Source organism: Sellimonas intestinalis (assembly GCF_001280875.1).
Taxonomy (GTDB): domain Bacteria; phylum Bacillota; class Clostridia; order Lachnospirales; family Lachnospiraceae; genus Sellimonas; species Sellimonas intestinalis.
Window position 1 is genome coordinate 1 of record NZ_LGAJ01000009.1, and the last position, 115,343, is coordinate 115,343.

At 41.7% G+C, this 115,343-nt stretch carries 99 protein-coding genes, 1 other RNA gene, 4 pseudogenes and 1 riboswitch; of the genes and pseudogenes, 96 read left to right on the forward strand and 8 right to left on the reverse strand.

The genetic code is table 11. From position 1 onward, the window contains the following. The 14 genes from AOA56_RS09545 to AOA56_RS09610 all read left to right on the forward strand — a co-directional run. Window positions 1-326 (forward strand): DegT/DnrJ/EryC1/StrS family aminotransferase (locus tag AOA56_RS09545; RefSeq protein WP_205694933.1); only part of this gene is annotated, 326 nt, incomplete at its 5' end. A 3-nt stretch (window positions 327-329) separates the two neighbouring features. Continuing rightward, window positions 330-1,517 carry an ATP-grasp domain-containing protein gene (locus tag AOA56_RS09550; RefSeq protein ID WP_053769538.1) on the forward strand — a complete coding sequence of 396 codons (1,188 nt, stop codon included), beginning with the start codon at window positions 330-332 and terminating at the stop codon, window positions 1,515-1,517. A gap of 36 nt (window positions 1,518-1,553) precedes the next feature. Beyond that, on the forward strand, window positions 1,554-2,147 hold the full coding sequence (locus AOA56_RS09555; RefSeq protein WP_053769539.1) for a sugar transferase: 594 nt from the start codon (window positions 1,554-1,556) through the stop codon (window positions 2,145-2,147). A gap of 11 nt (window positions 2,148-2,158) precedes the next feature. After that, window positions 2,159-3,454 (forward strand): ATP-grasp domain-containing protein, encoded by a 1,296-nt coding sequence (locus AOA56_RS09560; RefSeq protein WP_053769540.1) that lies wholly within the window; start codon window positions 2,159-2,161, stop codon window positions 3,452-3,454. A gap of 13 nt (window positions 3,455-3,467) precedes the next feature. After that, on the forward strand, window positions 3,468-4,466 hold the full coding sequence (locus AOA56_RS09565; protein ID WP_082349950.1) for an ornithine cyclodeaminase family protein: 999 nt from the start codon (window positions 3,468-3,470) through the stop codon (window positions 4,464-4,466). A 17-nt stretch (window positions 4,467-4,483) separates the two neighbouring features. Beyond that, a complete protein-coding gene (locus AOA56_RS09570; protein ID WP_053769541.1) occupies window positions 4,484-5,506 on the forward strand; it encodes a sugar-transfer associated ATP-grasp domain-containing protein in 1,023 nt (340 codons plus the stop codon). Further along, the gene (locus AOA56_RS09575) at window positions 5,503-6,672 is read left to right on the forward strand and encodes a CapA family protein (RefSeq protein ID WP_053769542.1); all 1,170 of its coding nucleotides are present in this window, start codon (window positions 5,503-5,505) and stop codon (window positions 6,670-6,672) included. Before AOA56_RS09570 ends, AOA56_RS09575 begins: the two co-directional genes overlap by 4 nt. Beyond that, complete coding sequence (locus AOA56_RS09580) at window positions 6,669-7,814, forward strand: glycosyltransferase family 4 protein (protein ID WP_053769543.1); 1,146 nt, start codon at window positions 6,669-6,671, stop codon at window positions 7,812-7,814. Before AOA56_RS09575 ends, AOA56_RS09580 begins: the two co-directional genes overlap by 4 nt. A gap of 12 nt (window positions 7,815-7,826) precedes the next feature. Next, entirely contained in the window at window positions 7,827-9,134 is a 1,308-nt protein-coding gene (locus AOA56_RS09585) for an O-antigen polymerase (protein ID WP_162224697.1), read from the forward strand. A 2-nt stretch (window positions 9,135-9,136) separates the two neighbouring features. Beyond that, on the forward strand, window positions 9,137-10,030 hold the full coding sequence (locus AOA56_RS09590; protein ID WP_053769545.1) for an ATP-grasp fold amidoligase family protein: 894 nt from the start codon (window positions 9,137-9,139) through the stop codon (window positions 10,028-10,030). Between the two features lie 176 nt (window positions 10,031-10,206). Next, the gene (locus AOA56_RS09595) at window positions 10,207-11,655 is read left to right on the forward strand and encodes a flippase (protein ID WP_053769546.1); all 1,449 of its coding nucleotides are present in this window, start codon (window positions 10,207-10,209) and stop codon (window positions 11,653-11,655) included. 96 nt (window positions 11,656-11,751) lie between these two features. Continuing rightward, entirely contained in the window at window positions 11,752-12,954 is a 1,203-nt protein-coding gene (locus AOA56_RS09600; protein WP_053769547.1) for a nucleotide sugar dehydrogenase, read from the forward strand. A gap of 266 nt (window positions 12,955-13,220) precedes the next feature. Continuing rightward, window positions 13,221-13,901, forward strand: a complete 681-nt coding sequence (locus AOA56_RS09605) for a tyrosine-type recombinase/integrase (protein WP_082349953.1) — start codon at window positions 13,221-13,223, stop codon at window positions 13,899-13,901. 188 nt (window positions 13,902-14,089) lie between these two features. Next, window positions 14,090-14,362 carry a hypothetical protein gene (locus AOA56_RS09610; protein ID WP_048621417.1) on the forward strand — a complete coding sequence of 91 codons (273 nt, stop codon included), beginning with the start codon at window positions 14,090-14,092 and terminating at the stop codon, window positions 14,360-14,362. 12 nt (window positions 14,363-14,374) lie between these two features. Here AOA56_RS09610 and AOA56_RS09615 read toward each other — a convergent pair whose 3' ends face one another. After that, window positions 14,375-15,700 (reverse strand): 6-phospho-beta-glucosidase, encoded by a 1,326-nt coding sequence (locus AOA56_RS09615; RefSeq protein ID WP_053769548.1) that lies wholly within the window; start codon window positions 15,698-15,700, stop codon window positions 14,375-14,377. Window positions 15,701-16,031: 331 nt separating this feature from the next. Here AOA56_RS09615 and AOA56_RS09620 point away from each other — a divergent pair, with 331 nt between their 5' ends. From AOA56_RS09620 to AOA56_RS09670, 11 genes are all read left to right on the forward strand, one after another. Next, a complete protein-coding gene (locus AOA56_RS09620; RefSeq protein ID WP_024731995.1) occupies window positions 16,032-16,334 on the forward strand; it encodes a PTS sugar transporter subunit IIB in 303 nt (100 codons plus the stop codon). 33 nt (window positions 16,335-16,367) lie between these two features. Continuing rightward, window positions 16,368-17,762 (forward strand): PTS sugar transporter subunit IIC, encoded by a 1,395-nt coding sequence (locus AOA56_RS09625; RefSeq protein WP_024731996.1) that lies wholly within the window; start codon window positions 16,368-16,370, stop codon window positions 17,760-17,762. 80 nt (window positions 17,763-17,842) lie between these two features. Beyond that, window positions 17,843-18,157, forward strand: coding sequence for a PTS sugar transporter subunit IIA (locus AOA56_RS09630; protein ID WP_048621418.1), 315 nt, complete (start codon window positions 17,843-17,845; stop codon window positions 18,155-18,157). A gap of 16 nt (window positions 18,158-18,173) precedes the next feature. After that, window positions 18,174-18,365: a hypothetical protein gene (locus AOA56_RS09635; protein ID WP_024731998.1), complete on the forward strand. Its 192-nt coding sequence runs from the start codon at window positions 18,174-18,176 to the stop codon at window positions 18,363-18,365. 17 nt (window positions 18,366-18,382) lie between these two features. Beyond that, window positions 18,383-18,832 (forward strand): DUF3284 domain-containing protein, encoded by a 450-nt coding sequence (locus AOA56_RS09640; RefSeq protein ID WP_048621419.1) that lies wholly within the window; start codon window positions 18,383-18,385, stop codon window positions 18,830-18,832. A 25-nt stretch (window positions 18,833-18,857) separates the two neighbouring features. Continuing rightward, the gene (locus tag AOA56_RS09645; RefSeq protein ID WP_053769549.1) at window positions 18,858-19,946 is read left to right on the forward strand and encodes a DUF871 domain-containing protein; all 1,089 of its coding nucleotides are present in this window, start codon (window positions 18,858-18,860) and stop codon (window positions 19,944-19,946) included. 12 nt (window positions 19,947-19,958) lie between these two features. Next, a complete protein-coding gene (locus tag AOA56_RS09650) occupies window positions 19,959-20,633 on the forward strand; it encodes a GntR family transcriptional regulator (RefSeq protein ID WP_270521948.1) in 675 nt (224 codons plus the stop codon). Window positions 20,634-20,769: 136 nt separating this feature from the next. After that, entirely contained in the window at window positions 20,770-21,309 is a 540-nt protein-coding gene (locus tag AOA56_RS09655; RefSeq protein ID WP_053769550.1) for an RNA polymerase sigma factor, read from the forward strand. Beyond that, complete coding sequence (locus AOA56_RS09660) at window positions 21,297-22,070, forward strand: hypothetical protein (protein ID WP_024732003.1); 774 nt, start codon at window positions 21,297-21,299, stop codon at window positions 22,068-22,070. The genes AOA56_RS09655 and AOA56_RS09660 overlap by 13 nt, the downstream gene beginning before the upstream one ends. A 12-nt stretch (window positions 22,071-22,082) precedes the next feature. Next, the gene (locus tag AOA56_RS09665; protein ID WP_024732004.1) at window positions 22,083-22,958 is read left to right on the forward strand and encodes an ABC transporter ATP-binding protein; all 876 of its coding nucleotides are present in this window, start codon (window positions 22,083-22,085) and stop codon (window positions 22,956-22,958) included. Next, window positions 22,955-24,073, forward strand: a complete 1,119-nt coding sequence (locus AOA56_RS09670) for an ABC transporter permease subunit (RefSeq protein WP_053769551.1) — start codon at window positions 22,955-22,957, stop codon at window positions 24,071-24,073. The genes AOA56_RS09665 and AOA56_RS09670 overlap by 4 nt, the downstream gene beginning before the upstream one ends. 133 nt (window positions 24,074-24,206) lie before the next feature. Here the strand turns inward: AOA56_RS09670 and AOA56_RS09675 are convergent, their stop codons facing one another. Beyond that, the gene (locus tag AOA56_RS09675; protein ID WP_053769552.1) at window positions 24,207-25,388 is read right to left on the reverse strand and encodes a metallophosphoesterase; all 1,182 of its coding nucleotides are present in this window, start codon (window positions 25,386-25,388) and stop codon (window positions 24,207-24,209) included. A 34-nt stretch (window positions 25,389-25,422) separates the two neighbouring features. After that, the gene (locus AOA56_RS09680; RefSeq protein ID WP_024732007.1) at window positions 25,423-25,971 is read right to left on the reverse strand and encodes a prolyl-tRNA synthetase associated domain-containing protein; all 549 of its coding nucleotides are present in this window, start codon (window positions 25,969-25,971) and stop codon (window positions 25,423-25,425) included. 155 nt (window positions 25,972-26,126) lie between these two features. Between AOA56_RS09680 and AOA56_RS09685 the strand changes: the two genes are divergently transcribed. The 14 genes from AOA56_RS09685 (at window position 26,127) to truA (ending at window position 40,633) form a co-directional block, all read left to right on the forward strand. Next, window positions 26,127-27,905 (forward strand): ABC transporter ATP-binding protein, encoded by a 1,779-nt coding sequence (locus AOA56_RS09685; protein ID WP_048621426.1) that lies wholly within the window; start codon window positions 26,127-26,129, stop codon window positions 27,903-27,905. Next, window positions 27,898-29,634, forward strand: a complete 1,737-nt coding sequence (locus AOA56_RS09690) for an ABC transporter ATP-binding protein (RefSeq protein ID WP_053769553.1) — start codon at window positions 27,898-27,900, stop codon at window positions 29,632-29,634. Before AOA56_RS09685 ends, AOA56_RS09690 begins: the two co-directional genes overlap by 8 nt. 141 nt (window positions 29,635-29,775) lie before the next feature. Next, a riboswitch (TPP riboswitch) is annotated at window positions 29,776-29,885 on the forward strand. 112 nt (window positions 29,886-29,997) lie between these two features. Continuing rightward, complete coding sequence (thiM, locus tag AOA56_RS09695) at window positions 29,998-30,816, forward strand: hydroxyethylthiazole kinase (protein ID WP_024732009.1); 819 nt, start codon at window positions 29,998-30,000, stop codon at window positions 30,814-30,816. Further along, the gene (thiE, locus tag AOA56_RS09700; RefSeq protein WP_053769554.1) at window positions 30,803-31,444 is read left to right on the forward strand and encodes a thiamine phosphate synthase; all 642 of its coding nucleotides are present in this window, start codon (window positions 30,803-30,805) and stop codon (window positions 31,442-31,444) included. Before thiM ends, thiE begins: the two co-directional genes overlap by 14 nt. A gap of 36 nt (window positions 31,445-31,480) precedes the next feature. Next, entirely contained in the window at window positions 31,481-32,146 is a 666-nt protein-coding gene (locus tag AOA56_RS09705) for an HAD family hydrolase (RefSeq protein ID WP_053769555.1), read from the forward strand. 98 nt (window positions 32,147-32,244) lie between these two features. Further along, window positions 32,245-33,072, forward strand: a complete 828-nt coding sequence (thiD, locus tag AOA56_RS09710; protein WP_053769556.1) for a bifunctional hydroxymethylpyrimidine kinase/phosphomethylpyrimidine kinase — start codon at window positions 32,245-32,247, stop codon at window positions 33,070-33,072. 276 nt (window positions 33,073-33,348) lie between these two features. Beyond that, the gene (locus AOA56_RS09715) at window positions 33,349-34,137 is read left to right on the forward strand and encodes an ABC transporter ATP-binding protein (RefSeq protein ID WP_034594377.1); all 789 of its coding nucleotides are present in this window, start codon (window positions 33,349-33,351) and stop codon (window positions 34,135-34,137) included. A 1-nt stretch (window position 34,138) separates the two neighbouring features. Then, window positions 34,139-35,332 (forward strand): ABC transporter permease, encoded by a 1,194-nt coding sequence (locus AOA56_RS09720; RefSeq protein ID WP_048621429.1) that lies wholly within the window; start codon window positions 34,139-34,141, stop codon window positions 35,330-35,332. A gap of 172 nt (window positions 35,333-35,504) precedes the next feature. Continuing rightward, window positions 35,505-35,762 carry a PRC-barrel domain-containing protein gene (locus AOA56_RS09725; RefSeq protein ID WP_024732013.1) on the forward strand — a complete coding sequence of 86 codons (258 nt, stop codon included), beginning with the start codon at window positions 35,505-35,507 and terminating at the stop codon, window positions 35,760-35,762. Between the two features lie 80 nt (window positions 35,763-35,842). Continuing rightward, entirely contained in the window at window positions 35,843-36,298 is a 456-nt protein-coding gene (nrdR, locus tag AOA56_RS09730) for a transcriptional regulator NrdR (protein WP_024732014.1), read from the forward strand. Between the two features lie 129 nt (window positions 36,299-36,427). Then, window positions 36,428-36,976: a TetR/AcrR family transcriptional regulator gene (locus tag AOA56_RS09735; RefSeq protein WP_024732015.1), complete on the forward strand. Its 549-nt coding sequence runs from the start codon at window positions 36,428-36,430 to the stop codon at window positions 36,974-36,976. Next, window positions 36,973-38,598, forward strand: coding sequence for an ABC transporter ATP-binding protein (locus tag AOA56_RS09740; RefSeq protein ID WP_048621431.1), 1,626 nt, complete (start codon window positions 36,973-36,975; stop codon window positions 38,596-38,598). The genes AOA56_RS09735 and AOA56_RS09740 overlap by 4 nt, the downstream gene beginning before the upstream one ends. A gap of 109 nt (window positions 38,599-38,707) precedes the next feature. Further along, window positions 38,708-39,766, forward strand: coding sequence for a helix-turn-helix domain-containing protein (locus AOA56_RS09745; protein ID WP_053769557.1), 1,059 nt, complete (start codon window positions 38,708-38,710; stop codon window positions 39,764-39,766). Between the two features lie 120 nt (window positions 39,767-39,886). Then, the gene (gene truA / locus AOA56_RS09750; protein ID WP_024732018.1) at window positions 39,887-40,633 is read left to right on the forward strand and encodes a tRNA pseudouridine(38-40) synthase TruA; all 747 of its coding nucleotides are present in this window, start codon (window positions 39,887-39,889) and stop codon (window positions 40,631-40,633) included. 55 nt (window positions 40,634-40,688) lie between these two features. Here the strand turns inward: truA and AOA56_RS09755 are convergent, their stop codons facing one another. Next, window positions 40,689-41,132 (reverse strand): GNAT family N-acetyltransferase, encoded by a 444-nt coding sequence (locus tag AOA56_RS09755; RefSeq protein ID WP_024732019.1) that lies wholly within the window; start codon window positions 41,130-41,132, stop codon window positions 40,689-40,691. A gap of 242 nt (window positions 41,133-41,374) precedes the next feature. On the opposite strand from AOA56_RS09755, the gene AOA56_RS09760 reads away from it, so the two are divergent. From AOA56_RS09760 to AOA56_RS09775, 4 genes are read left to right on the forward strand one after another with little or no spacing between them, the layout of a single operon-like run. Beyond that, window positions 41,375-42,130: an exodeoxyribonuclease III gene (locus tag AOA56_RS09760; RefSeq protein WP_053769558.1), complete on the forward strand. Its 756-nt coding sequence runs from the start codon at window positions 41,375-41,377 to the stop codon at window positions 42,128-42,130. Window positions 42,131-42,139: 9 nt separating this feature from the next. Then, on the forward strand, window positions 42,140-43,885 hold the full coding sequence (locus tag AOA56_RS09765) for a tetratricopeptide repeat protein (RefSeq protein WP_053769559.1): 1,746 nt from the start codon (window positions 42,140-42,142) through the stop codon (window positions 43,883-43,885). Continuing rightward, window positions 43,878-44,507: a DUF4125 family protein gene (locus AOA56_RS09770; RefSeq protein ID WP_024732021.1), complete on the forward strand. Its 630-nt coding sequence runs from the start codon at window positions 43,878-43,880 to the stop codon at window positions 44,505-44,507. Before AOA56_RS09765 ends, AOA56_RS09770 begins: the two co-directional genes overlap by 8 nt. Window positions 44,508-44,543: 36 nt before the next feature. Then, the gene (locus AOA56_RS09775) at window positions 44,544-45,074 is read left to right on the forward strand and encodes an isochorismatase family protein (RefSeq protein ID WP_048621436.1); all 531 of its coding nucleotides are present in this window, start codon (window positions 44,544-44,546) and stop codon (window positions 45,072-45,074) included. A gap of 74 nt (window positions 45,075-45,148) precedes the next feature. Here AOA56_RS09775 and AOA56_RS09780 read toward each other — a convergent pair whose 3' ends face one another. Beyond that, entirely contained in the window at window positions 45,149-46,150 is a 1,002-nt protein-coding gene (locus AOA56_RS09780) for a LacI family DNA-binding transcriptional regulator (protein WP_053769560.1), read from the reverse strand. Window positions 46,151-46,444: 294 nt separating this feature from the next. Here AOA56_RS09780 and AOA56_RS09785 point away from each other — a divergent pair. From AOA56_RS09785 to AOA56_RS09845, 13 genes and pseudogenes are all read left to right on the forward strand, one after another. Beyond that, window positions 46,445-47,680 (forward strand): annotated as a pseudogene (locus tag AOA56_RS09785) (extracellular solute-binding protein). A 16-nt stretch (window positions 47,681-47,696) separates the two neighbouring features. Then, window positions 47,697-49,076, forward strand: a complete 1,380-nt coding sequence (locus AOA56_RS09790; RefSeq protein WP_053769561.1) for a carbohydrate ABC transporter permease — start codon at window positions 47,697-47,699, stop codon at window positions 49,074-49,076. A gap of 2 nt (window positions 49,077-49,078) precedes the next feature. Next, entirely contained in the window at window positions 49,079-49,951 is an 873-nt protein-coding gene (locus AOA56_RS09795; protein ID WP_053769562.1) for a sugar ABC transporter permease, read from the forward strand. A gap of 40 nt (window positions 49,952-49,991) precedes the next feature. After that, window positions 49,992-51,935 (forward strand): type I pullulanase, encoded by a 1,944-nt coding sequence (gene pulA / locus AOA56_RS09800; RefSeq protein WP_053769563.1) that lies wholly within the window; start codon window positions 49,992-49,994, stop codon window positions 51,933-51,935. A gap of 4 nt (window positions 51,936-51,939) precedes the next feature. Next, window positions 51,940-53,868, forward strand: coding sequence for an amylo-alpha-1,6-glucosidase (locus AOA56_RS09805; RefSeq protein ID WP_024732026.1), 1,929 nt, complete (start codon window positions 51,940-51,942; stop codon window positions 53,866-53,868). Window positions 53,869-53,894: 26 nt separating this feature from the next. Further along, window positions 53,895-56,153: a glycogen/starch/alpha-glucan phosphorylase gene (locus AOA56_RS09810; RefSeq protein ID WP_053769564.1), complete on the forward strand. Its 2,259-nt coding sequence runs from the start codon at window positions 53,895-53,897 to the stop codon at window positions 56,151-56,153. Between the two features lie 5 nt (window positions 56,154-56,158). Further along, on the forward strand, window positions 56,159-57,637 hold the full coding sequence (gene malQ, locus AOA56_RS09815; RefSeq protein WP_152334148.1) for a 4-alpha-glucanotransferase: 1,479 nt from the start codon (window positions 56,159-56,161) through the stop codon (window positions 57,635-57,637). Between the two features lie 6 nt (window positions 57,638-57,643). Then, the gene (locus AOA56_RS09820; protein ID WP_053769566.1) at window positions 57,644-59,398 is read left to right on the forward strand and encodes a glycoside hydrolase family 13 protein; all 1,755 of its coding nucleotides are present in this window, start codon (window positions 57,644-57,646) and stop codon (window positions 59,396-59,398) included. Between the two features lie 127 nt (window positions 59,399-59,525). Then, window positions 59,526-60,200, forward strand: coding sequence for a response regulator transcription factor (locus AOA56_RS09825; RefSeq protein WP_024732028.1), 675 nt, complete (start codon window positions 59,526-59,528; stop codon window positions 60,198-60,200). Then, complete coding sequence (locus tag AOA56_RS09830) at window positions 60,188-61,402, forward strand: sensor histidine kinase (protein ID WP_053769567.1); 1,215 nt, start codon at window positions 60,188-60,190, stop codon at window positions 61,400-61,402. The genes AOA56_RS09825 and AOA56_RS09830 overlap by 13 nt, the downstream gene beginning before the upstream one ends. A 78-nt stretch (window positions 61,403-61,480) precedes the next feature. After that, window positions 61,481-62,530 (forward strand): ABC transporter permease subunit, encoded by a 1,050-nt coding sequence (locus AOA56_RS09835; protein ID WP_053769568.1) that lies wholly within the window; start codon window positions 61,481-61,483, stop codon window positions 62,528-62,530. Further along, window positions 62,527-63,183 (forward strand): hypothetical protein, encoded by a 657-nt coding sequence (locus AOA56_RS09840; protein WP_024732031.1) that lies wholly within the window; start codon window positions 62,527-62,529, stop codon window positions 63,181-63,183. The genes AOA56_RS09835 and AOA56_RS09840 overlap by 4 nt, the downstream gene beginning before the upstream one ends. Then, window positions 63,180-64,061: an ATP-binding cassette domain-containing protein gene (locus tag AOA56_RS09845; protein ID WP_024732032.1), complete on the forward strand. Its 882-nt coding sequence runs from the start codon at window positions 63,180-63,182 to the stop codon at window positions 64,059-64,061. Before AOA56_RS09840 ends, AOA56_RS09845 begins: the two co-directional genes overlap by 4 nt. Before the next feature lie 79 nt (window positions 64,062-64,140). Here AOA56_RS09845 and AOA56_RS09850 read toward each other — a convergent pair whose 3' ends face one another. Continuing rightward, a complete protein-coding gene (locus AOA56_RS09850; RefSeq protein WP_048622217.1) occupies window positions 64,141-65,022 on the reverse strand; it encodes a YitT family protein in 882 nt (293 codons plus the stop codon). 294 nt (window positions 65,023-65,316) lie between these two features. Between AOA56_RS09850 and eno the strand changes: the two genes are divergently transcribed. The 17 genes and pseudogenes from eno to AOA56_RS09925 all read left to right on the forward strand — a co-directional run bounded on the left by eno (window position 65,317) and on the right by AOA56_RS09925 (window position 79,749). Beyond that, on the forward strand, window positions 65,317-66,621 hold the full coding sequence (eno, locus tag AOA56_RS09855) for a phosphopyruvate hydratase (RefSeq protein WP_053769632.1): 1,305 nt from the start codon (window positions 65,317-65,319) through the stop codon (window positions 66,619-66,621). Between the two features lie 104 nt (window positions 66,622-66,725). Beyond that, on the forward strand, window positions 66,726-66,968 hold the full coding sequence (gene secG, locus AOA56_RS09860; RefSeq protein WP_024732035.1) for a preprotein translocase subunit SecG: 243 nt from the start codon (window positions 66,726-66,728) through the stop codon (window positions 66,966-66,968). A gap of 187 nt (window positions 66,969-67,155) precedes the next feature. After that, window positions 67,156-69,294 carry a ribonuclease R gene (gene rnr, locus AOA56_RS09865; protein WP_053769633.1) on the forward strand — a complete coding sequence of 713 codons (2,139 nt, stop codon included), beginning with the start codon at window positions 67,156-67,158 and terminating at the stop codon, window positions 69,292-69,294. A 3-nt stretch (window positions 69,295-69,297) separates the two neighbouring features. Continuing rightward, a complete protein-coding gene (gene smpB, locus AOA56_RS09870; RefSeq protein WP_048621450.1) occupies window positions 69,298-69,768 on the forward strand; it encodes an SsrA-binding protein SmpB in 471 nt (156 codons plus the stop codon). Window positions 69,769-69,798: 30 nt separating this feature from the next. Next, complete coding sequence (locus AOA56_RS09875) at window positions 69,799-70,041, forward strand: hypothetical protein (RefSeq protein WP_024732037.1); 243 nt, start codon at window positions 69,799-69,801, stop codon at window positions 70,039-70,041. A 27-nt stretch (window positions 70,042-70,068) separates the two neighbouring features. After that, window positions 70,069-70,905 (forward strand): alpha/beta hydrolase, encoded by an 837-nt coding sequence (locus AOA56_RS09880; RefSeq protein ID WP_024732038.1) that lies wholly within the window; start codon window positions 70,069-70,071, stop codon window positions 70,903-70,905. A 132-nt stretch (window positions 70,906-71,037) separates the two neighbouring features. After that, window positions 71,038-71,391: a transfer-messenger RNA gene (ssrA, locus tag AOA56_RS15565) on the forward strand. A gap of 239 nt (window positions 71,392-71,630) precedes the next feature. Further along, window positions 71,631-72,191, forward strand: a complete 561-nt coding sequence (locus AOA56_RS09885) for a 3'-5' exonuclease (protein WP_024732039.1) — start codon at window positions 71,631-71,633, stop codon at window positions 72,189-72,191. Between the two features lie 134 nt (window positions 72,192-72,325). Then, complete coding sequence (locus tag AOA56_RS09890; RefSeq protein WP_053769569.1) at window positions 72,326-73,033, forward strand: LytR/AlgR family response regulator transcription factor; 708 nt, start codon at window positions 72,326-72,328, stop codon at window positions 73,031-73,033. Between the two features lie 377 nt (window positions 73,034-73,410). Beyond that, window positions 73,411-74,343 carry a sensor histidine kinase gene (locus tag AOA56_RS09895; protein ID WP_238117718.1) on the forward strand — a complete coding sequence of 311 codons (933 nt, stop codon included), beginning with the start codon at window positions 73,411-73,413 and terminating at the stop codon, window positions 74,341-74,343. A gap of 265 nt (window positions 74,344-74,608) precedes the next feature. Beyond that, complete coding sequence (locus AOA56_RS09900; protein WP_048622220.1) at window positions 74,609-75,274, forward strand: ABC transporter ATP-binding protein; 666 nt, start codon at window positions 74,609-74,611, stop codon at window positions 75,272-75,274. A gap of 14 nt (window positions 75,275-75,288) precedes the next feature. Continuing rightward, a complete protein-coding gene (locus tag AOA56_RS09905; RefSeq protein WP_053769571.1) occupies window positions 75,289-77,886 on the forward strand; it encodes an ABC transporter permease in 2,598 nt (865 codons plus the stop codon). A gap of 16 nt (window positions 77,887-77,902) precedes the next feature. Beyond that, the gene (locus tag AOA56_RS09910; protein ID WP_053769572.1) at window positions 77,903-78,325 is read left to right on the forward strand and encodes a hypothetical protein; all 423 of its coding nucleotides are present in this window, start codon (window positions 77,903-77,905) and stop codon (window positions 78,323-78,325) included. Window positions 78,326-78,403: 78 nt separating this feature from the next. After that, window positions 78,404-78,508, forward strand: a pseudogene (locus AOA56_RS16730) (response regulator transcription factor); the annotation flags it as partial. A 425-nt stretch (window positions 78,509-78,933) separates the two neighbouring features. After that, window positions 78,934-79,116: a hypothetical protein gene (locus AOA56_RS16390; RefSeq protein WP_053769573.1), complete on the forward strand. Its 183-nt coding sequence runs from the start codon at window positions 78,934-78,936 to the stop codon at window positions 79,114-79,116. A 53-nt stretch (window positions 79,117-79,169) separates the two neighbouring features. Further along, window positions 79,170-79,460, forward strand: coding sequence for a hypothetical protein (locus AOA56_RS16395; protein WP_405561903.1), 291 nt, complete (start codon window positions 79,170-79,172; stop codon window positions 79,458-79,460). A 40-nt stretch (window positions 79,461-79,500) separates the two neighbouring features. Continuing rightward, the gene (locus tag AOA56_RS09925; RefSeq protein WP_053769575.1) at window positions 79,501-79,749 is read left to right on the forward strand and encodes a hypothetical protein; all 249 of its coding nucleotides are present in this window, start codon (window positions 79,501-79,503) and stop codon (window positions 79,747-79,749) included. A gap of 172 nt (window positions 79,750-79,921) precedes the next feature. On the opposite strand, the gene AOA56_RS09930 is transcribed toward AOA56_RS09925, so the two are convergent. Beyond that, window positions 79,922-81,280: a helix-turn-helix domain-containing protein gene (locus tag AOA56_RS09930; RefSeq protein ID WP_053769576.1), complete on the reverse strand. Its 1,359-nt coding sequence runs from the start codon at window positions 81,278-81,280 to the stop codon at window positions 79,922-79,924. Window positions 81,281-81,554: 274 nt separating this feature from the next. Between AOA56_RS09930 and AOA56_RS09935 the strand changes: the two genes are divergently transcribed. The 12 genes from AOA56_RS09935 to AOA56_RS09985 all read left to right on the forward strand — a co-directional run bounded on the left by AOA56_RS09935 (window position 81,555) and on the right by AOA56_RS09985 (window position 103,549). Beyond that, window positions 81,555-81,887, forward strand: coding sequence for a hypothetical protein (locus AOA56_RS09935; protein WP_048621460.1), 333 nt, complete (start codon window positions 81,555-81,557; stop codon window positions 81,885-81,887). 14 nt (window positions 81,888-81,901) lie between these two features. After that, a complete protein-coding gene (locus tag AOA56_RS09940) occupies window positions 81,902-82,156 on the forward strand; it encodes a hypothetical protein (RefSeq protein WP_024732052.1) in 255 nt (84 codons plus the stop codon). Next, window positions 82,104-82,388 carry a hypothetical protein gene (locus AOA56_RS15885; RefSeq protein ID WP_147323259.1) on the forward strand — a complete coding sequence of 95 codons (285 nt, stop codon included), beginning with the start codon at window positions 82,104-82,106 and terminating at the stop codon, window positions 82,386-82,388. The genes AOA56_RS09940 and AOA56_RS15885 overlap by 53 nt, the downstream gene beginning before the upstream one ends. After that, window positions 82,381-82,923, forward strand: a complete 543-nt coding sequence (locus AOA56_RS09945; protein ID WP_053769577.1) for a YARHG domain-containing protein — start codon at window positions 82,381-82,383, stop codon at window positions 82,921-82,923. The genes AOA56_RS15885 and AOA56_RS09945 overlap by 8 nt, the downstream gene beginning before the upstream one ends. A 627-nt stretch (window positions 82,924-83,550) precedes the next feature. Continuing rightward, on the forward strand, window positions 83,551-85,119 hold the full coding sequence (locus tag AOA56_RS09950; protein WP_053769578.1) for a (2,3-dihydroxybenzoyl)adenylate synthase: 1,569 nt from the start codon (window positions 83,551-83,553) through the stop codon (window positions 85,117-85,119). A gap of 19 nt (window positions 85,120-85,138) precedes the next feature. Then, window positions 85,139-86,179, forward strand: coding sequence for a methyltransferase (locus tag AOA56_RS09955; RefSeq protein ID WP_053769579.1), 1,041 nt, complete (start codon window positions 85,139-85,141; stop codon window positions 86,177-86,179). Between the two features lie 5 nt (window positions 86,180-86,184). Beyond that, a complete protein-coding gene (locus AOA56_RS09960) occupies window positions 86,185-86,922 on the forward strand; it encodes a thioesterase II family protein (protein ID WP_053769580.1) in 738 nt (245 codons plus the stop codon). After that, entirely contained in the window at window positions 86,915-87,613 is a 699-nt protein-coding gene (locus AOA56_RS09965) for a 4'-phosphopantetheinyl transferase family protein (RefSeq protein WP_053769581.1), read from the forward strand. Before AOA56_RS09960 ends, AOA56_RS09965 begins: the two co-directional genes overlap by 8 nt. 4 nt (window positions 87,614-87,617) lie before the next feature. Next, window positions 87,618-95,291, forward strand: coding sequence for a non-ribosomal peptide synthetase (locus AOA56_RS09970; RefSeq protein WP_053769582.1), 7,674 nt, complete (start codon window positions 87,618-87,620; stop codon window positions 95,289-95,291). A gap of 217 nt (window positions 95,292-95,508) precedes the next feature. After that, on the forward strand, window positions 95,509-100,920 hold the full coding sequence (locus AOA56_RS09975) for a non-ribosomal peptide synthetase (protein ID WP_053769583.1): 5,412 nt from the start codon (window positions 95,509-95,511) through the stop codon (window positions 100,918-100,920). 75 nt (window positions 100,921-100,995) lie between these two features. Then, window positions 100,996-102,072, forward strand: a complete 1,077-nt coding sequence (locus AOA56_RS09980; RefSeq protein ID WP_053769584.1) for a Gfo/Idh/MocA family oxidoreductase — start codon at window positions 100,996-100,998, stop codon at window positions 102,070-102,072. 49 nt (window positions 102,073-102,121) lie between these two features. Further along, window positions 102,122-103,549, forward strand: a complete 1,428-nt coding sequence (locus AOA56_RS09985; protein WP_053769585.1) for a thioester reductase domain-containing protein — start codon at window positions 102,122-102,124, stop codon at window positions 103,547-103,549. Between the two features lie 71 nt (window positions 103,550-103,620). Here the strand turns inward: AOA56_RS09985 and AOA56_RS09990 are convergent, their stop codons facing one another. Next, window positions 103,621-104,646, reverse strand: a complete 1,026-nt coding sequence (locus AOA56_RS09990; protein ID WP_024732064.1) for an AraC family transcriptional regulator — start codon at window positions 104,644-104,646, stop codon at window positions 103,621-103,623. Between the two features lie 201 nt (window positions 104,647-104,847). On the opposite strand from AOA56_RS09990, the gene AOA56_RS09995 reads away from it, so the two are divergent. The 11 genes and pseudogenes from AOA56_RS09995 to AOA56_RS10045 all read left to right on the forward strand — a co-directional run bounded on the left by AOA56_RS09995 (window position 104,848) and on the right by AOA56_RS10045 (window position 115,304). Continuing rightward, complete coding sequence (locus tag AOA56_RS09995) at window positions 104,848-105,432, forward strand: MptD family putative ECF transporter S component (protein WP_053769586.1); 585 nt, start codon at window positions 104,848-104,850, stop codon at window positions 105,430-105,432. Then, complete coding sequence (locus AOA56_RS10000) at window positions 105,432-106,172, forward strand: energy-coupling factor transporter transmembrane component T (RefSeq protein WP_024732066.1); 741 nt, start codon at window positions 105,432-105,434, stop codon at window positions 106,170-106,172. Before AOA56_RS09995 ends, AOA56_RS10000 begins: the two co-directional genes overlap by 1 nt. Before the next feature lie 16 nt (window positions 106,173-106,188). Then, window positions 106,189-107,658, forward strand: coding sequence for an ABC transporter ATP-binding protein (locus AOA56_RS10005; protein ID WP_024732067.1), 1,470 nt, complete (start codon window positions 106,189-106,191; stop codon window positions 107,656-107,658). Next, window positions 107,655-109,400 carry an ABC transporter ATP-binding protein gene (locus tag AOA56_RS10010; protein ID WP_053769587.1) on the forward strand — a complete coding sequence of 582 codons (1,746 nt, stop codon included), beginning with the start codon at window positions 107,655-107,657 and terminating at the stop codon, window positions 109,398-109,400. Before AOA56_RS10005 ends, AOA56_RS10010 begins: the two co-directional genes overlap by 4 nt. A 12-nt stretch (window positions 109,401-109,412) precedes the next feature. After that, entirely contained in the window at window positions 109,413-111,149 is a 1,737-nt protein-coding gene (locus AOA56_RS10015; protein ID WP_053769588.1) for an ABC transporter ATP-binding protein, read from the forward strand. Window positions 111,150-111,160: 11 nt separating this feature from the next. Next, window positions 111,161-111,529, forward strand: coding sequence for a metal-dependent transcriptional regulator (locus tag AOA56_RS10020; RefSeq protein WP_024732070.1), 369 nt, complete (start codon window positions 111,161-111,163; stop codon window positions 111,527-111,529). 82 nt (window positions 111,530-111,611) lie between these two features. Further along, window positions 111,612-111,890 (forward strand): annotated as a pseudogene (locus AOA56_RS15580) (UPF0236 family transposase-like protein); the annotation flags it as partial. 22 nt (window positions 111,891-111,912) lie between these two features. Continuing rightward, a pseudogene (locus AOA56_RS16825) lies at window positions 111,913-112,275 on the forward strand (tyrosine-type recombinase/integrase); the annotation flags it as partial. 470 nt (window positions 112,276-112,745) lie between these two features. Further along, window positions 112,746-113,639 (forward strand): Fic family protein, encoded by an 894-nt coding sequence (locus AOA56_RS10035; protein WP_053769591.1) that lies wholly within the window; start codon window positions 112,746-112,748, stop codon window positions 113,637-113,639. A 25-nt stretch (window positions 113,640-113,664) separates the two neighbouring features. Then, the gene (locus tag AOA56_RS10040; protein WP_053769592.1) at window positions 113,665-113,874 is read left to right on the forward strand and encodes a hypothetical protein; all 210 of its coding nucleotides are present in this window, start codon (window positions 113,665-113,667) and stop codon (window positions 113,872-113,874) included. Between the two features lie 176 nt (window positions 113,875-114,050). Next, the gene (locus tag AOA56_RS10045; protein WP_053769593.1) at window positions 114,051-115,304 is read left to right on the forward strand and encodes an ATP-binding protein; all 1,254 of its coding nucleotides are present in this window, start codon (window positions 114,051-114,053) and stop codon (window positions 115,302-115,304) included. Window positions 115,305-115,343 lie beyond the last annotated feature (39 nt).

The following is a 115,343-nucleotide window of genomic DNA, read 5'->3' on the forward strand; positions in this document are numbered from 1 at the left end:
TTCAAACGCTGAATCATTATGAGAAAGAACATGTATCGACCGGGCATCTCTATCTGACCAGGATTCCGGGGATTGGAAGAGAAGAAGCAAACCATATCATAGAGAAGATGGCAGAAGAAGGAATTGCGACAAATGTGCATTATAAACCGTTGCCGCTTTTAACTGCTTATAAAAATCTTGGATTCCGAATCGAAGATTATCCAAATGCATACAGACAGTTTGAAAATGAAATCACTTTGCCATTACATACGTTGCTGACTAATGAAGATGTGGAGTATGTGACGGCAAAATATGTGGAATGTGTGAAAGAAGAAACAGGGAGATAATGAATGAAAACAGTATTATGTCTTGGCGCTTCTATTATGCAGATAGAAGCTATTAAAAAGGCAAAAGAGATGGGATATTATACGATCGCTGTGGACTATGACAGAAATGCTGCTGGAAGAGATCTGGCTGATGAATTTTATGAAGTCAGTACGATTGATGTAGCAGCAGTCCTGAATGTGGCAAAAAAATGTCATATTGATGGCGTAGTAACAGTAGCGACAGATATGCCTGTTCGTACAGCAGCAGTTTTAAGCGAAGAACTTGGAATTCCGGGAATTTCCAAAGAAGTTGCGATCAGAGCGACAGATAAGATCGAGATGATCAAGGCTTTTCAGAAGCATCAAGTTCCGAGTCCGAAGTTTTGGATCGTGGAAAATGACGCATCGTTCCAGAGACAGAAAAAGGAACTGGAATATCCGGTTATTTTCAAACCACAGGAAAGTTCTGGGAGCAGAGGAGTCATTTTAGTAAAACGGGAGGAAGACACAAGACAGGCATATGAGTATACAAAAAGCTTCAGTAAGACGGGGGAAATCCTGATTGAAGAATATTTGGATGGCCCGGAAGTCAGTGTGGAAGTTATTTGTGAGAATAAAGAAGTGCATGTTCTTGCGATTACCGACAAATTAACAACGGGGGCACCTTTTTTTGTAGAAATGGGGCACTGCCAGCCATCGGCATTTTCCGAAGAAATTAAAACTGCGATAGAAACAGTGGCTGTTCAGGCAATTCGTGCGGTAGGGATTGGAAACGGTCCGGTCCATGTAGAGATGAAAGTTACTCAAGATGGTCCCAAGATGATTGAACTTGGAGCCAGGATGGGAGGTGACTTTATTACTACACACCTTGTTCCTTTGTCCACTGGAATTGACATGATGAAACTTGTGATCGAAAACGCATGTGGAGAAAAAATAAATATACCTAAAAACAACAGATATGGAAGTGCGATTCGGTTCTTTTCGAGTGAAAGCGGAAGATTGGAGGATGTGACAGGAATTGGGGAGGCACTCTCAGTAAATGGAGTAAAATACGTTTTATTATTTAAAAAAACAGGAAGTTCTATCACAGATATTCATAATAGTTTGGATCGTGTTGGATGTGTTATCGCTCAAGGACGAAGTAATCAAGAGTCTATAGAGATTTGTGAAAAAGCGTTGAAAAAAATTGAGATTAAAATCGAGAAGTATTAAAAAATACAACAAATAGTAAAGATAGGAAATGGGACAATGTACAAGAAATTTATAAAAAGATTTTTGGATATTATATTCTCAGCAATGTTAATGCCAATAGTTGGGATTAGTATTTTAGTTATAGGACCAATGATCTACTTCGAAGATAAAGGGACAATTTTTTACAAAGCGCAACGACGAGGATATAAGGGGGAAGTATTTGAAATGTTAAAATTTCGTTCTATGAAAATGAATGCGCCTGATATTCGAAACAAAGACAATTCCACCTATAATTCACCTAATGATCCGAGGGTTACAAAGATAGGGAAAATTTTGAGAAAATCTTCACTTGATGAAATACCGCAATTAATTAATATTTTTAAGGGGGATATGTCGTTTATTGGCCCGCGACCTGATACCGCAGATAAGAATATTAGAGATCTTAGTGCAATACAGAGGAAAAGACTTGACGTTAGGCCGGGATTAACCGGTTACTCACAGGCATTTTTTAGAAATGCAATCGATTTGCAATCTAAGCTTCAGTATGATGCTGAATATGCTCAGAAAGTAAACTTCAGAATGGATTGTATAATCTTTTTTAAAACTATTGATACAGTTATAAGAAGAAAAAATATTTATAAAAATCAATAAAATCGGAGGAAATGACAAAAGTGCAGAATGAAATAAAGAAAAAGATTGCGGGGAAAAGATTACTTCTTTTGGGAGGAAGTCTCTGGAAAGAAGCAATAAAAAAAATTGCAAGTGAGTATGAAATAACATTAGTAGCGACTGGAAATTCTAAAAAAGCTGGCATTTTTGAAATTGCAGATGAGGGGTATGAAGTAAATTCTACAGATGCATCAGCTATGAAGAGGTTGATCATAGATAAAAAAATAGATGGCGTTTACATGGGAGGAAACGAAAATGTAATTAAGTCAGCATGTGCTTATTTAGAAGAATTAAATATGCCTTGTTATTGTAAAAAGGAGCAGTGGGAAGTTCTTCAAGACAAGAGAAAGTTTAAAGCATTGTGTATGAAACATCATCTTCCGGTCGCCTTGCAATATGGCATTCAGGAAATAAAAAATAGAGGGATTGATTATCCTGTTATTACCAAACCGGCCGATGGTTGTGGAAGTAGTGGCTTTACAGTATGTCAAAATGATTATGAATTAGAGATTGGAATAGAAAAGGCTAAAGAAAATTCACCAACAAATAATATTATTATAGAAAAATATGTGAAAAATGATGGAGTGGTAGTATTTTATACGGTTTCAGGAGGAAAATTATATTTTTGTGGCTTAGAAGATAAATATCCAGTACGTTATGAAAAACAAGGAAGTTACGTTGGAGGATTATTTGTTTTTGAAAGTGATTTAGTACAGGAATTTCGCCAAAAATTTGAAAACAACTTAGCTGATTTAGTTAAAGATATAGGAATTAGAGAGGGAAGTTTCTGGATTGAAGTATTTCACGATGGAGAAAAATATTATTTTAATGAGGCTGGTTATCGGTACGGTGGATCGGCGTCTATATACCCGATCGATTATATGTATGGGATCAATCAGGTAGCGGCAGATATATATTATGCTTTGACGGGAGAAAGTTTAATATATGGATTTGTATCGATTGTACCGGAAAATGTGATAAGAAAAAAATATTATGCTGTTTATCCAATATATGCTAAGAAAGGTGAAATTGTACAAGTTAGGGGAGTATCAGAAGTAGAACAGTGTCCGGAATGTATTACATTTATTACCAAAATGGATAAAGGGGATATAATCATGGATTCGGGCACTTTTTCTCAGGTGGCAGCACTTGCACATTTTGTTTTTGATAATGAATATGAATTGAAAAGTTTTATCGAGAAAGTGCATGATGTGTATCAATTGTTAGATAGTAATGATCAAAATTTGGTCTGTAACATGTTGGATATTAAAAACTTGAGTTTAAAATAGGCAGGTAGGATTTATGAGCGTAAATAAATTTTTATATTTAGCCGAAGAAGAAATACATTCGATTTTAGGAAAAGATTATCAAATAGTGATTGATTCTGTAGAAGATGCATTAAAAATGATGTATGAAGGAACAACAATTCAACCGGATAAAAGTTCTCAAATATTTGATGAAAAGTATCAAAATAGAATTAATTGTATGCCTGCCACACTAAAAAGAGAAAATACTTGTGGTATGAAATGGGTATCAGTTTTTCCGGAAAATAAAAAAAATGGCCTCCCAAATGTAGAAGGGATTATTGTTTTGTCAGAAACAAATACAGGTGGAGTAAAATGTGTTTTGAATGCAACAGAATTAACTAGCCTTAGGACGGCGGGAGTGGGTGCACTTGCGGTAAAATATCTTGCTCGAAAAGAGGCAAATACCATTGGCTTTATAGGTGCGGGAGAAGAAGCAAAAGCCCATTTTAAGTTAATTAAATTTATGCAAAAAGATATTAAAAAATGTTTTGTTTCTTCAAGAACAAAAAAAAGTGTTGACACTTTTATAGAAGAATTAGCTCCAATGTATTCCGATGTTGAATTTATAAATTGTGAGAATGATTATGAATCAGCGATTTGTGATGCTGATATTATAGTTACGGCGATCAGTTCCCAGGAACCTGTTTTAAAAGCCAGATGGATTAAACCAGGGACATTGTATATACATGTGGCAGGAATTGAAGACGAATTTGCAGTTGCCAGGATGGCATCAAAAATAGTCTGCGATTGTTGGGAAGCTGTAAAACATCGAAAACAAACGATTGTACAAATGTATAACGCAGGAGAGCTAAAGGAAGAAGATATATATGCTGACATTTATGAAATTATTTGTGGTGATAAAGAAGGAAGAGAATCAGAAGGAGAATTTATTTATTTCAATTCTGTTGGCTTAGCTGTTGAAGATATACTTTTAGCAAATAGAATTTACGAGAAAGCACTGGAATTAGGTAAAGGGATTTGGATCAATAAATAGTTTCAGGGAGGAGAGTAATGAGTGATAAGCAGAAATTAATTGGGTATACAAAAAGCAAGGGACTACAGTACGTTTTATTACATATAAAAAAATATATTTTATTAATGAAAACTTATATATCTCCAAACTTAAATTGTATTCAGAAGTTTGGCATAACCATAGACTTTTTATGGTCAGTGGCAAGATACGGTGTTGGAATCAATGATTATTTTCAATACAACTTTTATAGGAGAAGAGCGATTGATCGGAAAAATTTCATTGTAGCGAGAAACAGAATGCAGATTATTTACACCTGCAATGGAACAAAGAATCAGCCGGACTTTGATGATAAATGTAAATTCAATCGAGTGTTTGAAGAATATTTGGGGCGAGAATGGCTTGATATGGATCAATGTTCATTAGAAGATTTTAAAAATTTTGTAAAAATGAATACTAGATTTATGGAAAAGATAAAAAAGGGAAGTGGTGGAAATGGAATAAATCTTATTTCAACGGAAAATAGAGAAATAGGCAAATTATATAAAGAATTAAAGAAAAGACATGTGATTGTAGAAGGGCTTATTAAGCAAAGTCCTGAAATGAGTAAATTTAATCCAGAATCGGTGAATACATTACGTATCATTACGCTAGTTACCCCAGAAGGAGTCAAAGTAATGGATGCAGTTTTTCGTTGTGGCAATGGAGAAAAATGCACTGATAATTTTCACCATTTTGGGCTAGCGGCTATTATCGATATACAAACAGGAATAGTTGTTACTCCTGCCATAGATAAATTGAATCAAAAGTATTACATACATCCAAGAACAAAGGAGCAGATTGTAGGGTTTAAAATTCCATCTTGGACTAAAATAATAAATACTGTAAAAAAGGCAGCTCTCGTAAAGCCTAATGTCAGATTCATAGGATGGGATGTCGCTGTGCAAGAAAATGGGAGAATTTGTATAATTGAAGGCAATTGTACAGCAGATCCGGATATCACGCAAATGCCTGATCAAATTGGAAAGTGGCCAAAATATAGAGAGGTAATATTTGAAAGATGAGGATAAGTTTTCTTGGTGATATTATGTGCGAAAAACCTTTGCAAAAGGAGTTGAAAAAAGGAAATAAAAATATCACTTTTAATTTAAAAAAATACTATAATTCAGATTATGTTATAGGAAATTTGGAAACTATTTTTGCTGGGAGAAATAGGAAGTATACGAGAGATCTTTATAGTTTTAATACACCAGATTCTTTTTGTGAAGAGTTAAAGTATGCATCCATTGATTGTGTTACCACAGCTAATAACCATTGTTTAGATAGAGGAATTGACGGCCTAATAAGAACGAGTAGAGTACTGAAAAATAATGGGATTAAGCATGTTGGAACGAGGGAAAAGCAGAATGAGCAGTCCTATCTGATCGTGAATATAGGAGGAAAGAAAGTAGGATTTTTAGCATATACGTATGGAACGAATTATAGTTTAAATCGAGTAAAAATAGATCAAGGCGATCATTATGTCAATTTATTGAAACCGAACGATTTAAATGCGGTAATACCTAAAGGAATGTTTGATAAACTTAAAGAGAAGGTTTTATCAAAAGAAATAAGAGTTAAAATAAAAAGAATGTTAGGACGGACATATAATCATGTAAGGATGGATAATATTCAGCCAGGAGACTTCGATGAATTCTATATTAATAGAATTAGTAAAGATATACAAAAATTAAAAAATAATGTTGATTATCTTTTTGCTTATTTACATACAGGAGGACAATTTAATCTTATTCCAGGGAGTTATTCGGAAAAGATATGTCATTTCTTTTACAATCAAGGTGTGAAGTGTGTTATAGCAAGCCATCCACACATAGTACAAAGAGTAGAACCTTTAGAGAATGGGGTGATTGCATACAGTTTGGGAAATTTTTTAATTTCTCCTAATTCGATATATCTCCTTTACGAAAATAGACCGGATTTGTCAATAGTTTTACATTTTGACATAGATGAGAACAAAATAAGATGTAGTTTTTCAATTATAAAAGTATGCTTCATCCGTGGAAGAACATTTGTAAAAGATTGTTTTGAATTATATGAAGAGTGTGACTCAAAAGAAAGAGAAAACATAGTAAAGGAATGTAAGCAAATTTATAATGTTGTTTTTAATAATTTTGAAAAAAAACAGTTTAAAATGAATAAAGAATATTTTATAACGGAGTTTCAACTATGAATATTTGTTTTTTTGCACATCATAGCATTTCTGGAAAAGATGGCGCATCGTTATCTATGATAAACATTGCGGAAAGTTTAGCAGAAGAAGGAAATAAAATATATATTGTTTATCCAAATCATCCACAGAATGTGAGCAAACACATAGGAATAAAGAATATTTATTTGAGAAATTATACTATGAGACGATCGCTTGATGATTCTTCTATTAGTACAACAATTATGTATAAATTAAAAGAAATATATAATAATATGGCTTCTTGGTTTATTTCAAAAAAATTAAAGTGTTTTGGAGTTGAGCTTATTCATATTAATGGTATAGATAATTGTATTGGTGCTCAATGTGCATTAAGAATGAATATACCTTATGTTTGGCATATTAGACAATTTTTAGAAGAAGATTTAAATTGCACTCCATTTAACAAGAAAAAGATGTATGGGTATATGCGAAGAGCTGACCAAATTATAGGAATATCAAAGGCTGTATGCGATAAATATAAAAGAATATTAATGAAAGAGGTAAAGCTTATATATAATGGGGTTGAACCGGAAAAGTATAAGCTTAAGGAACATGCTTTTTCTTCAAAACCATATACTATGTTACTTGCTGGTAGAATATCAAAAGAAAAAGGTCAAATGGAAGCTGTAAAAGCTCTTAATGTTTTAGCATGTAAAGGTATTAAACTAAAATTATTGTTAGTAGGATATGGGATTGATGATTATTATAATGATATTAAAAATTATGTAAAACAGCATAGGCTGGAAGAATATGTCCGTTTTATTCAATATACTGATGATTTAAGATCGCTAAGAGAATCTGCAGACATAGGCTTGATTTGTTCCGTAAAAGAAGCATTTGGAAGAGTAACAGTAGAAAACTTTTTTTCGCAAATTTTATGTATAGGAGCCAATACTGGTGGAACGGCTGAATTAATCACAAATGAATATAATGGAATTCTTTATAAAAGTGGAGATTATCAAGATTTGGCTGAAAAGATAGAAAATGTGATATGTAGGATGGATAAGCATGTACTTGCCGAAATGATTAACAGAGCCTACATTGAAGCCAACGATAAATTTACAACACAGAGGCTTATTAGTGAAGTAAAAAGTGTATATTTATCAGTAACAAATAAGCAATAAATGAGGTATAGAATGTCAATTTTAACTATTTCAATATGTTTCCTGTTTTTTCTGTTTTTCTTATCCAGAAAAGAAAAATGGTTTCACCCAGGAGTTATTATGACGGCCTATTGGATAGGGCTGATTTTTTTTGCTTCTTTACAATTATTTGGCCTGTACAGTATTTCAAATTGGGCTTATTTAGTTTTTGTAGTTGGACTATCAAGCTTTTGTTTTGGGACTTTATATGGTAGCTTTTTTTCGGCCAAAATATCTATGTCGAGAAAAAAAGAATATGTTTTAGATTATAGATTAATATATATATTGTATTTTATTGTAATTCTCTTTTTACTTTACAATTTTAAAAATGTAATGGAGCTCTTAAATAGTGGATATACATGGGCCAAAATTAGAAGATTATATAGTAACCAGGGGCAGGTAAGTGGATATAATGAGGTAACAATGTCAGCATTTAATGTTATGATGAATCAGTTTGTTAGTACGCCTACAATATATGCTTCATTACCTATCGCTGTGTCGGATATGTTGATCGGAAAAAAGGATAAGAAGTTATTTGGCATGACGTTAATTATGATGTTTTTATGGATGATGACTTCTGGTGGAAGATCCATTGTTTTATGGCTGGTTTTATATTTGTTTTTTGGAATTTTTATAGTGAAAAAAAGAAATTTTCAAATACCCAAAAAAGTAAAAAAAATCATGCGTTATTCAATCATTCCATTGGTTTTTGTTTTTGTATTTATAACAGTTCAAAGAAAAGGAGAAAGTATGAATTTGCTGAGAGAGGCATATATATACTTTCCGGTTGGGCTAAAGAATTTTGATTATCATATCCAACAATTTGAGAATTCATTACAACCATATTTGGGAGGGGCAAGTTCTTTTTACGGTTTTATATATCCTATAATTTTTATTTTAAAACAAATTGGAATTATGGATTATCCTCAATGGATTCTTGACTCAAGATATTATAGTTTTACCATATTGGAACCTAATAGTTTTATTGGACTTGATATGAATGCTTATGCTACTATTATGTATCAGCCATACTTAGATGGTGGGATTTTAGGAGTAGTGATAATATTATTGCTTTTTGGAATCTTGTGTGGTTATTATTACAAGAAAATAGATACAAAATATATCCAAGCTAGAAATTTGGCTATTTATTTGTTTTTTTTGCAAAAAATATTGTTTTCTCAAGTAAGATTTTATTTTACACAAACACAGCAATCAATTGCATTTATAATAATTATTATAGCCTTCGTAAGCCAAAGTTCATTTAGAAATAGAATTTCTTTTATTAGAGAAAGGAGAAATTGATTATGAAAAGATTAATTTTAGACATTATAAAAAAGTATTTTCCAGTGGTATTTGTCAAGTACCGGTATTTTAAGGTTTTTGGAAAAAAATTAAATTTAAAAAATCCAACTGGATTTAACGAAAAAATACTTTGGCTTACTCTATTTTGGCAAGATCAGAGAATTGTGCAATGTGCAGACAAATATGGCTTAAGGCAGTACGTTATTGGTTGCCTTGGATCAGATAATATTATGCCTCGGTTATATGGTGTGTATGAAAAAGTAGATGATGTGCGATGGGAACAATTTCCAAAAAAGTTTGTAATAAAATGTACACATGGTTGTAAATATAATATTTTGTGTGAAAATAAAGAAAAATTAGATATAAATAAAGCGAAAAACGCATTAGCTACATGGATGAATACAGAATATGGACCTAGTACATATGAACCCCAGTACTATGCCATGAAGCATAGAATAATCTCTGAGGAGTATATTGAAACAGATTCAGGATTATATCCAGAAGATTATAAACTATATTGTTTTAATGGAAAAGTAAAGGCAATTCTTGTATGCCTTAATCGTGAAAATGTACTTAATAAAAACGAAGAATTAATTTTAGAATGGTATGACTTAAAATGGAAAGTTTTAGATATTGGTGCGAAACCAAATAAGCAGTTGGCTATGAAACCAACATGTTTAGAAAAAATGGTGGAATATGCAGAAAAATTGTCCAAGCCATTTCCGTTCGTACGGGTAGATTTTTATGATCGTCATGAACCTATTTTAGGTGAAATGACATTTACTCCGATGTATGGAATGGCTAAATATTATTCAGAAAGCGGAAATAAATTATTAGGATCTTGGCTTGTATTACCGGATCATAAGATGAAGAGAAAATATAAAAAAGAAGATTAAATTTTAGTTGTAGTCAAGAAAGTTATATTATGAGATTAAAATAATTAGAAAATTCTAAAAAAATATGATTTTACATTTTATTTTGTGGTTTTGTGATGGAACTTGTAAAAACTTATCCATATATACTAAATTCTTGATATTTTTTTAAACTTAAAAATTAAAACAGAGGTATAAAAATGATATCTTTAAAAAAGAACTTTGTATATAGTATTTTATACCAGATGTTATCAATGATTCTACCACTGATTACATCGCCCTACATTTCCAGAGTTTTAGGTCCAGAGAATGTTGGGATTTATTCCTATACATATTCTATAGCAAATTATTTTGTCCTTATTGCTATGCTTGGTTTTAAGAATTATGGGATACGTTGTGTGGCTAAAGTAAGGGATAATAAGGAGAAATTAAGCAGAGAATTTTGGAGCATATGGGGACTTCAGGTAATTACTTCAAGTATAATGTTTGTGATCTATCTGATTTATTTAATTGTATTTCATCCAAAGTATTGGAATATAGCGGTATTGCAGGGGATTTATGTTTTCTCAGCAATGAGTGATATTAGTTGGTTCTTTTTTGGACTAGAGAAGTTTAAGATCACCACGATTAGGAATACTATAATTAGACTTATTGGAGTCATTGCAATTTTTATTTTTGTACGAAATAGTGGCGATCTTCCTATTTATGTGTTTATATTATCTATCAATATTTTATTAACACAATTAGTACTATGGCCTTTTTTAAGAGGAGAAATAGTTTTATACAAACCATCGATCAAAGAGGTGTGTAAACACTTTAAGCCATGTGCTATTTTATTTTTGCCGGTAATAGCAGTGAGCTTATATCTTATTATGGATAAGATTATGTTAGGTAGCATGAGTACTATGCGAGAATCGGGGTTTTATGAAAATACGGAAAAAATTGTTAATATTCCATTCGGAGTTATTACTGCCTTGGGAAGTGTAATGCTTCCTAGAATGACCAATGTTATTGCAAATAAACAATATGGAAGAAGCGGGAAGTATATAGAAGTATCAATGAATTTCGTTATGTTTCTTAGCAGTGCTATGGCCTTTGGAATAGCCGGAATTGCAACTGTATTTTCACCTGTCTTTTTTGGAAAGGAATTTACAGATTGTGGGATTTTGATTAGAGCGATTACTCCTATTATTGTATTTAAAGCTTGGGCGAATGTGATACGAACACAGTATTTACTACCAAATGAAAAAGACAAAGATTTTATTATGTCATTATTTGCAGGGGCTATCGTAAATTTAATAATTAATTCATTATTAATTCCTAAATTAGGAGCGATGGGGGCAGTTCTTGGAACAGTTGCAGCGGAGGGAACAGTTTGTATTTATCAAACGGTTGTAGTAAGAAAGGAATTAAATTTTAGAAAATACTTTAGAGATTCTGTAACCTATTTGTTGATTGGTGGAATTATGTATGTTTTAGTAGATCAAATTGGAGCAAAAATGAAGGAATCTCTTTTGACACTAGTGACTCAAATAGGCGTAGGAGCTTGTGTATTTATATGTTTATGCGTGATTTATATAATCATAGACAAGCAAAATTGTATCCATAAATTATATATAAACAGATTTCAAAGGAGAGAAAAAAGATGATGTTAAAAAGGGAAGTTGTAACATTATAAAAAATTATTTCCTATTTCGTATATGAAATATAGATACAAAACATTGGATAGAAAGGAAAAATATAAAATGAAAATCGCAGTAGCAGGCACTGGATATGTAGGGTTATCCAATGCTATTTTATTGTCACAAAACAATCAGGTTTATGCAGTAGATATTATACAGGAAAAAGTAGAAATGATTAATCGGAAAGAGTCTCCGATTGTTGACAAGGAAATTGAGGAGTATTTAAAACATAGAAATTTAAATCTTATAGCAACAACAGATGCAGCATTGGCGTATGCCAATGCTGATTTTATTATCATTTCCACACCAACCAATTATGATCCGAAGAAAAACTATTTCGATACTTCTTCTGTTGAGAGTGTAATTGAGCAGGTATTAGAAGTGAACCCTAATGCGATTATGATTATTAAGTCTACTGTCCCGGTAGGATACACAGAATCGGTCAAAGAAAAATACCATACCAATAATATTCTGTTTTCACCGGAATTTCTACGTGAAGGACGCGCTTTATACGATAATTTGTATCCGTCCAGAATTATTGTAGGAACAGATTTAAAGGATGAAAAATTAAAAAGATCAGCAGAAGTATTTGCAAATATGCTACAAGAGGGAGCAATTAAGACAGAAATTCCTGTTTTGTATATTAATCCTACAGAGGCAGAGGCAGTTAAATTATTTGCTAATACATATTTAGCAATGAGAGTTTCTTTCTTCAATGAATTAGACACATATGCGGAGATGCGGGGACTGAATACAAAACAGATCATAGAAGGCGTGGGACTGGACCCGAGAATAGGTACACATTATAATAATCCGTCTTTTGGATACGGAGGATACTGTCTCCCGAAGGACACAAAACAATTACTGGCAAATTATGATCAAGTACCCAATAATTTGATCCAGGCTATCGTGGATGCAAACCGCACAAGAAAAGATTTCATTGCGGACCGAATTTTAGAAAAAGCAAATTTCGAAGAAGGGAAAAAAGTCCGGGTAGGAATTTACCGGCTGACAATGAAAGCAAATTCAGACAATTTCCGGCAGAGCTCAATACAAGGTGTAATGAAACGAATTAAGGCAAAAGGAGTGGAAGTAATCGTATATGAGCCGACACTAAAGGAGGAAATATTTTTTGGCAGCAAAGTATATCATAGTCTTGAGGAGTTTAAATCATACTCTGATGTAATCGTCGCAAACCGTTTTAGTCAGGAATTAGAAGATGTCTTGGAAAAGGTATATACAAGGGATCTTTTTTTATGTGATTAAAGCCATAAAAATCAAGTGAAAATAAACAAAAATGGAGTGAGAAGGATCATAGTTCGTATTCACATGATTCTTCTCGCTCAACAATTCAAAGTGTTCTCACATCTTTATTTTGCATTGCGTTTGTGCAAAACTGCTACTATCTGAAAGGTATTCTGTTATACAGGTTCTGTGTCATTCGACGAAAAATTCATAATATACATGGAGTGCTCATGTCTGACTGATGAAAAAGTATGTTACACTATCCAAAAAGATACGGAGGTAAAGACATGAGTTATCACAAGACGGTAGAGCAATATTTGGAATATTGCAAGTTTAGAAAAGAATTGGATTGGAATACGTTAAAAGCATATCGAATTGATCTGAAGCAGTTCTTCGAGTATGTTCGAGAAGATATTCCGGATAAAGCCGCAGTCGAGGCATATATTACGGAATTGCATAAAAAATATAAGCCTAAAACGATCAAGCGTAAAATCGCATCAGTCAGGACTTACTATAGCTATCTGGAAGAAAATGAAATCATTCAAAGTAATCCTTTTAGAAAAATTAAAGTAAAATTTAAAGAAATAAGTTTGCTACCGAGAATTATTCCACGTGAAGAAATTGAAAAATTATTGAATTATATGTATATAAACGAAAATCGAAAAAGTGAAAAAGCTTATAAATTTTGGCTGAGAGATGTGGCCATGATCGAAATATTTTTTGCTACAGGGGCAAGGGTATATGAGATATCGAATATCAAGGCTGAGTGTGTAAATTTGAATTCGGGTCTTATAAAAATTATGGGGAAAGGAGGAAAAGAAAGATATATTCAGGTTGTAACGCCGGAAATTTTAGAGATTTTGAAAAAATACTATATGTATAACTGCAAAGAAATTAAGAAAAGTGGATTTTTTTTCATAAATAGTAGAGGAACCAGGTATTATCCAATAAGAATTTATGTAACCTGAATGGGGGACGGCTACTCGGTCGTCTTACTCTGAAAATGAGAAAGCCCTGTATGTTGTGAATTTAGAAAACAAATTATTTCAGGTACTTTGCGAAGTTTTAGCCCATTAAGCAAATCTTTTTAGAAATAGATATGTAAATAAATGATAAACGGGATCCCCCCAAATGCTGCCAGTTGGAATTCAAGATTTTGGTTGATCTGTGTAGAGAACTTATTTTCAAGCAGGAAAATGTTTGGTTACTATATCTCATTCTGAATGATGCGAATGATAACAAGATCGAAATGATTGTGGAAGTAAAGTATGCAAATGAGCGACAGATGGATAAGAGCGTAAAGCTTTCGTTGAAAAAGAACAACAGACGTTTTTTCTCCAAAGAACAAAGAGCGGCCTATGGTGAGAAATCAGATATGAAAAAATCTCCATATCAACAGGATGTACCAGGTCGATATGGAGATTTTTAATTCGGATTTTACCTATTTAAAAAACTGTGGCAAATATTCTTTATGTGCCTCCAGAAGCTCGTCCACTACGATATTTGCAAGCTCATCGCTCGGGCAGAGTGGATTTAAGTTCATGGCGGCAACAGCAAGATTTCTGTCTCCGCTTACGGCCGCTTCGATTGTCATACGCTCGAATGCTTTGATCATGTGTACATAGCCGCTGATCGGAAGTTTTAATTCTCCGGTAGCGAGCGGCTTCGGGCCGTCGGCTGTGATCCGGCATGCCACCTCGACAGCAGAATCCGCCGGGAGGTCGAGAATCGTACCATTGTTTCTGACATTGACATACTGGATATCTCCGGTGTCATTGTAGATGGACTGGATCAGGTTGCATGCGGCGTCGGAATATTTTGCGCCACCGCGCATTTCAAGCTGCTTTGGCTTTTCTGCCAGTTCTTCATGGCTGTAGAGCTCGAAAAGCTCTTTTTCTGTTTCGCTTACGACTTCACCGCGAACGGTCCCGGTCTTAAACTGCTCCAGCTCTTCTTCTAACTGTTCTTTTGTGAAGAAGTAGTAGTTGTGGTAAGGGCAAGGGATTGCGCTCAGTCCTTCGATAAATGCCGGCGAGTATGGAAGGGAGACAAAGTTCTTCATCTGGATCGTATCCTCGGCGCTCAAGTGTGCGTATTTATCGAGAAGCTCCTGGAAACGAGACTCGCCGTTTACAAATACATCGGTAGCAAAGATGAAGTGGTTGACGCCCTGAATCTCCATGGTGACGTCCTTTTCTTCCACACCCAGCATTTTCGCAAATCCGGCAACCATATTCACCGGGACATTGCAAAGACCGATGGTTTTCTTGAAATTAGTGTGACGAAGAATAGCTTCTGTCACCATGCCTGCCGGGTTGGTGAAGTTGATCAGCCATGCGTTTGGGCAGAGTTCCTGGATATCCTTTACAATGTCAAGGATGACCGGAATCGTACGGAATGCTTTGAACATACCGCCTGCGCCGTTTGTCTCCTGTCCAATCATGCCGTGGCTTAATGGAATCCGTTCATCGAGAATCCGGGCCGGCAGACGGCCGATCCGCATCTGGGTGGTGACAAAGTCGGCGTCTTTTAATGCTTCGCGTCTGTCATAACTTAATACAATTTTCATTGGAACGCCGGCCTTTTCAACCATACGTTTTGCAAGAGCGCCGACGGTTTCCAGTTTATCCCGTCCGGCTTCGATATCCACAAGCCAGAGCTCGCGTACCGGCAATGTATCGTAACGTTTGATGAATCCTTCAATTAACTCCGGAGTGTAGCTTGATCCTCCTCCGATCGTGACGATTTTAACGGAATCTTTCTTCATGGGAAATAAACACCTCCAAAAATATAAAATCATAGAAAGTGGTTAGACCATACTGGCGACCATTCCAATACGGTATATACCATGATAACACTTTGCCCGGAAATTTTCCATGGAAAACGAAAAAATCTTTTTCAGTTGTGAAAAACGCACAAAAATGGCTAAAAACAAGGGCTTTTTAAACGGAAAAACAAGGAGTATTCTGTGCAGAATGACTATTTTCATGAAAAAAGGAAAAAGGAATTGTAATAAATTTGTATGATGTGGTATGATTAACGACAGAGTGGTATAGACCATAGCAGACCATAAAATGCAAAGAAGGAGGAAGAGAATTATGGTAAAAATTTTACTCGTATGTTCAGCAGGAATGTCAACAAGTTTCATGGTGAACAAAATGAAGGATTCCGCAAAAGCACGTGGAATTGAAGCCGAGATCTGGGCTGTTGCAGATGCGGAGGCTGCCGCTAATATTGAGAAGGCCGATATTATGATGCTTGGGCCTCAGGTTCGTTTCCTGGAGAATAAAATGAAAGGGATCGCCGGGGATAAGCCGGTTACTGTCATTGATATGGTAGCGTATGGCTCCATGAATGGCGAAAAGGTTCTGGATCAGGCTCTTGAAATCCTGGGGAAATAGGACAAGATTTGAAAGGATAAGGGTAAGGTAAGTATGAATGCTTTCATGCAATGGATGGAAACACATTTTATGCCGATGGCTGCCAAGATCGGAAGCCAGCGGCATCTGATTGCGATACGTGACGGCTTTATTGCTATCATGCCGGTTACCATGGTCGGAAGTATTGCAGTCTTGTTAAACGTATTTTTACGTGACCTGCCAAATGAGTGGCTGGGAGAGGGAAATGGTTTTGTTGCGGCGATGGATCCGATTATTGCTATCAATGGAAACGTATACTTCGGTTCCATCACAGTCCTTGGTATCGCTTTTACGATATCGTTGGGATACCATTTGTCGAAGTCGTACGACGTCAATCCGATTGCGGGTGCTGTTATTGCGTTCTCCGCTGTCGTAACCTGTATGAATCAAAATGCCGTATTTAATTACATATTAAACGGTGTGGACTTATCCTCACTGGATTCTCTGAAAGCGGCAGGACTGGACGTCATTGAAAGTGAAGGTGCGGTTGCACTTCAGAATGTCAGCGGATGGGGCTATATGGGCGAAGCCTATACGGGTTCCAGCGGTCTGTTTACCTGCTTGATTGTAGGGTTGCTGTCGACGATGATCTATGTGAAACTGATGCAGAAGAAAGTGACGATCAAGCTTCCGGATTCTGTACCGCCTGCGGTCAGCAATGCGTTTGCGGCGATTATCCCGGGTATCGTTGCGATTTATGTGTTTGGTATTCTGACACAGATCAGCGTACAGTTTACAGGATTGTATCCGAACGACTTGATCGTAGAATGGATTCAGAAGCCGCTGCTTGGTCTTTCACAGGGGCTCGGAAGCGTCGTTCTGATGATGTTCCTGATTCAGTTGTTCTGGTTCTTCGGACTGCACGGGGATAATATTCTGGCTCCGGTAACGGAAGGAATCTATACCCCGGCTCTTCTTGAGAACTTAAGAATCTGGAACGAAACACAGTCTACAGCGGATATGCCATATATCTGGACACGTGGGTCAATCAATGCGTATGCGATGGCTGGTGGTTCCGGTATGACCCTGGCACTTTTGATTGCGATCTTTATTGTTTCCAAGAAAAAAGATTCCAGAGAGATTGCGAAACTTGCGCTTCCGATGGGAGTCTTCAATATCAATGAGCCGGTGATCTTTGGTATTCCGATCGTGCTCAATCCGGTATACCTGATTCCATGGCTGATTACAGCTCCGGTATGTTCTGTGATCGGATATGTATTTACAGCAGCGCACATCATCCCGCCGGTATACATTCAGGTGCCGTGGGTAATGCCGGTCGGTCTGTATGCTTTCTTCGGAACGGGTGGCAGTGTAATGGCAGGCGTGGTTTCCCTGATCTGTCTTGCGGTTGCCGTACTGATCTGGGTTCCGTTTGTCATGCTGGCAAACAGGATGGAAAATAAACAATAAGTAAGAGACAGAATTTCGGCAGGGGAGGCTGTCCCCTGCCGTTCTGGTAAAAAGAAAACGATTTCAGGAGGTAAATTCAGATGGATGGTATCGAAATGATCTGCTTTGAGATCATCTCAAATGTAGGAATGGCAAGAGGCAGTTATGTAGAGGCGATAGATCTGGCGACAGAAGGAAAATTTGATGAAGCTAGAGCAAAGATCGAAGAAGGGAATCAGTTTTTCGTAAAAGGACATGAAGCCCATGCGGATCTGATTCAGAAGGAAGCAGCAGGAGAGAAGACGGAGATCATCCTTGTTCTTGTCCATGCGGAAGACCAGTTGATGAGTGCGGAAAATTTCAAGATTCTTGCTGAGAAGTTTATTGTACTGAGCGAAAAGATTTACACAAAATAAGCCGGAGCGTGCGGATATGGGTACAGGCAGAAAGAAGAACGAGAAGAAAGGTTCCTGGGCGGTCTTTTTCATGGTGATCGGCATGATCTTTATCATGTTGTCCCCTCAGGTGGAGCAGCCGATGTCGTTGATTGTCACGGGGCTGGCGATCATCCTGATCAGTCTGATCTACTGGAAAAAAGAGCGGAGCAGGGACGATCAGAAATAGACAGAGGTTGAGACAGAATGGAAATCAGAGAGAAGCTAAGAGTAACGGCGGAAGAATTCTTTTCCCAGATGATGGTGTCCGTGCTTTATGATATCAAAAGTGCGACGGGAAGAGATGTGAAACGGGAACAGATTCATAAAGGGTATCATTATACAAAGAAGATGAAAAACAAAGTGGGGCGTGAAGGAGACGTGCGGATCACAGTGACGGAATATGATCCGCCGTACCGATATTCAGCGTCTTTTGATTCTGCCAGTGGGATCAATCGGATTGAGTACCGGCTGGAGGAGGCACCGGAGAGTGGAATTGAGGTCTTTTATTTGGAAGACTATGAGGGAGATACCAAATCTCAGGATCTGAATTACCGTATTATCGGAGCTCTCTACAGGAGAAGTGCAAAGAAAAGGACGAAAAAGATGTTCCATGCCATGGAGGACTATATTATCAAAAACAGAGATCAGGCATAGGCAGATGGAACGGGAAGGAAGACACATGGCACGAATTGGTATTTCAATTTATCCGGAGCATACGACGCCGGAGCGGGACCGGGCGTATATGGAGATGGCGGCAAAGTACGGGTGCAGCAGGATATTTTCCTGTTTGTTGAGCGTTACAAAAAGCCGGGAGGAAATAGGTAAGGAGTTTCGGGGGCAGATTGATTTTGCTCACCGGCTTGGGATGGAGGTCATCCTGGATGTGGCGCCTGTTGTGCTGAAGAGACTTGGAGTGACTTATGATGATCTGTCGTTTTTCAGTGAGATCCATGCGGACGGAATCCGTCTGGATGAGGGATTTGACTCTCTGGCAGAATCCATTATGACATATAATCCCCAGAATCTGAAGATTGAAATGAATGCAAGCCTTGGAAACCGATATTTGGAAAATATTATGAGCCATTGTCCGAAGACTGCAAACCTGACGACCTGCCACAACTTCTATCCGCAACGGTACACTGGACTTGGGTACCGGCATTTTGAAAAATGCAGCAGGGAGATTCAAAAGCTGGGGCTCCCGGTAGCGGCGTTTGTAAGTTCTCAGGAACCGAATGCTTTCGGACCGTGGCCGGTGAATGATGGATTGTGTACTCTGGAGATGCACCGGGATCTTCCGGTGGACACGGCCGCCAGACATCTGTTTGCTACAGGACTCGTGGACGATGTGTTGATCGCCAACTGCTATGCTTCAGAGGAAGAGCTTAGAAATTTATCACTTCTGGATCCCTCATTGTTGACATTTCGCATGGAAAGAGAGTATACTCTCTCCTGTACAGAAGAAAAGATTTTATATGAAACACTTCATTTTGTCAGGGGAGACATGAGCGACTTTATGGCCCGAAGTACACAGCCTCGTGTCCTGTATGCGGATCAGGAGGTTCCGGCAAGGAATACCAGGGACATGAAACGTGGCGATGTGGTCATTGTCAACGATGAGTACAACCGGTACAAGGGAGAACTTCAGATCGTACTTATGGATATGGAAAATGACGGCCGGAAAAATGTGATCGGGCACCTTCCGGCAAATGAGCGGATGCTTCTTGACTACCTGGAACCATGGAGGAAGTTTGGCTTCATAAAATCTTAAGCGACAGGAAGGGTGAGAAGATTGGCCGCACCAATATACTTGAAAATAAAAGAACGCCTGATGGAGGATATCAGGGACAAGTCAGTCAGTACGCCGATTGATTCGGAACGCGAGCTGGCAGTAAAATTCGATGTGAGCAGGATGACAGTCCGCAGGGCGGTTAATGAGCTGGTAGCGGAGGGCTATCTCTACCGGAATAAAAACCGGGGAACCTTTGTCTCAGATCAGGCTCTGCACAGGAAGAATACGACGGTGGACAGTTTTGTAAAGCAGGAGAATGCAAATTACCGTCTGATTTACTTCAATGTGCGGCCGGAGCCGGAATATGCGGCGTTGTTTTCGATTACGCAGGAAGACTTGATGATCTGTGCGGTTCGACTGATGATGGAAGATGATCGGCCGGTTACGATCGAGGAGATTTATTATCCGTATTCTCATGTTCACTCCATGGGGATGAAAGATCTGGATGAGATGCTGGATATGACCGGATATATTGTGGACGGGACGGTGACACAGCGTTTTTATCCAATTCTGGTGCCGCCGGAATACAGTAATCTTCTGAATTTGGAGATGAATACGCCGATTATTATGGTGGAATGTAAGATTCATAATCAGGTGGGCGAGCTTGTTGCGATTGTGAAAATGTACCATAATCCGAACGAAAAAGTCATCGAGATGACATTATAATAAGAGGAAAAATTTCTGATGCCGTAAGAGGCGGAGGAATTTTTCCTCTTTTTTTGTTTTGTTTGGCTCTTTTTCTTCTCTTGATTCGTTATATAATATGTAAGACGTTTTACGATAAAAATACGAGGCCACGATTATGACAGACAGAGAACGAATACAACGCATCTTCTCCGGTGAGCCCGAGCAGATGAATGAACTGATTGAAGAATATTATCAGGACATCTTTCAATATTGTTATTCCCAAACAAGGCGGGAGAGTGCGGCATATGATTGTACCCAGGAGACCTTTCTTCGAGTCATCCGTTATCTGAACCGATATGTGGAACAGAAGAAATTCCGGGCCTATCTTTTTGGAATCGCAAGAAGTGTATGCATTGACTTTTTCCGGAAGAAATCAGAGAGTGAGGTTGGATACGAGGAAGAGTACGAAGAGACACTGAGAGAAGAGGATTTTGCGGACAGGGTGTCGGAGCAGGTGACGATCAAAAAGGCGATGGAAAAGTTGAAGGAAGAACAACGGGAAGTGCTGGATCTTTCGTATTACCATGGACTGACCGCAAAAGAAATTGCATATGTGACGGGAGAAAGGGTCACGGCTGTGAAAAGCAGGATTCGTCAAAGCCTGAAAAAGCTGAGACAGATTTTGGAAGAGGAGGGATTCAGATGGAACGGATAAAAGAAATGGAACAGCTACTAAAAGAACAAAAGAAGCCGGTGCCGGATCCAAAGAGGGTAGCGGCATGCAAGGAACGTATGATGGAAGAAATCAGTCATCAGGTGATCCTTCCGTCACGTCCGCTTTTAGTGCGGATGTGGGAGAGTGCGGGGTATATTTCCAGGTGGACCTGGGGAGGGCTTCTCTTTTTTTGTGCGGTGGGCGTTCTGATGGCGCTTCATAATTCCTATCAGAATACTTTGGCACTATGTTCAATACTTGCCCCGCTTCCTGGTATCTTTCTTGTACCGGAACTAGCCAGGAGTTTTTCAGAGGGCATGTGGGAGATGGAGCAGTCCTGCTACTATAATCTGAGGGAGCTTCTGCTGCTGAAGATGATTGTGCTTGGTCTTGCCTTTGGCGTCCTTCTTGGATTGGGTGCGGTGATGACAAGAGTGGAGAGCGGAAGTTTTGTAGATTTTGAACTGTGGATTTGTCTGCCGTTTTTGGCAGTGAGTTCACTGTCCTTCTTCTTATTGAGAAAAATCCGCAGCCGTCAGGCGGAATATGGGATCATCGGGATTGATCTGATGGGAGTCTGTGTTGTCATTGGTATGTGGAATGTCAAAGATGACCTTCAAAGAATGTTGGAGAGTGATCAGACAGCGGTGCTGCTTTTTGTACTTCTGGCGGTGCTTTTGGGGAGCCTCGTGATGAATGGAAAGAAGTTTTTCCAGTGTGTACAGAATGGCGAACTGGTATGGGAAGAACTGATGGAATAGAAAGGAGAACACATGGAACTGAAACTGACGCATGTGACAAAACAATATGGAACAAAGACTGCGGTAGATCATATTAATATGACGTTGCGTGAGGGGATTTACGGACTTTTGGGAGCAAATGGAGCAGGGAAAACTTCGCTGATGAGACTTGTCTGTCTCATTCAAAAAAGAAGCGGCGGAGAAATTACTCTGGATGGCCGGGAAATCCAGGAAATGGGGGAAGAATACCGAAGCCTTCTTGGATATCTGCCGCAGAATTTCGGTTACTATCCGGAATTTACTGCACAGAAGTTTTTACTGTATATGTCTGCCTTAAAAGGGCTGAACAAGCATGCGGCGAAGCGGCGGATTGAGGAACTTCTGGATGTGACGGGGCTTACTGATGACAGAAACAGAAAGATCAAAACTTTTTCCGGAGGGATGAAACGGAGACTGGGAATTGCCCAGGCGATGCTGAATAATCCGAAGATTCTTATTTTGGATGAGCCGACGGCCGGACTGGATCCAAAGGAACGGGTGCATTTTCGCAACCTGATCAGCTCCTTTTCTAAGGATAAAATCGTGCTCTTGTCCACCCATATTGTGTCGGATATCGAGTACATTGCTGATGAGATTCTGGTGATGAAGCAGGGAAAGCTGATCCGGTGCGGGAAGCCGCAGACACTTTTGAAAGATTTGGAAGGGAAAGTATGGGAATGTCTGGTGCCGTTTGAGGCGGTTGCGGAGATGGAACGCCACTTTACAGTTGGCAATTTGAAAAATGAAGAGCAAGGATGTCTTCTGCGGATTGTTTCGGATATTTGTCCTGTAAAAGGGGCAAAGGAGGCACAGCCGTCTCTGGAAGATATTTACCTGTATGATTTTCAAAGAGAGGAGGACAAACGATGATTTCGCTTGTTAGACTGGAGATACAGAAATTGTTTCGGCGTAAATTTGTATTAGTTTTGCTTTTGATTTACGGTGTGGTATTGCTTTTTATGATTTACGCAGGAAATCCGAACCGGTTTTCTTCGATTCTGACTTCCGAGGGAGATGTGCTAAAAGGCAGGGAAGCAGTTCAGTATGAAAAGGAGCTGGCAGAAAGCTACGGTACGCTTTCCGATCAGGATGTCCAGGAAATTCTGGAGGAGAACGCAAGAATCCTTGGGGAGTTTACGGATGAGAACCAGATGAAAGATGACGTGCATTATCGGTACGCCAATGGCTTTTATGCTGCCGTGGCAAAGGTGTTTACTGATGCGGATGGAAATTACAACCATCTTCCCGCGGATCAGGTTTATCCTGGGCAAGAGGGATTGATGCAGGGAGGCTTTACAAGCGGTATGGACATGATGCTTAGCTATGTCACCACGTTTTTACTGTTTGCGGCGGTTCTTCTGATCGTGATGATCGCCCCGGTTTTTTCAGATGAATACACGTCCGGTATGGACTCCCTGATTTTGTCATCCCGTTATGGGAAGACGCGGTGTGCGCGGGCCAAGATTCTGGCCTCCTTTCTGACTGCGGTTACCATTCTGATCGGAACGGTTGCGTTTATCGTACTGGTTACGATCGGATATTTCGGGACAGATGGATTTGCAGTGGATGCCCATTTGTGTGCCACAGGGATGATCGGTATGGCGCCGTTTGCATTACCATACTGGAAAGCACTTTTAATTCTGATCAGCCTGGGACTGGGGGCCATTATGATGCTGATCGGTTTTGCTCTGGCTGCTTCGGCACTTGGAACGTCCTCCTTTATCAGTGTTCTGGTTACATTGGCATTTTTTGTTCTGCCGATCTTTTTGTGGGGAGTGTGGGATATTCCGTGGCTCAATCATCTCTTGGAACTATGTCCGGGGAATCTCGTTTCACCTGCCAAAGTATTTGCGCTTCCGGCATATCAGATCGGAGGTCACACTGTTCAGGTCTATCAGATGGAAATCGTGGCTGCAGTTTGTTTCACCCCGGTCTGTGCTGTCTGTTCTTATTTTGGATTCAAAAACCATCAGGTGCGCTCATAAAAGGGTGCGCCTGATGGTTTTTATTTCATAGGAAACTGCGTTCCTATGAAATAAAAAACGCACTGCGGCGGAGTGGAAGCTACCAGTGAAGCGACCCGCCGCAGGCGGAGAATCCTGCCAAAAAGGATTCTTTTTATGATAAAAACTGTATGTCAATCATACAGATCTCACTTTTGGTACCTACTCTCATATTTGGTCCGAAGACGCCCACTCCGGAGGTGACAATATTATGCATGGAACCTTTCTTTAAGTAGCCGCAGGCGTTTTCCCACACCATGTCGGTAATCAGGGTGAGGGGAAAGACCTGTCCATCATGGGTATGTCCGCAAAGATCCAGATCCACTCCTGCCTCGGAGAGTTCATTTAGCTCCCGTGGCTCATGGTCGATGACGATGAGAGGCTTCGTCAGATCCAGCTCTTCGGTGAGCTCTTTCGGTGTTTTGCGGGTGTCAATGCCCCGGCCTGGTCGTTCATAATCCGGTCTGCCGCACAGGTAAAAGGCATGATCGATCTCGATCGTCTCATCCCGTAACAGGGTGATCCCGGCCTGCTTAAGAAAGGTATCCATCCGGGGATCGCTCATCTTTTTTCCATCCTGGTGGAAGGTGAATCCAGCAAGGATCGGCTCTTGGATATCGTGGTTTCCATAGCAGGCGTAGGTGCCGTATGTGCTCTCCAAATCAGCGAGTGTGGAAGCCAGTTCTTGTGGATCGTCCAGCGCTTCGTATTCATTGTCAAAAATATCTCCTGCAATGACGACAAGATCCGGATTCTGTGCGTTGATTTTATCCACCATCTGCCGCATCTGTGCGGTTCCCACGCTGTAACCAAGGTGAAGATCCGCTACCAGTGCGATTTTTAAGGAGTCCAGATCCCCGGCCTGTTTTTCCACCTTTACCTGATAAGGCGTTATGCGGATCCACCGGGCATTCACCATCCCGTAGATGCTGACCGCTGTGATGAGGATCAGGCAGAGCGCCCCGGCAAGAGCCGGACGCAGCCGGGTGAAAGTTTTTTTCCGAATTTTTGTATGAACAAGCCGGATGAGATCGGCGGCAACGACAACGAGCACCATGTAGAGCATTATTCCCATCCAGTAGTAGCCAAGACCTTTTAAAAACCGCTGTGCCTCTCCCGGAGGCGTGAGAAAGCCGATGCCGGGAGAAAAGGCCACAAACAGGTAGACAATTCCGAGGACAATCCGCACCGCCTTTTTACGAAATACAGGGTGGATGGCGGAAAGCCAGGTAAAAATCCGGTGCAGCAGATATCCATTGACAAGCAGGTATACCGGAAGTAAATAAACTGCAATCATAACAAATTCTCCAATCTTTTGTAACAGTGACACATTACAGACGCACGAACGTCGGATGATGTCCGGTATGTTTTAAAAAGACGTCCAGAATGTCTTTGGTGCGGATTTTGAGCGTAGAACTGTTGATACAAGGGTGGCATCCGATATATTCATCTGTAAGGAGATCCTCATCAATCAAAAGAGTCACATCCAGACCGGGGTCATTCATCAGCCCCAAAACACTTGCGGACCCCGGTGTAAGATTCAAATACTGTTCCATAAATTCCGGTTCCGCGAAGGAAAGGCGGGAGATTCCCAGTTGCCCGGAGAGATCCTTTGTCACGAATTTTTTGTCTCCCGGCATTAAAAGGAGATAAAAGGTGGTCTTCTGACGGTTACGAAGAAACAGATTCTTGCAGATCTTGACGCCGAGTTCTTGTTCTACAGCTTCACAGTCTTCGATGGTATTTGCGGTATCGTGATCCACTCCTTCATAGGAAATTCCCAGGCGGTCCAGAAGCTCGTAGACATGAGCCTCTTTCTCCAGACGGTCTCCACAGTCTGGACGTGCGTTAAAATGGGTTGTATGTACAGTGATACTCATCGTAAAACCTCCTGATAAAAATGATTTTCTTTTACAGTATAAAAAGAAACAGAAAAAAAGACAAGACTGTACCAAAAGAATTAAGATTATAGGCTTGCGGAGGCATGGGACACCCCTTATAATAAAGAAAGTATGAATTTAGGAGAAAAAAGGAAATGAGAAAATTACTGAAGTATCTGAAGGATTATAAGAAGGAAAGTATGATCGGTCCTCTGTTTAAACTTCTGGAAGCCTGCTTTGAGCTGGTGGTTCCTTTGATTATGGCGAACATGATTGATATCGGAATCCGGAACGGGGATACGGGATATATTTTAAGAATGGGCAGTATCCTCATTTTATTTGCGGTGCTGGGGCTGTCCTGTTCCCTGACTGCCCAGTATTTTGCGGCGAAAGCATCGGTGGGGTTTGGAACGGCGCTGCGGCATGACATGTTTCGGCACATTCAGAGTCTTTCCTATGCGGAGATTGACCGCGCGGGAAGTTCTACCTTGGTGACGAGAATCACCAGTGATATTAATCAGGTGCAGTCGGGCGTTAATCTGGTGCTCCGGCTTTTTCTGCGATCTCCGTTTATCGTGGTGGGAGCAATGCTGATGGCTTTTACGATCAGTGTAAAGCTGGCGCTGATTTTTGTTGTGGCAGTGCCGCTTTTATCCCTTGTGATTTACGGGATCATGGTAGTGTCCATTCCGCTGTACCGCCAGGTGCAGAAACGGCTGGACCGGATCCTGCTTTCCACCAGAGAAAATCTGGAGGGGATCCGGGTTATCCGGGCCTTTGGAATGCAGGCAAGGGAGCGGGAGGAATTTAAGGCCAAGAACACAAAATTTCTGGCGGCGCAGATGCTGGTAGGAAAGATTTCTGCCCTCTTAAATCCTGCCACTTATATCATTGTCAATGTGGCGACCATTGCGATCGTCTGGTTTGGAGGCCGGGAGACCTATGCCGGGGGCGTCACCCAGGGAGAGGTCATTGCCCTGGTCAATTATATGACCCAGATTCTTACCGCATTAGTGGCATTGTCCAACCTGATTGTCAGCTTTACGAAAGCACTGGCCTGCGCCAACCGTGTCAATGAAGTCTTTGATCTTGAGCCATCCATCCAGGATCCGTCTGTGGAAGAGTTAGCTGGCCGGGAGACGTCCGTACAGGAAATGATGAAAGAAAAAGAGGTTACAAAGGTCAAGGAGGCCGTGGCTTTTCATCAGGTGTCTTTTGCGTATCCAAAGAGCAAGGTCTATGCAGTTACAGGACTGAATTTCTCTGTGAAACAAGGGGAAATGATTGGAATTATCGGAGGAACCGGTTCCGGAAAATCCACCCTTGTCCAGATGATACCGAGGTTTTATGATGTGACGGAAGGTAGTGTGACTGTAGATGGACGGGATGTCCGAGACTATAAAATAGAAGAATTAAGACAGAAAATTGGAATGGTACCGCAGCGGGCAGTGCTGTTCCGTGGAACTATTCGGGATAATATGAGAGTTGGTAACGAACTTGCGGACGATGTGGAGATCATGGAGGCCGTGAAAAGAGCTCAGGCACTGGAAGTGGTAGAAGGGAAACCGGATGGTTTAGATACCATGATTAACGAGGGAGGCAAGAATCTTTCGGGCGGACAAAGGCAGCGGCTTACAATCGCCCGTGCCCTTGTAAGGAAGCCACAAATTTTGATTCTGGATGACAGTGCGTCTGCTCTTGATTTTGCCACAGATGCAAGGCTGCGTAAAGCAGTCAGGGATTTGAAAGATATGACCGTCTTTGTAGTATCCCAGAGGGCGGCGTCCGTTATGCAGGCGGATAGAATCATGGTCATGGATGATGGAAAGCTGGTCGGAATCGGTACACATGAAGAGCTGATGGAAACGTGCGAGGTCTATCGAGAAATCTGCCTCTCTCAGCTCTCAGAAAAGGAGGTGGGACGTCATGCATAAAACAAACAGTACGTGGAAGAAAGTACTCTGCTATATCAGACCCTATTCGTTCTATGTGATCCTTTCCCTCCTGTTTGCGGTTCTGACAGGGGTGCTGACGTTGTATGCTCCGATCCTGGTAGGAGACGCAATTGATTATATTATCGGAAGAGATCAGGTGCTTTTCGGGAAAATTGCCGGTATTTTAAGGAATCTTGCCATTATTATTGTAATTACGGGAGTGGGACAGTGGCTGATGAATCTTTGCAACAACCAGATCACTTACCGGGTAGTGCTGGATGTGCGGCTGAAAGCCTTTAAGAAGCTGGAAAAGCTGCCCCTTTCTTATATAGACAGTCACGCAAATGGTGATACGATCAGCCGGATCATTACGGATGTGGAGCAGTTCTCAGATGGACTTTTGATGGGATTTTCCCAGTTTTTCTCCGGCGTGGTGACGATTGTGACGACTTTGATTTTCATGCTCACCATCGATATTAAAATTACGCTGATTGTCGTACTGCTCACACCGTTATCTTTCTTTGTGGCTGGATTTATAGCCAAGCGGACGTATCAGATGTTCCGGAAACAGTCTGAGACGAGAGCGGATATGACGTCTCTTGTCAATGAGATGGTGGGAAATCAGAAGATTGTCCAGGCGTTTGGCTATGGAAGTACGGCTTGCGGACGGTTTGATGAGATAAACGGGAAGCTTAAGACGTACAGTCTGAAAGCCATTTTCTTTTCTTCGATTACGAACCCAAGTACCAGGTTTGTGAATAACCTGGTCTACATGGGCGTGGGGATCGGAGGCGCGTTAAGTGCTATTACAGGAGCCATCAGTGTAGGACAGCTCTCCTGCTTTCTGACCTATGCGAACCAGTATACGAAGCCGTTCAACGAGATTTCCGGCGTCGTGACCGAACTTCAGAACGCGCTTGCCTGTGCAAAGCGGGTATTTGATTTTATCGAGGAGGAGCCGGAGACAAAAGACGATCAGGACGCCGTGGTTCTGACGGATGCCAAAGGAAATCTGAAACTGGAACATGTCGGATTTTCTTATAAAAAGGAAGTGCCGCTTTTGAAAGGGCTGAATCTGGAGGTGAAGCCGGGACAGAAGATTGCCGTTGTCGGGCCGACAGGGTGCGGAAAGACGACATTGATTAATCTGCTGATGCGTTTTTATGATGTGGATGAGGGTGTGATCCGTATGGAAGGAGAGGATATCCGCCACATCACCCGGGATAGCCTGAGAGAAAATTACGGGATGGTGCTCCAGGAAACCTGGCTGAAATCCGCCACGATTGCGGAGAATATTGCATATGGAAATCCGCAGGCCACAAGAGAGGAGATCATTCATGCGGCAAAAGAGGCTCACGCCCACAGCTTTATCACCAGGATGCCGGACGGGTATGACACTGTAATCTCCGAAGAAGGCGGCAATCTTTCCCAGGGACAAAAGCAGCTTCTTTGTATCGCACGAGTCATGCTGCGTCTGCCGCCTGTCCTGATCTTGGACGAGGCGACGTCCTCTATTGATACCAGGACGGAGATTCAGGTTCAGAAAGCGTTTGAAAAGCTGATGGAAGGAAGGACCAGCTTTATTGTGGCGCATCGCCTTTCGACCATCCGCACGGCGGATCGGATCCTTGTAATGAAAGATGGAAATATAATCGAGCAAGGTACGCACGAAGAGCTGCTCGCACAGAATGGATTTTACAGACAATTATATGAAAGTCAGTTTGCATAGATAATACGGGATGGGAATCGTCACGTCGGAGACAGAATCTCATGTGCGGACCATTGCAATTTTGCGTTGAAAGTGCTAACATAATATTTGTAGGAACTGACAAACGCTTTCCGGAGGAGACTCCGGCACGACACAAAAGAACAGATGATGACGGGGAGCTTGCGTAGGAAGCAGGCTGAGAGTAAGCTGGAGGCTTTGACCCGAGACCTGATTTGGGTAATGCCAACGTAGGGAAGGAAGAGAAATTGTTTATGCGGGTATACCCTGATTGGGATACCCGCTTTTTGTATGAGCGATAAGCCACAGTCCGGGTTTCCTCTGACTTGTGCCGTGATCCATACCAGAGCAAAGGAGTGTGCGACGATGAAAGAATGTATGGACAATGTGAGAAAGAATGTACCTTTAGTACACAATATCACGAATTATGTTACAGTCAATGACGTGGCCAATATTCTATTGGCCTGTGGCGGAAGCCCGATCATGTCAGACGAGCCGGAAGATGTGGAAGACATCACGTCAGTCTGCGGCGGGCTGAATATCAATATCGGAACTTTGCATCAGTCAAGTATAGAGGGGATGTTACTTGCCGGGAAGAAAGCAAATGAACTGGGACATCCGGTGCTGCTGGATCCGGTCGGAGCGGGGGCGAGCAGACTTCGTACCGACACGGCGCTTCGGATTATGAAGGAAATTAAATTGACAGTTATTCGTGGAAATATCTCTGAGATCAAAACACTTGCTTATGGTAGTGGGACGACAAAGGGTGTGGACGCAGATGTGGCGGACGCGGTGACAGAGGAAACGCTGAATGACGCGATTGCTTTTGTGAAAAATTTTGCCAGAAAAACAAGTTGTATCATTGCGGTTACTGGCGCTATTGATCTCGTTTCTGATGGGGAAATCTGTTATGTGATCCGAAACGGCAGACCAGAGATGGGTAAGATTACAGGGACAGGGTGTCAGCTATCAGGAATGATGACGGCTTATGTGACAGCAAATCAGGAGAAACCGCTTGAGGCAGCCGCGTCAGCCGTGTGTATCATGGGGCTGGCAGGTGAGATCGGATGGAGCCGGATGCAGGAGGGAGACGGGAACGCTACTTACCGGAACCGGATTATTGATGCAGTCTATCAGATGACAGGAGAAGATCTGGAGAGAGGAGCAAAATATGAAGTACGCTGATAAACTTTTGCTTTATGCGGTGACAGACCGAAGCTGGTTGGGCGGCAAAACGCTGTATGAGGAGGTTGAACATGCGATTCAGGGAGGAGTGACCTTTGTCCAGCTACGGGAGAAGAGACTGGAGGATACCGCATTTTTAAAAGAGGCGCAGGAAATCCAGAAGCTTTGTAAAAAATACCATGTACCGTTTGTCATTAACGATAATGTAGAGATTGCCGCCCGGATCCATGCGGACGGCGTTCATATAGGACAAAGCGATATGGAGGTCAAAAAGGCGAGGGAGAGGCTTGGAAATGAGCGGATCATCGGGGTTTCGGCTCAAACGGTGGAGCAGGCGGTCCGGGCAGAGAGGGACGGCGCCGACTATCTTGGTGTGGGGGCGGTATTCCCGACAGGTTCCAAGGCGGATGCCGTGGAAGTGGATCACCAGACGCTACGGGAGATCTGCAGGGCAGTTCAGATTCCGGTTATTGCCATCGGAGGCATTACAAAAGATAATGTAAAAGAGCTGAATGACAGTGGAATTTGTGGGATTGCGGTCATCAGCGCGATTTTTGCCGAGAAAGATACGAAAGAAGCGGCAAGGAGTTTAAAAGAAAAGAGCATGGAAGCGCTCGGTATCATATAAAGGGAATCCGCTCAATGGTGAAAGGAGGCAGTGCATATGATAAAAGGGGCCATCTTTGATGTGGATGGGGTTCTTCTGGACTCGATGTCCGCATGGGAAAATCTGGGGCAGATGTATCTGAAACACCTGGGAATTTCTGCAGAAGCAGATCTTGGGGAGATTTTGTCTCCGATGAGCCTGGAGGAGGCAGCAAGGTATCTGATTGACCATTATGGACTAAAGTGGAAGCCGGAAGAAGTGGTGAGAGGAATCAACCAGGAGCTGAAAGAATTTTACGAGCATCAGGTTTTACTCAAACCAGGCGTGGAGATTTATGTCAACGAATTTTGCAGGAGAAACATCCCGATGGCGATCGCTACATCCGGTGACCGGGAAAACGCGGAAGCGGCGTTGGACAGATTGGGCGTTCTTTCATACTTTGAGGGAATCTGCACCTGCTCGGAAACCGGATGGGGGAAAAGCCGTCCGGACGTCTACTTTGCGGCGGAGCGTCTTCTTCATACGAATCCAAAAGAAACATGGATTTTTGAGGATGCGCTCCATGCCCTACGGACAGCAAAAAGGGCTGGATTTCAGACAGTCGGGATGTACGACAGGTCAAATGAAAAAGATCAGGGAAAGATCCGGAAGGAGGCGGATCTTTACCTGACAGGCTGGGAACGTTTTGAATGGTTTTGGGAAAGAGCGTCGACGGTCTTCTAAGAGGAACGGCATGTGTTTCCAGCGGCAGACCGGGGGCACCACTTTCTGTCGCGATAGAAAAGAATGCTGAGGAAGTAAAAAAGAAAGGATGTTGAAAGATGAGAACAGCATTGACAATCGCCGGAAGCGATTCCAGCGGAGGCGCCGGGATTCAGGCAGATATCAAGACAATGACCGCAAATGGTGTGTTTGCCATGAGTGCGATTACTGCACTGACTGCACAGAATACGACCGGCGTGACAGGGATTATGGAGGTATCTCCTGAATTTTTAAAACAGCAGATAGACAGTATTTTCACAGATATCCGGCCGGACGCAGTGAAAATCGGCATGGTCTCTTCAGGGGAGCTGATTATGGCAACTGCTGAAAAACTGGAACAATACCGCGCTGAAAAGATCGTGATTGATCCGGTGATGGTGGCGACAAGTGGAGCAAAGTTGATCAGCGACGATGCGATTGACACATTGAAGGGCAGGCTCCTGCCGATGGCGGACATGATCACTCCGAATATCCCGGAGGCGGAAGTACTGTCAGGAATGAAGATCCACACAGAGGAGGATATGGTGCAAGCTGCCGGAAATATCAGCAGCAGATATCAGTGCGCGGTTCTGGTAAAGGGCGGACACCAGCTGAATGACGCCAATGATCTGCTCTGCAGGGATGAACACTGCCGTTGGTTTTATGGAAAACGGATTGACAATCCCAACACTCACGGAACAGGATGTACCCTGTCAAGCGCAATTGCGGCTAATCTGGCGAAAGGGTTTGATATGGAGGAGTCGGTAAGAAGGGCGAAAGATTATCTCTCCGGAGCCCTGGGTGCCATGCTCGACCTGGGGAAAGGAAGCGGGCCAATGGACCATGCCTTTGCCATTACAGGAGAGTACCGGAAAGAATCCATGGATTGTGGAAGTATGGAGGCGTGAGTATATGAATGGGAAACGTAGAGATTCCACTCGGAAATACTCTGCCTGATATGGTGATCGTAATCGTATTGTGTGTACTTGTAGATACGATAAGACGCGGAATAAAGAAGTAGAACGTATTCCTTCATAAAAGTAAATGAAAGTACTTGACAAAAATTTCCGGGGGGGGGGGTAAAATTGTTATAAGATTTTGCTTGACAGAAGAGAAAAGAAATGCAATTATGGTAAAGAGTTAAGAAAAATCATTACAATTTTAGGCATATGGAGGAAAAGGCTATGAATGAGAGTGTTCAGATCGAGATCCGTGATCTCACCAAAATTTATAAGCTGAACAAAAAGCAGATGCAGGAATCTCACACCAAGAATCCGAAGAAGACTGCGGTAGATCACCTGACGCTGACGGCAAGAGCAGGAGAGATCTACGGACTTCTGGGGCCGAACGGGGCAGGGAAGACGACGACACTTCGATGTATCGCGACGATTATCAAGCCGACGTCGGGAGAGATCTTTGTGAATGGCAATGAGGTACAGAAACATTCAGAAGCAGTCAGAAAGAGTATCGGATTTCTGACCAGCGATATTAAGCTGGACCCACAGTTTTCCGTGGATTATCTGTTTGATTTCTTTGGAGAACTTCGAGGGATCGCACCGGCGCAGATTAAACGCAGGAAGGAAGAGCTCTTTACATATTTTGGAATCAGTGATTTCGCCCACAAAAAGATCAAGGAGCTTTCCACCGGTATGAAACAGAAGGCAGCAATCGCTGTCAGCCTGGTTCACGATCCGGAAGTGGTAATCTTTGACGAGCCGACTAACGGACTTGATATTATTACTGCAAGAGGTGTCACAGACTATTTAAGGAAGCTCAAAGAAGAAGGAAAGCTTGTTATTGTTTCCACACATATCATGTCCGAGGCGGAGAAGCTTTGCGACCGGATCGGCATTATTATCGATGGGAAGAAGAGAGCAGAGGGAACCCTTCAGGAGCTGCTTGACGAGACGCGGACACAGGATCTGGAAGATGCTTTCTTCCAATACTTTAAAAGCGTAAAGGGGGAAGCATAGGATGAGAACGATTTATAAGAAAGAGCTTGCAAGAATATTTAAAGATAAAAAGATGGTCTTTTCTGTTTTCCTGCTTCCTGTCCTGATCATGGTCGGGATTATGGCGCTGGTAGGCAATCTTACCAGCCGTCAGATGGAAGACATCGAAAACCATGAGTCCATTGTATACATGATGAACGAGCCGGAGAGCTTTACGGCTTTCTTGGATGCTTCGGACCTGCACATGGATGTGAAATCCGTTGAGACGGAAGCAGAGCGCGACGATGTGATGTCTATGCTCAAGGAAGGAGACGCGGATCTCTTTATTGAATTCCCGGAAAATTTCGATTCCCTGATTCAAGGATATCGGCAGGGAGACGAGGTGCCGCAGATTAAGACCTATTACAATCCGTCCGAAGATTATTCTTCCAGTGCTTATGAGCTGATCTCCAATCAGTCGCTGGAAGCGTATCGTCAGGTACTGCTCTCCCAGAGAGTGACGGACATGAACGAGCTTCAGGTATTTACAGTCAACAGTGATAATAAAGACATGGTTGTTCAGGACGATCAGAAAGCGAGCGGCAAGGCGCTTGGAATGATGCTGCCGTATTTCATCACCATCCTGCTCTTTGCAGGCGCGATGGGGATCGGAACCGATATGATCGCGGGAGAAAAAGAGAGAGGCACGATGGCGAGCCTTCTTGTGACTCCGGTCAAGAGAAAATCCATTGTACTCGGCAAAGTCTTTGCACTGATGACGATTTCTGGGATCTCCTCGGTGATCTACATCGTGGTGATGGGAGCTACATTCCCGAAGATACTGGGAGGAGACAGTGGTCTTGACCTTGAGATTACACCGGAACAGATCGTAATGATTGGCGTGCTGTTGGTAGCGATAGCATTTCTTTATTCAGCCATTGTCATTCTGCTCTCCGTCTTTGCGAGAGATTTAAAAGAGGCAAGTACCTATATTACCCCAGCCTACATGGTGGTACTGGTGATCGGTATGATGACCATGTTTACGACAAGAGAGGCTGGCATGAAAGATTACCTGATTCCGTTTTATAACACAGCGCTGGCGCTCAAAGGCATCCTCACATCGGAAGTGACGATGGCACAGTATGGTGTGACCCTTGCTATGACCCTCGTTCTTGGAGGAATACTGACCGCAGTCATTGCAAAAGCATTTGAAAGTGAAAAGGTTATGAACCTCTAAACATGGAAACTCAGAAATCCGAATGCAGGCGGGAAACAAAAGACAATATGGCGCATATGCTGGTGATAAGACCGGCATATGCGCTTTTGCATTGGCTACGATCTAACGTCAGGGTTTATCAGGAACCCTGGCGGCCGATTTGCTGCGGCCGGGGCGATAGGAGGGAAGACGGATGAGACTTTGCGATCTGAGAGAAAAAGAAGTCATCAACACAGGGAACTGCAGGAGACTTGGCTGTGTGGTAGATCTCGTAGTGGATATGAAGAAAGGGTGCGTGCAGGCGATTGTTGTGCCGGGGCCTGGGAGACTCTGTGGTCTGTTCGGATATGACAGTGAATATGTGATCCCGTTTGAGTGTATCTGTAAGGTAGGACCGGATATCATCCTTGTGGATATCTGCGAAGAAAAATTTCTCTGTGAGTGCAGGTAATTCTGGGTACGATCTGTTGACCGTCATTACCGGAAGATGGTATACTGATACCAGATTTTGGAGAAAGGATGGTACTTCAGATGAAATGTCCATACTGCGGCAATCCGGACACAAGAGTGATTGACTCCCGTCCAGCAGAGGACGGATCTTCGATCCGCAGAAGGCGGTCGTGCGATACATGTGGCAAGCGCTTTACGACCTATGAAAAAGTAGAAACAATTCCCCTGATTGTGATTAAAAAGGATAACAATAGGGAGCAGTACGACCGGGGAAAGATCGAAAAGGGCATCCTCCAGGCATGTTATAAGAGACCGGTGCCGGCCGAGGTGATCCGAAAGACAGTGGAGCAGATCGAGACAGAGATTTTCAATCGGGAAGAAAAAGAGATCCCAAGCAAAGTGATCGGTGAGATCGTCATGCACAAGCTCAAAGATCTGGACGAAGTGGCATATGTGCGCTTTGCGTCTGTCTATCGTGAATTTAAGGATGTCAATACGTTTATGGAAGAATTAAAGAGTATACTGGATAAGAAATAGGTGAAGGGAGATACTTTGTAAGGAAGTGTCTCCCTTGATTTATATCTCATAAAACTATTGACGAAACAGAAAAATACCCTTATAATAACTAATGTTATATAACAATAGATATTTAAAGGAGGAAGTAAGATGCCGCCTAAAAAGAGGATCACAAGAGAACTGATTTTGAAAAAAGCATTTGATATGGTTCACGAGGAGGGGATTGACAGCTTAAATGCGAGAGCTCTGGCGAAGAAGCTGAACTGCTCTACAATGCCTATTTTCCAGTCCTTCCAGGACATGAGAGACTTGAAAATGGAGGTTAAGCGCTGGATTGACGAGTACTACAGTGCGTTTCTTAATCGGTATGTGCAAAAAGAGGATTACCTGTTTACGATCAGCTTTGCTTATATTAATTTTGCAAGGATGGAGCATCATTTTTTCGGAGCACTGTTTGTAAATCCCCTTCTTGATTCCAGGACAGTCCGGGAAGTAATTGATTCGCCCTGGAACAGAGAGACGATTAAATGTACCGCTGAACAGTTCGGGATTTCTATACGGGAGAGTGAGGAGCTTTACAGGGATATCCGGTTTTATGCCCATGGAATTGCCACGCAGCTTTATGGAGGGAACATGACGCTCGGCGAGGAGGAGATCCAGGGACTTTTACATCATGCGTTAGAAAGGTTTTTACAATGAAAAATTTACAAATTATCCGACGTTATTTTCAGGTGACAAAGGCAGACAGGAAAATTTCGGTTTTTCTTGTGCTGTCTTCTATAATGGCAAATGGACCGTATCTGTTTGTGAGCCTGTTGTTCAGTATGGCGATTGACAGCTTGTCCAAGGGAGATGCGAACCGGGTCATGCTGATGATGGTGATCTATTTCCTTTTGAAGATTTGTTCGAAGGTGTTCAAGATTATAAGTCTTATGGTAGAGCGGAGACTTTATAATGATGTGTACAGAAAACTTCAGGATCAGATGGTGGAGAAGCTGGACCGGATTGAAATGACGACCTTTGCTGTCTGTAATAAGGGAGAACTTTTGAATCTGGTCAATGGGGATGTGAGAGTTCTGGCAGAATTCGGAACCTGGCTTTCAGAGGCCCTTTTGTTGTTGTTCTCCTTTGCAGTTTCTATCGTCGTTCTGGCGAAAATTAGTCTGGGGCTGATGGCTGTCGGATTTTTGGTCAATGCCCTGGTGATCTGGATTTTGAATATTTATAATGAAAAATATGAGAAGCTGACCAAGGAAGGGAAACAGAAAGGAGACGATGAAACTCGCTTTTATGGAGAACTTCTTTCCGGAATGAGAGAAATTAAAATCTTTCAGATGCTGGCTCCCCTGCACACAAAGTACCGCAGACTTAACGAGGCATATATCGATGTACATAACAAGCAGATTCGGAACCGAGTCATCAGCAATATTTTAAATCCGAGCATTACGATGTGTATGGAGATCGTTTTGATGATCTATGCATGCTGGCAGTGTTTGCACGGAGTCTTTGGGATCGATACGGTGCTCATCATCCAGTCCTATTTTGGTACGATGTTTACATCTTTAAGCGACCTTGTCACCGCCCTTGGAGAACTGCGGATCAAACATGTTTCCATTGACCGGTACGATGGTTTTATGCGGAAAAAGGAGGACGAGATGACAGAGACAGAGGTAGTGGTGGAGAGTAAAGACTATGACATCCAGATGAATCATCTGGGATTTTCTTATGGAGAGGAACCGATCTTTTCCGATTACAGCGTCAGGATTTTGCCCAATACCCTGACAGCGCTTTCTGGACCAAGCGGATGTGGAAAAAGTACGTTCTTTCATTTGCTGTTGCGGTTTGAGAAACCGGATTCTGGAACGATTCGCGTCGGAGGAAACGAGATTTGGTGTTATCCGAAGGAGACGTACGCAGGACTGGTGACTTGTGTTTCACAACAGCCGTATCTGTTCCATATGTCAATCTATGACAATTTTGCCCTGGTAAATCCGGATATGGATCAGATTCGAAAGGCGTGCCGGGACGCAGAGATAGATGATTATATCATGTCCCTGCCGCAAGGGTATGAGACGATTTTGAAGGAGGGAGGAAGTAACCTTTCCGGTGGACAGAGGCAGCGGATAGCGATAGCAAGGGCACTTTTGAAAAATGCGAAAGTCCTTCTGTTGGATGAGATTACGAGCGCATTAGACGAGGCGACGGCGGCAGATGTGATGAGGACAGTGACCAAACTTGCGGAAAATCATACGATTTTGATGATCTCACACAAAGCTGTAGAGCAGAATTTATGCGGTCAGGTGATTCGCCTGGGCGAATAGAACAATATAACCAATGGTTCATTTTCTGTAATAGAAATGAGAGGGCTGCTCAGTTGTAAAACCTGCCTTGGAGAGGATATAATAAAATTATGGACAGGAGGTACGGAAAATGAATATAAGTGAGCAGATCAGAAATTATAGAAAAAGTGTGGGGCTTACACAAGAGCAGGTTGCAAACGCCCTGGGAGTTTCTGCCTCGGCCGTTAATAAGTGGGAAAAAGGAAATTCTTATCCAGATATCTCTACACTACCGGCACTTGCCAGATTATTACAGATGGATATGAACGAGCTGTTTTCTTTCCGGGAAGAATTGACAGACAGGGAGATTGGACAGTTTGTTAATGAGCTTTCTGAAGCAGTATTGGAAGAGAGTATCGATACGGTGTTTGAAATGGCATCAAAGAAAATACATGAATATCCACGGTGCGAGCTGTTGATTTATACGGTTTCCACAGTCCTGAATAGTGCGTTGATACTTTCTGAGACAGACAGCAAAAGGAGGCGGGAATACGATGCCAGTATTCTTGGCTGGCTTGAGCGGACGGCAGAAAGCACGAATGAAAAGATCAGAATGTCCAGTGAGTATATGTTGGCTGTGAAATACACACAAATGGAAGAATATGAGAAAGCAGATGCTTATCTTGCCAAAATTCCGGATGTTACCATTGATACAACGATTATGAAAACGAATGTTTTGATCCGGAAGGAAGGGGAAGGCGCCGCGGCTCTCTTTTTAGAAGGGAAACTGATGCAGACAGCGACAACGCTTCAAAACTATCTGTATAAGCTGATTGAAATAGAAGAGACGACGGGAAATCGTCAAGAGGCAGAACAGATTGCGGATCTTGCGGAGCAAATAATATCCTTGTGCGGAATGTGGAAGTATGGCGGAGTTGTGCCGCATCTGTTGCTTGCTTTATATCGGAAAGACAGCGAAGGGAGTATCAGGTTGATACGAGAGGCGCTGGATGAAGCAAGAAAACCGTGGGACATGGAAGCAAGCCCATTATATTACAGATATGCCGGTACCAGGCAGGAGAAAGCGGGATCTGCTGCTGGAGAGAGTTTTGTACGGGCATTCATTTCTGAAATTGAAACGAAAAAAGAGTATGATTTTTTGAAAGAGAATCCGGAACTCGAAAAGATTCTTGCAGAATACAGGAAGTGACAGAATGCTGAAGGATCCTGAAAACAAAAAACAAATGAAAACGCCGTAAATTTTCGAGTTGAATTTTGCGGCGTTTCTGCCTATACTAAATCATAGTAATGGCATCGGAGATGAGAAAAGATGAGAACATATAAGCTGACAATCTCCTACGACGGCACTCGATATCAGGGGTGGCAGAGACAACGGGGAGTAGAACAGACAATTCAACATGTGATAGAACAGTCCATTGCGTCCATCACCGGGTATGAGGTGAAGATACAGGGATCCGGAAGGACCGATGGCGGTGTTCACGCGCTGGGACAGGTGGCAAGTCTCAGACTGTCCGGGAAAGTCGAGGAAAGGGAATTTCTTCGGAAGTTGAATGAGAGGCTTCCGGAGGATATCCGTATCCGGGAAATCGAGCTGGTACCGAATACCTTTCATGGACGCAGAAGCGCAAAGGGAAAGTGTTATGAATATCATATTGATCTACGGGAAAAGCCGTGTGTCTTTTCAAGAAAATATACATACCACTACCCGGAGAAGCTGGATATCGAGGCAATGAGAGAAGCGGCTGGATATTTGATTGGACGCCACGATTTTTCCAGCTTTACAGACCGCAAGGATGAGGAAAGCTGTATGCGGCGGATCGACGAAATCCGAGTCGAGGTAGAACCAGATAAGCTTTATCTGGTTTTTCGGGGGAACGGATTTCTGTACCACATGGTGCGAATTTTAAGCGGAACTCTTCTGGAAGTGGGGAGTGGGAAACGTCGGGCAGATGAATTGCCTCGGATTCTGAATGAAAAGAAAAGAGCAGAAGCAGGATTTTTAGCTCCGGCTCAGGGGTTATTTTTAAAAGAAGTATTTTACAGAGATGAAGGATAGAAAATATGCAGGGGGAATCATGGGAAAAAGATCGCATGGGTTCCCCCTGTTCAGGCTATAGTGCCTTTTTCAGATAGACCATATCGACAAGCTGGATCCCACATTCAAAGATTGGGTGATCGTAGTTGTCCGTAAAGAAGTTTTTTATCCGGTGGGATTCAGTAAACCCGCATTTTTTATAGAACGGTACGGTAAGCGGGCTGTCCCCGGTCCCTACATACATCGTATGGCACGATCCGGAATAGACATCTGTCAGATAATCTATCATCTGTTTTCCGTAGCCTTTGCCTTGACAGTCCTCGTAGACGGCAATATTTTTCAGCTCGCAGGAGCCGTCATCTCCTGGGGTAACGACGCAGACACCTTTTAAGTCGTCATCGTATAGGGCGTACATATCGCCCTCATCCAGATAGCGGTCAATCATGCTTTCCTGCTCGTCGGCAAGCAAAAGCAGATCGAGGAACCGCTTTTTCTGCTCCGTAATTTTTTCAATTTTCATATGATGTTGTCCTCCATCTCCCTTGAGCACGCTAGCAAACTCAGTATACAATAAAGAAGAGAAGAAATCCACTTCTTTTCAGAGTCAGGAGACACGCGAAAAAGAAAATGACAGGGAAAGAATGGGATGATATAATGCATAAGAAAGGACAGAAAAAAGAAATCTGATTTTTAAAGAAGTTTTGTGTTTTAAACGATTTTATGTTATCAGATAAAAATAACGATACAGGAGGAATGGAAGCTATGAAATTGATATCATGGAATGTGAACGGAATCCGGGCGTGTGTGCAGAAAGGATTCCTGGATTTTTTTCGGGAGGCGGACGCGGATATTTTCTGTATCCAGGAGACGAAGATGCAGGAGGGACAACTGGAACTTGAGCTTCCGGGATATTATCAGTACTGGAATTACGCGGTGAGAAAAGGGTATTCCGGGACGGCGATTTTCACAAAGAGGGAGCCTTTGAACGTGCGGTACGGGATCGGTATCGAGGAGCATGACCAGGAAGGCCGTGTGATCACTCTGGAATATGATGATTTGTATTTTGTCACCGTGTATACACCGAACTCACAGAATGAGCTTGCAAGACTGGATTACCGGATGCGGTGGGAGACGGATTTTCTGGTTTACTTAAAGAAGCTGGAAGAGAAAAAGCCGGTCGTATTCTGTGGGGATCTCAATGTGGCGGCAGAGGAGATTGATCTGAAGAATCCAAAGACAAATCGTAAAAACGCTGGATTTACAGATGAGGAGAGAGACAAGTTCCGCACTCTGAAAGCGTCGGGATTTATCGATACGTTCCGCTATTTTTATCCGGATCAGGAGGGCGTTTATTCCTGGTGGTCCTATCGGTTCAGCGCCAGAAAGAAAAACGCAGGGTGGCGTATTGATTATTTTGTTGTGTCGGAGGCGTTAAAGGGCCGGTTGAAGGACGCGAAGATTCACACGGAGATTCTTGGAAGCGATCATTGTCCGGTGGAACTGGACATGCAAGAATAGGAGGGGACGATGTTTGATTTGCGGCAGTATCTGGAGGGGTTGGATTTGCTTTATTCCTCCGGGCAGGGAAATGAGGCCGAAGCTTATTTGAAAAAGGGGTTGAAACAGGCGGCGGCAGCGGGTGAGAACGGTTCGATTCTTGCTATTTTAAATGAGCTCATGGGATATTACCGTGCGGCAGGCCGTTATGAGGAGTGTCTGCTCTGCGCCGATCAGGCAATGGAGCTTGCGGACGCTATGGGTCTGTCCGGGACAATGGAATACGGCACGATGTTGTTAAATGTGGCTACGGGATACCGTGCGGCCGGAAACTATGCGGAGGCGGAAGCGTTATACAGACAAGCGCACCTGATTTTCCGCAAACATGTAACCGGGCCGGACTATCGTATGGCGTCTCTTCACAATAATCTCAGTCTCCTCTACAGTGAGACGGGAAGGCTTGACGAGGCCAAACAGGAGCTGGAACTGGCGATGGATATCATCCGGAAACTGGATGATGCGGAAATCGAGGTGGCCATTACACACACAAATCTTGGGAATCTCTGTTTTCAGATGCAGGAGATAGAAGAAGGGAAACGTCACATGGAGATGGCCGTACGGATTTTTGAAAAGACCCGGGACGGGAAAGATTCCCATTTTGCGTCGGCACTTTCCGGGCTTGGGGAGGCCTGTTTCCACGAAGGAGATCTGGAATCGTCTGCGAACTATTACCGGAGAGCATTAAAAGAGATCGATCGTTTCTACGGGGAAAATGAGTATTATCGGGTGACAAAGCAGAATCTGTCTCTGGTGTCAGATCTGCTTGGGAGAAAACAGGCGGCCGAAAAAAGTAAGATGAAAGGAATGGAACTTGCCAGAGCCTACTATGAGAAATACGGGAAACCAATGATTGAGATAAAGTTTCCGGACTATGCGGGGCGGATTGCCGCAGGACTGTGCGGGGAGGGTTCGGAGTGTCTTGGATATGATGACGTTTTGTCCACGGACCATGATTTTGGCCCGGGATTTTGCCTCTGGCTGACAAAAAAGGATTACCGGAAGATCGGAGCGCGGCTTCAGGAGGCGTATGAAGCGCTTCCGAAAGAATTTCTGGGATATAAAGCCAGAAATACGACTTCACATGGTCAAAAAAGGGTCGGCGTGTTTGAAATCGGAGCATTTTTTGAAGAACCGACAGGATACAGGAAAGCACCGGAAGACGATGAGAGCTGGCTCTCTATTACCCAGGAGAATTTGCGGACTGCTACAAACGGAGAGGTCTTTGACGATCCACTTGGGAAATTTTCAAAGCGAAGAGAGGGGTTTTTAAGGGAACCAGAGACAGTGCGCTTAAAAAGGCTCTGCCTTTCTCTGGGACGTATGGCGCAGGCAGGACAGTATAATTTCCCGCGGGCGAAGAGACGGGAGGCGATTGGAGCCATGTACTTCTCTCTGTCCGAGTTTATTCAGGCATCGACAGAGACAGCCTATCTTTTGAATGAAACATACATGCCGTTTTATAAATGGAAGATAAGGGGGATGGAGACATTTCGGAGGATACCGGAACTTTGTACACTGTTGGAGGAGTTGATGCAAAAAGATCTGAGGGACACCGGGGTAGAAAAAATAATTGAGCAGATCTGCCGGATGGTTGTCGGAGAACTGAACGCTCAGGGAATTTCTGACCGGAAAGAAGTCTTTTTGGAAGAACAAAAGGGAGCAGTCTTTGAACGGCTGGTTTTGATGGAAAGGAAAAAGGGACAAAAAGATGACTAAGAAAGAGCGGTTCATTGAGGCTGTGGTGGATATAGAATGGATACAGTTCCAGCAGGTACATAATGAAGGAGGAAGAGCCTCCTGCCAGGATGACCGGGAGACGTTTGAGATTATGAGGAAAAGCCAGTTCTTGGCATGGACAGAAGAGGTGCTGGAAAGCTATCTTCAGGATCTTCGGGATGCCTGGAAGGAAGGATGGAATCTTTTGACAGAGAAGTATGCCAGAATGATGGAGAGCACAGCGCCGGAGGAATACGAGCGTTTCCGGGAAATCCTTCCGAAAAGAAGCGGCAAGAGAATCCGGATGCAGGAAGAGCTGATCAGCCAGGAAATATGGTGGGCCGAAGACTTTTCCAGGCGGTTTCCGAATCTTGGAGGAACCGGAAGAAAGATTTATACCTCTGAGGATACGCCGTGGGACACCTCGCAGGAGACGTATTTGAGGGGAGAGATCAGCACATATTCGGATCGGACGATTGCTCTGTACGCCGCAATGATCAGGGAGATGGAGGAACGGGGAGAAAATCTGACGGAGCAAATTCTAGGATTTATGGTACGTTTCTATGGATACGATTCTCTGGAACAGGCAGAAGAGAAGACAGCGGAAAACAGGAATCTATGACAAGAAAAGCAAAGGTCAAAAAGGAGACAGGATAGAATGTTGATTAGAAGAGAAGACGTGGCGGCTGTAGCCGTAGATTATCAGGAGCGGCTGATGCCGGTGATGCAGGAAAAAGAGGCACTGCTGGCTCACTCGGTGATTCTGCTGAGAGGACTGAAAGAACTCGGAGTTCCGATTTATCTCACACAGCAGTATACAAGAGGACTTGGTATGACAGTGCCGGAAATCGTGGAAGCCGCAGGAACCAGGGAATACCTGGAAAAAATCAGTTACAGTGCGGCGGAAGAAGTGATTCCGAAGCTGGGTGGGAAGAAGTCAGTGATTCTCTGCGGAATTGAATCCCACATTTGTGTTTTGCAGACGGTGATCGATCTCAAGAGCAGAGGCTTTCAGCCCGTTCTTGTGACAGACTGCATCTCCAGCAGGAAAGCGCGGGATCTGGAAATGGCGCTGGAACGGGCGAGACTGGAGGGCGCTATCCTTACAACCTACGAAGCGCTTCTGTTTGAACTGCTGGGAAAAGCAGGGACAACGGAGGCAAGAAAGATACAGAAATTAATTAAGTAAGAGAAGAATGGAGAGGAAAAGAGGATGTCGGCTGTTATCAGCAGGACAGTCCTCTTTTTGTATACCTTGAAATCTTAATTCTTCTCCGACGCCGGTCCGGTAGAATTTCTCACCATCAATTTGGCATGCAGCAACAGTGTGCCGATGGAGACACTGTTTCTCAGACTGTCCAGCGCATAGTAGCCGCATTTGCCGATCTCGGTCCGCTCCTGGCGGACGGTAGTCATCGGCGGGTAGGTGTACGGGCAGATCGGCAGATCGTCAAAACCGATGATGCTTAAGTCATCCGGGATGCGAATTCCGAACTGTTGGCACTGGATCATAGCCGCGTTTGCCAGTAGATCGTGACTGCAGATAATGGCGGTCATACCCATCTGAATCAGACGGGGCAGATGCTTCTCAAGACATTGGCTGATATAGTAGGATGCCCCGGCAAAGTCAGAATCGGCACGCAGGCCGTTCTGCCGCATGGCCTGGAAGAACGCCTTATGACGTACCTGCATAATATGAGAGCCAAGGGCTCCGCTTAAGTATCCGATCTTTTTATGTCCCAGTTCTTTTAAGTGGGAGACGGCAAGCTCCATCCCCTCATTGTTGTCCACACCGACATAGGCTGTTCTGGGATTGGTTTTGATATAGTTGTCATACAGTACAGTGGGAGTACTGCTCGTCTGAAAATCTGTCATCCATGGATCCTGAAGAGTGAATCCAAGGGCAAACGCACCGAGATAATCGTGCTGGAGCATGAACATATCATAAGAGATGGAGCGCTGCAGCTTCTCCGTTATCGGGAAGATCTCAACCAAAAATCCGGCGGGCTCCGCCATCTGGCGGAATCCGGTAACAATATCATAGCCAAACTGGTGCGGCTCCTCGTAATCCAGATTTTCTACAAGAATACAGAGTTTCTTTGCTGTCTGCTTCTGTCTGCGCCGTCTCGTATATCCCATCTCGACAGCGGTTTCTAATATCGTTTTTCGCAATGTTTCGCTGATATCCGGAGCGCCGTTCAGCGCCTTGGAAACAGTACCCTTGGACACGCCAAGCTTCTCGGCGATATCTAAAATTGTAGCCATACAATCACCTTTCTGAAATCTAACCATGAATTCACCTGTTTTCTCTATTATACCGAATACTTACGGAAAATGCAATTTGTTTTACGAAACTTGTAAAACAAAAGTTTCGATCGCCGAATGAAGAAAAGAAAGAAAAATAATTGTGCAAATGATATAAAAATGAGGACTTTTACATGTGAAAAACAGAGAAATGCATGGTTGAAAACGAGAAATAGGGTTGACGAACCAAAATAGGGCATGTATAGTATGTCTTAACGAAACAAAACGAAACTTTCGGAAGGAGAGGTCAGAACGATGAAGAGAAGAGGGTTGGCAGTTTTGCTGGCGGCAGTACTGGGCGCATCCATGCTTGCCGGGTGCGGAAACAGCGAAGATGGATCGTCCGGCGGAAAGAAAAAAGTCCGTCTGATGGTCTGGTCCCCATCGGAGGATCAGTCAAAGGACAGTGGAGAATGGCTTCAGACGACGTGTGAGAAATTTGCGGACGAACATCCCGAATGGGATATCACCTTTGTCTATGGTGTAGCGGATGAGGCGACGGCGGCAGGCTAGGTAGCGCAGGATCCGGAGGCGAGTGCCGATGTGTTTATGTATGCAAACGATACACTTACCACGATGACGGATGCAAACGCATTGGTGAAATTCGGGGGAAAATACAGAGAGGAGATCGAAAGAACAAATACCGAAGAAGTCATCTCATCCCTGACAAAGAACGGGGAGCTTTACGGTGTACCGTTTACGACAAACACCTGGTTTATGTACTATGACAAGAGCGTATTTGACGAAGAGGACGTGAAAAATCTGGATACGATGCTGGAAAAAGGCGTTGTCTCTTTCCCGATGACAAACTCCTGGTATCTTCCGGCATTTTATATCGGTAACGGTTGTACCCTGTTCGGAGATGGAACGGACGAGGCAAAGGGCGTGGATTTCGGGGGAGAGAAATCCGTGGAAGTGACAGATTATCTTATAGATCTGGCGGGAAATCCGAATTTTAAAATCGACGCCGACGGTTCTGGTATTGCGGGACTTCGTGACGGAAGCATTTCCGCCATGTTTTCCGGTTCCTGGGACGCCAATGCGGTGAAGGAGGCGCTGGGTGATAACATGGGCGCAATCGCTCTTCCGGCTTATACACTGAATGGAGAGGAAAAGCAGATGATGGCTTACGCCGGGTCCAAGGCGATCGGCGTGAATCCAAACTGCAAAGATATGGTAGCAGCGGTAGAGCTTGCCGTATATCTGGGATCTGCGGAGGCGCAGCGGACACATTATGAACTCAGAAATGTGATCCCATGTAACACGGAACTTCTGAAGGATACTAAAATTGCGGAAGATCCGCTTGTTATGGCACAGAATAATACTTTCAACGACACATCGATTCTTCAGCCGTTTGTCGCCAAGATGAATAATTGCTGGACTCCGGTTGAAAACATGGGAAAAGGAATCCGCAACGGCAGTGTGACACATGACAACTCCGCAGAGCAGGCGGAAGCGATGAATGAGGCAATGAACAGTGATGGAATCTAAACGAGGTGAGAAGAGGATGGGAATAAGAAAAAGGCATGTCAATGAATTCCCGACACCGTACACCTGTACGGCGGCAATCAGGGAAGGCGGCATGGAGACGAAGCTCTCTATGGTGCTGATGGGATTTGGAAATATCATGCATAAACAGAAGATCAAAGGACTGATCTATCTGGCAGTTGAAGTAGCGTATGTTGTATTCATGGTTTTGAATGGAATCCGTTTCCTCTCCATGCTTGGGACACTGGGAACAGTAGAACAAAAAGAGGTATGGGATGAGGTGAATCAGATCTATACATACACAAAGGGTGATCAGTCTGTTCTGATCCTGCTGTATGGGGTGGCAACGATTCTTGTGACAATTCTGATGATCTGGGCATGGCGGGGAGCATTAAAAAGCGCGTACAAGGCGGAATGTCTCGACAGGGAAGGAAGACATGTGAACAGCTTTGTCGAGGACGTGAAAGCACTCCTCCACGAGAATCTGCACCGTCTTCTGATGACACCTCCGATGGTGTTTATCTTTGCGCTGACCATCCTGCCTTTGATCTTTATGATCTGTATGGCATTTACAAACTACAGTAAGATCGACAATCACCTGATGCTGTTTGAGTGGGTTGGTCTGGATAATTTCCGGGCGCTGTTTGATTCCAACAGTATTCTGGGAAGTACATTTTGGTCTGTACTTGCATGGACGATTGTATGGGCGTTCTTTGCAACGTTTAGTAACTATATTTTCGGTATGATCCTTTCCATCGTTATCAACCGGAAAGAGACAAGAGCAAAAGGATTCTGGAGATTCTGCTTCGTTCTCTCCTGTGCCGTTCCGATGTTTGTCTCCCTTTTGATTATGAGAACGATGCTTCAGCCGGAGGGAGCGGTCAACGTGTTGCTTCGGAATCTGGGACTGATTGCACAGGACGCCAGCCTTCCGTTTTTCACGGATCCGATGTGGGCGAGGGTGACTGTCATTGTCATCAATATCTGGGTTGGTGTACCGTATACGCTACTTCAGCTTACCGGAGTTCTTCAGAATATTCCGGGAGAACTTTATGAAGCGGCCAAGGTGGACGGAGCAAACGCGGTGCAGATCTTTTTTAAGATCACGCTGCCGTATATGCTTTATGTGACGACGCCGTACCTGATTACAACATTTACGGGAAATGTCAATAACTTCAATATTATTTACCTGTTGTCCGGAGGAGATCCGGTTACGGATCTGTCCTCTACAGCAGGAAGTACCGACTTGCTTGTTACCTGGCTTTACAAGCTGACCATTGATAAGCAGTACTACAATATCGGTGCGGTGATCGGTATCCTGACATTTATTATTCTGGCGATTGCGGCTCTTCTTACATACCGCAACAGTAAATCATATAAAGAAGAAGGGGGATTCTAAACATGGCTGCTGGAAAAGTACGTTCAGCTAAAAAGAGACGTTTCATTCATAATACGATCGTACATGTCGTACTTGCCATTTTGGCGTTGATCTGGGTATTCCCGATTTTATGGGTAATACTGACAAGCTTCCGGGCAGAGAAGGGGTCCTATGTTTCCACTTTCTTCCCACAGAGCTTTACACTGGATAATTATGTGAGACTGTTTACAGACACCTCCATTCTGAACTTTCCACAGATGTTTGCGAATACCTTGTTCATCGCGGTGTGTTCCTGTATTCTTTCCACATTTTATGTGCTGGCGGTATCTTATTGCCTTTCCAGGCTAAAATTCAAGTTGCGGAAGCCTTATATGAACATGGCGATGATCCTGGGACTGTTTCCCGGATTCATGTCCATGGTTGCCGTTTACTTTATCTTAAAGGCAATCGGACTGACAGAAGGGAATCTGATCAAAGTGGCGCTGATTTTGTGTTATTCAGGAGGCGCGGGGCTTGGATTCCAGATCGCGAAAGGATTCTTTGATACCATCCCGATTGCGGTGGATGAGGCGGCGCTTCTGGATGGATGTACGAGATGGCAGATTTTCAGTAGGATCACACTGCCGCTTAGCAAACCGATTATCATCTATACCGTGCTGACGTCGTTTATGGCTCCATGGCTCGACTTCATTTTTGCCAAAGTGATCTGCCGTGCCAACTCCGACCAGTACACGATTGCGATTGGGCTCTGGAAAATGCTGGAAAAGGAATATATTGACAGTTGGTATACCAGCTTTGCGGCAGGAGCCGTACTGATTTCCATTCCGATCGCGATCCTCTTCCTGTTTATGCAGAGGTACTATGTAGATGGTGTATCCGGAGCAGTGAAAGGCTAAGTGTGAAAGGCAGGCAAAACAGATGAATGAGGAGTGACAGATGAGAAAGACAGCAACAGAATGGAAGGCATATTATTCGGATCCGAAATTTGAACAACAATATACCTATGAGGGACATGACCTGGGTGCAACCTGCACGGAGGATGGAACTTCCATCCTCCTGTGGAGCCCGGTTGCAGAGACGGTGAATGTCCGCTTCTTCCAGGATGGTGAGACAGGGAAACCTTATCGCACCGAGGTTATGGAAAAGGAAAAACAAGGCGTCTGGGCTTACCGGACAAAAGAAATGCTCCACGGCGTATACTATGATTTTGAGCTCGTAATCGAGGGGGAGGCGATCTGGTCAGCGGACCCTTATGCGAAAGCGTGTGGAATCAATGGACAAAGGAGCATGATCGTAGATTTGAAACAGATAGACCCGGACGGGTGGCAGGAGGAGGTATCCCCTGAAATGCAGCCGGAGCAGGTGATTTATGAGGTGCATATCGGGGAATATTCCTGGGATCCGTCGGGAGGATTTCCCGAGGCCTTCCGTGGAAAGTATAAGGCATTTACCTGTGAGAATACAACACGAAACCATGACGGTGTGCATCCCACAGGCTTTTCTTATATGAAGAGACTGGGCGTCACCCATATCCAGCTTATGCCGGCATACGACTATGGATCTGTCGATGAATCGAAGGAATCGGGGGAGTTTAACTGGGGGTATGATCCGGTAAACTATAATGTACCGGAGGGCTCCTACGCCACAGATCCACGAAAAGGAGAGGTACGCATCCGGGAGTTCAAAGAGATGATAAAGGCTCTGCACAAAAACGGCTTTCGGGTTATCATGGATGTGGTCTACAATCATACTTATTTCCTGGATTCCTGGTTTCAGAGGACGGTACCGTGGTATTATTACCGTGTCCACGAGAACGGAGAGACGGCGAACGGATCAGCTTGTGGGAATGATGTGGCGAGTGAGCGGATCATGTGCGCGAACTATATTGTGGATTCCGTGCTTTATTGGGCGGGAGAGTACCATATTGATGGATTCCGTTTTGACCTGATGGGACTTCTGGACACCGGACTTATGAACCGGATCGAGATGGAGCTTTCTTCCCGCTATGGAAAAGGCGAGAAACTTGTGTTCGGGGAACCATGGTCGGCAAGTGAAACACCCATGGAACAAGAAGCTCTTCCGGCACTCAAAAAGAATATAGACCGGCTGAATCCGCAGGTTGGATTTTTCTGTGATGATACAAGGGATGCCATCAAGGGGCATACCTTTGAGGGGGGAACGCCTGGATTTGTAAATGGAGGAAAGGGACAGGAGGGGGCGATTCTCTCCTCGGTGAAAGCATGGTGCGGACCGGGATCCAAAGTCCAGGCGCCATCCCAGGTCGTTACCTATGTATCCGCCCACGATAACTGGACACTCTGGGATAAGCTTTCTCTTACAGTGGAGGATGAGGCAGAGAGGATGCGTGCCAACAGGATGGCGGCGGCGGTGTACATGACGTGCCAGGGCAGGATTTTCTTCCTTTCCGGGGAAGAAGCGTCCCGCACAAAAGGAGGACTCGAAAATTCCTACAACGCTCCGATTGAGATCAACCGTCTCGACTGGAACCGGATGTATGAACAGTATGAGCTGGTAGAATATTACAGCGGTCTGATTGCACTTCGTAAACGGCTGCCGGGACTTTGTGATAAATCAAAGGATGCGTGGAAACGGATCCGGGACGAGTGGAAAACGGATGGGGTCGTTGGCTTTCTCGTGGATAACCACAGCGAGAGCCAGCCGTCCCTGTGGGAGACACTTTGCGTGATTTATAATAGCAGACAGGAAGAAATCGAGCGAAACCTTCCAAAAGGAAAATGGGAAGTGCTTGTAGATGCGCACAGCAGCCGCCTCTGGCAGAATCCGTTTGTGACAGAAGGAACGATCCGGGTGGAAGGACGCAGTGTCCTGGTGCTTGGACAGACAGGAAAGGAAGGCTAGATATATGAAATGGATCTACGGGAAACAAGATATCAAAACGCTTGAAAGAGGGCAGGAGAACTGCTATCTTCTGACAAATGGGCTGGGGGGCTTTTCTTCCCTGACAATGATCGGATCAGCGGCCAGAAATGACCATGCCCTGCTGATGGGATGCACCCAGGCGCCGAACCACCGCTACAATCTGATTCACCGTCTGCGGGAAGTGTTGGAGACGAAAAAAGAGAAGAAAGTGCTTTCTTCTCAGGAGTTTGATGGCGGTACGGCGGAGGAGGGATACCGGTACCTATCCTCCTTCACCTTTGAGGATACGCCTGTCTGGCGCTACGAGGCCGGCGGTGTACAGGTAAGAAAGGAAATCGGGATGCCGCACATGGAAAATACCGTGGCGGTGGTCTATGAAATAGAAAACGAGACACTGGAAGCGGTCACACTTCAAGTCACTCCATTCCTCCAATTTGTGAGAAAAGGCGAGGATCTAAAGGAAGAGCAGAACTTTCAGTGGGATGGAAATTCGGTCATATCGAATGGGATTGGGCTCTTCTTTGAGACCAATGGAGAGATTTTACAGAAGGAGGAGACGGAAACCTGCTATTACAGTTATGATGTCTGCGATGGCAGGCGGCCGGCCGGCAGGACAAAGGCGGTGCTTCAGATCAGCCTGAGAGTTCCGGCCAGGAAGACGGGGCGGCTGGAGATCATCGCTTCGACTTGTGCTGGAAGAAAGGATGCGGAAGGTATTCTTGCGGACACGAAGCAGTACCGTCAAGAACTGGAAGAGCGGGCAGGATTTACAGCACCGATGGCAAAGGTGCTTGCCAAAAGTGCAGGACAATTCGTTTCCCGGAGAGAGTCTACGGATGGGAAGACGATTCTGGCAGGATACCCGTTCTTCGAGGATTGGGGCAGAGATACGATGATCGCTCTTCCGGGGGTCTGCATTTCCACCGGACAGTATGAGACTGCAAAAGAGATCTTACGGACCTTTGCCGTTCACGAAAAGGACGGTCTGATGCCGAACCTTTTTCCGGAGGGGAAGAATGAGCCACGGTACAATACAGTGGATGCGGCGCTGCTATTTATCAACTGTGTCTACCTGTATTACCAAGCGGCAGGGGATCTGGATTTTGTAAAGGAAGTCTGGCCGGTAATGGAGCGCATTGTGGCAAACTACCAGGCAGGCACGAGACATGGCATCCGTATGGATGAAGACGGTCTGATTTTGGCCGGGGAAGGGCTCGATCAGGTGACGTGGATGGATGTCCGGGTAGGAGATTTGCTTCCGACGCCGAGACACGGAAAACCGGTGGAAGTCAATGCCTACTGGTATAATGCTCTCCGCATTATGGAAATGTTTGCATCTGAACTGGGAATGGAATATACTGGGTATGGGGTGCTCTCGGACAAGGTCCGGACGTCATTTCGGCAGCAATTCTGGAACGAGGAAAAAGGCTGCTTAAAGGATTTGATCTCCGGGACGAAGGCGGATACGCAGATCCGGTGCAATCAGATCTGGGCGGTATCCATGCCGTTTGGTATGATGGATGAAGAGCAGGAACGGCAGGTCGTGCGGACGGTCTACGAGAAACTTTACACCCCTTACGGACTGCGGACACTGGAAGAAGCGGACGAGGAGTTCCATCCGTTTTACGGAGGAGAAATGATCAAGCGAGATCTGGCATATCACCAGGGAACGGTGTGGGTCTTCCCGCTTGGGGCTTATTATCTGGCGTATTTGAAAGTACACGGGTACAGTGAAGAAGCCAGACAGCATGTCCGAAAGCAGTTGGAAGTCATGGAGAGCGCCATGAGAGAAGGATGTATCGGACAGCTTCCGGAGATTTATGACGGAGGAAACCCGACCTCATCCAAAGGATGCTTCGCCCAGGCATGGAGTGTGGGCGAGATCCTCAGAGTGTACGAGGCGGTCGAATAAGAATCTACATCGAAAGGAGAACGAAGATGGAACAGTTATTACAGGAGATGTTACAGAAGAACTATGGAAAAAACATTCAGGATGCGTCCAATGAAGAAATCTATACAGCACTTTTAGAGATTACAAAAGAAAAAATGGCCGGGATGAAGAGAAACGAAGGCAGCAAAAAGCTCTATTACATTTCAGCGGAGTTTCTGATCGGAAAACTCTTGTCCAACAATCTCATCAATCTGGGATTATTTGACGAGACAAGAGAAGTTCTGAAACGATATGATAAGGAGATCACCGAGATCGAGGAAGTAGAGCCGGAGCCGTCTCTTGGGAATGGAGGGCTCGGGCGTTTAGCGGCCTGCTTTCTGGATTCCATCGCCACCCTGGGACTTCCGGGAGACGGCGTAGGATTAAACTACCATGACGGATTATTCCGCCAGACTTTTGTGGACAACAAGCAAAGAGAAGAGAAAAACCCGTGGATTACGGATCAGAGCTGGCTTACAAAGATAGAGCGCCATTTTGAAGTGCCGTTCCAGAATTTCACTCTGACCTCTACGATGTACGACATTGACGTACCAGGATACCAAAATGGCTGCAACAAATTGCATCTGTTTGATCTGGATACTGTGGATGAATCAATCATCCATGATGGGATTCAGTTTAATAAAGAGGATATTCGGAAAAATCTGACACTTTTCCTCTATCCGGATGACAGCGATGAGGCGGGACAGCTTTTAAGAATTTACCAGCAGTATTTTATGGTCAGCAACGCGGCGCAGCTTATTCTGGCAGAAGCAGAGGAAAAAGGGTATGATCTCTACCACCTGTATGATCATGTGGCAATTCAGATCAACGATACGCATCCGACGATGGTGATCCCGGAGCTTATTCGCCTGCTGATGCAGAGAGGATTTAACATGGATACGGCAGTGGACGTTGTGAGAAAGACATGTGCTTACACAAACCACACGATTCTTGCGGAAGCACTGGAAAAATGGCCGGTATCTTATCTGGAAAAGGTCGTTCCGCATCTGATGCCGATTATCCGGGACCTGGACGCCCGTGTGAAAAGAGATTTCCACGATGAGAGAGTATATATTATCGATGGACAAGACCGGGTACATATGGCGCATATTGATATTCATTTCGGATATGCGGTCAACGGTGTGGCAGCGCTTCACACAGAGATTTTAAAAGAGTCTGAATTGAAGCCGTTTTACGATATTTATCCGGAGAAATTTAACAATAAGACGAATGGTATTACCTTCCGGAGATGGCTTGTACATTGCAATCACAGATTATCCGATTATCTGACCGGACTGATTGGACCGGAATTTATGGAGGACGCCTCCCATTTGGAGAAGCTTCTTGCTTACAAGGACGATGAGAACGTACTGGCGGATCTGAGGACCATCAAGAAAGAAGCGAAGGCAGAGCTGAAGAAATATCTTATGCAGACACAGGGTGTGGAGATCGATGAAAATTCTATCTTTGATATCCAGATCAAACGTCTCCATGAATACAAGAGACAGCAGATGAACGCGCTTTATGCGATTTATAAATACAAAGAGATCAAAAAAGGGAATCTGCCGAAACGTCCGATCACGATGATTTTCGGAGCGAAGGCGGCTCCGGCGTACACGATTGCCAAGGATATCATTCATCTGCTTCTCTGTCTGCAAAAGCTGATCGAGAATGATCCGGCGGTACGTCCATACCTGCGGATTGTGATGGTAGAAAATTACAATGTCACCAAGGCGGAAAAGTTGATCCCGGCCTGCGATATTTCCGAGCAGATTTCCCTTGCCTCAAAGGAAGCATCCGGAACCGGAAACATGAAATTCATGCTCAATGGAGCCGTGACGCTGGGAACCGAAGACGGGGCAAATGTGGAAATCCATGAACTTGTAGGCGATGATAATATTTATATCTTCGGGGCAAAATCCGAGGAAGTCATTCGTCTCTATGATACAAACGGATACAACTCCGGCAAGATCTACGATGGCGACGCCATGATCGAGGAATTGGTGGACTTTATTATCAGTAAAGACCTGATCCGTATCGGAGATCCGGTGAGCCTTGCGAGACTTTACAAGGAACTGGTTTCCAAAGACTGGTTTATGACACTTCTGGATGTGAAAGAGTACATTGAGACGAAAGAGAGGATGCTGGCAGATTATGAGGACGAGCTCTCCTGGGAGAGAAAAGCTCTTGTGAACATCGCGAAGGCAGGATTCTTCTCATCCGACCGGACCATCCGGGAATACAACGATGACATCTGGCGTCTGTAGGCCGGATGCAGCAGGAAAGGAAAGCAGCCATGAGAGAAACAGGAATTTTAATGCCGGTTTCCGCCCTCCCGTCCCGTACGGGAGTGGGGGAGCTCGGAGCATATGCATATGAGTTTGTGGAGGCTCTGCGGGAAAACGGGGTGAAGATCTGGCAGATCCTGCCGCTCAATCCGGTGGGATACGGGAACTCCCCATACCAGCCATACTCCTCCTGCGCCGGGGACGAAATCTATATCAGTCTCGATCTTCTGTTTGAAGCGGGACTGTTAAAAGAACAGGCACCTACATTCCACGAGAATGTCAGAACCGTGGATTATGATGCAGTCCGTACTTTTAAAGAGCCGTATTTGAAAGAGGCATTTTCAAACTTTACGGAGACAGAAGATTTTAGGGAATTTACGAGGCAGCCATGGGTCTACGAGTACGCTGTATTCCGTGCCAAGAAAAAGGCGAACCACAAAGTCTGCTGGAATGAATGGAAAGAAGAGGATAAGATCTGGCCGGAAGTTCCGGCGCCGCTGCCAAAGGAGCAGGAGGACGAAGCGGCTTACCAGATGTTCCTCCAGTACGAGTTCTACCTCCAGTGGATGGAAGTAAAACGGCGTGCCAACGAAAGTGGTATTCAGATCATGGGAGACGTGCCGTTCTATGTGGGTGTGGATTCTGTGGACGTCTGGGGTGGAAAGGACAATTTCCTCCTGGATACAGACGGCCGGCCGGTTTTCATCGCCGGAGTGCCGCCGGATTATTTCAGCGCCACCGGGCAGAGATGGGGCAATCCAATCTATGACTGGGACTACCTGAAAGATCACGAATACCAGTTTTGGATCGACCGCATTGGTTACAACCAAAAGCTTTTTGATATCATCCGGATCGATCATTTCCGTGCCTTTGACACATTCTGGAAGATTCCGGCAAGCTGTCCTACCGCCATTGAGGGCGAGTGGATCGAGGCTCCGGGATATGAGGTCATCGATACTCTTCGGGCAAAAATTGACGGCTTAAATCTTGTGGCCGAGGATCTGGGTGAGCTTCGGCCGGAAGTATTGCAGTTGAAGGACCATTACCATTTAAAAGGGATGAAGATCCTTGTATTCTCCATCGAGACGGGTGGAAAATATGCATATGACAGTTTCCATGATGTGGAAAACATGATTATCTACACCGGAACCCACGATAATGATACCCTTATGCAGTGGTATGAGGGATTGAGCGTAGCTGCCAGAAGGAAGGTGCGCCGTTTCTTAAAGCGGGAGGGCATCAAACAGGGATCTGTAAAAGACCGCCTTCTGACATATACGCTTCGCAGCAAGGCGGAATACGCCATTCTTCCTATGGCGGATCTTCTCGGACTGGGAGCGGAGGGTCACATCAACACACCGGGAACGGTGGGCTCCCCGAACTGGGAGTGGCGGATGCCGGATTTTGGACAGGCAAAAGAAGAATTAAGAAAGTACCGGAGAGCAATGACAGAAAGGGTTTGATGACAGATGGATTTTACAGGAGTTTACCATAGAACGACAGAGCAAATGAGTTATCCTTTGAACGAATCGGAACTGATCGTCAACTTAAAGACCGGATATGACGTAAAGCAGGTTTTCCTTTATTATGGGGATCCGTTTGAGGCGGGGATTCTGGGAGGAAAAGAGACGTGGACCGGAATCCGGGAAGAGATTTTCTACAGGAAACGGCTGAAGCATCAGATCTGGTGGACGACAACCCTGGTGCCAAAGTATAAACGGTGCAAATATTATTTTGAATTACATACGGATGATGAGATCTGGTACTATTTTGAAGACGGGTTTCTGACAAAAGAGCAGATGGAGATGGAGGGAAGGATGCTTCAGTGCTTTACCGTCCCATGGATGAACCCTGCGGATGTGAACCGGACGCCGGACTGGGTCAACGACACGATCTGGTATCAGATTTTCCCGGACCGCTTTTGTAACGGGACGCCGGAAGATGACAGGGAAGGTATCCTTGCGTGGAAGAATGAAGGAGCAGTCACGAACGAGGAGACCTATGGTGGGAATCTGGAGGGGATCCGCCAGAAACTTCCGTATTTGCAGAAGCTTGGAATTACGGGTATCTACTTAAACCCGATTATGGAGGCAGATTCTAACCATAAGTATGATACGAAGGATTATACAAGAATCGATCCGCAGTTTGGGGATGCCAAGATGATGAGACATCTTGTCAAAGAGGCGCATGAACACGGAATCCGGGTGATGGTGGACGCCGTGTTCAACCATTGTGGACAGAATTTCGCGCCATGGCTGGACGTAAAGAAACACGGGGAACAGTCCCCTTATGCGGGCTGGTTTATGGTGAATGACTGGGAGCAGATGAATAAGGAGGCAAGTACCAGGGACGGACGTTACTATTCTTTTGCCTTTGCGGACAAGATGCCAAAGCTGAACACGAACAGCGAAGAGGTCATCCACTACTTTCAGAACGTCTGTGAGGGCTGGATTCGGGATTATGACATTGACGGCATCCGCTTTGATGTGGGAAATGAAGTATCACACCGGTTTTTAAAGCGTATTCGGGAGCATGTGAAAGCCATGAAGCCGGATATTTATCTTTTAGGAGAGATCTGGCACGATGCCAGCCAATGGCTCATGGGGGACGAGTATGATTCCGTGATGAATTATCCGCTGATGAGCGGAATCCACGATTTTTTCATCGACAGGACGATGAAAAAAGAGGACTTTGAGTATATGGTGAATCACTGCTATACGATGTATATGCAGCAGTCCAACAATGTTCTTTTTAACCTGCTGGATTCCCACGATACAGAACGTCTGATGAACCGGTTCCGGGATCTGGATATCTTTTATCAACAGTTGGCGGTCCTCTTTACCATGCCGGGAAGCCCGTGCATCTACTACGGGACGGAAATCGCCATGGAAGGAAGCTTTGATCCGGACTGCCGCAGATGTATGCCGTGGGACAACCTGCACACCGAAGAAAATCAGCGTCGGATCCACGAGATCCAGAAGCTTATCCACCTGCGGAAGACGGAGCCGTCATTCAAAAGCCTGTACTTTCACTTCCCGGAAGAATACAGAGACGACCGGCTTGTACACTATATCAAACTCGACCGCAATCAGAACCAGATCGAAATCCTTCTGAACTGTGCTCAGGAGGACGTTACGGTACAGGAAAAAGGAGAGATCTTGTTCCAAAGACAATATAAGAATGGAAGATTATATCCAAAGGGTGTACTGATTCGCAGGAGATAACCGAAGTGGTATATAGCAGATTTCAACGGGGACATATTCCGATGTATGGGAATATGTCCCCGGTTTTGTTATCTGTTGTTTTTTTATTGCTATTTTTTGTGTATACTTTTGTCAGAGGTGAATAAACATGGGATATAAAATATTACTGGCAGATGACGACAGGGATCTGCTGGAGATGCTGGGACGGTATTTTGAAATGAAAGGCTATCAGATATTGCAGGCGGGTAATGGTACGGAGGCAGTCCGGATGTCGGCCGAGGAGCCGGATTTGATTCTCCTTGATATTAATATGCCGGGGATGGATGGCCTGGAGGTATGTCGAAAGATCCGAGGGCAGGTATCCTGCCCGATTTTATTTTTGACCGCGAGAGTGGAGGAGCAGGACCGGGTGAATGGTCTGATGATGGGTGGGGATGATTATATCATAAAGCCGTTTAGCTTGAAGGAGCTGGAAGCGAGAGTACTTGCCCATCTGCGGAGAGAAGAGAGACATCAGCAGAAGACACGGTACCGGTTTGGAAACGGACTTCTGGTAGACTATGGAGCCAGAGCGGTATGGATTGACGGAAAGATGCTGGATCTGACAAAGACGGAGTTTGGAATCTTGGAATTCCTTTCCATGCATCCGGGACAGGTATTTGATAAAGAGCGGATCTATGAACATGTATGTGGATTTGACGGACAAGGGGACGGCCGTGGAATTACAGAACTGATCCGTAGGATTCGGAAAAAGATCGGTGAGTTTACAGACGAGGATCCGATTGAGACGGTGTGGGGAGTGGGATATCGATGGAAAAAGTAAGAAATCTTTCTTTGCGTAAAAGTATTTTGCTCTACATGGCGGTAGGAATTCTTGCAGGATTTCTGCTGGGCGCCATTGCCGGGAATGAGGCTGGGCGGATACAGGAGCAGATCTGGTGGAAATACGTGGATCAGGATCGTTACATCGAAGAATTTCTCAAAAGAGATGAGGAATCTTTTGATGTGGTGATCCCAAGGGTCAGTAACAGCAGAATGTCAGATTGGGACGCACGCTTTTCTGAGTGGTGCGATTTTTTACAGACTTATGGAATTCTTGTCATGTGCGCGGGTGGGATCATTGTGTCCACCATGCTGTTTTATCAAAAGAAAATCCGGAAACCACTGGGAGCCCTCCGGATGGCGGCAGAAAAGATTGCGGGCAATGATCTGGACTTTGAAATCGGGTATGAAAACAGGGATGAACTGGGAGAACTCTGTCTGGAATTTGACCGGATGAAAAATCAGCTTACACAGAACAACCGGAAAATGTGGCGGATGGTAGAGGATGAGCAGGTTCTGCGTGCCGCCATCGCCCATGATATCCGAACCCCGCTTACTGTGCTCAAAGGATACCAGGAGATGATGCTGGAGTTTTTGCCGGGGGAGACGCTGGACAGGGAAACCCTGCTTCATATGCTCTGCGAAAGTATGGGGCAGATCGAACGGCTGGAACGGTTTCTGGAGCGGATGCGTGCTTTTTCTGCTCTGGAACAACAACCGCTTTCCTGTCAGCCGCAAACAGTGGAAAAACTCAGCGAGGAGATTCAGAAGGTGGGAGAAATTCTCTCCCGGGAGGCGAAACGAGAGTTTCAGATTTTTGCGGGCGGCAAAGGGAAGACACTCTTTCTTGACCGGGATCTGATTCTGGAGGTGGCGGACAACCTGATTGGAAACGGACTGCGGTTTGCAAAAAGGCAGGTGATAGTCTGTGTATTGGAGGAGGAAAGTGGACTGACCCTGGAGGTAAAGGACGATGGGACAGGCTTTGACATCAGCGAGGAGAGGGCAAAGCAGGCCTTTACGACCTCTGGCTTGCGGGACGATATGAAGCATTTTGGTCTCGGAATGTATATCAGCGAGCTGTATTGCAAGAAGCACGATGGTTTTCTGACAGTGGAGAATCAAAGTGGCGGCGCCTGCGTGCGTGCCTATTTCCGGTCGATTGTACCGGAATCTGTTGTGCCGGAAACGGAAGCATTTTAAAAAGAATCGTTCTTGTTGTGTTTTGGTTGTGAATCGAATGATACCATCATCTTATCAAGAAAAGAAAGAAGGGATAAGATGAAAGGGATGATCCGGCAGGAACTGAAAAACTATTTCAAAAACCCACTTTACTGGGTGGGTATCCTATTCATTCTTTATGGGCTCTTCCAGATCCTTTCTCCGTATCTGGACGTACATTATTTCCATTCTAAGCAGGAGGTACAGCAGACGAAACCGGAATCGCTCGCGGATGCGGATATCATGGACGGCTATGTTAAGTCCACGGAAAAGGAACGGATCGATCTGGCGGCGAAAAAGATACAGAGTATGATTGTCAAAGAATTTGGCGAGGATGCGGAAAATGTGCGGGAGACGCTAAAGGAAATTCGGGAATCAGGGAAGTCCGTATCTGAGATGTCCGATGCGATCGGGGAGATCTATGGATATCCGAAAGGTTACAGTTTTCAGTATTATTACCAGGTGTATGAGTATCACAAAGGGACAAAAAATGAGATCAACAAAGATCTGAAAGAAAAGCTTACGGCCCACAGCTATTCCTGGTATTTTGGCAGGAAATTCGCGGATTTTGGAGGATTATACCTTGGATTTTTCAGTGCGGTGCTACTTGCGTTCCTCTTTATCCGGGACACGAAAAGAGACACCTACGAGCTGCTTCATACGAAACCTGTCACTGCCAAGGCTTATGTATTTGGGAAAGCGACAGGCGGCTTTCTCTCCATGGCGGCGGCTTGGCTTCTGTTTGTGGTAGTTTTTTTTGCGCTGAGTGCTGTCGCTGGAATCCGAAACGGTCTTCCGGTTTCGCTGATTGAATTTCTGATCCCGGCGGTCTGCTATATGCTGCCAAATGTCCTGATGATCGTAAGCGTCTATACTATCATTGCGCTGGGCTTTCGGAACCCGCTTCCGGGTGTGCCGTTTTTGTTTTTGTACCTGATGTACTCCAATATGGGGCCTTTACGACCTCTGGCGATTACAGTACGGTTCGACGGCGGTTTTCTGGAGGCGGTGGCTCCAAGGGCGGTGTATAATCAGGTGTTTCTTCTGGTTGTTTCGGCAGGACTGCTTTTTATGGCGTCCGCCATCTGGAAAAGGAGGCGCATAGGATGAAAAAGGAAATAAAAATCTGTATGTCTCCGTACAAAATCGTATATTCCGTGTTGTTTCTCCTTTTGTTTTCCCTGGCGATGGGAGTTGCGGTGATTCCGGAAATCGGCCGGACCATTATCCCGGGGGCGGCAATTCTTGCGTTTGTATTTTGTGCGGAGACAAGGGTGATGGATCAAAGTGGTCAGCGGTGGGAGATCTTTCTCCTCAAGCCCCTGTCAGGCAGGATCTGCACGATTTACAGAAGATGGTTGATTCAGGTCTTGTATTTATATGTTCTCTTTCTGGTATGGTATTTTGTCTTTTTCTGGCAGAATCCATATCCCATCAGGGAGCGTCCACTTGAAACAGAGTATGGGTACTATGCCGTGGCGCTTCTTGGGACGATTCTGTTTTGGAGCCTTTTAACTTTGGTTATTTCCAATGCCGCAAAGAGCCAATGGATCGGAATCGGAGTGTCGGCGGTAGTCTGGATCATCACCAATTCCAAAACAGGAGAGGCGCTGTTCGGACGGTACAATCTGTTCGCATATTCGGCCAGTCATCCTGTCAAGGGAAAGACGGCGGACTGGATCTTTGGAACAATGATTCAGATAGCAATAGCGGCACTGTTTGTGCTGCTCATTCCATGGATAGAAAAGAGGGTGTCAAAATGAGTATAGTCATCAAACAAGTGACAGTAGAATTTAAAAATCACGTCCGGGCGGTGGATCAGGTAGACTTGACGATTCCCAGAGGAATCTACGGCCTGTTAGGGGAAAACGGGGCGGGGAAGACGACACTGATGAGAGTGCTGACAACAGTGCTTACGCCAAAGGAGGGAGAAATCTGGTTGGATCACATCCGGTACGAACCACAGCAGTATGAAACGATCAAAAGGAAACTGGGCTATCTTCCGCAGGAGCTGAATCTTTATCCGGGACTTTCGGTGAGAGAATGTCTGGAATATCTGGGAGAACTCTCCCAAATTCCGAAGAATATTTGTAAAAAGAGAATTGACTTTTATCTGGAGAAGACGGGGCTTTTGCCTCATCAAAAAAAGAAGATGCGCCAACTCTCCGGTGGAATGAAGCGGAGAGTGGGGCTCATTCAGGCAATGCTTGGCGAGCCGGAATTTCTGATTGTCGATGAGCCGACCACGGGCCTGGACCCGGAAGAGCGGGTGCGGATCCGGAATCTGCTGGTGGATTTTGCGAAAGGGCGTACGGTTTTGTTTTCCACCCACGTAGTAGAAGATATTGCGGCGACGTGCAGCAACCTGGCGGTCATGCGAAAAGGGACCTTTCTCTATACCGGAACCGTGCAGGATCTTCTGAACCATGCAAAAGGAAAGATCTGGATGGCGGCTGTCTCCGGAGAAGATGAGGCAAGAGGGCTGGAGGCAAAATACCATATCACCTCTAAACAGTACACAGAAGAGGGAATGACGGTGAAAATGATCAGCGATACCCGGCCGGCCGTGCCGTGTACCCAGCCCCAAATCACTCTGGAGGACGCGTATCTGTATCTGATGGCGCCAAAAGAAACATTGTAAAAGGCAGTAAATTCCAAATGAAGGAATCGCCAGTTCCGATAAATGCCGGTACTGGCGATTCTGCGCTTCCATATTGTTCTTATACCGTGTGGAATCCCCGTCCGATAATCTCGCTTGTATTAGAGATCAGGATAAAGGCTCCCGGTTCCGTCTCTTTGATAAAGTTTCTGAGACGTACTGCCTGGGGCCGGTTTAACGCCGTCAACACAATATATTTCTTTTTGCCGGAGAAAACTCCCTGCGCCGTGTAGACCGTTGCTCCTCTGTGAAGATCCCGGATGATGAAATTGCAAATCGGCTCCGGGTTGCTGCAAACGACGTTGAAGCACTTGGACAAGTTGAAGCTTTCAATGAAGTTGTCTGTGATTACAGAGCGAAGAACCAGTCCCAGAATGGAGAAGAGCCCGGTTTCCATACCGAAGACAAACACGCCGGCTACTGCAATGGCAACGTCGGAGAGCATCAGGACGCGTCCGATATCATATCCGGTATACTTTTTCAGAATCATCGCCACAATATCTGTACCACCGCTTGACGCCCCCATATTAAAGAGTATCGCAGAGCCAAAGGCAGGTACTGCGATAGCAAACATCAGCTCCAGTACTGGCTGGTTCGTAAGAGGGCCGTCCATCGGATATACACGTTCGAGAATGGACAGCAGAAAGGAAAGGAGCATGCTACAGTAAAAGGTCTTGGCTCCGAAACCTTTACCAAGTACTAAAAATCCAAGAACCAGGAGTACAATATTGCAGACAAAGTTGAAATCTCCGCTGCTGATTACTCCGGTTTTGGCGACAAGAACCGCAAGACCGGTGATTCCTCCAAAAGCAAAATTGTTTGCGAATTTAAAAAAGTAGATCCCGCAGGCCATGACAGCGGTTGCGGCGGTCATTACAACGAAATCCTTGACTTTTGAATGAGGTTTGATATCGGATTTCGGTTTTGGGATAGAATATTTCATATCCACATGGTAATTACTGTTCATTTTTTCTTCCTCGTTTTCTTTCGGTTTTTATGAAGAATTTTCTTCAAAATTGTAACTCCGCAGGATGAAAAAGTCAACGACCTGTCAGGGGAAAATCGAGGAAATCTGCGATGGTTCACCTATGCAGACTTGATTAGAAAGCTCATGTCAGATTTTATGAATATTCAGACTGTATGGCTGAATTATGAAAGGAAAAATCATGTAATACTTTCCTTACGGTATGGAAGAAATGTTTTCGGAAATACTATGGCAGAAAAGGAGGAAATGATCATGTATCACTGTAAAGCGATTCGAGATATATACGCAAGAGAAATCCTGGATTCCAGAGGCAATCCGACGGTAGAGACGCAGGTGCTTTTATCGGACGGCACCATTGGAACCGCAAGTGTTCCGTCGGGAGCGTCCACAGGGCGCCACGAGGCACTGGAACTTCGTGACAAAGAAAAGCAGCACCGGTACTGTGGCCGTGGTGTGGAGCTGGCGGTAAATCACGTCAACGACCGGATCGCAAGGGAAATCATCGGGATGAATGCCCTCGATCAGATGGAACTGGATCGTGTGCTTGTAAGGCTGGACGGTACTGAGGATAAGAGCGCCCTTGGAGCCAATGCTATTCTGAGTGTCTCTATGGCAGCGGCGAAAGCGGCGGCTAAAAGTCTGGGGCTTCCCCTTTATCGGTATCTTGGCGGGGCACATACCCGTAGAATTCCGGTACCGATGATGAACGTATTAAACGGAGGCCGGCATGCCGACAATATTATCGACTTCCAGGAATTTATGATTATGCCGGTGGGAGCCTGCTGTTTTAAGGAAGGACTTCGGATGTGTACGGAAGTGTACCATATGCTGAAAGCGCAGCTAAAGGGAAAAGGACTGCATACCGGAGTGGGCGATGAGGGCGGATTTGCGCCGGATCTTCCGGACACGGAGAGCGTCTGCGAGACACTTCTGGAAGCTATTGAGACGGCAGGATACCATCCGGGGCATGACATCGTGCTCTGTCTGGACGCGGCGGCGTCCGAGATCTACGATCGGGACTTTGGGAAATATGTCTTTGTAGGCGAAAGTAAAGGGAAGGAGAAGAAAGTCGTCCGCACGGCGGAGGAACTGATCGACTACTATGCCGAACTGATCGAAAAATATCCGATTGTTTCCATTGAGGATGGGCTGGAAGAGGAGGATTTCTCCGGGTGGGAGCTGATGAATACGAGACTTGGTTTACAGACCCAGCTTGTGGGAGACGATTTGTTTGTGACCAATACCAGACGGCTCCAAAAAGGGATTGACGCCCATGCAGCCAATGCGGTGCTGGTAAAGATCAATCAGATTGGAACGCTGACTGAGGCGTTTGACACGATCCGCATGGCGCAGGAACACGGATACCGCTCGATTGTTTCTCACCGCTCCGGCGAGACTGCTGACACGACGATTGCGGATATTGCCGTTGCTTTTGGTACCGGACAGATCAAGACAGGCGCACCGTGCCGATCCGAGCGGGTAGAAAAATACAACCGGCTTCTGAAAATCGAGGAAGAGCTTGGGGACGCGGCCATCTACAAACAACCATTCTGTTAAAAAACGATTTTTACGTGTGACCCGAAAGTCTGTGAAAAACTGCTTGCGTAAACCTCAATGATATGCTAATATTATAAATGGTTTATACGCAGGAGGTGTAGAAATTGGAAATTTTGAAGATTGTGATCACAATTATATTTGTAATAGACTGTATTGCTCTTTCAGCAGTTGTATTAATGCAGGAAGGAAAATCAGCCGGACTTGGAACGATTGCCGGCATGGCGGATACCTATTGGGGACAGAACAGAGGTCGTTCTATGGAGGGAACCCTTGTAAAAGTTACAAAGATTCTTGCCGCACTGTTTATCATCCTTGCTGCGGTTTTGAATTTAAAAGTATTTGCTTAATGAAAAAAGATGCGGGACACTCTATTTCAAAGATAGGGTGTCCTTTTTTTGACAATGGCGGCGCGTCAAAGTCCGGGCTTGCCTGGAACTTTGGTCACCGTTTACGATCCCGGAATATATCTTTTGATACTTCCGGTGATTTCACGATATGAGTATAGAATAGAAGGGAGCATGCTAGGTGCGGACAATGGACCGACAATATGAGAAAAGAAAGAAAATGGTATACCAGTTCATCTGTGACGAATTCTATGTCCCGATGAAGATGAAAGAGATGGCGGCCATACTTCAGGTGAAAAAGGACGACCGCCAGGACTTAAAGGAGATTCTCGATGCGCTGGAGGCGGAGGGGAAGATTCACCGGACCCAGAAGGGCAATTATATCAAGGGGCAGGCCAACCGGCTGGCCGGAATCTATCAGGCTCATGCAAGGGGATTTGGCTTTGTCTCCATAGAAGGATCAGACGATGATGTGTTCATTCCGGAGGAGGAGTCAAACGGCGCCCTGCAGGGAGATGAGGTTGAAATCCAGATTACACGGGGCGCCGGAAAGAGGGAAGGACTTCGCCAGGAGGGGAAGGTGATCCGGATCATAAAGCGTGGCACGTCCCAGATCGTCGGATATTACCAGAAGAGTAAGACATTCGGATTCGTTCTACCTGACAATCAGAAGTTTCTCCAGGATGTTTTTGTACCGGAGGAGAAATCAAAGGGGGCCGTTACGGGACACAAGGTTGTGGTCCGTCTGACTTCCTACGGTGGAGACGGGAAGAAGCCGGAAGGAGAAGTGGTGGAGATTCTTGGACATGTCAACGATCCGGGGACAGATGTGTTGAGTATCGCCATGTCCTACGAGCTTCCGATCGAATTTCCGGAAAAAGTAAGGAATCAGGCAGAGCGGGTGGCAAAGCCCGTAAGCGATGCGGACCGTGCGGGCAGAAGGGATTTAAGAGACGTTTCGATGGTGACGATCGACGGGGAGGACGCCAAAGATCTGGACGATGCGGTTTCCTTGAATGTTTGCGACGGGTACTATTATTTGGGTGTTCACATTGCTGACGTCACGAATTATGTGCAGGAGAACAGTGCTCTGGACCGGGAGGCGAAGAAGCGGGGAACCAGCGTCTATCTGGCGGACCGGGTGATTCCGATGCTTCCGCATACGCTCTCCAATGGGATCTGTTCTCTCAACGAAGGGGAGGACCGTCTGGCTCTGAGTTGTCTGATGAAGATCAATGAAAAAGGGGAGATCGTAGATCATGAGATCGTGGAAAGCGTGATCCGGGTGGACCGACGCATGACGTACACGGCGGTGAAGCGAATTCTGGAAGACGGGGACGAAGAGCAGTGCCGGCTTTACCGGGATTTTGTACCCATGTTTCAGCAGATGCAGACACTCTCTGCTCTTCTTAGGGCAAAGCGGCATAGAAGAGGCGCGGTGGACTTTGATTTTCCGGAGACCAAGGTGGTGCTCGACGAAACAGGATGTCCGATAGCGCTGAAAGCATACGAGCGAAACACAGCAACCAAGCTGATCGAGGACTTCATGCTGGCTGCGAATGAGACGGTGGCAGAGGACTTCTTCTGGAGAGAGATTCCATTTGTATATCGAATCCATGAGGCGCCGGATGAGGAAAAGATCAGGAAACTTGCGGTCTTTCTTCACAACTTCGGCTATACTATGCATGTCGGAACGAACGAAATTCATCCCAAGGAGATCCAAAAGCTGCTTGCCAGGGTGGAAGGAAAACCGGAGGAGCCAATGATAGCAAGATTGGCGCTACGTTCCATGAAACAGGCAAAATATACCCCGGAAAATGAGGGGCATTTCGGACTTGCTACTGCGTATTATACGCATTTCACGTCTCCGATCCGCCGTTATCCGGATTTGCAGATTCACCGGATTATCAAAGAGACACTGCGGGGACGGATGAATGAGGAGAGAATCTGTCATTACCAGTCTATCCTGGAAGAAGTGACAAAACACGCAAGTGAGACGGAACGTCGCGCAGAAGAGGCGGAACGGGAAACCGTCAAGCTGAAAAAAGTACAGTATATGAAAGACAAGATCGGTGAGGAGTATGAGGGAGTCATATCCGGCATTACCAAATGGGGGATGTATGTGGAACTCCCCAATACGATCGAGGGACTCGTTCATGTAGCGAACATGACCGATGATCATTATGAGTATATTGAAGATCGTTATGAAATGCAGGGGATCCATACCGGGAAGACGTACCGGCTCGGACAGACCATTCTGGTACGTGTCATCGGGGCGGATGAATTGCAGAGGACAATCGACTTTGAGCCTGGAAAGGAGAGAAACTAGGATATGGCAAAGACGACAGGGGTAAAGATGATAGCCAATAATAAAAAGGCATATCACGATTATTTTATACTGGAGACATACGAGGCAGGGATCTCGCTTGCCGGGACGGAGGTAAAGTCCTTGCGGATGGGGAAATGCAGCATCAAGGAATCCTTTATCCGCATGGAACACGGGGAGGTCTTTGTGTACGGGATGCACATCAGCCCGTATGAAAAAGGGAATATTTTCAACAAAGACCCACTCCGGGTCAGAAAGCTACTGCTTCACAGGCAGGAGATCAATAAGCTGCTAGGGAAAATGAAAGAAAAGGGGATGACAGTTGTGCCGCTGAAAGTCTATTTAAAGGGGAGCCTGGTTAAAGTGGAAATCGGGCTGGCACGGGGAAAGAAACTCTACGATAAGCGGGCGGACATTGCCAAAAAAGATCAGGCAAGAGAGGCACAAAGAGATTTCAAAATTCGCAATTTTGGGTAGATTCAAACGGAAAAGGAAGGTATAATAGAAATGGTACCAGTGACAAAAAAGGATCTGAGGAACCTTGTTTCCCAGACAACAATAGAGACTTATGAAGAGCTGACACCAAAGCTGATTCAGTTGATTGATATGACAAAGAAAAATCCGGATTTGACAGATGCGCAGAAATCGGACGAGATTTCCCTGCATATGCTTGGCTATGTCAAATCCTGCACCAACGAGATTATCATTGAGGTGCTTGCAGAAATACTGGGACTGGAAGATGAAGAATAAATAAAATACAAAAGGGGAGGCCGACGCATGGTACACGAGATCATTCCTGTTATGATCGGGGAAGAGGAAACAAACGCAAGACTTTATACATATTTCTGGAGTAATTCCAAAGAGCTTTATGATGGACGGAGAAGACCCTGCGTCCTGATCTGTCCGGGAGGCGGATATGCGATGACTTCGGACCGGGAGGGGGAAGGTCTGGCAGTACGGTTTATGGAGATGGGATATCATGCGGCCATTCTCCGCTATTCGACCGTGCCGGACGCAGTATTTCCAGACGCGTTTTTACAGGCGTCGGCCTGTATGAAAATGCTAAGAGAGTGTGCCGATAAATGGTTTATTGATCCGGAGCGGATTCTGATTCAGGGGTCTTCCGCGGGCGGACATCTGGCTGCTATGGTATCTACCTACTGGCACAGTCCGGAGCTTGCCAAGATTCTAGGTACCACGCCGGAGATGATCCGGCCGAACGGACAGATTTTAAGTTATCCGGTTATTACGGCGGGCACATTTCGGAATGAAAGCTCCTTTAAGAATCTGCTTGGATCGCAGGCGGAAGAAAGTCTGGAAGAGGCATGTTCTCTGGAACTCAATGTATCTGAATATACGCCAAAGACTTTTATCTGGCACACCTATGAGGATTCGTCTGTTCCGGTACAGAATTCACTTCTTTATGTCAATGCCCTTGTAAAGGCAGGGGTACCGGTGGAATTCCACCTCTTTCCAAAGGGACACCACGGACTTGGGACGGCGACCGATCTTAGTCGTTCTAAAGATGGCCGGGGCGTGCAGGTACAGTGCGGACAGTGGATGGATCTTGTGAAAGCATGGATTGATCACAACATTCCGGATGACGAGGCATAGGGAAAGGAGCGGATCAAGGATCCGGCCAGTTTACATGGCCGAATAGTTTCAAAAAATAGAAATCATCCAGGCAGGGGGTTGACAGGAAAGCTCCTCCTGCATATAATAATAGAACAACTGTCTGCCAAACCAGGGCTTGTACTGGTTTCGACGGGGGTTTTGAAGTTGGAGAAGCCATCCGCGGGACGGGACCGCGCAGTAAACCGTAACTTAAAAATAAACGCAGACAATAATAAATTAGCGTACGCTGCCTAATTTCGGCAGCAGTCGGCTCCGGACTGCCCGCGGTCTGGATTACCGGCTTCAACACTTGCGGGGCACTTCGTTTCCAAAGCTTTGAGGAGATGGAAGACTTTATGAAGCTACCGAAGATGGCAGCCTGTCATTAGGCGGCAATCCGGGGGAATCTCAAAATAATGACTGTGATGGGAGATGCTCTGATGGAGAGGCTTTCGGACGCGGGTTCGATTCCCGCCAGGTCCATACGAAAAGCGCCGTGTTTACGGCGCTTTTTTCGAGTTTGCGTTGCATTTTGAGCCGCGTCTCTGTTTGGATGCAAAAAGATACCTTGTTAAGTTTTCATATTTTGGGAAAGAAAAGGGGTCCAGCCTTTTCCGGCCTGCGAAGCTATGTTACACGAAAGGGGCATAAAACGAGAGCGTGCGTGACCAGATATGGTAAAATAGTGTTCGATTCAATTTTTTAACAAATGAGGAGTGAAAACAATGGAGTGTTGTAATTTTGCGGTCATTGATACAGAGACCAACTGGAACGATGAAGTGATGTCAATCGGAATCGTGGCGGCAGACGCAAGAAGTAAGGAAAAAATCGATTCGCTCTACTATATCATTTCACCAGAATATCAGGTGGGAGGGATATATTCGGCAGAGCTTGGATTTTGTGAACATGGAATCAGTGTGGCAAGCAGAAAGCAGGCATTAAAGGAGATCAGGCAATGGCTGGACGCATATAAAATAGAGAAATTGTTTGCGTACAATGCTTCATTTGACAAGCGCCATTTGTGGGAATATGCAATGTTTGAATGGTATGATATTATGCGTCTGGCGGCGTACCGTCAGTATAATCGGGCGATCCCGGCCTGTGCGGACTGCTGTAAGACGGGCAAACTGAAACGTGGATATGGTGTGGAGGAGATTTTTAAAATGCTCACAGGAGATGATCGGTATAGCGAGACGCATAATGCGGTTCGGGATGCTGAGGATGAATTGAGAATCATCCAGTTGCTTGGGCATGGCCTGCAACAGTATGAGATAGCACGTATCTAATGGACAAAAAATATACCAAGGTCAGTAGGCCAATACCAAAGCACAGGGCAGTTTCAGATGAATAATCTGGTGGAAAATCATATGGAAAACAGGTATAATACAATACTGAGATATGAGAGTGATCGAGGTGGATTATGTACTATATTGCAATCTGTGATGATGAAATAGAATTTGTTTCTGAACTAAAAGATCTGTTGAAACGATATTCCGGGGAAACAGGGATAGAACTTATGATAGCTGAGTATCGGAATGGGCAGGAGCTGATCGAGAATTATGATACAACTACCGATCTGATTTTCCTTGATATTCAGATGAATAAGATGGACGGGCTGACGGCTGCAGGAAAAATACGGGAACTGGATGAAGAAGTCAGCATTATTTTCTTAACATCCTTAAAGCAGTATGCTCTGGAAGGATATCAATATCAGGCTGTGAACTATATTATAAAGCCGATGAAATATATCCGCCTGAAAACAGAGATGAATAGCTGGATTGAAAGACACAGACACAAAAATCCCTATATTGTCGTGCAGAACGATAAAGGTTCTTTTAAAGTGGCTGTGAGTAAACTACATTATGTGGAAACATACAAGAGAAATCTACTGTTACATACCGATGATGGAGATGTGATATGCTATAAAAACATGAAGGAGATAGAAAAAGAACTAACTCTGTATGGTTTTTTCCGCTGCCACGTTGGATTTCTTGTGAATCTTTCTTTTGTTAAGAACGTAGAGAAATTGGATGTGGAATTGACTTCCGGAGAGACAGTCTATGTCAGCAAGCCAAAACGGAAAAAGTTTATGGAGGTGTTAGCCGGATATTGGGGGAAAATGCTGTGAATACGGATATTGTAACAATTTTCATCGATATAATATGCACAGTATGGGAAGGAATGATTGGGGCATATCTGTTTAGGACTTATGCAACGAAACTAATTCCTTGGAAAAAAGATGTTCTATGGGTATGCTTTTTTGTCCTGCTTGCGGAAACACTGACTTTTTCTCCTATCTCTTCCATTATAAAAATAGTGGTTGAACTATTTTTATGTGCATTTATTATATGCCGGTTATATAAAATCAGTATGCCAAAAGGACTTTTATCCATGCTGTTTTTTATATTCAGCGGCGTTTTTACAGAAATGATATTAACTACTGGGTTAGGATTTTTATTTTCTGATCTTACAAATTCTGATATTGCTTGGCAGGCAGAATATTATTTGATCTATCATATTCTCATGTTATTGATTGCCGTTGTTATAAAGAAAACATTAGTGAAGATTGGAAAAAACTTTACAAAACGAGAAGATCTATTGTTTAGTATTCTTTTAGCGGCACTGATCTTCATATTTATGAGTTCTGTAAATAGTTTACTCTATGGACGGGATATAATTACCCAAATATCACAGACTGTAGGCATTATTATTCTACTTGCAGCATTGTTTCTGCTGATTTATTTCGTACATGATAGTGCAAGAATTCGTCTGATCCAGCAAAAAGAAGAACAGCAGTTACAGAAATTGCAGGCTCAATATCAATATTATGAAGAGCGGTTAAAGGACGAGCAACGTGTCCGGGAGATTTACCATGATATGAAGAATCATTTGCTTGTATTGCAGGCGCAGTTGAAAGAGATTGGTCATACTGGAGATAAGGAAAAAAAGCAGGAAACGGAAGAGATGATCGCAAAGCTCCAGAATCAGATTTCCGATTATGAGGATTATGTGCAGACCGGGAACACTATTTTGGATGTGATCCTGCGGGATAAGTATAGAAAGGCGAAAGAGGAAATCATAGACTTCCACACAGAGATAGATTTCTCAAAAGGAGATTTCATAGATGCCCTGGATATTAGTACCATATTCGGAAATGCTCTGGATAATGCAATTGAGGCGTGTGAAAAAGTGTCAGAAGAAGAGCGTTTTATTACGATGAAGGCGAGAGAAAAGAATCATTTTCTTGTCATACACATAGAAAATTCTGCGATACTGGAGGAAGAGGAGAAAAAAACCACGAAAGAAGATACGTTTCTTCATGGTTTTGGATTGAAAAATATCCAAAGAGCGGCAGAAAAATACGGAGGACAATATAAACGAAATTATCAGAATGGAGTGTATATGCTGTCCATTCTGATACCAATAGCAGAAAAATAGGATTTGGATATTTGATAGAGAGCTGTATGTTGCATGAAGAGTGGCATACAGTTTTTTTTGTGCGATATGAGCGAGGTATCGCGGTGAGCTGGGAGGCGAAAGGATGAAAGGATCTTCCCCTCCACTCGATTGCCGACTGAGGTCAAATTACGCATTGTGGAAGTCAAAGAACGCAACTGCCATTGAAAAAATTCTTCTCAAAAATATACTGAAAGCAAGCGAAAAGATGACGCTGTATTTTCATTTCACAGGAGGAATTGACGATATGAGTATTCTGAAAGTAAAGCAGCTCAAAAAGTATTATGGCAGCGAGGAAAATCTCACGAAAGCACTGGACGGTTTGGATTTGTCTATTGAAAAAGGAGAGTTTGTAGCAATCGTTGGAGCGTCCGGCAGCGGAAAATCCACGCTTCTCAATATGATCGGTGGTCTGGATGTTCCCACTTCCGGAAAAGTTGTGATTGGGAATAAGGAAATTGAGAAAATGAAACCGGACGAACTGACCGTATTCCGCAGAAAGAATATCGGGTTTATTTTTCAGAACTATAATCTGATTCCGGTTCTGAATGTTCTGGAGAATATCACTCTCCCCATTGAATTGGACGGAAGAGCGCCGGACAAAAAGTTTGTAAAAGAGATTATTGAAATGCTTGGGCTGAAAGAGAAGGTCTATAAAATGCCATCACAGCTTTCCGGCGGACAACAACAGAGAGTGGCGGTTGCGAGAGCATTGGCCAGTAAACCGGAGATTATTCTCGCGGATGAACCGACAGGAAATCTTGACTCTGAGACAAGCGAGGAAGTTCTGGAGCTCCTTCAGAAAACCAGTAGACACTATAATCAGACGATTGTCATGATTACGCATGATCCGCATATCGCGGCTAGAGCAGACCGGATGATCAAAATCGGTGACGGGAAGATCATTGCGTAACAGGAGGGGAGAATATGCGGGCAGATAGAAAAATACAGAATCGGGCAATCCAAAGATTCGTAAAGAATAATACCAGAAAAAATAAGGCGCGAAATGTAATTCTTGTTATAGCAGTTGTTCTTGTCACGATCCTTATGACTGTTATGTTTGGCGCCGGGATCAGCATATTTCATAACTTTCAGCTTGCAAATCTCCGCACTGCGGGAACAAAGGCGAACGGCGGTCTTTACATGGCAACAGAGAAAGAAATGGAGCAGATTTCCGCTTTGGATGAAGTAGAGGCGACGGGAAAACAGCAGTTTGTGGGAGAAGTACTGGATGTGAAGGGTATGCCCAGTCAGACAATTATTTCAATGACTGCGTATGATGAGACGGAGTGGGAGAATTTTATCAAACCGACTGTCTCTGATATAACCGGGAATTATCCGCGGCAGGAAAGTGAGGTTATGCTTTCACGTTGGACGCTGGAAAAATTGGGAGTAGATGATCCGCAGATTGGTATGACCATTTCCGTAAAATATAAACTTCTTTCCGGGGAAGAAAAACAGCAGGAATTTACTTTGAGTGGCTATTATACGGATTTTATTTATGAAACCGGAGTTACGCCGAACAGCGGCAACACTATGGCTGCAAATCTGTATTTCATCAACCATTCTATGAGTAAGCGTGCAGCCGGGAATATGATCGTTTCCAGCCGTTTTGCAGAGGAGCACGGAAAGGAAGAAGGGGGATTGGGAACTTTTCTGATCGACGACAGATTAAATGCAGAAGAAGCACTTGCCTTGCTGGATCATGCCGCCGGAAATGATGAAATTTTTGTATCCGGGCTGTCAGGAACAGCGGCACAGGCGCTTATGGGGGCTATGATTCCCATTTTAGCAGTTATTTTTGTTATGATTAGCGGCTATCTGTTAATTTATAATATCATCAATATTTCTGTACTGCAGGAAATGCATATGTACGGCCAGCTAAAGGCGTTAGGCGCAACATCAAAGCAGTTAAAGAAAATTGTCAGGAAACAGGTAAATCTGGTTGCGGCTGTGGGGATTATTCTGGGATTGCTTTTTGGAACTACATTTGCGGTCATCACAGTACCTAAATTTCTGGAAGCGCTCATGAACAGCCAGAACGGGAAATTTGAATTCGGAATTACGGTTTCTCCGCTGATCTATGTGTTTACCGTTTTGTTTGCATATGTGACAGTCTGGTTCAGTGCAAGAAAAGGGATGAGGCTGGCAGGGAAAGTGTCGCCGACAGAGGCTCTGAAATATGTGGACGTTGTACATAAGATAAAAGGCCATAAGGGCAGCAGCGGAGTCAAATTGTACCGGATGGCTTACAGAAATGTATTTCGAAGCAGAAAGCGTGCGCTGGTCACATTTGCTTCTCTGTTTTTCGGACTTCTGATCTATTTGACGGTAAGTTCATCTACGCAGAAGCTTGACTATAATCTGAAATACGACCGTGAAATGCCGTATGATTTTGTTATGGAAGATATAAGCTGGCAGTTGGGGAATGAAGAAAAGGCGGAGAAAAGTCTGGATGATGGGATACTTGAAAAAGTTAAAAACCTCGAAGGAGTCGATAAAATAGAGACGGATTATGTGGAAGTTACGAAAGTAGAGGAAGCGGAACAGTTTCTGGCTCCTTATGCAAAGCTGCAGGCTCTGTATAGCGGGGCTGAGGAAGAAGTCTGGAGTGACCTGCGGTTTAAGGCAGTTGGATTATCTATGGAGAAGCTCGAGGAATTTACATGGAACAGTACATTGCCGGACGAAGAAATACAGAACTATCTTGAGTCGGGAACAGGGATATTTCTGGTGGCAACAGAGGGGAGTGATTACAGAGAGTTCACGGGAAAAGAGATACAGGTAAGCAAAGTTGGTGTAAGCGGCGAAAGCATTACTTATACTGTCGTTGGTATTCTGACAAAGGCGCCGGGGGAAGAAGGGAAAACCTATAAAAACCAGTATTTAAATTATGGTACTCAAAATGGCAGTGAGATCAGTGCTTTTTATACCTCGGAACAAGGAGTGGAAAGAATAGACAAAACACCTCATATACAAACAATCCGGATAGACTGTAAAGCGGGCACACAAGGGGACATCTCAACGGAACTGAAAGAGATAGCGGCGCAGATGGACAGTGTTATGATAAGTTCAAAATCCGAGATAAAAGCAGGCGTTGACCAGTTAGCGGGAGTAATCCGGGCGGCAGGAACGGTGTTAGGCGGATTTCTGATCTTTATGGGGCTCGCCAACTTTATAAATGTTATTTTTACAGGCATTTACTCACGACAAAAAGAACTGGCTGTGCTGGAAAGTATCGGCATGACCAGAAAACAGATAAAGATTACACTTGTTCTCGAAGGGGTTTATTACTGTGGCATTACGATGGTTCTTCTTATGACAGTGGGCGAGATTTTATCTTATCTGATTTTCCTGCTTATAAAAAATGGCGTGATATATTTTGCGGTTTATTCTTTTCCGGCAGTACAGATGTTGTGTGTGTTTGTGATTCTGGTGATCGTATGTGTAACCGTACCCCTTGTAGTTCTTCGTTCGGTATCAAAAGAGAGCTTGGTGGAACGTCTGAGAAAAGGGCAGGACTAAGGAAGAAGGGGGTAATTTGATCGTTTATAAGCTGAAATTTGTAGGAGACGGGGAGTTTATCATTATATCTCCCCCTATCCTGCGCCGGTTGATAGAAAAAGTAAAGAAGAGTTCGGAAAAAGAACTGACGGTTGAGTTTGACCACTTATTTCCGAGGCCGTATCAGGAATACCTCTTAAATGTAATTAACAGTAACTCAGATGAACCATATTTTTCTTATGAATATATTCCAAAGGTACTATTGGATCAGAACGATTTGTTCAAAATTGCAGAACATCAACTGGAGGAAATGAAGATAGAAGATGTAAATTGTTTTGATACAGTGAGATTACTGAAGAAAAGAGGGAATGTTCTGGAGATGAATTGTAGTAACAGTTTCTGGACTGCTTGTAAAAATCCAGAGGCGGTGTTTCAGTACAGCAATCCGGAACCTTTTTAAAAGGGATCAGATACTTTTTAGAGAAGGAAAGTTTTTCTATTTATACAAAGCCTGCCGGATCGGCAATTTAAAATCCGAGAAGAAGATGTTTTAAATGGATATGAATTAGGTGCGGACGACTATGTAACCAAACCTTTCTCCATGAAGATTTTGCTGAAAAAAGTGTATGTGATTTTATCCAGAAATTTATATTTCAAATGTATATGGAATGGGGTATATATGGAAGTGATCATCTTTATCATATTTTTGGTGTTAGTGGTTATCATTATTTTTACACTTTGAAAATATGTTCGTTTGAAACAAGATGTTTATGAATATACAGAGAAATAGATACTGTTATAGGCCAAATGTTGAAAAATGAAGAATTAAAACCAAGTCCTTATGAAAAAGATGATTTGTGGGAAAAAATCTATGGTAGACTAGTACGACTTTCATATCTATGGATGGCGGAAATATTCATATCGCTGTGTGCAGACAGGAACTTTTTACAATAATCAGCATTGAGGACACTGGAAAAGGTATTGTACCAGAGCGACAAAGGATGAATCCGAATATGCGAGATCATCCGGTACGCAAAATATCCGGATAAAAGAGAGCAGCTTGGAGGAATGGATGGACAGCAGGTTCTGGGGGCGCTCAGTCCCTTTTCCCAGGAGGAATATCAGCTCGAGAGGGAGCTGAAGAATATCATCAACCGTATTATAGAGTCAAACAGCGAGGAGACGATCCCCCGGTTTGCAGATTACCGTAATTACATGACATATGAGATTCTGATAACAAATGACGTTTAAACAGGGCGAAACTGTCGCGGCAGACAGGCTATAGTTCCGGAGCGGAAGTACAGATCCCGTATCTTCTGATCCTTACGTCTACGCTTCTTATGATCTACTACCAGAGAACGAATTCCACCAGGCTTGTTTTTATCGATGAGCTATGTGCTAAGATGGATCCGGGGAATGTGAAACTGATGCTGGATTTTATGAAACAGCAGAAACTTCAGGTAATATTCTGTTCTCCGGATAAGGCAGAGACAATTGGAAATGAATGTGAAGTCATTCTGCCGGTACTCCGTGTCAGACCGGACAGTATGCAGCTTGGCATAGTGCAGTTTTATGAAAGAGAGGACGGAAGATGATAGCTTTTGAGGATGGGCGTACAGCTTACTATCAGGAAAAATGCTGGCAGCGCTGGCAGATGCTTACAGAAAGAGCAAAAAGGACAGCGGAACGAACCGGATCAACAGGCGGACCGGTCTAAAGCCGGAAAAGCTTTATCCCCAGTACCGGCAGAACAGTGGGGAGCCCGCTGAGATATCCGCCCTTAATACGGCGGCTGAAGACTGCCGTAAAATGGGATTTGTAACAATGCTGAAATCAATCAGCGAAATTGCTCCTTATGTTCCGTTTGGCAAATCAAAGGAGTGACCGATTTGTGCCTATCAATCATGTTAGGAAGATAGTACTGCTTTTAAAATCAAAAAGGCTGAAAGCAGAAATTCTTGCTCACAGCCATTTGAAATTTCATACGGGAGTCTCTTGCGATGTGCTTAACTTATTGGCATTGATTTCCCGATTGTTCCTTTTTGATGCTAATGTATTAACTATCAATTTTTTTAAGGACCTTATTGATTTTTGTGGCTTTAGTTTTTGAATACCAAAGTGCGGTGGAGTGTTGTCGAAGTAGTGCTTCGAGATATAGGATGTCTATTTCATCTAATTTTTTAGATTCATCGGAACTATCATCGAAATTATCAAGAAACTTCTCGTTGATATAAGCACAATTTCGTACGGTCAAATATCTTTTGGTTCTGGGAAGGCTGTCAATAGTCGGATATTTCTCAAGGAAGACATCAAGGGCAGGTGAATCATATTCTTTTTGCTTTTCTTTTAATTGGCTGTAACCATAATCGTCTATCGAAATAACCGCTTCGTTCATCATTAAATTTGAAATCATTACTTTATAAGCTTTCGAATCAAATTTGATTGGTTTACGGCTAAGAATCATACGTAATGAACAAGGTCGATGCCTTTCTTCATCTTGATGATGAGATAAGGTTAAAACTGAAGCCGTAAGGTATTGCAGTCGCTTCTCTGTAGAAGGTTTGGACATTATCATATACATGATATCACCATCGCTCTGCCTCGTTAAAGAACAGAAGATGGAAGTGTTATCGACTGGAGAAGAAGCACTACCCTCATAGCATAGTATTTTATGCTCGGAAGGATTTGTCATGTATTTTAGCACTGCGTAGTATCTGCCACCTTTAAATTCAATATTTAGTGTACCACAATAAATATGGTCTGGTGAATAAAGAGAAAATAGCTCAGCCAATTCTGAACTTTCCGGTACATGGCTTGGATTCTTTTTTAGGATTTTTTTTCGCTGTTCTTTTATTTTAGAGTCACTGCTTGGAAAATAAAAATACCATTTCCCTCTGATTGGTTCTAGGATAGAATTTTCAGAGACTAGGGTGCTGACAAAGTCCTTCGTATTAGCTGGTTTTGACATCTTTTTTCCACTGTTGATATCATAGAAGGCTGATGGATAAAGAATTTCATCAAAATTCCCCCTGAGTAGATTTGTCAACTTTTCAAAATCATTGCGTTGCAAATTTTTTTCAACAGCTTCTTTATGTTCGTACAAAAATAGAATTGACGAAAGAGGAATATTAATTATCTCACAAATGCGATTAATATGTTCAGATGTGATCTGACGTTTGTCTTTGGCAATACCATGACGTAACATTTTTGAAAATGTGGCTGAGTCAATGCCCATTTGCTTAGCAATATCCCCCATTGTCATTTTATGAGTTCTTCTTGTATAAAGTTTCACAAACCAATGCAAAGGGACAAGATATGAGTTATATCTTGCATCTTTATTCACTTCGTCCAGTTGGTAAGAGAAAATTTGTGTGAACGATTGTTTCTGCATATCTTTTTTGCTTTTGTTATTCATAGTGAATCATCTCCATCCTAATTATAGTTATAGTATATCAAATTCTGTCAAAAACACAATGAAAACAAATGTTATTTTGTCAAAAACATAATTTTCAAAGCAGTTCATGATTTTGACTAGTTATTGTTAAAAATGGTTAAAAGTGGTAGGATATTGGTATCGAAAATAATATGAATTGTATAATGTAAGTGCTCGAAAGGAGGGGAACTGACATGAGTAACTAATGTGCGTAACAGTAAATGATATTATACTGATTTGACGAAAGGAGAAAACAATGGAAGGAAAGAACGAAATTATGAACATCATGGATTATGAAGTTGTTGATACCAGATCTAATGACATTCAGATTTCTGGTACTGAGGTTGCTACTCAGCTTGTTGCTGTAGTTCCTAACGCAATTGCAGCACCATTTCAGAGATATCATGAGGTGGAGGTAAAAAAAGAGATAGCGCTCAAAACACTGGAGTATCGCACAAAAGCGCTGGAGCATCGTACAATGGATCGTGACAAACTTTGTGATACAATGGTTGAGCTTGCTAAGAATAAGTCACTTGATAAAGAGACGTTCCAGATGCTTATGGTCGCATACGAAAACCCAAATTTTTAAGTGGAGGTAGCCATATGAAATTTGGCTTGACAACTGGACAGAGCGTAAAGAGGGCTGAATCCAATCTGGCATCATATCAGAAGGTTTTGAAACAACACGAGAACAAAAAAGTGTTTGAGACTATGATGTCTCTTGCACAGTTTGGTGAATTGACACCAGAAAGATATGCCTTCTTTATGTCCGTAATATCAAATCAAGAAAAAGGAGAGAACAAGGTTGAAGAATACATCCTTAATCGATCCTTCAAGATGCGGGATCGTAAAGAATAATCAAGGAGCGTATGTTTCAAAGAATGAGGCATATGCGTTAGCGCAGACAGTTAAAGATATGTTTGTTGCTAATGGAATTGAGTACGAAGTGCAGCAGGCTGTATGTAAGGAAAGATCACCAGAGGCTTACGTAAAGGCTGGACCGACTGGTATTAAGTTTAAATTGGGATTCACATGGAAGACTACTACGGTTACCAAGCTTACTCCGAGAGGAGGAATCTTTGATGATTAGTAGCGAAAGGTATTCTGTTGGAAGTGAGGATGGTAAAAGCATCTCTTTCCAGAAGGAAGAAGGCGCTTTTGTAGGTTTTGACGTTACAATAAAGTTTAAGCACGTGATCGCAGTAATTATTTGTGCTGTACTAATCATAGGGGGGACAAGCTATTATAGTAGCGTACATTCGGAGCAGAACGGAGCTGAGGTACAGGATACAGTTCCTCGGAATGAAGTGCAGCCCCACATCGATGAAGATGGTTTTGTATTTGCTAAAAGTAGCAGTGAAGTGCTTTCTGAAGAAATGGTGTTGGCTCTGAGAGAAGATGAGACAGTAGGTTTTCAGAGGCTTTTAAAAATGTCTATTAATGAAATTTACGCAAGACATGGCCAGCTATTCAATGCTGGAGAAGTAAATGACACACATTATCAGAAATATAGTTGGTACAGAGAAACTAATAAACATGGCGTTAAGTGGGAGGAATTCAACAATTTCGAAAAAACAAATCTGAGATTATTAATCTCAATTGAAGAAGAGTATGGATATAGATAAAATAGAACAGCATGGGTGAGAGGAAGCTATTGCGGTGTGGATGGCTTCTTCTTTTTTTGAGTGTACTATGTAGAGACAATGGTAAAAATTATAGGGACAGAGAGATTTATGGGGAAAGGGAAGACTTCACGTATGCGATTATTAATGATTGTCTAATTGAAAGACACTCCAGTTCATTATGCAGGAAAACGTAACAAAAGAAAACCCCTAACCCCTCATGATTGGGGGGGGGGGTAAGGGGAGTTGAATAGGAGAAGCCTATTTTTAAAAAAATTATGATATGTAGTGAGATTTTAGCAAGTTTAGTATATTAAAATTAATATAGGAAGTGATTTTCACATATGAATAATAAATAGTTCTGTAGAGAAAACCGTAATTAATTGTTGATATAAACAAAAGGGAAAAGTGTATTGAGACAGTTATATGAATTTCATTTTATAATTATTAAAAATGCATAAAATTCAAAGATAAATACAACTGTTTATGAGGAATAAATAAGATATTTCTTTTGGAAAGAATATAGAATAGGATTGATTTAAAAGTATAAAGGTGATATATTTAAATATTAGTAGGTTAGTTAAAACTAACAACAATACCATATTAAGTAAAAGAGAATGGGAGAAAATCATGAAAGGAAAGAATTTAGAACAGTATAGCAACGTAACTGGGTTTGAAAAAATAGCTTTTGGAGAACTCATCGATAGATGGGGAGAAGTATATGGCAATAGAATCGCTATTAAAGACAATAGTAGAGAGATTACCTATTATGAATTAATGAAGAACAGCCGGAAACTAGTAAAAAAGCTCAGAGAATCAGGTGTTAAGGAAAATAGTATAGTTGTTATGCAATGTACTAATAAAATCTATTTTGTAGAGATATTATTTGCGCTATTCCGTATGGGAACAGTTCCTGTTATGGTATTGCCAGCCTATAGAGAACAAGAAATAGTTAAAATTATTAAAAAAACACAGGCAGATGCCTATATTGCTCCAATAGAATATGCTGGATATAAATATGAAAATATGAGGCAAGAAATTAAACGTAAATTTCCTGATATAGTTACATTAATGATTGACGAACAATTTACTAACCAGGAGGAAATGATAGGAGATGAATGTGTTACTACCAGAGTTAAATATGATGATGTAGCAATTTTATTGTTATCAGGAGGCACTACAGGGGAACCTAAATTAATTCCTAGAACACATGCAGATTACATCTATAATGCAAAAATGGCAGCAATAAGAAGTTGCTTAGGGGAAGAGTCAGTTTATCTGGCATCGCTATCTATAGCACATAATATGCCATTGGCATGCCCCGGAATACTGGGAACCTTATATGCCGGAGGAACTGCAGTATTAAGTTATTATTCAAGTCCGGATGAGATTATGGAGTTAATCGAAGAAGAGCGTGTAACTATAACGGGCTTAGTCCCTACCCTTGCACAGTTATGTATGGAATTACTAGAAATAGAAGATTTTGATATTTCGTCCTTGAAAGTAATCATTACTGGAGGGGCTAGGTTAGAGCCTAAATTGGCGGAAGATATAATGCGTAATTTTCAATGTATTCTCCAAAATCAGTTTGGAACAGCAGAAGGGTTAGTGATGTCTACTTCCTTGGGGGATCCAGATGAATGGATAATAAAAACACAAGGAAAGCCTATATCAAAAGCAGATAAAATTAAGATTATTGACGAAAATGGTCAAGAAGTTGCGAAAGGGGAAAGCGGTGAATTAATTGTAAGAGGCGTGTATACAATTGAAAGTTATTATAATGAGCCAAAAGCTGATATAAAATTTACTGAAGACGGATATTATAAAACCGGGGATAGAGCTTTAATCACAGAAGAAGGTAACATATGCGTTTTAGGACGTATACAAGAACAGATCAATAGAGCAGGAGAAAAAATCCAGCCTTCAGAGATAGAAGAGGGATTGCTTGAGTTGGAAGAAATTCAACAAGTGGTGGTTGTTGCTATTGCGGACCATCTGCTAGGGCAAAAAAGTTGTGCGTTTGTACAATTTAAAGAAGGAAAAAAGCTAGATAAGAATGAAATTTGTAATAAACTTCAGCAGAAAGGAATTGTTCACTATAAAATTCCGGATCAAATAGAGTTTATAGAAGAATGGCCAAAAACAAAAATAGGTAAGATAGATATAAATAGGTTGAGAGAAAAAGTAACTATTAAATAAGCTATGAAGGAGAGTGTTTATGGAGAACATAGATATAAATACTAGGATTATTATGTCGATGAGTCAAGGATTCGCAAATACATACTTATTATATACTGCTTGCAGATTGGAGATATTTGATTTTATAGAATCAAATATAGATACATCTGTAGAACTTAGTAAGAAAATAAATATAGAAAATGTTATCTTGGAAAAAATATTAAGACCATTAGTTGCGTATGATTTTTTAGAGGAACAAAATACTAAATATAAATTGACTGAAAAAGGTATGTTACTGACTGATAAATCTCCAAGATCGCTGAAGGGATATGTCTTATATTGCGGAGGAATATGCGCTAAAAGTTGGGCGATGATGGCAGAAGCGGCTAAAGATAGAAAAACGCCATATTCATTAGCTATAGGAACAGAACTGTTTGCAGAAAATAGGAAAGACGAGAAACAGTACAATACCTTTAATAATATGATGAATTTTGTGAGTGAAGGTGTGTTGTTAGCCGACTTTTTGAACGATATAGAAGATATTAAAGGAAAAAGGATTGTTGACATTGGAGGAGGAACGGGAGCAATCATGACACAATTTCTTAAACATTTTCGTTCTGCCTCTGGAACTATAATGGATCTGGAGTTTGTAAAAGAAAAAGCATTACAAAAATTAAAAGAGAATTCATTATTGGAAAGATGTGAATTTGTATCAGGAGATTTTTTTAAACCGTTTTCTATTTCTGGAGATATATTTGTATTATCAAGAGTATTGCATGATTGGAATGATGAGGATTCTATAAAAATATTGAGTCATATTAGATCTAATATGACTAATGATAGTATTCTATACATTATAGAGTTAATTATTCCAGAAAGTATAACAAGAGAAAATGTTGAAGTGTATATGAACGATTTGCAAATTTGGGCTGTATGTGGTGGGACTGAAAGAACATTATCAGAATATTGTAATTTGTTCCAAAAAGCAGGATTAAAATTTGAAATGTGTAGAAAAATTCGTTCGGGAGAAACTATATTAGAGGTACGGTTAGATACAAAAATGGAAGAAGGAGAAATATAATAACGATGAACAAATTTCTAAAAAACGAAGAAAAAATCAGGACAGGAGATAAAATATTATTTTGCTTTCCTTTTGCAGGTGGAGGTGCGGCTGCATTTAATGGCTGGGTAAAGTTTTGGAATAATGATATGATAGTTTGCCCGATCCAATTGCCAGGGAGAGAAGAGAGAATTATAGAGAAGCCATATACAGATATGGAAATTCTAATAGAGGATTTGTATAAGTGTATCTCTCAATATAGAAATCATAAGCTATATTTTTTTGGACATAGTATGGGGGCAAAAATTGCGTATGGGGTAGCAAGGAAACTAGAAAGTAACGGGAAAATTCTAGAACATCTAATTATATCCGGAAGCAGAGTCCCGCATTTACCTGAACCAAATCCAATTTATCATTTGAATGATGAAGAATTTGAGAAAGGTATTGCAAGGTTTGATGGAACTCCGCGTGAAATATTAGAGAATAAGGAATTAATGAGTTTTTTCTTACCCATGTTGCGGGCTGATTTTATTATGGATGAGACATATTGTGTTCGGGATATAAAAAAGTTGAATAGCCCTATAACTGCGTTAGGCGGAACTAACGATAAAGAAGCTGATAAGCAAGCAATATTAAAATGGAGAGATTATGCAGAAAATCAATTTAATGTATTCTTTTTTGACGGAGGACATTTCTTTATTAGAGATAAGGAGCAGGAGGTATTGAATAAGGTAGAACTAATACTCATGAATAAAGATGAATAAAAAAGTATTTAATAATTCGGATTTAAAAACGATTAGAGAATTGCAGAAAAATGAAATACATATTTGGTGTATACAATGGCATGAAATAGCAGTGAAGATACAATGTGAGAGGTGTTTCCTAGAAAAAAACGAGATTGTAAAAGCTGATAAATTTATAAATGATGCTGACAAATATAGATATTTAGTAGGAAGGATTTTGACTAAATATTTAGCTGCATTTTATCTTAGTGTTCAAATGGAAAACATAATCATTAAAGAGGATAACTTTGGGAAACCATACCTTAAATGTAAAACTAAAGAGATTAATTTACAGTATAATTTGTCGCATTCAGGAGCTTACCTATTATTGGTATTTGGCTATGGAATGTCTTTAGGAGTTGATGTGCAGGAAAAAATACAATTGGCTGATTATAAAGATATTGCCGAGCATTTTTTTCATAAGTATGAGTACCAAGCTATTTGCGAGGATCCAACAGAGAATACTTTTTTTGATATATGGACAGCTAAGGAAGCATATGTAAAAGCAATTGGGAAAGGCTGGTCACAAGATTCAGATAGCTTTTATATAAAAAATAATAACATTTATTCCTTGAATGAAAAGTTAGGAAACTGGAGAATATATAGATTCAAATTAGATCGTAACTACAGTGTAGCGATAGTGATGGGAGAACATCTACAAAAAGGAGATTAGTTTTATGGAATACATACAGCTTAAAGAACAAGTAAAACAAGAGTTACCCGTTAATGTAGAAATTGAAGAAGAAGATAATTTATTAGAACTTGGATTAGACTCGCTAAAAATTATGCGTTTGGTTAATACTTGGAGAAAACAGGGAATTAGAATTCCTTATGGTCATCTCATGGAACAACCTACATTAAAACATTGGTGGCAGTTGATTCAAAAAAGAATGAAGAAAAAGAGAAGTGATAATATTCTTTATAATAATAAAAATAATGTTGAAATAAACAATGTTGCCTTTCCATTAACTGATGTGCAGTATGCGTATAAAATCGGTAGAGAAAAAGGTCAAGAATTAGGGGATATTGGGTGCCATGCTTATTTAGAGTTTTCAGGAGAAAATGTTGATAGTAACAAATTAGAACAGGCATGGAATCTCTTACAATACCACCATCCAATGCTGAGGGCTAGATTTTTAGATAGTGGGTTGCAAGAGATTATGGAAAAACCATATTGTGAAAACATCGAAGTAATAGATTTGAGCGAAAATCCGAAGTTTCAAGAGATTCTTGAACAGAAGCGATTAGAATTATCGCATAGAAAATTAAAGGTAGAGGAAGGGCAAGTGGCAGCGCTTACATGCTGTATTTTGCCAGAAAGAAAGACAAGGATCCTATTCGAATTAGATTTGTTGGTTGCGGATGTTCAAAGCATGCAGATTATACTTAGGGATTTGGCGACGGCTTATATAGGAAGAGAGTTGCCAGAAGAGTCTAAAAATTGGAATTTTGGTGTGTACTTGGAAAATCAGTATAAAGATGAAGCTGAGGAAAGAAAATTAGCTAAAGAATATTGGAATAAGAGAGTACAAGATATGCCATTAGGTCCAGAACTTCCATTAGCTAAAAAACCATCGAATCTTACAGAAATGAAATTTAATAGGAGAATTGTTAGATTACAAAAAGAGGAATGGGAGGTATTACAGAGAAAAGCAGCAGAAAATCAAATTACCCCCGCAATTTTGCTATTATCTGCATACGCATATGTATTAGAACGATGGAGCAGCAATAAAAAATTCGTGATCAATATTCCGTTTTTTAATAGGAAAACAGAGTACCCAGGCATTGAGGAAGTAGTGGCAGATTTCACGACGTTACTTCTCTTGGAAATAGATCTGGAAAAAAAGAAAACCTTTAAAGAAGTAGTAGAAATGATAAAAAAGCAGCTCTATCAGGATATGAAATATACATCTTATTCAGGTGTTCAGGTTCAACGTGATATTGCTCAGTTATCAGGAGAAAGACAAACCATAGCACCTGTAGTTTTTGCATGCAATTTAGGAACTCCATTAGTTAACAACGAATTTAAGGATAACTTAGGTAAATTTTCTTATATGATTTCCCAAACACCTGGAATATGGCTGGATTTTCAGACTTATGAAGATGAAGAGGGAATAATGCTTTCGTGGGACAGTGTTGATGAGCTTTTCTATAATGGAATGATGGATGATATGATGGGAAGTTTCGGAGACTTGTTACATCGATTAAGAACTGAAAACTGGGATGCTTATTACGATGTTTTACCTAAAAAGTATCAAAAATTTGTTGAGCAACAAAAAAACATAAAGAATATTTTGAAACCATCTTGTCTCCATACAAAATTTTTTGAAATGGCAAAAGAAAATCCGGATAAAATTGCAATTGTGGATACCGGAATTAATAAGAAAATATCATATGGAGAATTAGCTGAAAAAGCGGTATCTATAGCAAGCTTTTTGGCGAAAAACAATATTCAACGTCAACCTATTGCGATTTCTACAGCTAGAGGTTGGCATCAGGCTGTAGCTGCATTAGGGATTCTTGCATCAAATAATATTTATGTTCCGGTTACTATAAACCAACCGGAAGAAAGAAGAAAAATAATACATGAAAAGACGGGAATCCGGTATGTAATAACTGATCTTCAAAATTATAACAAGATCGTTTGGCCTCAAATGTCAACAATATGGACAGTAGAAGGGATGATGTCAGAAAACAGAACAGAAATATTGCCAGAGGTTTTACCAGAAAGTTCTGCATATATCATTATGACTTCCGGAACTACTGGCATTCCTAAAGGTGCGGAAATATCCCATAAGGGTGCGTGGAATACGATAGAAGATGTAAATAAACGTGCTATGATTGGCAGCGAGAATGTGTTCTTAGGAGTTTCAGCATTGGACTTTGATTTATCAGTATATGATATATTTGGAACTTTAGGAATTGGTGGGACCCTGATAATGATTTCTGACGAGAACAGCAGAAATGCAGAATATTGGTTAAAAATGGTAGAGGAATATCAAGTTACTATTTGGAATTCTGTACCTATTTTACTAAATATGTTATTAATATGTACAGAAGCACAAGATAAAATATTACCATTTAAAGCAGTATTGGTTTCAGGAGACTGGATAGGAATGGATTTGCCAGAAAGAATAAGTCTATGTACTGATAAGTGTAAGTTTATTGCTATGGGTGGCGCCACGGAAGCGAGTATATGGTCAAATTATTTAGAAGTTAAGCTGCCTATTCCGGAGAACTGGAAGTCTATTCCTTATGGAAGACCGCTTTCTCATCAGTCGTATAGGGTTGTAGATGAAAAAGGGCTGGATGTTCCATTTTGGGTTCCAGGAGAACTTTGGATAGGTGGAGAAGGCGTTGGGACATATAGAGGAGATGGGAAGTTAGTAAAAGAAAAATTTGTAAGAGATGCAGGCAACATATGGTATAAAACAGGAGATAAAGGTCGATTTTGGGATGAGGGAACAATTGAGTTTCTAGGAAGAAAGGATTTTCAAGTAAAAATTCGTGGTCATAGAATTGAATTGGGGGAAATTGAAGCCGCATTAAGAACGATAGTTGGTATTAAAAATGCTGTAGTGGAACCAATAAACTCTGTAGGTGGAGAGCAACATCTGGTTGCTTATTTAGAAACAGTGCCAGAAATAAAAGAACCCTTATTTCGAAAAAAGGAGACAGAAGAAATTGTTGAAGAACAATGCAATAGATTAAAAGGGCTTAAAATAGGAATGTATGACGAGAGCATGTATTATAACTTGGTTGAATATGCGGAGGAAAGATCCCTTGAAATTATGCTAGATACATTACAAAAAATAGGTATTTTAAACTCTGGTACAACTATTACATATGATTCAATTATGCAGGATAGTAGAGTTGATACAACACAAAAGAGTACGGTTAAACTTTGGATAAAGGATTTATTATCGTCTGGCTTTATAAAAGAAAGCAACAATGGATTTGCTATGAATATTGATAAGAAAGTAGTAAATTGTAATAGTGACTTATACAGTGAAAAAGTAAATCATTATATGGATAAAGTGCAAAGACAACTTTATGACATAATCGAAGGAAACAAATCGGCAGAAGAAGTTTTTTATGCAGAGAATCAAAATTTATCTCCTAATGATTTACTTTCGACATTGCCGGGAAAAACAGAAACTCTGAGAATTTTGACAAAGTTAATGCGAGAACTTATAGAGAAAAAAGAGGGCAAAATTAGCATACTTGAAGTCGGAACACGGGATACAGAAACCACAGAGTTTCTTTTGGAATCGGTAAAGGAGCTGGGAGTTGAATATACCTATATTGATTCATCAGCATACTTTGTTAATAGTATGAAAACATTTAAAAGTAGATATCCGTTTTTTAAGGCGAAAGTTATTAATATAGATTCCGACAATGTAGATGTACGAGAATTGGATAGATGCGATTGCGTTATATCAGTAAATTATCTACATAAAGTAAAATCAGTAAAGGATGTTTTAGCGAACATTAAGCGAATATTAAAAGATACAGGCTGTTTAGTGGCCTTGGAAGTTACCGAACCGACTGTAATGCAGGATATGGTTGTTGCAGTTCTTGAAGGTGAAAACTATAGAAAAGATATAATAAGTAGTGCTTCAAAGTGGGAAGCAGAGTTCCGAAACAATGGATATAAAAATATTCAAATATATCCAGAACATAAAAGTGTATTTGGAAGGAATATCTTTGCTTTAATGTGCGAGGAGGCTGGGTACGAATTAGATGAACAATTTATTAGGGGGAAAATAGCAAATAAACTTCCTGAATATATGATACCTAAAACTTATCATAAAGTAGTGAATATGGCTTTGAATAAAAATGGAAAAGTTGATAGGAAAAAATTGAATCATTTATATATCGGTGCATCAGAAGAACAGAGCGTAATTTTGCCAACAACTGCAACAGAAAAAGAACTTTGCAAAATATGGGAAGAAATATTTTGCAAAAAGAGTATTGGTATTACCGAAAACTACTATTCTTTAGGCGGAGACTCGTTGCTTGCAACCAGAATGCTTACAAAAATAAAGGCGAGATTTTTGGTGAAATTTTCTATAGCGGATATTATGGGAAGAAAAACAATTAGAGAGCAAGCCGAACGTATCGATGAACTAAGAAAAAATGATTTAGTCGAATTGGAGGGTAATAGTTATGAGTTGAAAGTTGATAAGGTACATGAATTTGAACCTTTTCCTTTGACAGATGTTCAACAAGCATATTGGATTGGAAGAAGCGGTACTTATGATTTGGGAAAGGTTTCAACGCATTGTTATTTTGAATTAGAGGCTCTTGATCTGAATATTCAGCAATTACAACAAACATGGAACGATATGATAAGATATCATGGAATGATGAGAGCAATTGTATTACAGACAGGGGAACAACAAATACTGCGAGATGTACCAGAATATAAATTCAAAATATTGGATTTAAGCAATGATTTAGATGAAAATATATCAGCTAACCTGGAAAAGATACGCGAAGAAATGTCACATCAGGTAATTGCAGCGGATAAATGGCCATTATTTGATGTAAGGATTACTATATTAAAAAATAAAAACATTCGATTACATATTAGTTTTGACAATCTTATTTTTGATGGGTGGAGTATGTTCCATTTACTCAGTGAGTGGACAAAAAGATATAGAAATGAAATTCAAACTTTCCCAGAATTGAAAATCTCTTTTAGGGATTATGTTTTGGGGATTGAGTCACTGAAAAAATCAGAAACATATGAAAGAGATAGAAAGTATTGGTTGGATAGAATTCCAGAATTTTCTTTGGCGCCAGAGTTACCATTAGCTAAAAAAGAAGGTGATATAACAGTACAGAAATTCAACAGAAGATCAGGGTATTTAAGTGCAGAAGAGTGGAAGAGCCTAAAAGATTCTGCACAAAGGTATGATTTTACTCCGGCAGCTCTTTTGCTAACTGCATATGGTGAGACACTACGCCGATGGAGTTTAAATAAAGAGTTCACTTTAAACCTTACTCAGTTTAACAGAGTGCCCATGCATCCGCAAGTAAATGAATTAGTGGGAGATTTTACAACGTTAACACTTTTAGAAATGAAAAACGACAGCAAGGCTACTTTTTTAGAAAGGGCAAAAACGATTCAGAATCAGTTGATGCGAGATTTAGAACATATTCAGTACAGTGCTGTAGAATTTCAGCGTGAATTAAAGCGTGCAAAGGGAATTTCTAATAGTTCATTTATGCCGATTGTTTTTACAAGTGGTTTAGGAATTAGTAAATGGAGTAATGGAGAATGGATCGGAACTCCGGTATATAATGTAAGCCAGACACCGCAGGTTTGGTTGGATCATCAAGTAGTAGAAAATAATGGCGGATTGAATTTGTTTTGGGATAGTGTAGACGAATTGTTTTTCCCAGGTATGCTTGATGAGATGTTTAATGTATACATGGATTTGTTAAAACGGTTAGCGAAAAGAAAAGAATTATTCGAAGAAAAAAGTGCTTCTTTAATTCAAGTGAAAATATCTGAAGCACGTAAATTGGCGAATGAAACATTGCAAAAATTTCCAACGCAAACTCTAAACGATATGTTTCTAAAGCAAGCAGACAAAGAACCATATAGAGAGGCTGTTGTTAGTGCGGAAAGGAGGATGACATATAGAGAAGTAAAGTTAGAAGCCCTTTATATTGCAAGGCTTTTAAAAGAAGATGGTGTTAAAAAAGGTGATATTGTAGCTATTATTATGGAAAAAGGTTGGGAACAGATAATAGCGGTATATGGAACGCTTTTTGCTGGAGCTACATATCTTCCGATAGACATACATAATCCTAAAGAACGTATAGAAAAAATTTTAAATGATAGTGGAGCAAAAAAATATCTTATACAACCAAAAGTGCTGAATGTACATGAGTGGTTAGATAGAAAAGAGTGTGTGGTAGTCTCAGGAGAAAAAGATGAGAATGAGTTTCAACCTGTTCAGAATACTCTAGAGGATATAGCTTATGTAATCTATACATCTGGTAGTACAGGAATGCCAAAAGGGGTTATGATTACCCATAAAGGGGCTGTAAATACTATTATAGATATTAATTCTAGATGTTGCATAAGTGAAAAGGATGCTGTCTTGGCACTATCAAGTCTGCATTTTGATTTATCTGTTTATGATATATTTGGAATTCTAGGAAGTGGTGGAAAAGTTGTTATTCCAGAATATTCACAAATAAAAGATCCAGAAAAGTGGCTTAAACTAATGGTGGAAGAGGAGATTTCTGTATGGAATACAGTTCCGGCATTTATGGAAATGCTAGTATCATATATGTATGGCAAAAATATTCCAGGTACAGAAAAATTAAGAATAGTTTTACTAAGTGGAGATTGGATTCCGGTAACTTTACCTAAAAAGATATATATGCTATTTAAAAATACCAAAGTATTTGGCTTAGGTGGAGCTACAGAAGCTAGTATTTGGAGTAATATATTCAGTATTCCTAAAGAAATACCTAAATTCTGGATTAGTATTCCTTATGGGAAACCATTATCAAACCAAAAATATTATGTTTTGGATAACCATATGAATGATTGTCCAGATTGGGTACCAGGAAATCTTTACATTGCAGGTGATGGTGTAGCAAAAGGATATATTAATAGTAAAGAATTAACAGATAGAAGTTTTATTACAAGGGAATCTAATAAGGAAACCATTTATTACACAGGCGATGTGGCCAGATACTGGTCAGATGGAAACCTTGAATTTATAGGACGCGTTGATAATCAGATAAAGATTAACGGCTATAGGGTAGAGCTTGGAGAAATAGAGTGCGCTTTATTAGAAAATGATTCTATTACAAATGCGTGTGCGATGGTTGTAAGAAATACTATTATTGCTGTTATTACAGCTAAAAACAATATACTACAAGAAGATGTATTAGCAGTAATAAAAGATAAACTACCAGAATATTTCATGCCAAAGGCTATAAAAGTATGGGAGAGTATACCTTTAACTGTAAATGGAAAAGTCGACCGCAAAAAAATAGCTGAGGTCTTGGAAAAATCGGAACTCTTTGAAGAAAAGCGGGATGAACCTGTAGTTGGAGCTATGGAAAAGGCTATTGCAGAAGTGTGGAAGGAGGTTCTGGGATTAAAAACACTGTCTCGAAATGATGATTTTTTTGAAAAAGGAGGAGACAGTTTAAAGGCTATGGCGGTAGTTAATGAATTAAATAATAAGCAATTATCAGATACAAAGATATCTCTTGTGCTATTATTCTCTAATTCTACACCAAAGATGTTAGCGGCGGCGTTAGAGAAAAGTAAAATACAAAGTGAAAATACAGATATGGAGGAAGGAACTATATGATGGATAAAGATTTGAATCAAAGATATGAAATGTTGGATATTCATCGATAGATTAAAAAAGGATAGATTTTAAAGTGGGCTATTATACAGAAATGCAACTGACATAGTGTGTAACGTATCTTGTTTTGATAAGAAGAATAAAATAAGTAAGAATAGATCAAAGCAGAAAATGGGTTATATTAGTTGCATAGTCGGAAAATATGATGAGGTAATATTAAATGAACGTAAATGAAATTATAAACAAATGTGCTGAGAAAAACATACAATTATGGGTAAAAGACGGAAAATTACATTTTAAAAGTCCGCAAGGTGCATTTGGAGATGAACTAAAACAAGAAGTAAAAGCTAATAAAGAAAAAATAATAGAACTTTTAACCCATAAGGAAGTCAATATAGTACAAAATAATATAGAAGAAGAGTATATAGAATTTCCAGTCACGGATATTCAGGCTTCTTATTTATTAGGAAGAAATCCAGGTTATCTTTATGGGGGACTGGGATGCAAAATATATGCTGAATTTCTGACGGAATTTACTGATGAAAATAAGTTCAGATTTGCAGTAAAAAAGCTTGTTGAACGGCAAGGAATGTTAAGAGCACGTTTTTCAAAAGAGGGAAAACAAGCTATCTTACCAGAGATATCAAAATTACCAATTGAAATCTATCATTTGGAAAATGAGACTGAAAACGATATAAATAGAGAAATATTACAAAAGAGAAATCAAATACAATTTAAACAATACAATCCAGAAAAAGATATCATGTTTGATTTGGTCTTGTTCATAATAAATCGTAAAAAAAGTGTTTTGTGTTTATCATTAGATATGCTAATTGGAGATTACATTAGTATAGATGTACTTATGAATGATTTGGAACAGATATATAGTAACCAACAGATTGTACCACTAAAGATTAACTACAGAGATTATATAACGTATACACAACATCAAAGGGAGGATATTAATTTCCTTAATAAGTTTTATGAAGATAAAGCATATTGGAAAAATAAAATTGATCTTCTGCCGGGTAAACCGGAAATATATACATCTGTTGATTTTACTGATACAGAATCAAAAACATTTTTTCAAAAGAAATATACTTTGAATATCAGCAAATGGGAAAAGTTCGAAGAAAAATGCCGGAAATATCATATTACACCAACTGCGATGATGTTATTGCTATACTGTTTAACTTTAAAACAATGGTCAAAAAATAAAGATTTTTTGATTAATATTACGGTTATGCAACGACCTAATATTCATGATGATATACAAAAAATAATTGGAGATTTTACATCGACAACATTATTTGAATTTAAAGAAAGTGATTCGAACAGTATAAAGGAACAGGCAACTCAGACTCAAAAAATATTATTTGATAATTTGACACATAATGCATTTAGCGGAATTGAGGTTTTACGTGAATTAAAACGAAAAGATAAGGAAAGTATTATTCCGTATGTTTTTACAAGTACAGTAGGCTCAGGAAATAAGGAGAATATATTACAAAAAAGACAGCTATTGTATAAAATCAGTGAAACGCCACAAGTTCTTATAGATTGCCAGGTTAGCAAGACAATAGATGGGGTATTAGTGAATTGGGATGTTAGAGAAGGGGTATTCCCAAGAGGACTAATTGATGAAATGTTTGAAAGTTTCACGGAATATATTCATAATTCTGTATTTGATGAATTTTGGGAAAATAAATTGATGATTAATTTAGGAAGCAATACTCGGAAGATACGAAAAAAGATAAATGATACAGAAAAGCTTTATGAAAATAAAAATTTGATTGAAAGCTTCTTTTTGAGATGCAGAAAAAATCCAGATAGAACTGTACTTATATGTGGAGAGGAAAAATTTTCATATTCCAAACTAGAAAATATAGCAGCAACAATTCAAACGCGTTTGTTAGAAAATGGAATAAAAAAAGGAGATAAAGTTGGAGTATTACTTGAAAAGGGAGGCTGGCAAATTGCATCAGTCATTGCTATATTATCTCTTGGTGCGGTATATGTGCCGATAGATGCATCGCAACCTAAAGAAAGAATATACCAAATTGTTAATCAAGCAAACATAGAATTAAACATATATCAGAAAAAAGAGGAAAGAATTACGGAAAAGGATATTAGAATAGATCTTCATGATATCTCTAGCAAAAATGGGCTAAAATATGAATGCTTTGATTCAGATGTGTCCGCATATTGTATATTTACATCTGGTAGTACAGGGATTCCTAAAGGTGTAGAAATGACTCACGCAGCGGCAATGAACACAATAATGGATATTTGTAGCAAATTTGAGGTTTCGGATGATGATAAAATATTAGGAATTTCCAATTTGTATTTTGATTTATCAGTATTTGATATATTTGCGGCATTTTATGCAAATGCAACACTTATTTTACCATTAGAAAGTAGAAAAAAAGATGTTTCCCATTGGTATGAATTATGCACAAAATATCATATAACAGTATATAATATGGTACCAGCCCAAATGGAGATGTTTATGGCTTATTTACAGGTAAATGATTGTAGAAAAAACGTGCCTCGCTTAATACTGTTATCTGGAGATTGGATACCTGCTAACTTAATCAAGAATATTCGCACAAGATTTCCTAAGACTCAATGTGTCGGGCTAGGAGGTGCTACAGAAGCTGGTATTTGGTCAATATATTTTCCAACTGATAAAATGAGTGAAACAGATAGAAATGTACCGTATGGAATTCCATTATCAAATCAACGATTTTATATTTTAGATGAAAATGACAATCCTTGTGCGGATTATGTTATCGGGGAAATTTGTATTGCGGGAAAGAGCTTAGCCAAAGGTTATATGAATGATCCTGAACTTACAAATAATAAATTTCAATATATAGGTCAAATCAATGAACGCATATATAGAACGGGGGATTTAGGACTATACAGAGAAGATGGAATTATAGAGTTTGTTGGACGAAAAGATACCCAGGTTAAAGTTAATGGGTATAGAGTAGAGTTAGGAGAGATAGAGAATGCCTTAAGGAAGTATAAAAAAATAGAAAATGCAGTTGTAGTGAGAAATAATAATGGAGAATTGATAGCGTATGTTTCTAAAAATAATGGAACTATTACCGCTGCGGATACTATTGCAGAGAAGAAAAAGATTTGTGAAGCAGAATTTGGTTTTACGTTTACAAAAGAGGATTTCCAAAAATGGATTGAGGCTGCAGATAATACGGCGCTAATGTATATTTTGGCTTTAATGAGAAAGGAAGGTATGTTTAACTGTAGTGAAGAGAAATATTCTCCTGAGGACATTGTAAAACTGTTAAAAGTAAAACCGCAATATCACCAATTAATTATTAGATGGTTGACAGCTTTGAAAGATAAAAAATTTATTTGCGAAGAGAAAGGTATGTTTTATGCTAAAACTAAATATGCTGATGATATTGCAGAAAAAGCTGAAGAGGACTGGAAACTAATAGATAGAAAAATTGGATATAGTGATGTCCTTATGAATTACATACACTCATCTTCAACTCAACTAAAGGATTTGTTGACTGGAAAGAAACATCCGAATGAACTATTGTTTCCACAGGGAAAGTTGGACATTGCATACGCCGCATATAAAGACAATATAGTTAATCGTTCTATTAATAAGGTACTTCATGAGGAAATATTAGAAATACTAAATAAAAACAGGCAAAATATTAGAATATTGGAAATTGGTGCAGGAGTGGCGGGTAGTAGTCTAGAATTAATTGAAAAACTACATCCATATAATGTAGAGTATTATTTTACAGATGTTTCAAAATTTTTCTTTAATGAAGCAAAAAAACTTTTCTCGCAATACAATTGGATTAATTATAAGATTTATGATATTAATAAATGCAATTGGGATCAAGGATTTGAGGGCGAGAAATTTGATATTATATTATGTGGAAACGTTTTGCATAATGCAGAAGATATAAAGAAGAGTTTAACAAATATAAGGAAGATGCTTAAAAACGAAGGAAAACTATTTATTATTGAGGAGGTAAAAAAGAGATATGCATTATTAACTTCTATGGAATTTGAGTTTGCAGAGGCCGTTAAAGAATATTCAGATGGGAGAAAATCAAAGGAGAGTATTTTTATTAACTATGAAGAATGGAAAAATATAATAAAAGAGATGGAGGGGCATATTATTTTATCCTATCCCGAAGAGGACGATGTTTTATATTCAGCAGGTCAAGTTCTAATGGAAGTTCAGTTTTCAAGTGAAAATGATCTAGATATAAATGAAATAGAAAGCTATTTAAAAACAAAAGTACCTGAATATATGATTCCTTCAAAGATAATTGAATTAAATGAATTTCCTATGAGCAGTAATGGAAAGATTGACAGAAAAAAATTGTCTATTCGCGAGGAAAAATATAGAAAGGATAAGGTAAATGAGGTTGAACCTTTAGACGATTTAGAAAATCGAATTAAGAATATATGGTGTGAAATCATCGGGTGTAAAGAGATAGGAAGAGATGAGGACTTTTACTCAGTGGGAGGGGATTCATTGCTCGTTGCACAGACAATAAGTCAAATGATGCAAAAATTACCAGAAACAAAAGGATGGAAATGGGATGCCCTTATGATGGCCTTAATGAAAAATGCGACAATTAAGGGGATCGCTGAAGTACTAAGGGGAAAAATTTCAGAAACAACTGAAGAAAAATCTGAAAATATTTCGCCTTTTATTAGCTTTAAAGAGCCAGAAAAAGATTGTGAGAAAGCAAAAATTCTTTTTCATGCGGGGACAGGTACTTTGAGCTCTTACAAAGACTTACTGCCATATTTAGCAAAGAGTAGTAGGGAGTCAGAACTTTTGGGTGGTTTTAACTTTGGAAGTTTTGAAGAATATTTGAATAGAGATGTCGATAGTCTTATTATTGACACTGCTAAAAGATATGCAGATATATTGGAAAAAATTTCAACGAATCAGTACATATTAATTGGCTATTGTGTTGGTGGCTGGATTGCCTTTGAAACTGCTCGCATTTTAGTTGAAAGAGGGAAAAATGTTGCTAAAGTAGTCACAATAAGTTCGAGTCTCTGCGGACATAACTATGATAATGAGCTACTTCTTGAAAGAGCTTTCGCATTATCCATTGGGGCAGATATAGAAAAAGCGGGGTATATAGGCAGCAATACTTTATTACAGCGTGCATTAGAAAATTTTAAGACACAAAATGGAGATCGTGCTATATCAATTGATGAACTATGTACGTTAAGTGGAGAGTATGAAGAACTTGCAGTAGGATTTAAAAAATTAAGTGAATTATCACAAGAGGAAAGATTGCAAAAAATATTTGCAACCATAAAAAAGAATGAAGGAGATGATGCAGAAAATATTGATATGTTTAAAATACTTTATAAATTGTTTAGACATAGTTTTAAAGGGATTATGCGATATGAGCCATCAATTTATGTAGGAGATGTGCATGCTCTGTTTGTTGCAGATGATACAAAACATTTTTTTCCGGTAAGAGATATTAGTAACAAAGAACTGTGGGAAAATATAGTACTGGGAGATTTGACAATTGATTATATTCCAGGAGAACATACAAACTGTCTTAAGGAACCCAATGTGCATGATGTGGCAAAAATACTAGAATAGTTAAAAGCGGATGGGGCAGATACTGTAATTGTATTTGCCTTATTCGATTTTATTTGAAATTATGGAGAATATAAAATGAGTTTAGGGAAGAAAGATAAAAAATACTATAGAATAGTAGTGTGCGGAACAAATTTTGGAAGAATGTATATCAGAGGCATAAAAATTAATGCAAACTGCAAACTGGTTGGAATTTTATCAAAGGGGAGTTTGCAGTCTAAAAAATGTGCAGGTGAAAATAATATCCCATTATATACTGATATTTCTCAATTAAATAGTAAAGATGTAGATATTGTTTGTGTTGCTGTAAAATCATCCATAACTGGGGGTGATGGTGCAGAAATAGCTTTAGAATGTTTAAAAAGAGGAATAAATGTAATTCAAGAGCAACCGGTTCATTATAACGAGGCAAAAGAATGTTTTAAACAAGCTTTAAAGAATCATTGCCATTATTATATTAACAGTTTTTATTCTGGAATTTCGGCTGGAAAACTTATGATAGAATATGCAAATAAATTACTAAATAAAACCAGACCTATTTTACTGGAAGCTGAATGTAGTATACAGGTGTTATATCCTCTTTTGGATATACTAGGAAAAATGTTGGGGAATGTTACCACATATAAACTAAATAAAGTTAAAACTACTAATGAAATATTGGTTATTGTTGAGGGGGAAGTGGAAAAGATACCGTTGATATTAAAAATAGAAAATAGAATGGCTTCTGATAATTCCGATAATTATGCATTGTTGTTTCATAGAATTGTACTTTTTACTAGTAGCGGACAATTAGTAATGGATAATTCGATAGGTGCCGTATTTTGGGAGCCGAGATATTTTATAGAGAAGAAAAATGGGATATTAAATTTTGAAGGAAATAATATATATTCTAATCAAAAAGTTACAGAAATTTTGAATGAAGATTGTCTTGATGATACTTACAAAGATATATATGATAATGTTTGGCCACAGGGAATTTCTAATATGATTAACGAATTTATGATGTTAATTGAAAATGAAATGGATAGGAAAAACATACAGTATCAATTGAATTTATGTAAATTATGGGGAGAAATTGGAAAATGTATTGGACCTGTAAATAATATTTTACCAGAAGAAATTATACCGATTAATGGAGAGGAAATTTTATATTAGATATGTTTAAATATCTAATAATTAAATGAATGATAGGAGGAAAAATAAAATGAAGATACAAGAAATAGAATGTAAAATAAAGAAAATATGGCAAGAAGAATTAAAAGTCGATGTGAGAGCAAAGGACAATTACTTTTTGTTGGGAGGAAACAGTCTAAATGCAATAAATATAATAGAAGGTATTCGAAAAGTGTTTGGAAATATAAATATTCCATTTTCATATATTTTCTCTTATCCGACTATTGAAAAGCTCAGTAGAAAGATATATGAAACCTTAGAACAACCAAAGTGCGAACAAACAGACTTATTTGAATTGTTACAAGAAGATATTAAATTAGATATAACACCTAATAATGAAAAAGTAGAAATAGAAAAAAATGTTTGTTTACTAACTGGAGCGACAGGATATTTAGGAAGTTATCTATTGCGAGAATTGTTACAAGAGACAACAATGCAAATATATTGTTTAATTAGAGCAGAGTCCTTAAGAGAAGCGGAAAAAAAGCTAGAAAATTCGTTGATGAAATTTGGAACCTTTGATTATGAAAAAGGGCGTGTACAAATAGTTCTAGGGGATCTTGGATGTAGAAATCTCGGAATGGAGGAAAAAGAATATGAGAATTTGGCAGAAAAGGTAGATTGTATCTACCATAATGGAGCTAAAGTACATTTTTTATATGGATATAACGAATTGAAAAATATTAATGTAAATGGCACCAAAGAGATAATAAGATTTGCAAGATATAAGCGTATAAAAGCAATTTTTTATATGTCAACTATTTCGATTTTTTCAAAATTTAGGTATGATAAGCGAGTAGTCTTAGAGAATCAAAACCTTAGTAATCCAGGGATATTACCAATTGGATATACACAAAGTAAGTGGGTATCAGAGAGGATAATTTGGGAAGCAAAGGAATTGGGAATTCCTGTGATTGTATATAGGTTGGGTCACATTGTTGGAGATTCAGAAAGTGGAATGTGTAATACTGGTGATTTTATTTTCAGAATAATAGAGACTTGCTTATTACTTCAACTATACCCAAACGTAAAAGGTGAAATAGCACCGATTGCCGTTGATGATGTGGCAAAAATAGTGGTAGGGATATCGCAAAATGAAAGGGAGTATGGTAAGACATATCATATTATAAACCCACAGAGCATTAGTTTTGAAGATGCTGCTGCAATAGCTAAAAGTATTGGAATTTCTTTATCTCCAATAGATATTAGACAGTGGATAGAAAAGGTAAAAACGTATGAATGCAAACTTCCTATTTCGCCTTTTATGGATTTTTTTGACGAGAAATATTGGAAACAAGAGAAAGACTTGATATTTTCAACGGAGAAAATGTCAGAAATGTTAAAAAAATTAAATCTTAATATTCATCCGATGACACCTAAACTCATTGCTAAATATTATACGTCATTGAAAAAACAGAATCATGTAGAGGAATATTACGAAGATGGTATAATTGAATAGGATGAAAGCAGATAACAATTAGGCTTAGAGGGGAATGAGCCTAATTGTTATCATGCTAAAGATTCTAGATGTTAAATGTTGGGATATTCTCTAATTCTATAATTCTTTTGCAAATCTAGAGTTTTATGTCGTCGATATTCTAGGGGGGACATATCAAACTGTTTTTTGAAAACAGATGCAAACTTGCTTTGATTCATGTAGCCAACTTTTTCCGCTATTGTCGCTACAGATAGTTTTGTAGTGGTAAGTAAATCAGCAGCTTTTTTCATTCGCATTTCCCGAAGATAAATAGATATGTTTTGACCAAAAACGCCACGAAAATAGTTTTTTAAGCTGGTTTCGCTGACAGAAAACTGTGCTGCCAATTCCCATGCAGGATGATGCTGCCGCAAATCGGAAGTAATGATTTTTTCAACACGTTTTGCAATCTCTACCTGTGTTTCAGTAAAAAATGTGCAGGCCTGCGATGGGGGAATATCGTTAAGACTTTGTAGCAGTGAAAAAAGTGCCAGAACATAGACCTTCATTTGAAAGATTGAAAATGGGGGCGCAATATCCAAAAGTCCCCAAAGTTTTGTCAATATCTCTTCGACTTCAGGAGCAACCGTTGAAATATAGGTATTTCCATTTGGACAAAAAAGTTCAATAATTTTATGAAAGTCAATGCCAAACTCTTTTTGTATCCATGCACTTTCTGCTGTCAGAGTATCAGTATCAACGAAGAATTCCATTCCCTCATAGATGCGGCGAGGATAGACATATTGCTTTTGGGCGAAACGCTCTGTGAGAGAAATTTCTCCATCTTTCACATATACAAAGTTTTCATTATTCAAGATAATCTCGCAACGCCCGGTCACACAATAGTTTAGAAGCAACGGTCCTTTTTCAATGGAGCTATCTTCACAGAAATTGGGTGCTGCCCATGTCGGAGAATTTACGAAGATATACGCAATAGTAAGCCCAGGGAAAAGCGGGAAAAAGGTCATCGCCCCCTTCCCTTCTTTGGCTTTCATAAGTAGTTCTGCACTGAAATCACTGCGCTTTATTGAAATACCAGGAATCTCAATACATTTTCTTATAATATCATCAATCTTCATTTCTTGCTCCTGTCATTCGACTACCTGTTTTTCTTTGAATTTTAATTATATTATAGAATTGCAAACGAAATCAGTCAACAAAAAAACTCGGTGCTGTTTGGAGCTAAAAAGATAATTGGTTGTAGAGAGCCACAACTAACTGTGCTATCTTATAAAGAGGTTAGAAATTACTAACTAAAAAAATAAATGGAGGTACTCATTATGAGTAACAAGCTACAAGCAAAGGATCTGATTAATCTCGGTCTATTCACAGTTCTCTATTTTGTTATAGGGTGCTGCGTCGCCATTCCTATTGGATTTGTGCCCATTTTCATGCCGATTCTCGGAGCATTGTGGGCATTGATTACCGGTATTCCCTTCATGCTGTTCCTGACAAGAGTGAAAAAATTCGGCATGGTTACGATCATGGGAATTTTAAGCGGTCTGCTGATGGGCTTGACCGGCATGGGATTCTGGGGTGTACTAACGGGTGCGATTTTTGGCTTGATGAGTGATTTGATTTTGAAATCTGGCGGCTATAAAAGTGTAAAAAAGAGCCTGATCGGTTATGCGGTATTCAGTATTTGGATCGTTGGTACATACATTCCCATGTATTTCATGGTAGAGGATTCCCGGGCCAGCTTTGCAGCCAGCTTTGGTGAGGAATACGCTGACAAAGTAATGGCAGTTATGCCCATGTGGAGCATCGTTCTGGTAATTGCTGGAATTTTTGTTTTCGCAATTTTGGGTGGCCTGTTAGGTAAGGCACTGTTGAAAAAGCATTTTGCTAAAGCGGGAATTGTGTAATGAACGAGGAATCATTCTTTGCAACAACTAAAAAAAGAAAAGGAATATTGTTTGATCCTCGCACAAAACTTGTACTGCTGCTGACAATCACAACACTGATGTTCAGTACCAGCAACACAGGGATCATGAACATCGTCAAGCCCTGTTTAAGCCTTATCCCTTTTGTGCTGATCTTATCGGAGCGCCGTTTCAAAACAGCAGGAAAGTATTTGCTATTATATGCGGTCTGTTTCGTATTGGAACGGATAGCCCTCACAGTTTTAAGTGGATTGCTTTCTTTCATTGTGCTTGCGATTACATCCATAATGACGCGCTTTGCACCCGGCATTATGACAGGTGCTTGGTTGATTTCATCAACTTCAGTAAGTGAGTTTATCGCTGCAATGGAACGTATGCACATTACAGAAAAAATTGTCATCCCCATGTCTGTAATATTTCGCTTTTTCCCTACGATCAGTGAAGAATATCAGGCAATACGGGACGCAATGAAAATGCGGGGAATCCGTTTCGGAGGAAAAAATCCTTTTTTGATGGTAGAATACAGGCTTGTACCCTTAATGGTATCCGTTGTGAAGATTGGAGACGAACTTTCTGCCGCCGCGTTAACACGGGGGCTTGGTGCCCCCGTCAAACGTACAAATGTATGTCAGATTGGTTTTCATTTTCAAGATGTGATAGCTATCATGCTTTGCATCCTATGTTTTATTCTGTTTTTGTTTCAGCGGCAAATTGTGTTTTAAAAGGAGGGGTGAGCCTGTGATACAGATTGACCATGTAACTTTCTCTTATGGAGGAGAAAATGAGAGCGCTGGTGGGATTCAGGATATAAATCTGAATATAGAGGACGGTCAGTTTGTCGTACTTTGCGGTGAAAGTGGCTGCGGAAAAACGACAATTACCCGGTTGATCAATGGTTTAATTCCTCATTACTATGAAGGAAAAATGAACGGGGAAGTATGGGTAAACGGGGCAAAAGTTTCAGAGCAGCCCCTTTATGATACCGCAAAAACTGTTGGCAGTGTATTTCAAAATCCCCGTTCTCAATTTTTTAATGTGGATACAACCAGCGAAATTACATTCGGTTGTGAAAATCTCGGCCAGCCGGAACAAAGTATTCGGAACCGGTTGGAAAAAACCGTCCAGGATTTCCGTTTGGAGAAATTGATGGGGCGTAATATTTTTCATCTCTCCGGCGGAGAAAAACAAAAAATCGCTTGTGCAGGTGTGTCGATTATGGAACCAAATGTGCTTGTTATGGACGAACCATCATCCAACCTTGACGCTTCCTCTATTCTTGCTCTGAGAGCTACGCTTGCATTTTGGAAATCGCAGGGAAAAACAATTATTATATCGGAACATCGACTCTACTATCTGCGTGGTCTTGCGGATCGTTTTATTTATATTACTGCTGGAGAGGTGGAAAAAGATTATTCCGCTGCAGAATTTGAGCGGCTGACAGAACAGCAAAGAACCGATTTAGGGTTGCGTGCCTTCATTCTTGAAAATTTATTGCCACCTGAAACAGTACAGCAAACTGGAAAACAAATGGAGCTTTGCAACTTTAACTTTGCCTATAAAAATGAGCCGAAGACACTTCACATTCGTGAAGATAAAATTCCAGCAAATCGTATTGTAGGGATTATTGGAAACAATGGAGCCGGAAAGTCTACTTTTTCCCGGTGCTTTTGCGGTTTGGAAAAGCGTTGCGGTAAAGTTATCTGGAATGGCAAGACTTACCACCCTAAAGACAGGTTAAATACCTGCTATATGGTAATGCAGGATGTTAATCATCAACTTTTTACAGAAACGGTGTTGGATGAAATCTTAATTAGTATGGAGGAGGAAAACCAGGAACAAGCGGAAGAAATCCTTTCTAAATTAGATTTAACGGATTTCAAAGACAGACACCCTATGTCCCTTTCTGGCGGTCAAAAACAACGAGTAGCAATTGCCTCGGCAATCGCGTCTAAGCGTTCTATTTTATTTTTCGATGAACCGACCAGCGGTCTTGATTATAAGCATATGAAAGAGGTTGCAAATATCCTACGGCAAGTCAGAGACGCGGGTATTACCTTGTATGTTATTACCCATGATCTTGAGTTGATTTTAGACTGTTGTACGGATATTGTTCATTTTGAGGAAGGCTACATTGTTGATCAATTTCAAATGGATAAGGTCGGTCTTGAAAAAATTAGAAACTATTTCATAAAGGGAGCGGTAATATGAAAAAAGAAAAGAAAGAATCACCCATAGGTGTCCTATGGGGATGGGGAAAATCTTATCATGGGAAATTCATAAGCAGCATTATCCTTGCAGTATTAGGCGTGACCTGCCAGATGGTGCCCTATTTTTGCGTGGCGCATATTGTTACGCTGATGCTGGCTGGGGAGCAGAATTTTTCCTTCTATGTGACCGCTAGCATTATTGCATTATGCGGCTATTTGGGGAAAGTGCTGTTTTCCTGCCTTTCTACAACGGTTTCCCACACGGCGACTTATTACACGCTACGCGACTTGAGGGAGAATATCACAGTAAAACTGGTTCATGTCCCGATGGGAACGGTTTTGGATACTCCGTCTGGTCAGTATAAAACAACGATTGTAGACCGTGTAGAGGGAATGGAACCGACCTTTGCGCACCTGATTCCGGAAATGACTGCAAATGTTCTGATACCACTTGTGATTGTTGTGTACCTGTTTATTCTGGATTGGCGCATGGCGCTTTTGTCTCTTGTTACTCTGGTGATGGGGCTTGTTGTTATGTCCGCCGGTATGAAGAACTATCCCGTTAAATGGGAAGGTGCGGTAAAAGCCGGAAAACAGATGGCAGATGCCATTGTAGAGTATATTGGAGGTATTGAGGTGGTTAAAGCATTTAGTCAATCCGCCGGTTCCTACAAAAAGTATTCCGATGCAGTAAACTATAACGCCAACTACTATGTGGATTGGATGAGAGAAAACCAGAAAACTATGAGTGCCTACAATGCCATTCTGCCCTCAGTGCTAATCTGTGTGCTGCCTTGCGGTTTTGCGTTCTGGCTTTCTGGTAGTCTGGAACTTTCTACTTTTCTTTCTATTATAATTTTCTCGCTGGGGCTGGTTGGACCAATTATCGCAGCCTTTACTTTTACAGATGATTTGGCAGTACTGGGGACAAATGTGGAAGAAATCAGCCGGCTTTTGAACGCCGAAGAACTGAACCATAAGGACACGCCGGTTAAGCTGGAAGATACCGGTATTGTTTTCGGACATGTGTCTTTTTCCTATGACGGTATAACAGAAGTTCTGCATGATGTGAACCTTGCCATTCAGCCCGGGACCATGACAGCCCTTGTAGGACCATCTGGATCCGGAAAATCTACGGTGGCGAAGCTCATTGCCGGATATTGGGATGTTACATCCGGCAGTATTACACTCGGAGACCACGAGATGAAGGATATACCGCTGTCTGAAATTGCAGATCAGATTTCCTATGTATCCCAAGACAATTACCTGTTTAATCGTAGCATCCGGGAGAATATCCGCATGGGAAGACCCAGTGCTACAGATGCGGAGGTGGAACAGGCTGCCAGACAAAGCGGCTGTGACGCCTTTATCCGCCGGCTGGATAACAGCTATGATACGGTTGTCGGTAGTGCTGGTTCCCACCTTTCCGGCGGCGAGCGCCAGCGGATTGCCATCGCCCGTGCCATGCTAAAAAACGCGCCGGTTGTCATTTTAGATGAGGCCACTGCCTACATTGACCCCGAAAATGAGGCGCTGGTACAGAAAGCCATTTCCGCTTTGACTATCGGCAAGACCCTGATTGTGATTGCACACCGGCTGTCTACCATTGTTGACGCAGACAACATTGTTGTGGTAAAGGATGGAACTGTCCGCGCACAAGGTACGCATGAGAAACTGCTGGAAACCTGCCCCCTCTACCGGGATATGTGGCAGGCGCATATCGGCGCGAAGGACCAGATGTAAGGGGGATGTCAGATGTATGGAACATTGAAAAAAATTTTTGCTTTTGCAGGCAGCAAGAAGAGGCTGCTAAAAAAATCTCTATTGTTTGCATTCCTGTCTGGGCTGTTTTCAGCCCTGCAGTTTGCCGCCCTCTTTGTGGTAATAGGTGCGCTAGTATCTAACAACCGGGACGGACAATTTATCTGGATTTCACTGGGGATTATGGGCGTTTCCCTTATTGGGCGTATCATTACGACCTATTTCTCCACGATGAAGCAGACAGAAACCGGCTATTGTATGGTGGCAGAAAAACGTATCCATATAGGAGATCGGCTGCGCTATATCCCGATGGGCTATTTCAACAAGAATAGTATCGGGGATATTACTGCCATTGTCACAACGACTTTAGGAGATGTAGAAAACTCGGCAGCCCGTGTTTTGGTATCTGTACTGGGGGGATTTTTTAATTCGGTGGCTTTGGTTATTGTCCTGCTGATATTCGACTGGAGGATTGGGCTTGTAGCTGTTGCCGGTGTCCTGCTTTACCTTGCAGTGGCGGAACTGGCTCTCCGAAAGTCCGCAGCTCAAAGTTCGGTTCGTCAGCACACACAGGAGTCCCTTGTGACCTCCGTGTTGGAATACATCCAGGGCATGGGAATCGTCAAAGCATTTGGGCTTGAAAGGGACAGTGCACAATCCATCAGAAATGCTATTCAATCAAGTTGCCGGAATAATCTGAAGCTGACAAAAGCCAGCATTCCCTATGACGCTATCAAACAAGTGGTTGTCCGGGTGTTCAGCATCCTGTTGTTACTGGCTTCAATCTGGCTTTGGCTGGGCGATTCTCTGCCGCTGGTCTACGGCTTGATTTTAGTAATAGCTTCTTTCATGGTGTTCAATGATTTGGAAAATGCCGGAAACATGGCTTCTTTGTTGCAAATGTTGGCGGCTTCGATGGACACGGCAAATGCCATTGATGATACGCCGATAATGGATGAGAAAGGCGCTGACATTACCCCCAAAACCAGCGAGATTGTGTTTGATAAGGTGGATTTTTCCTACGCAGACCGCAAGATATTAGATCAGGTCAGTTTTACTATTCCTGAGAAAACAACCACAGCCATTGTCGGTCCTTCTGGTGCAGGTAAGACAACAATGTGTAACTTGATTGCCCGTTTTTGGGATGTAGACTCCGGAAAAATTACCATTGGCGGTATGGATGTACAGGATTTCAAACTGGATAGTCTGATGAAGAGCATTTCAATGGTGTTTCAGAGTGTATATCTCTTTGCAGATACGATTGAGAACAACATCAAGTTTGGTTGCCAGGACGCTACTCATGAGCAAGTGGTTGAGGTGGCGAAAAAAGCTTGTTGTCATGACTTTATTTCCGCTTTACCGGACGGATATGACACTATGATAGGCGAGGGAGGCGGTACTTTATCCGGCGGAGAGAAGCAGCGTATTTCCATCGCTCGTGCCATGCTGAAAAACGCGCCTATTATCATTTTGGATGAGGCAACAAGTAGCGTTGATCCGGAGAATGAGGATGAATTGCAGCATGCTATTGAGGCACTGACCCATGATAAGACCATCATTATGATTGCTCACCGGCTGAAAACCGTTCGGAACGCCGACCAGATACTTGTACTGAACAACGCTCATATTGTACAGAGAGGCACTCATGCGGAATTGATTCAGCAGAGTGGATTGTATGCTGACTTTATATCCGCTAGGAAGGAGGCTATAGGCTGGAAATTGGCGGAGTAAAGGAGAGTCTTATGAAGATTTATGAATCTAGGGAAGATTATTTGGAAACGATACTAATTCTTCAGAAGAAAAATGGTATGGTACGTTCTGTGGATGTAGCTGAATATAGAGAAGTATCAAAGCCCAGTGTATGCCATGCTGTTGCAGTTTTGCAGAAGAGCGGCTTTATTAGAAAAGATAAAAATGGTTTTCTTTCCTTGACAGATGCAGGTAAAAAAGTTGCTGAAAAAATTTACGAACGACATTTATTTTTTACAGAAAAGCTTTTGGCTATAGGAGTTAGCCGTAAAACGGCAGAGCAAGATGCTTGTCGGATAGAACATGTAATCAGTGAGGAAAGTTTTACTAAATTAAAAATTGCTTGTATAAAATTAAAATGAAATGACTTGATTTTTACGACTCTGGAGAAATTTCAGGGTCGTTTTTTGAAAATTACTATAGAAAAATAAAGCGAAGGGGAGCAATCTGAGTGACGATGATGAGATGAAAGACGGAGAAGAACTGATCCGGTATTATAAGAATAACAGGGAAGGGCTTCTGCCATACCAGTCGCAGGGCCTTGAACTGCCGGAAGGACTGGAATACTGAAACATGGAAACAATGGAGAACCATATGTGGAGTGTAATTGCAAAGCGGATGAAACACGGGCACAGGAGTTGGAGCCGACAAGGGGGAACCCACCTAGCAAAGATTCTAGCGAAAAAATGCAGTGGAAAACTGTATGAAGTGACAGAACGCTTGAACAAGTGTTCAGGACTTTTATGAGTTTTGGCTAGAGGAAGTCAAAAAGAAGTCGCTTTCCTATAATTCTTATTATTCTTATAAGAATGCGATTCAAAATTATATTTTGCCATTGTATGGGCGGCTATCTATGGGGAAATTGCGGAAAAATCATGTAAAGAGAATTTATAAAAAAACATATGACAAATCTCCATCAGTAGCGAAAATTTTGAAGACTGTGCTTACAACTTCTTTCAAGTATGCATTGCGCTATGGATATGTGGAAGAAGATTATGTATCAGGATTAAAATGGAACAGAGTCATAAAGAAATTATCAAAAAGCGGACAGAAGAAAGCGCTGACAAATTCAGGAAAGGAAATATATGTAAGAGGTTACAACAAATGATAAGATGGATTATTTGATTTCTGAAATTGAAAAAACGGTAGCAGTTGCCAAAGAACACCTCACAGGTGCCGTTAATCAAACAATGACAGAAATATATTGGAGAATAGGAAGATATATTGTTGAATTTGAGTAGTCTGGAAATGAAAAGGAAATTTATGGAAAAAATTTTCAGGAGGAATATGATTTTAATACCTCTTCTTTGTCACGACAAAAACAGTGGCGTGAAAGTGCTTGAGGGCAATTGCTACGATAAACTGCGGCAAAGCAGTGCAATAGGACTGGTGGGATACTACAATTTTACTACGATTGAGGAAACCAAAATTAAAAGTGCATAATAATGGTCCGGGAGATTGAGAATTGGTATCTTTCGGACTTTTGTATTATTCCGATAAGTGGAAAATATTATTCCGATACTGTTTATATTGTTCCGATAATAGGGTATACTACTGTTTGAAGAGAGGTGTAGATTTATGTACATGACAGTGAAACAGGCCGCAGAAAAATGGGGCATTTCAGATAGAAGAGTTCGTATATTATGTTCAGAGGGAAAAATTTTGGGTGTTACCCGCGAAGGGCGCAGTTGGAAAATTCCTGTAGATGCGAAGAAACCGGAGGACGGTAGGTATAAAAAAGCAGAGAGTTTGCTGGCGGTAATTGACAGGAAAAAAATCGAACTGGATTCCAGACGACCTTTGACAGCGGGAGAGGTGGAGCGACTGACAGAGGAATTTGTAGTTGAATACACTTACAATTCCAATGCGATAGAGGGAAACACGCTGACCTTGCGAGAGACGGATATGGTGTTGCGTGGTTTGACGATTGATCAGAAGCCACTGAAAGATCATATGGAAGCGGTCGGACATAAAGAAGCTTTTGATTTTGTGCAGGATTTGGTAAAGAATCAGGTACCATTATCAGAGAGCATTATTAAGCAGATTCATTATCTGGTGTTGGCTGATAAAAAGGATGACCGAGGTGTTTACAGAAGAGTTCCGGTAAGAATTATGGGTGCAAAGCATGAACCAGTGCAGCCATATCTGATACAGCCTAAGATGGAGCAACTGCTAGTGTCTTATAGAAATAACACAGAGCATATCATTCCACGGCTTGCACGGTTTCATATTGAGTTTGAGGGAATTCACCCTTTCATTGACGGAAATGGCCGGACGGGACGACTGCTTATGAATCTGGAATTGATGAAAGCCGGGTATCCTCCAATAGACATTAAGTTTACAGATCGGATTGCTTATTACAATTCGTTTGATGAATATCTTGTAAATCATAATCTGGATGTGATGGAAAAGTTGTTTGCTGGGTATGTGAATAAAAGGTTGGACAGCTATCTGGCAATGTTGGATGAGTGAAAATATTAAGGAGGTGTGGGAATGTTTGTTTCAGAATAATTTGGCATTTGAAATAGCAGACCAATATAGCGATAGACCTATGGAGTTTTTGAAGTCATTATATGATATTTCATGTTATGTACCGGGAACTTATGCGGAGATATGGAAATTTATCATGGAAAATGGAAATTCTTTAAAGCACTATTGTAACGTGTCTTTATTTTTTGAAAAAATAGGGATTATGATTGAAGAATAGTCTGTTGCTATATAGCTATTTGACGCATATCATTGCAGAAACATATTTGTTATGACAGGAATTTTAAATTTTATGATCAAAAACACGCATAAAATCAATTGCAAAAAAATACGATTGATTTTATGCGTGTTTCTGCGTATACTATAAACAGTGAAATTGGAAAGGAAGAACAGTGTATGCGTGAAACAAGAACAACAGAGTTTAAAGAAAAGATTACAAATACATTTTTAAAAACAGTAAGTGCCTTTTCGAATTACGATGGTGGAGAAGTATTTTTTGGCATCGATGACAATGGTAATATCAAAGGTCTGTCAGATGTAAAACAAGCATGTCTTGATATCGAAAATAAGATTAATGACAGTATTACTCCGCAGCCCCATTATACGCTGGAATTGCAGAATCACGACAGAACGATAAAACTGACTGTAAAAAGCGGGATGCAAAAGCCTTATTTATATAAATCGAAGGCATATAAGCGAAATGATACTGCAACCATAGAGGTTGACACACTGGAGTTGTCAAGGTTGATTTTAGAAGGAAAAAATATCAGATTTGAAGAATTACGGTGTGAGGAACAAGAGTTGACATTTGATACGCTATGTCAAAAACTAAAAGAATGTATCCAGATTGAAGATTTTAATCAGGACACTTTGAAAACGCTGAACTTATACAACAGTACGATTGGATATAATAATGCGGCTGGTATTTTGGCGGATAAAAATCATTTTCCGGGAATTGATATGGTAAAGTTCGGTGAAAACATCAGTGTGATTCATAAGAGGGCAACCTTTGATCATATATCCATTTTTGAAGTCTACGAAAAAACTGCAGAGGTGTTCAAGGATTATTATGAATATGAAGAAATACAAGGCACTGACAGGAAAAAGATAGAAAAAATACCGGAGGCTGCCTTTCGAGAAGCAATCGCAAATGCGCTGATTCACAGAGCGTGGGATATGGATTCGCAGATCAAAGTTTCGATGTTTGATGACAGAATAGAAATTATTTCTCCGGGGGGACTGCCTTCTGGAATAGCAGAAGATGAATATTTATCGGGGAAACTTTCGATTTTAAGAAATAGAAATCTTGCAAATGTATTTTACAGACTTGGGTTTGTTGAAATCTTCGGTACAGGGATTACAAGGATAAAACAGCTCTATGAGGAAGGCTTGATGAAGCCGGATTTTGAAGTGTCGGAAAATACAATCAAGATCGTACTCCCGGTTTTTGAGAAAAACCTGAATTTAACGGAAGACGAAAGAAAAATATATAAGATTCTGAGCAGGACAATGCTGAAATCCATCAGCGAAATTGCTCCTTATGCCCCATTTGGCAAATCAAAGACAACACAGTTGCTGAAAGATATGGGGAAGAAAGGTGTTGTAAAAATTGAAGGCAGGGGAAGAGGTACTAAGTATGTGATAAAGTAATCATCATGTCAAAGAGTAATGATGTAAGCTTGTGCTATA

Bases quoted from the DNA above. Each gene is read 5' to 3' on its own strand.
- malQ (WP_152334148.1), top strand. From the start codon at position 56,159: ATGCAGCAGGAAAGGAAAGCAGCCATGAGAGAAACAGGAATTTTAATG.
- AOA56_RS09940 (WP_024732052.1), top strand. From the start codon at position 81,902: ATGAAATTTGGCTTGACAACTGGACAGAGCGTAAAGAGGGCTGAATCC.
- AOA56_RS09735 (WP_024732015.1), top strand. From the start codon at position 36,428: ATGCCGCCTAAAAAGAGGATCACAAGAGAACTGATTTTGAAAAAAGCA.
- AOA56_RS09745 (WP_053769557.1), top strand. From the start codon at position 38,708: ATGAATATAAGTGAGCAGATCAGAAATTATAGAAAAAGTGTGGGGCTT.
- AOA56_RS09585 (WP_162224697.1), top strand. From the start codon at position 7,827: ATGTCAATTTTAACTATTTCAATATGTTTCCTGTTTTTTCTGTTTTTC.
- AOA56_RS09805 (WP_024732026.1), top strand. From the start codon at position 51,940: ATGAAATGGATCTACGGGAAACAAGATATCAAAACGCTTGAAAGAGGG.
- AOA56_RS09835 (WP_053769568.1), top strand. From the start codon at position 61,481: ATGAAAGGGATGATCCGGCAGGAACTGAAAAACTATTTCAAAAACCCA.
- AOA56_RS09640 (WP_048621419.1), top strand. From the start codon at position 18,383: ATGGAAATCAGAGAGAAGCTAAGAGTAACGGCGGAAGAATTCTTTTCC.
- thiM (WP_024732009.1), top strand. From the start codon at position 29,998: ATGAAAGAATGTATGGACAATGTGAGAAAGAATGTACCTTTAGTACAC.
- AOA56_RS10035 (WP_053769591.1), top strand. From the start codon at position 112,746: ATGTACATGACAGTGAAACAGGCCGCAGAAAAATGGGGCATTTCAGAT.
- AOA56_RS09765 (WP_053769559.1), top strand. From the start codon at position 42,140: ATGTTTGATTTGCGGCAGTATCTGGAGGGGTTGGATTTGCTTTATTCC.
- AOA56_RS09720 (WP_048621429.1), top strand. From the start codon at position 34,139: ATGAGAACGATTTATAAGAAAGAGCTTGCAAGAATATTTAAAGATAAA.
- AOA56_RS09820 (WP_053769566.1), top strand. From the start codon at position 57,644: ATGGATTTTACAGGAGTTTACCATAGAACGACAGAGCAAATGAGTTAT.
- AOA56_RS09635 (WP_024731998.1), top strand. From the start codon at position 18,174: ATGGGTACAGGCAGAAAGAAGAACGAGAAGAAAGGTTCCTGGGCGGTC.
- AOA56_RS09830 (WP_053769567.1), top strand. From the start codon at position 60,188: ATGGAAAAAGTAAGAAATCTTTCTTTGCGTAAAAGTATTTTGCTCTAC.
- AOA56_RS09795 (WP_053769562.1), top strand. From the start codon at position 49,079: ATGGCTGCTGGAAAAGTACGTTCAGCTAAAAAGAGACGTTTCATTCAT.
- AOA56_RS09925 (WP_053769575.1), top strand. From the start codon at position 79,501: ATGCTGGCAGCGCTGGCAGATGCTTACAGAAAGAGCAAAAAGGACAGC.
- AOA56_RS09810 (WP_053769564.1), top strand. From the start codon at position 53,895: ATGGAACAGTTATTACAGGAGATGTTACAGAAGAACTATGGAAAAAAC.
- AOA56_RS09560 (WP_053769540.1), top strand. From the start codon at position 2,159: ATGACAAAAGTGCAGAATGAAATAAAGAAAAAGATTGCGGGGAAAAGA.
- AOA56_RS09780 (WP_053769560.1), bottom strand. From the start codon at position 46,150: ATGGCTACAATTTTAGATATCGCCGAGAAGCTTGGCGTGTCCAAGGGT.
- AOA56_RS09555 (WP_053769539.1), top strand. From the start codon at position 1,554: ATGTACAAGAAATTTATAAAAAGATTTTTGGATATTATATTCTCAGCA.
- AOA56_RS10045 (WP_053769593.1), top strand. From the start codon at position 114,051: ATGCGTGAAACAAGAACAACAGAGTTTAAAGAAAAGATTACAAATACA.
- AOA56_RS09590 (WP_053769545.1), top strand. From the start codon at position 9,137: ATGAAAAGATTAATTTTAGACATTATAAAAAAGTATTTTCCAGTGGTA.
- AOA56_RS10000 (WP_024732066.1), top strand. From the start codon at position 105,432: ATGAACGAGGAATCATTCTTTGCAACAACTAAAAAAAGAAAAGGAATA.
- AOA56_RS10020 (WP_024732070.1), top strand. From the start codon at position 111,161: ATGAAGATTTATGAATCTAGGGAAGATTATTTGGAAACGATACTAATT.
- AOA56_RS09845 (WP_024732032.1), top strand. From the start codon at position 63,180: ATGAGTATAGTCATCAAACAAGTGACAGTAGAATTTAAAAATCACGTC.
- AOA56_RS09935 (WP_048621460.1), top strand. From the start codon at position 81,555: ATGGAAGGAAAGAACGAAATTATGAACATCATGGATTATGAAGTTGTT.
- AOA56_RS09990 (WP_024732064.1), bottom strand. From the start codon at position 104,646: ATGAAGATTGATGATATTATAAGAAAATGTATTGAGATTCCTGGTATT.
- AOA56_RS09660 (WP_024732003.1), top strand. From the start codon at position 21,297: ATGGAACGGATAAAAGAAATGGAACAGCTACTAAAAGAACAAAAGAAG.
- AOA56_RS09645 (WP_053769549.1), top strand. From the start codon at position 18,858: ATGGCACGAATTGGTATTTCAATTTATCCGGAGCATACGACGCCGGAG.
- AOA56_RS09705 (WP_053769555.1), top strand. From the start codon at position 31,481: ATGATAAAAGGGGCCATCTTTGATGTGGATGGGGTTCTTCTGGACTCG.
- AOA56_RS09570 (WP_053769541.1), top strand. From the start codon at position 4,484: ATGAGTGATAAGCAGAAATTAATTGGGTATACAAAAAGCAAGGGACTA.
- AOA56_RS09680 (WP_024732007.1), bottom strand. From the start codon at position 25,971: ATGAGTATCACTGTACATACAACCCATTTTAACGCACGTCCAGACTGT.
- AOA56_RS09630 (WP_048621418.1), top strand. From the start codon at position 17,843: ATGGATGGTATCGAAATGATCTGCTTTGAGATCATCTCAAATGTAGGA.
- AOA56_RS09905 (WP_053769571.1), top strand. From the start codon at position 75,289: ATGCGGGCAGATAGAAAAATACAGAATCGGGCAATCCAAAGATTCGTA.
- AOA56_RS09840 (WP_024732031.1), top strand. From the start codon at position 62,527: ATGAAAAAGGAAATAAAAATCTGTATGTCTCCGTACAAAATCGTATAT.
- AOA56_RS09600 (WP_053769547.1), top strand. From the start codon at position 11,752: ATGAAAATCGCAGTAGCAGGCACTGGATATGTAGGGTTATCCAATGCT.
- AOA56_RS09975 (WP_053769583.1), top strand. From the start codon at position 95,509: ATGAACGTAAATGAAATTATAAACAAATGTGCTGAGAAAAACATACAA.
- AOA56_RS09900 (WP_048622220.1), top strand. From the start codon at position 74,609: ATGAGTATTCTGAAAGTAAAGCAGCTCAAAAAGTATTATGGCAGCGAG.
- AOA56_RS09885 (WP_024732039.1), top strand. From the start codon at position 71,631: ATGGAGTGTTGTAATTTTGCGGTCATTGATACAGAGACCAACTGGAAC.
- AOA56_RS16390 (WP_053769573.1), top strand. From the start codon at position 78,934: ATGGATGGACAGCAGGTTCTGGGGGCGCTCAGTCCCTTTTCCCAGGAG.
- thiD (WP_053769556.1), top strand. From the start codon at position 32,245: ATGAGAACAGCATTGACAATCGCCGGAAGCGATTCCAGCGGAGGCGCC.
- thiE (WP_053769554.1), top strand. From the start codon at position 30,803: ATGAAGTACGCTGATAAACTTTTGCTTTATGCGGTGACAGACCGAAGC.
- AOA56_RS09655 (WP_053769550.1), top strand. From the start codon at position 20,770: ATGACAGACAGAGAACGAATACAACGCATCTTCTCCGGTGAGCCCGAG.
- AOA56_RS09565 (WP_082349950.1), top strand. From the start codon at position 3,468: ATGAGCGTAAATAAATTTTTATATTTAGCCGAAGAAGAAATACATTCG.
- AOA56_RS09770 (WP_024732021.1), top strand. From the start codon at position 43,878: ATGACTAAGAAAGAGCGGTTCATTGAGGCTGTGGTGGATATAGAATGG.
- AOA56_RS09685 (WP_048621426.1), top strand. From the start codon at position 26,127: ATGAGAAAATTACTGAAGTATCTGAAGGATTATAAGAAGGAAAGTATG.
- AOA56_RS09595 (WP_053769546.1), top strand. From the start codon at position 10,207: ATGATATCTTTAAAAAAGAACTTTGTATATAGTATTTTATACCAGATG.
- pulA (WP_053769563.1), top strand. From the start codon at position 49,992: ATGAGAAAGACAGCAACAGAATGGAAGGCATATTATTCGGATCCGAAA.
- AOA56_RS09945 (WP_053769577.1), top strand. From the start codon at position 82,381: ATGATTAGTAGCGAAAGGTATTCTGTTGGAAGTGAGGATGGTAAAAGC.
- AOA56_RS09675 (WP_053769552.1), bottom strand. From the start codon at position 25,388: ATGATTGCAGTTTATTTACTTCCGGTATACCTGCTTGTCAATGGATAT.
- AOA56_RS09960 (WP_053769580.1), top strand. From the start codon at position 86,185: ATGAACAAATTTCTAAAAAACGAAGAAAAAATCAGGACAGGAGATAAA.
- rnr (WP_053769633.1), top strand. From the start codon at position 67,156: ATGGACCGACAATATGAGAAAAGAAAGAAAATGGTATACCAGTTCATC.
- AOA56_RS09615 (WP_053769548.1), bottom strand. From the start codon at position 15,700: ATGAAGAAAGATTCCGTTAAAATCGTCACGATCGGAGGAGGATCAAGC.
- eno (WP_053769632.1), top strand. From the start codon at position 65,317: ATGTATCACTGTAAAGCGATTCGAGATATATACGCAAGAGAAATCCTG.
- AOA56_RS09980 (WP_053769584.1), top strand. From the start codon at position 100,996: ATGAGTTTAGGGAAGAAAGATAAAAAATACTATAGAATAGTAGTGTGC.
- AOA56_RS09670 (WP_053769551.1), top strand. From the start codon at position 22,955: ATGATTTCGCTTGTTAGACTGGAGATACAGAAATTGTTTCGGCGTAAA.
- AOA56_RS09965 (WP_053769581.1), top strand. From the start codon at position 86,915: ATGAATAAAAAAGTATTTAATAATTCGGATTTAAAAACGATTAGAGAA.
- AOA56_RS09725 (WP_024732013.1), top strand. From the start codon at position 35,505: ATGAGACTTTGCGATCTGAGAGAAAAAGAAGTCATCAACACAGGGAAC.
- AOA56_RS10015 (WP_053769588.1), top strand. From the start codon at position 109,413: ATGTATGGAACATTGAAAAAAATTTTTGCTTTTGCAGGCAGCAAGAAG.
- AOA56_RS09575 (WP_053769542.1), top strand. From the start codon at position 5,503: ATGAGGATAAGTTTTCTTGGTGATATTATGTGCGAAAAACCTTTGCAA.
- AOA56_RS09995 (WP_053769586.1), top strand. From the start codon at position 104,848: ATGAGTAACAAGCTACAAGCAAAGGATCTGATTAATCTCGGTCTATTC.
- nrdR (WP_024732014.1), top strand. From the start codon at position 35,843: ATGAAATGTCCATACTGCGGCAATCCGGACACAAGAGTGATTGACTCC.
- AOA56_RS09930 (WP_053769576.1), bottom strand. From the start codon at position 81,280: ATGAATAACAAAAGCAAAAAAGATATGCAGAAACAATCGTTCACACAA.
- AOA56_RS09550 (WP_053769538.1), top strand. From the start codon at position 330: ATGAAAACAGTATTATGTCTTGGCGCTTCTATTATGCAGATAGAAGCT.
- AOA56_RS09665 (WP_024732004.1), top strand. From the start codon at position 22,083: ATGGAACTGAAACTGACGCATGTGACAAAACAATATGGAACAAAGACT.
- AOA56_RS09625 (WP_024731996.1), top strand. From the start codon at position 16,368: ATGAATGCTTTCATGCAATGGATGGAAACACATTTTATGCCGATGGCT.
- AOA56_RS09760 (WP_053769558.1), top strand. From the start codon at position 41,375: ATGAAATTGATATCATGGAATGTGAACGGAATCCGGGCGTGTGTGCAG.
- AOA56_RS09690 (WP_053769553.1), top strand. From the start codon at position 27,898: ATGCATAAAACAAACAGTACGTGGAAGAAAGTACTCTGCTATATCAGA.
- smpB (WP_048621450.1), top strand. From the start codon at position 69,298: ATGGCAAAGACGACAGGGGTAAAGATGATAGCCAATAATAAAAAGGCA.
- AOA56_RS09715 (WP_034594377.1), top strand. From the start codon at position 33,349: ATGAATGAGAGTGTTCAGATCGAGATCCGTGATCTCACCAAAATTTAT.
- truA (WP_024732018.1), top strand. From the start codon at position 39,887: ATGAGAACATATAAGCTGACAATCTCCTACGACGGCACTCGATATCAG.
- AOA56_RS09755 (WP_024732019.1), bottom strand. From the start codon at position 41,132: ATGAAAATTGAAAAAATTACGGAGCAGAAAAAGCGGTTCCTCGATCTG.
- AOA56_RS09970 (WP_053769582.1), top strand. From the start codon at position 87,618: ATGGAATACATACAGCTTAAAGAACAAGTAAAACAAGAGTTACCCGTT.
- AOA56_RS09890 (WP_053769569.1), top strand. From the start codon at position 72,326: ATGTACTATATTGCAATCTGTGATGATGAAATAGAATTTGTTTCTGAA.
- AOA56_RS09580 (WP_053769543.1), top strand. From the start codon at position 6,669: ATGAATATTTGTTTTTTTGCACATCATAGCATTTCTGGAAAAGATGGC.
- AOA56_RS09620 (WP_024731995.1), top strand. From the start codon at position 16,032: ATGGTAAAAATTTTACTCGTATGTTCAGCAGGAATGTCAACAAGTTTC.
- AOA56_RS09955 (WP_053769579.1), top strand. From the start codon at position 85,139: ATGGAGAACATAGATATAAATACTAGGATTATTATGTCGATGAGTCAA.
- AOA56_RS09985 (WP_053769585.1), top strand. From the start codon at position 102,122: ATGAAGATACAAGAAATAGAATGTAAAATAAAGAAAATATGGCAAGAA.
- AOA56_RS09605 (WP_082349953.1), top strand. From the start codon at position 13,221: ATGAGTTATCACAAGACGGTAGAGCAATATTTGGAATATTGCAAGTTT.
- AOA56_RS10010 (WP_053769587.1), top strand. From the start codon at position 107,655: ATGAAAAAAGAAAAGAAAGAATCACCCATAGGTGTCCTATGGGGATGG.
- AOA56_RS09880 (WP_024732038.1), top strand. From the start codon at position 70,069: ATGGTACACGAGATCATTCCTGTTATGATCGGGGAAGAGGAAACAAAC.
- AOA56_RS09875 (WP_024732037.1), top strand. From the start codon at position 69,799: ATGGTACCAGTGACAAAAAAGGATCTGAGGAACCTTGTTTCCCAGACA.
- AOA56_RS09775 (WP_048621436.1), top strand. From the start codon at position 44,544: ATGTTGATTAGAAGAGAAGACGTGGCGGCTGTAGCCGTAGATTATCAG.
- AOA56_RS09950 (WP_053769578.1), top strand. From the start codon at position 83,551: ATGAAAGGAAAGAATTTAGAACAGTATAGCAACGTAACTGGGTTTGAA.
- AOA56_RS09850 (WP_048622217.1), bottom strand. From the start codon at position 65,022: ATGAAATATTCTATCCCAAAACCGAAATCCGATATCAAACCTCATTCA.
- AOA56_RS09790 (WP_053769561.1), top strand. From the start codon at position 47,697: ATGGGAATAAGAAAAAGGCATGTCAATGAATTCCCGACACCGTACACC.
- AOA56_RS09825 (WP_024732028.1), top strand. From the start codon at position 59,526: ATGGGATATAAAATATTACTGGCAGATGACGACAGGGATCTGCTGGAG.
- AOA56_RS09740 (WP_048621431.1), top strand. From the start codon at position 36,973: ATGAAAAATTTACAAATTATCCGACGTTATTTTCAGGTGACAAAGGCA.